Below are 90,984 nucleotides of genomic sequence, written 5' to 3'. Positions count from 1 at the left end.
CGCGGTGCCGGTGGTGGTCGGATCGCTGGGTCGGATCCCCGTCGGCGCGTTGACCGATCGATTCGGCGGGCGGGTGATGTTCCCGCTGGTGTCGGCGTGCACGATCATGCCGGTATTGTTCGTGGGGCTGGTCGGCCATCAGTCCTTGTTCGCGCTGTTGGTGGGCGGTTTCTTCCTCGGTATCGGCGGCACCGCCTTCGCGGTCGGCGTGCCCTTCGTCAACTCCTGGTTTCCGCCCCGGCGGCGCGGGCTCGCGATCGGACTGTTCGGTGCGGGCATGGGCGGCACCGCGATCAGCGCGTTGACCACCGTTCCGCTGGTCGACGCGGGTTCGGTGTCGACACCGTTCCTGGTCACCGCGGCCGCACTGCTGATCTACGCGATCGTGGCGGCGCTGATCCTGCGTGATGCCCCCGCCCGGGTCGTTCCGACCGAGCCGCTGGCCCGTCGACTGAGCTCGACCGCGCGAATGACGGTGACCAGGCAGGCATCCGTGCTGTACGCGGTGGCGTTCGGCGGCTACGTCGCCTTCTCGGTGTACTTGCCGGCGTACCTGAAGACCGCCTATGGGCTGGAACAGGCGGACGCGGCCGCTCGGATGGCCGGTTTCGTCCTGCTGGCGGTGGCCATGCGTCCGGTCGGCGGCTGGCTGGCCGACCATCTCGGGCCGATTCGGGTGTTGGTCACCGCCATGGCCGTGGTGAGCGTGGCGGCCGCGGTGCAGGCGTTCACGCCGGCACTGATGCCGGTAGCAACCGTGGCGTTCCTGTCGATGGCCGCCGCGCTCGGCGCTGCCAGCGGGGCGGTGTTCGCGCTGGTGGCCCTGCTCGCCCCGGGCGAGCGGGTCGGATCGGTCACCGGAATGGTCGGCGCCGCAGGCGGTCTGGGCGGATTCGTGCCACCTCTGGTGATGGGCGCCGTCTACGGGGCGCTGGGCTCCTACGGGGTCGGCTTGGCCGCGCTGGCGGTGGTCGCGGCTGCCACCGGCGTGTTCACCCTCACCGCCGTCCGCAAACAGATCCCCGTGCCCGCGTGACCTCGCTCCGGTAGCGAACTCGTCCTGGCCCCTCGTAGAAGAGAGCACCCGATGACCGCTGGAACAGAACCCACACCCTCTTCCCCTGGACTGGACGGCCCACTATCCGAGGCCCTGGTCCGAACACGTCGATATTTCACCCGGGCGGAGGTATCCGCCGATGCCCGCACGATCCACCTGGCCGGCGGCCGGGACGCCGACGAGTTCTATCGGGACCGATGGGCGCACGACACAGTGGTGCGTTCCACGCACGGCGTGAACTGCACCGGTTCCTGCTCATGGAAGGTGTACGTCAAGGACGGCATCATCACCTGGGAGACCCAGCAGACCGATTATCCGTCGGCCGGTGCGGACCGACCCGAGTACGAGCCGCGCGGCTGCCCGCGCGGGGCGGCATTCTCCTGGTACACCTATTCGCCCACGCGAGTGCGCTACCCCTATGTCCGCGGCGTGCTGCTGGACATGTACCGACAGGCGAAGGCGCGCACCGGGGATCCGGTGGCCGCGTGGGGGTCGATCGTCACCGACACCGAATCCGCGTGCCGCTACAAAGCGGCGCGAGGCCGGGGTGGCCTGGTACGCGCATCATGGGACGAGGCAGCCGAGCTGGTCGCCGCGGCGCACGTGTACACCATCAAAACCTATGGGCCGGACAGGATCGCGGGATTCTCCCCGATTCCGGCGATGTCGATGGTTTCGCATGCTTCCGGAGCCCGGTTCGTCTCCTTGCTCGGCGGTGCGATGCTGTCGTTCTACGACTGGTACGCCGATCTGCCGGTGGCCTCGCCACAGGTCTTCGGCGACCAGACCGACGTGCCGGAGTCCGGGGACTGGTGGGACGCGGGCTATCTCATCATGTGGGGTTCGAACCTGCCGGTCACCCGCACGCCCGACGCGCACTGGATGGCGGAGGCCCGCTACCGGGGTCAGAAGGTGATCGCGGTGGCTCCGGACTACGCCGACAATGTGAAATTCGCCGATGAATGGATTCCGATGCGGCCGGGTATGGACGGTGCGCTCGCCCTGGCGATGGGTCATGTGATCCTGCGGGAGTTCTTCGTGCAGCGGACCACGCCGTACTTCACCGAGTACGTCAAGCGGTACACCGATCTACCGTTCCTGGTACGACTGACCCCCGATGGAGACGCCTTCCGTCCCGGGAAAGCGTTGACGGCCGCGGATCTCTCGGAATTCGCCGACCAGGAGAACGCCGCCTTCAAGACCGTCCTGCTGGATTCGGAGGGACACGCGGTGGTGCCCAACGGCTCACTGGGCTTCCGCTACGGCGCTGACGGCGCGGGAAAGTGGAACCTCGACCTCGACGGAGTGGACCCGCTGCTCACGGTCGCCGGTGGCGAGTCGGTGGAGGTGCTCCTGCCCCGTTTCGACACTCCCGACGCGGCACTGCGGCGCGGAGTGCCGGTTCGCCGTCTCGGTGGTCACCTGGTCACCACTGTATTCGACCTGCTGCTCGCCCAGTACGGCGTGCAACGCGCCGGCCTGCCCGGCCGGTGGCCGACCGGGTACGACGACACGGACGACCCGTGCACGCCTGCCTGGCAGGAACCCCTCACCGGAGTTCCCGCCGTCGCGGCGGCGCGGATCGCCCGCGAGTTCGCCACCAATGCCGAGGAATCGCGCGGCCGGTCGATGATCATCATGGGCGCAGGGACCAATCACTGGTTCCACTCCGACACCATCTACCGAGCCTTCCTGGCGCTGACCACACTCACCGGATGCCAAGGCGTCAACGGTGGTGGCTGGGCGCACTATGTCGGCCAGGAGAAGTGCCGCCCGGTCACCGGATGGTCGCAGTTGGCTTTCGGCCTGGACTGGTCGCGGCCGCCGCGGCAGATGATCCAGACCGCCTACTGGTACCTGCACACCGACCAGTTCCGCTACGACCCGTTCGGGGCGGAGACCCTCGCCGCCAGCGGCAGGGGCGGCAAGCTGGCCGGGATGACCACGGCGGACGTCATCGCCCAGTCCGCGCGGCTGGGCTGGATGCCGTCATACCCGACCTTCGACCGCAACCCCCTCACCCTGGCCGACGATGCCGAGGCGGCTGGTATACCGCTCGGCGACTATGTCGCATCGAGACTGAAGTCGGGGCAGTTGCGGTTCGCATGCGAAGACCCCGATGCCCCGGCAAACTTTCCGCGGGTACTGAGTGTCTGGCGGGCCAACCTGCTCGGTTCCTCGGCCAAAGGCAACGAGTACTTCCTGAAGCATCTGCTCGGCGCCGATTCATCGCTGCGTGCCGACGAGGCGGACCCACGCGCCCGGCCCCGCGACGTCGTCTGGCGCGACCGGGCGCCGACCGGGAAGCTGGATCTACTGATGAGCGTCGATTTCCGGATGACCAGCACCACGCTGTTTTCCGACGTGGTGTTGCCGGCGGCGACCTGGTACGAGAAGCACGATCTCAACACCACGGATATGCATCCGTTCATCCATTCGTTCAATCCGGCCATCGCCCCGCCGTGGCAGACCCGCACCGACTGGACCACATTTCAGACCATTGCCGACGCCTTCAGCGAGTTGGCGCGTACGCACCTGGGCGTGCGCCGGGATGTGGTCGCCACCCCGCTGCTGCACGACACCCCGGACGAGCTGGCCACCCCGCACGGGGTGGTGCGTGATTGGAAAGCCGGTGACTGCGAACCGATTCCGGGTGTGACGATGCCGCGGCTGACAGTGGTGGAACGCGATTACGCCGCAGTTGCCGCGAAAATGCGCGCGCTGGGTCCGCTCCTGGACAGTCTGGGAGCCACCACCAAGGGCATCACCTACAGCGTGAACGGCGAAATCGATTACCTGGCCCACAAGAACGGTACGGTGCGCGGCGGGGCAGCCGACGGCCGTCCGTCGCTACGCCGAGATGTCGACGCATGTGAGGCGATCCTGGCGCTTTCGGGGACCACCAACGGGCACCTGGCAACCCAGGGATTCCACACACTCGAACAACGCACGGGCACCGCGCTGGCGGATCTGGCCGCCGAACACGAGGGCAAGCGGATCACCTTCGCCGATACCCAGGCCGCGCCGGTACCGGTGATCACCTCGCCGGAATGGTCCGGTTCCGAGACCGGCGGCCGCCGCTACTCGCCGTTCACCATCAATGTCGAGCGACTCAAACCATGGCACACCCTCACCGGGCGGCAGCACTTCTACCTCGACCATGATTGGATGATCGAGCTCGGCGAACAGCTGCCGGTCTTCCGGCCGCCGCTGAACATGACGGCTCTGTTCGCCGAACCACAGCTCGGCGAGCACGGTGAGAACGAGATCACGTTGCGGTATCTCACACCGCACTCGAAATGGTCGATCCACTCCGAGTACCAGGACAATCTGTTCATGCTGAGCCTGTCTCGCGGTGGGCCCAACATCTGGATGTCAGACCGAGATGCCGCGAAAATCGGTGTTCAGGACAATGATTGGATCGAGGCGGTCAATCGCAACGGGGTCGTGGTGGCGCGTGCGATCGTCTCCCATCGGATGCCCGAGGGCACGGTATATATGCACCATGCCCAGGACCGTCTGATCGACGTACCGCTGGCCGAAGCCTCGGGTAGACGTGGTGGCATCCACAATTCGCTGACCCGCCTGCTGATAAAACCCAGCCACCTCATCGGCGGCTATGCCCAATTGTCTTTCGCATTCAACTATCTCGGCCCGACCGGCAATCAACGCGACGAGGTCACCGTGATCCGCCGCCGGAGCCAGGAGGTACGGTACTGATGCGCGTCATGGCTCAGATGGCGATGGTGATGAATCTCGACAAATGCATCGGCTGCCATACCTGCTCGGTCACCTGCAAACAGACCTGGACCAATCGTGCGGGGGTCGAATACGTCTGGTTCAACAATGTGGAAACTCGCCCCGGGCAAGGATATCCACGGGGCTACGAGGATCAGGACCGCTGGCGCGGTGGCTGGACGCTGAGCCGCCGCGGCCGATTACGACTACGCGGCGGCGGCCGATGGCGGCGGCTGGCAAGCATCTTCTCCAACCCCAAACTTCCCGCACTGCAAGACTATTACGAGCCCTGGACCTACGATTACGCCGACCTCACCACCGCGCCGCTGCAAACCCATACTCCGGTAGCGCGGCCCCGCTCACTGATCAGCGGCAAACCGACCGCCATCACCTGGTCGGCCAACTGGGACGACAACCTCGCGGGCGCACCCGCGCACGGACAGCACGATCCGATCCGCAAACGCATCGAGGACAAGGTGCGTTTCGAGTTCGAGCAGACGTTCATGTTCTATCTGCCGCGCATCTGCGAACACTGTCTCAACCCCTCCTGCGCGGCTTCGTGCCCATCGGGCGCGATCTACAAGCGCAGCGAGGACGGCATCGTCCTCGTCGACTCCGACCGCTGCCGCGGCTGGCGCATGTGCGTGTCCGGATGCCCTTACAAGAAGGTCTATTTCAACCACCGCACCGGCAAGGCTGAAAAGTGCACCTTCTGCTTCCCCCGTGTGGAGGTCGGGCTGCCGACGGTGTGCGCGGAGACCTGCGTGGGCCGCCTGCGGTATATCGGACTGGTCCTGTACGACGCCGACCGAGTACTCGACGCCGCCTCGACGCCCTCGGACACCGACCTCTACGAGGCACAGCGCGAGCTTCTGCTCGACCCGCACGATCCGGCCGTCGTGGCCGCGGCCGAAACCGCCGGCATACCGGGCGATTGGATCGCCGCAGCACAGCGGTCACCCATATACGCGCTCATCAATACCTATCGGGTGGCGCTGCCGCTGCATCCGGAGTACCGCACCATGCCCATGGTCTGGTACATCCCACCCCTGTCACCGGTGGTCGATATCGTTCGAGACACCGGTCACGACGCCGAGGACCACGGCAATCTCTTCGCCGCCATCGACGCGCTCCGAATTCCCGTCGATTATCTGGCCCACCTCTTCACCGCTGGAGACCCGAAACCCGTTGTCGCGGTATTGCAGAAGCTGGCCGCCATGCGGTCCTACATGCGTGATATCAACCTCGGCCGCGAACCTCAGGAGCGCATCGCGGCTCGCGTGGGCCTGAGCGGGGAGCAGATCTACGACCTGTACCGGCTGCTGGCGTTGGCCAAATACGACGAGCGCTATGTCATCCCCCAGGCACACGCCGAACAGGCGCACGGACTCGAAGAACTCGCGACCGAATGCAGTCTCGACTACGACGGTGGCCCCGGCATGGGTGGATCCGGACCCTTCGGCGAAAGCTCCGGCGGGGCATCGCCCATCGCGGTGGAGAACTTCCACATGCTGGCCGACCGCCAGTGCAGTGACAGCGTCGCCGCGCCCGCAGACGGGGAGGTACGGGTCAATTTGCTCAATTGGGACGGCAAAGGCCACCCCCGCGGTCTACTGCCGCCACGCGATCGCTCCCGCACAGACACCCCGGAGAAGCCGAAATGAACTACGCTGCAAGCGATTCAGCGATGGCATGGCAGGCTCAATCGCTGCTGATCGGCTACCCAGACACCGACCTGCGCCAACGGCTGCCGCTGCTGCGTGCTGTCGCGGCCACCGTGCCCCGCCCGGTCGGACGCCCGCTGTCGGCTTTCATCGACCACGCGGATTCGACCGCCGACACCGCCTTGGCGGCCGACTACGTTGCCACCTTCGACCACCACAAGCGGTTTTCGCTGTATCTGACCTACTTCACGCATGGTGACACCCGCACCCGAGGTATGGCTCTGCTCCGACTCAAACGCACCTACCGTGGCACCGGCCTCGACCTGGGCGAACATGAACTGCCGGACCACCTGTCGGTGCTGCTCGAGTTCGCGGCGACCCAGCCCGAACCAGGGCGAAGCCTGCTTCTCCGGCACCGCGCCGGACTGGAGTTGCTCCGCCTCGGCCTGACCGAGACAGCCTCGCCCTGGGCAGCGATCGTGGACTCGATCTCGGCCACCCTGCCCACACTGAGCCGCCACGAGAGCGATCGGGTACTGCGGCTGGCCGCCCAAGGCCCACCAGAGGAGGCCGTCGGCCTCACTCCCTACGCACCACCGAACCACCCGCCGCACGGAGGCCACCGATGACCAGCCGGCTCACTGCCGCCCCACCACCCGCCGACCTGGGTGCGCTCGACATCCTGCTGTGGGTAGCGGTCCCCTACGCCGCGATCGCCGCCTTCGTGGTCGGCCATATCTGGCGCTACCGCTACGACAAGTTCGGCTGGACCACGCGCTCCTCACAGTTGTACGAGAACCGGCTGCTACGCCTGGGCAGCCCCCTGTTCCACTACGGCATCCTGCTGGTGATCGTCGGCCACGTCGGCGGGCTGTTGATTCCCAAGTCGTGGACCGAAGCCATCGGTCTCAGCGAGAACACCTACCATCTACTCGCCGTCGGCCTCGGCGCCGTCGCGGGTGCGGCGACGCTCACCGGTGCGGCCATCCTCGTCTACCGGCGTCGCACCGTGGGGCCGGTGTTCTCGGCCACCACGCGCAACGACAAGATCATGTACTTCCTGCTGGTGGGCACCTTACTCCTCGGCTTGGGCACGACAGTGCTCGGCAACCTGACCGAACACCCGCACGACTACCGCGAGACCGTCTCCCCCTGGTTCCGTTCCATTTTCGTCCTGCAACCCGACCCGGCTCTGATGGCCGTCGCTCCGCTGGGCTTCCGGCTGCACGCACTGTCGGCATGGGCGCTGGTCGCGTTCTGGCCCTTCAGCAGGCTTGTGCACGTCTTCTCGCTCCCCCTGGGGTACCTCACCCGCCCGTACATCGTCTATCGCAGCCGCGGCACTCGCACACCTAGGCGCGGATGGGAGCAGATTCGATGACGACGCCCACGATCACCTCGGCCCGACGGTGGGTGACGGCCGGGGCGGTGCTCGTCGCCGCAGCAGCCGCACTGACGGGACTGATTCTTCCCGACGCGTACCCGGACGCGGGTGGTGTCGCCGCGATGCTGCGGGCCTACGATTGGGTGACGCTGACGATCGCCGTACCCGTCGCCGTCGGCTGCCTGTGGGTGGGTCGAACGGGATCCCATCGTGCGCGGGTGCTACTCGCCGCCATGTTCGCCTATTTCGCGTACACCTTTGCCTATCACGTGTTCGGCACGGAATTCGCCGACGCCTTCCTGATCGACATCGTCGCGTTCTCCGTTGCGTCGGCCGGACTTCTCCTATCGGCCGTCACACTCGACGCCGCCGGTATCGCTGCCGACTTCCCTTGGCGAACAGCGCGAGTACCGAGCCTGGCACTCGGCCTGCTCGCCTTCGCGCTCGGTGTCATGTGGAGTTACTTCACGGTGCGGTTCGCACTCACCGACGACGTGCCAGCGGGCAGTGCTCTGGTGGAAACCGAGCAGCTCGTCCATCTGGGAATCGCACTCGACCTGGGCATCCTGGTCCCGGCGTACGCAATAGCCGCTGCCTTGCTGTGGCGACGCCACCAGTGGGGTCCGGTGTGGGCCGCGATCCTGCTGACTTCCGGTGCCCTGCACCAGGTTTCCTACCTTGCGGCCCTGCTGGGCCAATGGGCGGCGGAGGTGCCGGGTGCGGTCGCCTTCGACCCGGCCGAACCGGTAATCCTGCTCGTCTATGCCGTCGCGGCCATCCTGGTGTTGCGCGGCATATCCGGCCCGGATCGAACAGCGCCCGCACCGCGGCACTGATCCGCACCTCTCGCCGGTAGTCGAGACGTGCGGGCTGCGATCAGCTACCGAAGCCGACCAGTGCGTCGGACAGGTTCTGCACCTCGAGCACCTCGAGTGCCTGCTGGCGGATGTCCGGGCAGGTGTTGGTGGTGGCCTCGTCGACGATGGTGGTATCGCCGATCACCTCGTCGTTGAGCCCCTCATTGCGGACTGCCCAGTTCTGCACGGTGCCGTTGAAGGAGACCTTGGCCAGTGTCGCGCCCTGGTCGCGCCAGTTGTCGAGTTCGGGCTCGATCATGTCGCAGAGCTGCTGGGCGGCGGCGGGCGTCACCACATCCTCGTCCCCGCCGGGAGTGGTCGTGGCCGTCGCCGTGGTCGTGGTGAGATCCGGTGTGGTCATGGTGGTGGTGTCCTGGACACCGGGCTCTTCGTCGTCGCCGCAGGCCGCCAGCATCGCCCCGGCCGCGATGAACCCGGCGGCCACGGTGGTACGAACGATCTTGTTGTAGGACATCGGCATAGCCGCCTCCTCGTCAGAGTTGGGAACCTCTACGGCGGCGTTACCCAGCCCCGGCCGATTGATGCGGGCGTTGCGTCAATCGACCACGCGATACAACGACTGCATTCCGGCCGCGATGTGGTCGCCCACATGGCAGTGGAACAACCAGGTCCCGGTGGCGTCCGGGCGCATGTCGGCGGTGGCCATGGTCGCGGGCAGCAGGCTCACCACATCGGTGCGCATGCCGTTCACCACGGCGGTATTGCCGTGCCAGTGCGGGGTGTGCAGGTCCACCTCGGTGCCCATGCCCATGAGGTACCAGCGCACGCGCTCGTTCTTGCGCATCGCCACCACCGGGCCGTTGCCGTAGACGAAGCCGTTGATGGCGTGCATGAGATTCGACTCGACGAACTCCTCGTCCTCGGGATCCGCGGGAGCCGCCGCCAGCCCCGCGAGATTGTCCGCGAGCAGCGGGCTCTGGTTCTCGTCGACGACCTCGTACAGCGAGAACACCTCGCGATCGACGTCGGCGGGGCTGCCGTCCGGATCGGCCTCGCCCTTCGCGGTGACGATGAGAAAACCGCTCAGCCCGGCGTACACGTCGCCGATCTCATCGGAGTGCGAGTGGTACATCCACATGGCGGTACTGCCCTCCATGGGGCCCGGACCGGCCCGCTCGGGCACCTCCCAGTGGTAGGTGTGGCCGCCGCCGGGCGGCACCTCGTCATCGTGTTTGTCGGCGGCCCCGGTGCCGTCGGCATAGGGCGCGCCCTCGCTGTCCTTGTCGTAGAACACGCCGTGCGGGTGCACCGAGGCCGGGAACGAGCAGTTGTTGCGGAATTCCACCCTGATGGTGTCACCGACCTCGGCGCGGATGACCGGGCCGAGGAAACCCAGGTAGGCATCGTCGGCGTCGCGTTCGATCCGGGTGCTGAAGGTGTCGTCGGTGTAACCCCGGTACAGGCATTTCGCGTAGGTCGAGCCGATCCGGTCCGGGGCGCTGCCGACGAATACCCGTTCGTCGTCGTCGAACGGCTCGCCGTGGATGTGGTTCTCGCCGTCGGGTGCGTAGTCCCAGCGCACCGGATCGGCGGCGATGTAATACACGCGCTCGGTGCCGCTCGATCGGCCGCCGGAAGTCCGATCCGGCGCGGTGGCACAGCCTGCCACCAAGGCGGTGACCGCGATCAACGCGGTTCCGACCGCGGTGCTTACGGTACGGAATCCTCGCACACTCGACTCCTGCGCAACTCGATCCGGCAGGGAACGGACAACCCGGCACCCCGCAAGAGTTAGATTAGGCAAATCTTACTTCACCCCGGGTTGATCGCAGCGCCGCCCAGCCATCCGCGTGTGGGCACCGCGAGGTCGGGTATGCCGCGACCGTAGAGGCGTCGTCGTGGTGAGGAGTCGGGATGCGAGTCGTAGTACTGGGCGGTACCGGAAATGTCGGAACCGCGGTGGTGGCCGCGCTGGCCGCCGATCCGGCGGTGACCTCCATTCTCGGAGTGGCCCGCCGCATCCCCGAGCGACGGGTCGAGAAGACGGAGTGGGTCGGCGCCGATATCCGGACCGACGAGTTGGAGCCGCTGCTGCGCGGAGCGGACGCGGTGGTGCATCTGGCGTGGGCCATCCAGCCGATGCGACGGCCACTCGATACCTGGCGCACCAATGTGCACGGCACCGAACGGGTCTTGCGGGCCGTCGCGGCCGCGTCGGTTCCGGCGCTGATCTACGCCTCGTCGGTGGGCGCGTATTCACCGCGCCGCGATGTGCGACCGGTCACCGAGAGCTGGCCCACCGACGGCTGGCCGGAGGCGGGGTACACGCGGGAGAAGGCGTACGTGGAGCGGCTGCTCGACGGGTTCGCCTTCGCCTATCCACACTGCCGAGTCGTGCGGCTGCGGCCCGCGTTCATCTTCCAGCGCGGCGCGGCCAGTGAACAGCGCCGGTTGTTCGCCGGGCCGCTGCTGCCGAACCCGTTGGTGCGCCCGGAACTGCTCCCCGTGCTCCCGACGCCCCGGGACCTGGCATTCCAGGCGGTGCACAGTGCGGATGTGGCGCAGGCGTACCGGCTGGCCGTCACCCGGGAGGTGGTGGGACCGTTCAATATCGCGGCGGAGCCGGTACTCGACCCGCGCTCGCTCGGTGAACTGCTCGGAGCCCGACCCGTACCGATTCCGGTGCGGCCGTTGCGTGCCGCCGTCGCCGCCGCCTGGCGGCTGCGCCTGCTACCGGTCGATCCGCGACTGCTGGACGCCTTCCTGCGCCTGCCGGTCATGGACACCACCCGGGCGCGCGACGAACTGGGCTGGACGCCCCGCCACAGCGCCGCCGACGCACTGCTCGAACTGCTGGACGGCCTGCGCGACGGCGCCGACCTGGATACGCCTCCGCTCGCCGCCGACGCGGGCGGTCCGTTGCGAATTCACGAATTCACCTCGGGTGTAGGTGGTTTCGACCCGGTTGACCACGACCCGCAGCTGCTGAGCGGGCGCGGCTGATCCGGTCACGCGGCCGGGTCGAGCACGATCTTCACCGCCCCCTCGGACTTCTCCTGGAACATTCGATAGGCGTGCGGCGCCTCGCCTAGCGGAAGTCGATGCGTGGCAAAGGTTTCCACGCCGAGCGGGTCGCCGTCCACGAGCAGCGGCAGCAGGTCGTGCACCCAGGGCTTGACGTTGGCCTGCCCCATGCGCAACTGAATCTGCTTGTCGAACAGGATGCGCATCGGGATGGGGTCCACCATGCCGCCGTACACGCCGATCAGCGAGATGGTGCCGCCACGCCGGACGATATCGATCGCGCTGTACAGGGCCGCCATCCGGTCGATGCCCACGGTGTCCATCATCTTGCGCGCCACCATATCCGGCAGCAGCGTAGCCGAACGCTGGGCCAGGGCGGTCACGGGCGAACCGTGCGCCTCCATGCCGACCGCGTCGATCACCGCATCGGTTCCCCGCCCGGCGGTGCGCTCCCGGATGATGTCGCCGATGGGCTGGTCGGCGGCGGCGAGATCGACGCATTCGATACCGCGTCCGGCCACCCGGCCGAGCCGTTCGGGCAGCAGGTCGACCCCGATCACCCGGTAGCCGCGGTGCGCGGCGATCCGGCAGGCCATATCGCCGATCGGGCCGAGCCCGAGCACGGTCACCGAGCCGCCCTCGGGCACGGCGGCGTACTCGACCGCCTGCCAGGCGGTGGGCAACACATCCGACAGATACAGGAAGCGGGTGTCGTCGGGACCGTGCGGCACCTTGATGTGGGTGAAATCGGCGTGCGGTACGCGCAGATATTCGGCCTGTCCGCCCGGAACCTGGCCGTACAGCTTGGAATAGCCGAACAGCGCCGCGCCGCACCCGTATTCGCGCACCTGCGTGGTCTCGCACTGCGTCGGAAGACCGGTGGAGCACATGAAGCAGGTGCCGCAGCTGATCTGGAACGGCACCACGATTCGATCCCCGACCGCCAATTCCGTCACCGCCGAACCGATCTCCTCCACAACGCCCATCGGCTCGTGCCCGAGCACGTCACCCTCGCTCATGTACGCGCCGAGCACCTCGTACAGGTGCAGATCGGATCCGCAGATCGCCGACGAGGTCACCTTGATGACCGCGTCCCGGGTGCTTCGATACGTGGGTCCGGCACGGTATCCACCGCCACCTTGCGCCGTCCCTGCCAAGTCACCGCTTTCATGTTTCCTCCTCTTGTTCGGTCTCTTCCTCGTGTTCGGCGAGCCGGTAGGCGCGATTGCGGATGCGGAGGATGACGGCGGCCACGACGGCGGCGGTCAGGGAGCCGCACAGCACGCCGACCTTGGCGTGTTCGGCGTGCGGGCTGCCGGGGCCGAAGGCGAGTTCGGAGATGAGCAGGGAGACGGTGAAGCCGATGCCCGCGAGCAGGGCCGCGCCGTAGACGTCGATCCAGCGCAGCCCGGGGTCCAGCCGTGCGCGGGTCCAGCGGGCCACGGCGAAGGTCGTCCCGAAGATGCCGAAGGACTTTCCGAGCACCAGACCGGCGACAATGCCGATCGCCACCGGGTCGGTGAGCGCCTCGGTGAGACCGCGCAACCCGCTGACCGACACCCCGGCCGCGAACAGGGCGAAGACCGGCACCGCCAGTCCGGCCGCGACCGGTCGCCAGCGGTCCTCGAGCCGTTGCGCGGGATAGGGGTCGCGATCGCCGCCGCGCACCGGGACCACCGCGCCCAGCAGCAGTCCCGCGACGGTGGCGTGCACCCCGGCACCGTGCACCATCGCCCAGGTCACGACCGCCAGCGGTAGCAGCAGCCACCACCTTCGCGGCCAGCGCCGCACCACGAATGCGAAGGCGAGCAGGGCGAGCAGCGCACCGCCGAAGTACGCGGGGGTCAACGTCCCCGAGTAGAACACGGCGATGATAGTGATGGCGATGAGGTCGTCCACGACCGCGAGCGTGAGCAGGAAGGTGCGCAGCGAGGGCGGCAGATGGGTGCTGATCAGGCCGAGAACGGCGACCGCGAAGGCGATATCGGTCGCGGACGGAATGGCCCACCCGCGCAGCGCGTCCACCCCCGTGCTCGCGATGATCGCCACGTACACCAGCGCGGGCACGATCATGCCGCCCAGCGCGGCCGCCACGGGCAGAATCGCCTTGCGGAACCGGCTCAGCTCACCGGTCACGAACTCCTGTTTGAGTTCGAGCCCGGCGACGAAGAAGAAGATCGCCAGCAAACCCCCGGCCGCCCACTCCCCCACCGACAGGTGCAGATGGGCGACGTGCGGCCCGAAGGTGAAATCACGGACCGTGGCGTAGGCGTCCTGCCAGGGCGAGTTCGCCCAGGCCAGGGCGAGCACCGTCGCCGCGAGAACCAGTACGCCGCCGACGGTTTCGCGGCGCAGCAGGGCGGCGACCCGGGTGTCCTCGGGCGGCGGCGGGATCGGGAACAGCAGATTGGTCGACGGCTGGCTCGCGGCCACCGACGAGCCGGTCGCGGCCTCCCGGGGCGACCCGTCCCGACCCCCGTTCACCGCCATCCGCATCCCTCCGTCGCAGTGTCGAATCGTCTGGTCTCGATATGCCGCGACTACCCGGTGCACCCGGCTTCAACCGAATGATCGCGCCGACCCGGGCATCAGCGCCGTCACAGTGGTTACCCGCTCGACATAGACCCGAACGACACCGCAGCACCCGACGAACAGGAGTGAGCCCATGCCACGCGACTCGATTCGGCGATCTCTACGATCCCGCCTCGCCGCCGTGGCGGCGCTGGCCACCGCGACCGGTCTCACCGCCGCATGTATGGCCGACCAGAACCCGAGCGACACCACCGGCACGATGCCGTCGGTGTGGACCGGGAGCACGGTGCCGTCGACGATCGGGGACGCGCCCGGGGAGCCGGGCCACTCCCCCGGCGGCAACACCGTCTCCGCCGGTTTCGTCGACGCCGAGGGCCGTCCCGCCGGTACCGTGACCTTCATCGAACGCGCCGGCTTCGTCGAGGTTCGCGCCGAGGTGCACGGCATGGACCCCGGCTTCCACGGTTTCCACATCCACGAGCGCGGCGTCTGCGAACCGGATTCCGCTCCGCCGGAGGGCGGCGATCCCGGTGCGTTCCGCTCGGCGGGTGGCCATATGCAGGTGGACGGGCACACCGGACAGCCCGCCAGCGGCGATCTGACCTCCGTGCACGTCCGCCCCGACGGCCGCGGTCTGCTGGTGACGACCACCTCCGCCTTCACGCTGGAGGATCTGCGCAACGGCGGCGTCGGTCGCGCCGCCATCATCCACGCGGGCGCAGACAACTTCGGCAATATCCCGCCCCGCTACACCGTTCCGGGCGGTGAGGTGCCCGATGCCGAAACCCGCTCCACCGGCGATGCCGGACCGCGATCCGTCTGCGCGGCGGTGATGTGAGCGACCCGGCCGAAGTTTGGGTCGTATGTCATCGGGCATCTCGCCGATGACATCGATCAACCCTCGGCCGCAGTGAGGAATTCGGCATGCCGAGACTTTTTCCGGGGCTGTCACCAGCCGCGTGCGCCGCGCTCATCCTGGTGGCGGGACTGCTCACCGGGTGCGGCGCGGGCCAGCTCTCGCAGACCAGCATGGACAAGAACCCGGTCAACGGCAGCAATGCCGAGGCCGGTGATATCGCGTTGCGCAATGTGTATCTCGCGGCGGAGTCCGTGGGTGAGCGGATCGGCGACTACGGTTCGGTCAGCCTGTCGTTCACCGCGATTCACACCGGCATCGGCGCTCCGGACCGGTTGCTGGCGATAGCGTCGGCGGCCGTCGAGGAGGTGCGGATCGAGGCCGAACCCGACGAGTTGGTCATCGACGCCGGTACCGCGATCGCCGCGGGGCAGCCGATCGAGTCGCTGGATCCGGCGACAGCACCCGATGAGCCGTTCACCGTCGCGGTGCGCCCGGTCGCGGGCGCCCTGCGGCCCGGGGTGGCGTTGCCGTTCACCTTCGTCTTCGAACGCGGCGGCGCGGTGACCTTCGGTGTGCCGTTCGACGTGTGGAGCAAGGGTGAACCCCCGTCACCGACCCGGCCGCAGCGCTGACCGGCGGCCGCGCAGCGGACCCCCCGCCCGGGCACGAGAGTCGGAGGGACGGATCCGGAGCAGGAGAGGCAATGATGTGCGACAAGGCGTTCGGAGCGCCGATCGACACCGCGACAGTCGCCCGGCGGGTGCGCCGGTGAACGGCTCCGCGCAGCGCTCCGACGCCATCCCACCGCGCTGGACGTGGAACCCCTCCTCCTGGTCGCAGCGACTGCCGATCGTGGGCATCGCGCTGGTGGGCTGCGCCATCGCCACCTATCTCGCGCTCTACCAGTACGACGTGGTGCCGACCGTGTGGGAGCCGTTCTTCGGTGACGGCAGTCGCGTCATTCTGGACTCGAAGTTGTCCTACGTGCTGCCCGTCTCGGATGCGACGCTGGGTGCGCTCGCCTATCTTGCCGACGCCGTCTCCGGCGCGTACGGGGGTGTGCGCCGCTGGCGGACGATGCCGTGGATCGTGGTCGTGTTCGGCATCGCGGTCGGCCCACTCGGCACCATCAGCATTCTGCTGGTGATCGCGCAGCCGGTGCTCTACGGCGCGTTCTGCACATTGTGTCTGGCCTCGGCCGTCATCTCCATGGTGATGATCCCGCCCGCCATGGACGAGGTGCTGGCGAGCCTGCAATATCTGCGGCGGGTACACGATCGAGGCGAGTCGGTGTGGCGGGCGTTCTGGGGGCTGACGCAGCGAGAGCAGGAGGCGGCGTCATGATTCCCCAGTTCGTCATCGCGGCCCTCGGGATCTGGCTGATGGGTTCGCCCGCCGTCCTCGACTACGGCGCACCGGCGGCGACCAGCGATCGCATCGCGGGCCCGGTCCTGGCGGCGATCGGCTATCTGGCCGCGTACGACATCCTGCGCGGCATGCGCTGGCTCAACGTGGCCACCGGCGGCTGGCTGCTCCTGGCCCCGTGGGTGCTCGACTTCCCTTCCGCCGCAACGGTGAACAGCCTCGTCGTCGGCATGCTCACGCTCGTGCTGGTGCCGTTGACACGCGGCCCGCGCCAGCGGTTCGGCGGCGGCTGGGCCAGCCTGCTGCGACGCGACCCGGACGCCGCCGATACCGGCTGAACCGAGTCGCGGCGCCGACCGCACGGCCGCGAGTTCATTCCATCGCTACCTGACGGCTACCCGACTCCGCCACGATCACCGGGTTCCCCGCCTGCGGGGAGAAGATCGTTGCGAGGAGTACGGTGTGGCCGGGATGAGACAGTGGCGACTGGGTGCGGCGGTTGCCGCGGTGGCGGTGCTCGCCACCGCGTGCGGATCCGACGACCGGCAGACGGGTCCGGCGGCCGCGCCGGGCTGGGAGCGCGACGCCGCGAACAGCTATCACCGGCTGGCCACCTATCCGATCGTCGAGAACCGCCCGGACGGGGTGGCGGCCGACGCGGAGACCTCCGCGGAGATCTCGGCGGTCACCGCCGACGGAAAGACCCTGATCTACACGGACGCGGCCGGGAAGCGCATCGGTTTCCTGGATCTCAGCGATCCGGCCGCCCCGAAGGGCACCGGCTCGGTCTCGCTGGAGCAGTTGGGCCACGCCGACGACCAGCCCACCTCGGTGGCGGTCGCCGGTGACTACGTGCTGGTCGTGGTGGACAGCAGCGGTGGCGACTTCACCGCGCCGTCCGGGCGCGTGGACGTGGTGCGCATCAGCGATCGCGCCAAGGTGCACAGCATCGACCTGGGCGGGCAGCCGGATTCGATCGCGGTCAGCGCGGACGGCACCCGTGCCGCCATCGCCATGGAGAACCAGCGCGACGAGGAATTCACGCCGCCGGGCGGTGAGAAGGGCGATCTGCCGCAGCCGCCGACCGGCTTCGTGCAGCTGCTGAACCTGACCGGCGCGCCGCAGCAGTGGGCGGCCACCCCGGTGCGCATCGACGAATCCGCCGCCCGCGCGGCGGGTTTGGCCGCGCCCGAGGATCTCGAGCCGGAGTACGTGAGCTTCAACGCACGCGGCGAGGTGGCCGTCACCCTCCAGGAGAACAACGGCATCGCGATCATCGACGCCGCCGCCGGAACCGTGCGGAAAGTGTTCTCCGCCGGGCAGGTGTCGGCCGATGGCATCGACACCGAGAAGGACGGCCGGATCGACCCGAGCGGATCGCTGAAAGATGTGCCGCGCGAACCGGATTCGATCGCCTGGATCGGCGACGACCACGTGGTGACCGCCAACGAGGGCGACTGGAAGGGCGGCTCGCGCGGCTGGACCGTCTTCGACGCCGCCTCCGGCGCGGTGGTCTGGGACGCCGGTAACTCGTTCGAGCAGTTGGCGGTGCGCGTCGGCCTCCACAACGACGATCGCGCCGGAAAGAAGGGCACCGAACCCGAGGGCATCGCGGTCACCGAACTGGACGGCGTCCCGGTGGCGCTGATCGGTTCGGAGCGTAGCAATTTCGTCGCGGTGTACGACGTCTCGAATCCGGCCGAGCCGGTGTTCCGGCAGGTGTTGGCGACCGGTGTCGGTCCCGAGGGCATCGTCCCGATTCCGAACCGCAACCTGCTGGCGGTCTCCTCCGAGGTGGACGACGCGGAGGCCGGGGTGCGCGGCACCGTCAGCGTGTTCGGCTACGGCTCCGACTACGCCGACGGCGGCACGCCCGAGTTCCCGTCGGTCGTTTCGGCCGATGCCGACGGCACGCCGATCGGCTGGGGTGCGCTGGGCGCGCTGAGCCCCGACCCGGCCGCCGCCGACCGGCTGTTCACCGCCACCGACAACGCCTACGGCCCGGCCCGCATCCTCGGCCTGGACATCTCGGTCGCCCCGGCCGTGATCGACACCGAAATCGCCGTCACCGACAACGGCACACCCGCGGAACTGGATATCGAGGGTCTCGCGGCCCGCGCCGACGGCGGTTTCTACCTGGCCGTCGAGGGCAAGGACGGCCCCGGCAACCAGGTGCTGCGGGTGGCGGCCGACGGTGCGATCGAGCAGCGGATCCAGCTACCCGCCGAGATCGCGGCCGGACTCGGCAAGCAGGGCCTGGAGGGCATCGCGGTGCAGGGCTCCGGCGCGGACGAGACGGTATGGATGGTGCTGCAGCGCGAGCTGAAGTCCGATCCGAAGGGCGTCGCCCGCATCGGCAAGTACCTGCCGAAGTCCGGCGAATGGCAGTGGTACGGCTACCGCTTGGACGGCACCGACACCGAGGGCGACTGGATCGGCCTGTCCGAGATCGCGGTCGACGGCGATACCCTGCTGCTGCTGGAGCGCGACAAGCTCAGTGGCCCGAACGCGGTACTCAAGGTGGTCACCCGGGTCGCCATCCCGGCCGAGGCAGGCGTGACCGGCACCGCCCAGCCGACCGTGCTGGACAAGACCACCGCCCACGACCTGCTCCCCGACCTGCGCGCCACCAACGGCTGGGTGCAGGAGAAGGTCGAGGGGATGGCCGTCGCGGGCAACGGCGAACTCTACGTCGTCACCGACAACGACGGCCTGGACGACGCCACCGGCGAAACCGTGCTGCTGCGCCTGGGCACGCCGAGCTGATCTTGGAACCGAAGGGACGGCGGCGGACCAGGTGGTCCGCCGCCGTCCCTTCGCCGTTCCCCAACGATAGAATTTGCAGTTTCTGAATTTTTGCAGTTTCTGCTAAATTTCCGAGTATGGCGGAAGCGAGGCGCGAGGAGCCCGAACTCGGACTGCGTGAGCGCAAGAAGCGACAGACCCGACTCGATCTGTGCATGGCGGCACGACGGCTGGCCGCCGAACACGGTTTGGACGCGACGACGACCGACGAGATCGCCAAGGCGGTGGGCGTCTCACCGCGCACCTTCTTCAACTACTACGAGACCAAGCTGGACGCCGTGGTCGGACCGGTCGGCGAGATTGGAACACCCGAGGCGCGATTGGAATTCGCGGCCGGGGGGCCGACCGGCGTGCTGATCGACGATGTGATCCGGCTCTACGTCTCCGGCTACGAACCGGAAGACGAAGTGCGTGAGAGCATCGCACTGGTCGCATCGATCATCGAGACCGAGCCTCGGGTGCTGGCCGGATTCATCGCTGCCGGAGCCCAACACGAGGACGCCCTGCGGGAACTACTGTCCGCCCGCCTCGGTGACACCGTCTCAGCCGAATTCGCCGGTCTCACAGCCGGACTCATGTCCACACTGGCCACCCGGGCCGCGACGTCCCTGCGCGAGAACCCATCCCGGTCACTGGCCGACGCGGTGCGAGCGCAATGCGCCATGGCGATCGAACTCTTCAGCGGATCTCAGAGCGTCCGCAAGCCCGACAACAGATGAAGGAGACGCGCCGATGACCACGGCTGCCGCATCACCACCCACCCCGATCGTCCTGACCCAGAAGCGGATTTGGCTCATCTTCTCCGCACTCATCGCGGGCATGTTCCTGGCCAGCCTCGATCAGACCATCGTGGGCACCGCCATGCCGACCATTGTCGGCGAACTCGGTGGCGTCTCCGAAATGGCCTGGACCGCAACCTCGTATCTGCTGGCCACCACCATCGTCATGCCGATCTACGGTAAGTTCGGCGACCTGTTCGGCAGGCGGTGGCTGTTCCTGTTCGCCATCGGCGTCTTCACCGCCGCCTCGATCGGCGCGGCGCTGGCGACCGGCTTCTGGGAGTTCATCGCCTTCCGCGGACTCCAGGGCGTCGGCGGCGGCGGTCTGATGATCCTGGCGCAGGCCATCATCGCCGACGTGGTGCCCGCCAAGGATCGTGGTAAGTACATGGCCCCGATGGGCGCGGTCTTCGGCATCACCTCGGTGGCCGGACCGCTGCTAGGCGGCTTCTTCGCCGACCACATCGGCTGGCGCTGGTGCTTCTGGATCAATGTGCCCGTCGGTCTGGCGGCCATGGCCATCGCGTTCAAATACCTGAGCATTCCCAGCCATCGGCCCAAGTCCAAGCCGGACTATCTCGGCGTCGTGCTCATGTCCGCGGCCACCACGCTGATCATTCTGGCCACCGACTGGGGCGGTAAGCGCTACGCGTGGGATTCTTCGGTCATCCTGTCGATGATCGTCGCGCTGGTGCTGGTGATCGCCGCGTTCGTGGTGGTGGAAGCGCGGGCCGAGGAACCGATGTTGCCGCTGTGGCTGTTCCGAAACCGCACCTTCGTTCTCACCTCGACCATCGGTCTGGTGGTCGGTCTGGTGATGTTCGCGGCGCTCGCCTTCATTCCGACCTACCTCCAAATGGCCACGGGCGCTTCCGCTTCGGTCTCGGGGCTGCTGCTGATCCCGATGATGGTCGGCTTGCTGGCCACGCTGATCTCGTCCATGGCGGCCATCACCAAGACCGGTCGCTACCGGGTGTATCCGCCGCTGGGCGCGCTGATCATCGGCATCGGCATGGTGTGGCTGACCCAGCTGCGCGCGGACACCTCCATGTGGGTGGTGTCGGGCATGCTGTTCGTCATGGGCGCGGGCCTCGGCCTGATCATGCAGATCATCGTGCTGGTGGTGCAGAACGCGGTGTCGCCGGACCAGATCGGCACGGCCACCAGCGCCAACAACTACTTCCGGGAAATGGGCGGCGCGATCGGTGTCGCCGTCTTCGGCTCGATCTTCACCAGCCGCCTCACCGAAGGTTTGTCCGGCGCCTTCCAGGAGCACGGCCAGCAGGCCGCCGGTCTGGACCCCGGCGGCCTGGTGCCGACCGTGGTCAAGCACCTACCACAGCAGTTGCACGATGCCATCGTCAGCGCCTACGTCGACGCCCTGGTCCCCGGCTTCTGGTACCTGCTCCCAGGCGTGGCCGTAGCCTTCCTGCTCGCACTGTTCATCCCGCACCTGAAGCTCTCCGACGAGGCGGGCATGGTCGCGCGCGGCGAGGCGGTCCTCGCGGAGGACACGCCGGAGCCGGAATCCCTTCCGGCTGCTCAGGATCCGGTCCAGCGGTAGCGGCGCTCCGGGCGTCCGGTGCCGCCGTAGCGGAGTCGGACCTCCGCGCGGCCGGTATCCACGAAGTACTCCAGGTAGCGTCGGGCGCTGACGCGTGAGAGCGTGGCGGCGTCGGCGCATTCCTGGGCGGAGAGGTCGGTGTCGGCGGCGCGCAGGACGCGGGCGACCAGGTCGGCGGTATGCGCGGTCAGGCCCTTGGGCAGGGCGATGGTGCCGCTCGGGCGGGCGCCGAAGACCTGGTCGATATCGGCCTGGGCGGCGCGGTCGAGGCCGCTGAGTTTGGTGTGCAGGGCGGCGAAGTGGCGGAGCTGATCGTGCAGCGCGCCGTAGGTGAACGGCTTGATCAGATAGTGCAGGACGCCGCCGCGCACCGCCGCGCGAATGGTGTCCACGTGGTCGGCGGCGCTGACCACGATGACATCCGCCTCGGCGGTCTCCCGGATTCCGCGCAACACCGACAGGCCGTCGATATCGGGCAGATAGATGTCGAGCAGCACCAGATCGGGACGCAGCTCACCGACCATGCGCAGCGCCTCACCGCCGGTGTGCGCCACCCCGGCGACCTCGAAACCCGCTGTGCGGGAGACGTATCCGCTGTGCACCCGGGCGACCATGAAGTCGTCGTCGACGACCAGCACCCGAATCATTTCGACACCACCGGGGTGAGCGGGAGGGTGGCGGTGAAGACCGCGCCCTCGGCATTGTGGACCGATACCGAGCCACCGCGCCGCACGCAGGTCTGCCGGGTGATGGCCAGTCCGAGCCCCCGGGCGCCGCCGCGCTCGGCCGCCTTGGTGGTGAAACCATGCCGGAAGACCTCCTCGGCGATCTCGGGTGCGACACCGGGACCGGAGTCGCGCACCACCACCCGCACCGCCCCGGCCACCCGGCGCAGATCGACCTCGATCCAGCCCGGACCGCGCAGCGCGTCCAGCGCGTTGTCCACCAGATTGCCCAGCACGGTCACCAGATCGGCGGAGAGCGCGTCATCCACCTCGGGCAGCGCGGTGCTGGGCGACAACCGCAGTCCCACACCGTGTTCGGCGGCGGGACTGGCTTTGGCGATGAGCAGCGCCGCCACTGCCACGTCGCCGATCCGCTCGGTCACCTCGGCCTGCCACTGATCGCGTCCCGCGCTCACCACCTCGACATAGCGGCGCACTTCGTCGTATTCGCCGAGTTCGATGAGTCCGGCGATGGTGTGCAGGCGATTGCTGAACTCGTGTGCCTGGGCGCGCAGCATATCGGTGGTATTGCGGTTCTCGGTCAGTTCGTCGCGCAGCCGCATCAGTTCGGTGCGGTCGCGCAGGGTGATCACCGCGCCAAGGGTGCGCTGATCCCAGCGGATCGGGGTGCGGTTCATGATCAGCACCTTGCCGCGGCGCAGTCCGACCAGGTCGGTGCCCGCCGCCCGGCCGGTGAAGACGTCCAGAATCCGGTCGTTGAGCCCCAAGGCGTGCACGCTCGCCCCCACCACGTCGCCGAGCGACAGCAGCGCCTTGGCCTGGTCGTTCACCAGGGTGATGCGCTGCTGCTGATCCAGGCCGACCACGCCCTCGTGGATGCCGTGCAGCATGGCCTCGCGATGCTCGACGAGTCCGGTGATCTCGGCGGGCTCCAGGCCGAGCGTCTGCCGCTTGACCCACCACGTCACCGACAGCGAGCCCGCGATCCCGAGCACGCAGGCCAGCCCCAGCAGTCCGAGCAGGCGCGGGAACGATTCGGTGAGGATGGTCAGGAAGCCCGGAAGTTGCTTGCGCGCGGCGACATAGCCGACGAGTTCGTGACTGCTCTGCCCGATCACCGGCACATGCGCCACCACCGCGCCGTCGACATCTCCGACCCAGGCCCGCCCCTCGGTCACCGTCGAATCGGCCAGGGCCAGCGGCTCACCGATCTCCGCCGGGTCCTGCGAGGTCAGCACCGTGCCGTCGGTTCTGGCGATGACGACCACATCCGCACCGGAGGCCACCTGCGCCACGGTGGCGAAGGGCGCCAGCCGCAGATGCTGTTTCGGGTCGGCGAGCAGCACGCGCAGGCTGGGATTGGCGGCGACATCCTCGGCGATGCCGAGCATGCGCCGCGACTCGGTGGCCCGGAAGGTCTCCCCGACCTGCGCGACCACCACCGCCGCGACCGCGGCGAGCAGGACCACCACGATCGTCAGTTGCAGGGCCAGCAGCCGTCGTGCCAGCGAGCCCTTCTTGCCCACGTGTTCTCGTACCTCCCGGCCTCATCGCCCGTCGCCAGTCTCACCGCCCGACGGTGCCGACCGGACCGTTTTCGCCGCGAACACTATGAACAAAACGAACATTTCTGACGCAAGGCAGACAGCGTGCAGTGGCCCCGCTCACAATTCGACCCTGTTCGATGGTGAGAGATGAGGGATCGACAGTGCGAAAGTCCACAATGCTGGCCGGACTGGCGGCCGCTGCCGTCGCGGCCCTGACCCTGACCGCGTGCGGCAGCACCGCGGCCGGAGGCGAGAAGTTGAGCGGCGTCCGGATCATGGTGCCCAACTCCCCCGGCGGCGGCTACGACATCACCGCGCGCACCTCCGCGAAGGCCATGGAGGACGCGGGGATCGCGCGCTCGGTGGAGGTGTTCAACCTGCCCGGCGCGGGCGGCACCGTCGGTCTGGGCCGCCTGGTCGGCGAGGACGGCAACGGCAAACTGGTCATGCAGATGGGCCTGGGCGTGGTCGGCAGCGTCTACACCAACAATTCGCCCTCCACGCTCACCGACACCACGCCGATCGCGAAGCTGATCGAGGAACCCGACATCCTGGTGGTGTCGAAGAACTCCAAGTACACCAGCATCGACCAGCTCGTCGCGGACTGGAAGGCGAATCCGGGCGCGGTGCCGGTGGGCGGCGGCTCCTCCCCCGGCGGTCCGGACCACCTCGCACCCATGCTGGTGGCGAAAGCCGTTGGCATCGAACCGAAGTCGGTCAACTACATCCCGTTCGACGGTGGCGGTGAACTGCTGGCCTCGGTCCTGGGCGACAAGATCGCTTTCGGCGTCTCCGGGGTGGGCGAGTACCTCGACCAGATCCAGGCCGGTGAGTTGCGGGTGCTCGCCGTGACCGGACCCGAGCGCATCGCCGACGTGGACGCGCCCACCCTGAAGGAGGCTGGCATCGACGTCGAGTTCACCAACTGGCGCGGGGTGGTCGCACCGCCGGGCATCAGTGACGCCGACCGCACCGCACTCATCGACGCCTACACCCGCATGCACGATTCGCCGCAGTGGCGCGACGCGCTAGCCGCCAACGGCTGGGACGACGCCTTCGTCACCGGTACCGAGTTCGGCACGTTCATCCAGCGGCAGACCGACCAGGTCGGCTCGGTGCTGAAGGATCTGGGACTGGCATGACCGAGCGACCCGGGCGCACCTCGACGCTGGCCTGGTGGCGTGAGCGGTCCGAACTCGGGGTGTCCGCCCTGCTGGCCGGGGCGGGTGCGCTGGTGATCGTGGACGCGCTGACCATGTCGGCCGACTTCACCCAGCGCGGCCCGGTCGGGCCGCGCGCGGTGCCGGTGGTCGTCGGCCTGCTGCTGATCGTGGTCGCGGTGGTGCTCGCCGTGGATGTGCTGCGCGGCGGACGCGGCCCGGCCGAGGCCGGTGAGGACATCGATCTGTCCACACCCGTGGAGTGGCGGACGGTACTGCTGCTCATCGGGGTGTTCGTCGCCAACATCATGCTCATCGACGTGGTCGGTTTCCCGATTTCGGGCGGGCTGCTGTTCTGGGGTGCGGCCTACGCGCTCGGCAGCCGGCACTACGTGCGCGATCCCGTGATCGCGATAGCGCTGTCGCTGCTCACCTATATCGCATTCGTCCGGCTGCTCGGGGTCATGTTGCCGGGCGGCCCACTGGAGGGGCTGATCTGACGTGGATGTACTCGGGGATCTACTCGCGGGGTTCGGCACGGCGCTGACCCCCACCCATCTACTGCTCGCGGCCGTCGGAGTGCTGCTGGGCACGGCCATCGGCGTGCTGCCCGGCATCGGGCCCGCCATGGCGGTGGCGCTGCTGCTGCCGATCACCTACAGCATCGAGCCGACCGGCGCGTTCATCATGTTCGCCGGTATCTATTACGGCGGCATGTTCGGTGGGTCGACCACCTCCATCCTGCTGAACACGCCCGGCGAGACCGCCTCGGTGGTCACCGCCATCGAGGGGCATCCGATGGCGCGCAGCGGGCGCGGCGCACAGGCGTTGGCGACGGCGGCGATCGGCAATTTCGTCGGCGCGCTGTGCGGCACGCTGTTGCTGGTGCTGCTGGCTCCGGCGGTGGCGAAGGTGGCGGTGAATATCGGTGCGCCCGACTACTTCGCGGTCATGCTGCTGGCGTTCATCGCCGTCACCTCGGTGCTCGGCAGTTCGCGGGTACGCGGATTCGCTTCGCTGGGAATCGGTTTGGTGATCGGGCTGATCGGGCTGGACCCGATGACGGGTCAGCAGCGGCTCACCTTCGGCTCCCTGCACCTGGCCGACGGCATCGACGTGATCGTGGTGGCGGTCGGGCTCTTCGCGGTCGGCGAGGCGCTCTGGGTGGCCGCTCATCTGCGCCGACAACCGGCCACGGCCGTACCCGTCGGTCGAGTGCTGTTGAGCAAGAGCGACTTCCAGCGATCCTGGAAGCCGTGGCTGCGCGGGCCGCTCATCGGCTATCCGTTCGGCGCGGTACCGGCGGGCGGCGCGGAGATCCCGACCTTCCTGTCCTATGCGACCGAGCGAAAGCTGTCCAAGCATCCGGAGGAGTTCGGCAAGGGCGCGATCGAGGGTGTCGCCGGACCGGAGTCCACCGCCAGCGCCTCGGCGGCGGGCACGCTGACCACCATGCTGACCCTCGGCCTGCCGACCACGGCGACGGCGGCGGTCATGCTGGCGGCCTTCCAGCAGTACGGGATTCAGCCGGGGCCGCTGCTGTTCCAGCGGGAGTCGGAGTTGGTGTGGACGCTCATCGCCAGCCTGTTCATCGGCACCGTGCTGCTGCTGGCGCTGAACCTGCCGCTGGCACCGCTGTGGGCGAAACTGCTGCTCATCCCGCGCCCGTACCTGTACGCGGGCATCCTGTTCTTCGCCAGCGTCGGCGCGTACGCGGTGAGCGGAGACACCACCGACCTGATCCTGCTGCTGCTGATCGGCATGCTCGGATTCCTGATGCGGCGCTACGGAATTCCGTTGCTGCCCGCCATTATCGGAGCCATTCTGGGGCCGAACGCCGAACAGCAGATGCGCCGTGCGCTGCAGATCAGCGACGGTGCGCTGAGCGGCCTGGTCAACACCTGGTTCTCGGTCACCGTCTACGCCGTGATCGCCGCCATCCTGGCCTGGCCGCTGGTCGCCCGACTGCTGCGGGCGCGCCGCGACACCTCGGTTGGCGTATCGTAGAGACACCATTCGATCCCACGACGGCCCCCGATGCGCCGCGAGCATCGTTGCCATGAATTACGTTCTGCCCCCGGGAAAGGCTCTTCCCGCCATCCGATGACGGCCGCCCGGCTGCGCACCCGCCGCGAACTGCGCACCCAACGCCGCCCCCGCGCACACGGCTGCTGGAACCACCTCATCGCCGCCCCGCTGTGGCCGAAACACGGCGTGAACCTCGGCACCCTGCTGCGCACCTGCGACGCCACCGGCGCCTGCCTCGCCGTCCCCCGCCTCCCCTGGGTCCCCGAGGCCCTGGAACGCGGCAACACCCTGCGCCACCGCCAGTGCGTGCACTGGGTATCCGGCCGCGCCGACCGCTGGCTCGACCGCCAACGCACCGGCGGCGCAACCATTCTCGGCGTGGAACTCACCGACGAGTCCATCCGCCTCGCCGACCTCCCCGCCGCCCGGCGGCGCACCGTCGTGGTCCTCGGCAACGAGGGCTACGGCATCCCACCGGAAGGTCTCGACCACCTGGACACAGCGGTCGAGATCCCGATGGTCGGCACGGGGGCGAGTCTCAATGTGGCGGTGGCAGGTTCGCTGGTGCTCTACAAACTCGCGGGGCTGTGCTGAGCCCGCACCGAGCCTGGTCGCCTGCGCCCTCAAGCGGGCCAGCGGCGGGCGGCCGAACTTCGGGTCGTAGACGATCATGTCCGCGAAGTCGTAGCCGAGTCGTGTCGCGAGCCTGCGGATCTCATGCTGATCGGCAAGGGCGGGTCGGAGGTCACCGGGTGCCCGTCCCTCTACCTCACCGACCATGGCTACCTCGCGCAGGGATGGAAAACCAGCTGTCCGGAGACCGTCGAGATACCGCATCTCCTGCTGGGTTTCCTGAAACCCGACACCTATATCGACGCGACCCTCACCGACACGGGGCGCGGCACGTTCACCTTGACAGGTCGGCCGGTAGTCGACGGTTCCACAGCTTCCTCGAGGGCGAACCCGCGATCGTCGACGACTACAAGACTTCCTGGGTTGGTCTCGTCGAGGACATGACAGCACGAGGAGTCCGAACCAATCGTGTCCGTGTCGTCACGGTCCCACATTCCGATTACCAGCGATGGCTCTTGACCGTCACATCGGGGAATGTCGAGGCGGGCGAGGACATTCGGTACCTGCCACGACACCTCGTTACGGATGTGCCCTCGGACGACTGGTGGCTGCTCGACAACGAACGAGTGGTGTTCAATCTGGTGGACGAGCACGGTGTGCAGGCGGACGGCATAGCGATCACCACGGACCCCCGAATCGTCGAATACTGTTGTGGCGCTAAACAGCGGCTGTGGGATATGGCTACCCCGTACGCCGACTACATCGACAGTGCCTACGCCCGGCAGTGACAGGCGTAGATGAAGCGCGGGAGGCTCTCGGTGCCAGGCTCCGGGAGCTTCGCCGCAGATCCGGACTCACCGGAAGGCGGCTCGCCGAGCTCTCGGGCTGGCACCCCTCGAAGGTATCGAAGATCGAGTACGGGCGTATCAGCCCGTCCGATGCGGACATACGCGCCTATTGTGCGCACACGGACGCTGCCGACCAGCTGGCGGACCTGCTGGCGACTCTGCACAACATCGACACCGCCTATCTCGAGTGGCGGCGCATCCTCGCCACCGGCGTGCAGCGCCGACAGCAGAAATCCGTGAAACTGGAAGCGGCGGCACGGATCCTCCGCGTCTACACCACCCAGGTGGTCCCCGGTCTCCTCCAGACCGCCGAATATGCGGAGGCGATACTCCGGCGCCATATCGAGTTCTACCGAGTGCCCGATGATGTGGACGAAGGCGTCGCCAAGAGAATGGAGCGCCAACGGGTCCTCTACCAGCGCGACCATCGCTTCCACTTTCTCGTCAGCGAGCAGTCGCTGTACACGACGGTGGGCAGCGATGAGATCATGAGAGGCCAACTCCGAAAGGCCCTCGGTATTCGGTCTCGCGCCGACAACCACCCCGACAACTGAACTCGGACTATGAACTGTGGACCGTCCGCAGCTCGGCGTTCGCCTCGTCGAGTACCCGTTTGAACACGTAGGTGAGGATCGGGCGGGCGATCAGTCTGGTCAGAAACGCGCCGAGTAACGGGAAGCGGAGTTCGACCTGCGTCGACCAGACCACGCGGGTGCCGCCCGGCACCGCGGTGAAGGTGACGCTGCCGCCCTCGTGACGGGCGGGCGGAATCGCGCGGTAGACATGGAATTCGAACGAGTGCGGCGGGTCATAGGCGGTGATGCGCTCCCAGAACCAGCCGGCCGCCCAGCCCAGCACTCGCACCGCGCCGACCCCGTACGGTGCGTCCGCGCCGGGCCGGGCGAGATGCTCGTGCAGCACGAAGCCGACGCGAGTGTAGTTGTGCGCATTGCTCATCCAGTCGAAGACCGCGTGTGGCGGTGCTGCGACGATGCGTTCAACCGTGATCGTTTCCATGGGTTTCCCTCCCGAGAGTGAGTGGTTGCAAGGTCCTGGCCGCGCGCAGTTTCTCCGGATTGCGGACCGCGTAGAGCCTGGTGACGCGGCCGTCGGCGATCTCGAACAGGAGGATCGAATCGAGGGCGCCCTCCGCGTGGAACAGCACGGCGGGCAGCGCGTTGTAGGTGCCGAATTCGGCTGTCATAGCGGCCATCTGCCTGCGGGCCAGGCCGGAGCAGAAGGCAGCGACACGCTCCGCGCCCGCGATCGGACGCGACGCGACGCGCACACGGCCGCCGCCGTCGGAGATCTGGACGACATCCGGTGCCATGAGGTCCAGCAGCGCCGCGATATCGCCGGTCTTGGCGGCACGCAGAAACTGCCCGACCACCTTCGGGGCGGTGTCGTCGAGTTGGAAGCGCTGGCGGCGGGCCTGCACGTGCCGCCGGGCCCGATGGAGGATCTGGCGGACCGTGACATCGGATTTTCCGACCATATCGGCGATTTCGACCTGGCTGTACCCGAAGACCTCGGCGAGCACGAAGACGGCGCGTTCGGTCGGGCCGAGCGTCTCCAGGATCAGCAGCATGGCCATCGACACCGATTCCGCGAGCACGGTATCGGCGCTGGCATCCGGGCCGGTGCGGATGGGCTCGGGTAGCCAGCTGCCGATGTAGTCCTCCCGTCGCCGCCGCACCGTACGCAGATGATTGAGCGACTGCCGGGTCACCGTCTGCACCAGGTACCGGCGCGGATGCGCCACCGTGGCCGCGTTGACATCCCGCCAGCGCAGATAGCTGTCCTGCACTATGTCCTCGGCGTCGGCGGCGCTGCCGAGTATCTCGTAGGCGATGGTGAACAGCAGTGGCCGCAGTTCGGCGAATTCCTCGTCCCCGGTCGTCACGATCGCACCCTCCCTTCGTTCCCCAGTCGAACACAGGGACACCGCTCGGCACGGCAGCGTGACGTACCGGTGCTGTGCCCTCGGTCACAAGGAGGGGATGGGAGGGGAGCCGAGATCAGGAGCGGGCTGCGGCGACGAACTCGCGCATGCGGCCGTGGTCCTTCACGCCTCGGCTGGACTCCACGCCGCTGGACACGTCCACTCCCCACGGGCGGGCGACGGCGGCGGCCTCGGCCACATTGTCGGGGGACAGGCCGCCCGCGAGCAGCCACTGGCCGGTCGGCCGGTCGGCGGTCAGGGCGGTGAGGTCCCAGCGTTCGCCGGAACCGGCGACGGGGGAATCGAGCAGCAGCCATTCCTCGCCGTACGCGCCGGTGCGCACGTCGGTGTCGGCGGTGAGCGAGGTGGCGCGCAGCAGGCGCAGGTCGGACAGTTCGTCGAAGGCCGCGCGTGGGTACCCGCCGTGCAGTTGCAGCGCGTCCACCCCGGCCGCCCGCGCCAGCGCACCCGCCTCCGCCGCGGGGATGCCGTGGACGACGCCGACCGACAGCACCGTCGGCGGCACCTCGCGCAGCAGTCGCCGGACCACCTCGACCGAGACCTGCCGGGGGCTGGCGGTGAAGACGAACCCCACGGCGTCGGCACCGGCGGCGACGGCGGTCGTCACATCGGCCTCGGTACGCAGGCCGCACAGCTTCACGAACATGGGAAAACCCTAGGCGACGCGATGCGGCCGCCGACGCGGCCCGTCCTCCGTAGAGTGTCGACTGTGGACCTGCTGGCGGCGCGGTCGGAGTTCTCGGCCTACGGACTGTCGCACTGGATCGTGCTGGCCGTCTTCGCGGTCGGTGCGGTCGCGGTCGTGCGGATCGGGCGCGCGCACCGAAACGACCGTGCGGCAAAGCTTTTCACCCGGACATTCGGCGCGGCCACGCTGCTGTCGTACGGGGTGATCTATGTCGTCGCCCTGATCCCGTTCACCGTCGACCGCTCGATACCGCTGCGGCTGACCGACCTCGCCACCCTCGTTGCCGGGTACGCCCTGTGGTCGCACGCCCGGTGGGCCTACGCGCTGACCTACTACTGGTGTCTCACGCTGAGCACCCAGGCGCTCATCTCCCCGGCGCTGGAGAGCCGCGACTTCCCGTCCGCCGAATTCATCGCCTTCTGGGTCATCCACCTGGCCGTGGTCTGGGCGGCGATCTACCTGACCTGGGGAATCGGCATGCGCCCTGACTGGGGCAGCTACCGTTTCGCGTTGGCCGCCACCCTGATCTGGGTCGCGGTCACCTACGTCGTCAATACACTCACCGACGCCAATTACGGCTTCGTCAACGCCAAACCCAGCACCCCGTCACTGCTCGACGTGCTCGGCCCGTGGCCCTGGTACCTGGCCACCGTCGCCGCCATCCTGCTCACGGTGTGGGCCCTGATGACCTGGCCCTGGACGGTGCGGCGGCCGGAGCGGAGCGAGGTCAGCCACCCAGGTCGGTGAGGATGGCCCCGGTGAAATCGTCCAGGTCGCCGGGGTTGCGGGAGGTGATCAGGGTCCAGCCGTTCGCGGAGCGGACCATCGGCTCATCGGTCCACTCGCCGCCCGCATTGCGGATATCGGTGCGCAGGGACGGGTACGAGGTCACCGACCGCCCGCGAAGCAGATCCGCCTCCACCAGCAGCCACGGCCCGTGGCAGATGGCGGCGATCGTCTTGCCCGCCGCGGCGAACGACCGCACCACCTCGACCGCGGGCTCGGTGAGCCGCAGCTTGTCGGCGTTCACGGTACCGCCCGGAATGACCAGGGCCGCATAATCTTCCACCGCGACCGAATCCAGGCTCGCATCCGGATCGACGGCGATCGCCTGTTCGGTGTCGTGCAGGACGGTCCGCACCGCCTCCTTCTCCGGGGCCGCGTGCACCACCTGCGCACCGCTGTCGCGCAGCCTGCGCACGGGGACGAGCAGTTCGTCGCGTTCGACACCGGTATTGGAGGTGATGACCAACACCTTCGCGTTCACGCTCATGACACTCCTTTCCGACGGGCGGGACTCGCTCACCGAATGCCCGGGGGCGGGCATGGCAAACCGCCACACCGCAGGTCGCTCGGTCATTGCCGAACCGGCTGGATTGGGTCATTGTTGTGGGTGTGCGGCGCCTGCGCGCGGGACTCGAAGCCGGAACGGTGTGCCTGACGGCCGCCCTCGCCGGGCTTACCGTCATGGTGCCGATCGACCCCCTCGAAGATGCGACTCCGCAGTCGGTGGCCTCGATCGACCTGGCCGTGTTCCAGGTGCCGCGGGCCACCATGGCGGCGGCCTTCGTGACCATTCTCGCGGCGGTGTTCGCCTTGATGATGCGCAGTGCCGTCGCGTGGGCCACCATCACACTGACCGGTATCGCCCTGCTGATCGATCAATTGCTATGGAGTAGCTCGATCGCGGCGGAGGCAACGCTCACCTATATCGACTCGGCTCTGGCCGGGGTACTGATGGGCGTAGTCGGCACGCTGGCCTGGCCCCGGAGAGCGACCGCGAGCGGATTTCTGTTCGGCGCCATGGCGGGCATTCTGCTGGGCGATTTCACGCCCGCGCCCGCCCCCGGCGAATCGCCCTCGCCGGTGGACCGGCTGCTGCTGGACGCGCCCTCGGTGGGGCTGTCGACGGTGCTGGTCGTGGCGGCCGGGGTCTGCGCCTTCGAGCACCGGCGGCAACCGATGACGGTGCGTCGACTGGTCGATGTGGTGCCGCTGCGGTCGATTCTGGCGGCGGGCATCATCTTTCCCACCATCCTGCTGACCTCGGAGTGGTTCGCGCGCGACGGCCGAGACCTGTCCGTGCTGACCGTCGGCGTGCTGGTCATCGTGGTGGCGGCCACCGTCGCCGCGCTGTTCCTGCCCGGCCGCGATGGTCTGCTGTTGCTGCTCATGGTCGCGTTCGCCGCGGCCGGGAGCACGCCGGTCACCGTGCCGCGTCCCGACTGGGTGGTTCCGCTGTTCGTCGCCGCCATCGGACTGGGTCTGTACGTCGGATACCGCCGCGGGCTGCCGCTGGTGGCGGCGGCGCTGACGGCGGTGCTGGCCGTGGCCTCGGTGCTGGCGGTCGCCGCCGGGGTGCACGGCGAGGTGCCGGCCGTCGTGGGCGGCCTCGCGGTGGCGTTCGTGGGCGGCTACTGCCTCGGCGCGGCGACGCCGCTGTTTCCCACGGTGCCGCCGCTGTGCATCGCCGTGCTGTTCGTGCCGTCGGCGGCGGTGGCGTTGTGGGGCAGGGATTTCGAACGAGTCGCCTACTCGCCGGGCTGGTATCGGCCGACCGAGCCGGTGCGCGCGCTCGCACCCGGACTGGTGGCGCTGGCGATCACCGCGGGCTGCACGGTCGGCATGCTGCTGGTGTATCGCCTGCGGCCGAACACCAAGGAGGCGATCCGTCGCCGCTGGGCCCGGATCCGGGAGACAGCCGTCACGACCTCCGCCCTGCCCGGTGCGGTGGTGGTTCGGCCGAGCCACCCGGAGCCGCCACCAGCATGACCTACCGGTCGTTACTGTTTCTTGGGAACTCTGGACTTGAAATTTAGGTAAGCCGAACTTTACGATTCGACAGGTGAAGGTTTGGCTCCACCCGCTGCATCGTTCGCTTTTCCGCGCGTTCGCCCTGACGCTGCTCGCCGCCGCGATGGTGGCCGTGAGCGCCTGCGGCAGCCCCGCCGACCGGGACGGGAAGCCGGTGGTGCTGACCACGTTCACCGTGCTCGCCGATATCGCCCGGAATGTGGCCGGAGAGCATCTCACCGTCGAGTCGATCACCAAGGTGGGCGCGGAGATTCACGGCTACGAGCCGACTCCGGGCGATATCCGCACCGCGTCGACCGCCGACCTCATCCTCGACAACGGATTGAATCTGGAGGCGTGGTTCGCCCAGTTCGTCGCGGATCTCGATGTCGAACACGTGGTGGTCACCGAGGGAGTCACGCCCATTCCGATCGGTGAGGACGCTTACGCGGGCAAGCCGAACCCGCACGCGTGGATGTCACCGCTGAACGTGAAGATCTACGTGGACAACATGATTCGCGCGTTCTCCGAACTCGATCCGGAGCACGCGGCCGACTTCCGGGCCAATGGCGCGGCCTATCAGACGCAATTGCAGCAGGTGCACGACGAACTGACCGGCACCCTCGCGGCGCTGCCCACCAACGAGCGCGCCCTGGTGACCTGTGAAGGCGCGTTCTCCTACCTGGCCCGCGACGCCGGACTCACCGAGAAGTACATCTGGCCGGTCAACGCCGAACAGCAGGCGACGCCGCAGCAGATCACCTCGGCCATCGAATTCGTGCGCGCCAACCGGGTTCCGGCGGTGTTCTGCGAGTCGACCGTCTCCGATGCGCCCATGCAGCGCGTCGTCGAGGCCAGCGGTGCGCGTTTCGGCGGCACGCTGTACGTGGATTCGCTGTCCGAGGCCGACGGCCCGGTCCCGACCTACCTGGACCTCATCCGGCACGACGTCCGGACGATCACCACCGCGCTGAGGGGAGCCGAATCATGACTCGCGCGATCGAGACACCGGCCATCGAAATATCCGATGTCGCAGTTCATTACGGTGAAGTGCTGGCGTTGGACGGGGTCGATCTCACCCTGCGTCCCGGCCGGGTGTGCGGGCTGATCGGGATGAACGGCTCCGGCAAGTCGACACTGTTCAAGGCCATCATGGGCCTGGTACAGCCGGACCGGGGCACGGTGCGCGTGAACGGCGGCGCACCCGTGAGCGCGCGCCGCTCCGGCACCCTCGGCTATGTGCCGCAGAGCGAGGACGTGGACTGGAACTTTCCGCTCTCGGTGCGTGATGTGGTGATGACCGGGCGATACGGCCGGATGGGGTTCACCCGTCGGCCGCGCCGCGCCGACCGCGAGGCGGTCGCGCACGCGCTGGAGCGGGTGGAACTCACCGAGTTGGCCGACCGGCAGATCGGTCAACTCTCCGGCGGACAGCGCAAGCGCGCCTTCGTGGCGCGCGGAATCGCCCAGGGCGCGACGATTCTGCTGCTGGACGAACCGTTCGCGGGCGTCGACAAGCGGTCCGAGGCCACCATTTCGGCGCTGCTGCGCGAACTGGCCGACGAGGGCGCGACCGTGCTGGTGTCCACCCATGACCTGCACGCGCTGCCCGCGCTGGCGGACGAAGCGGTGCTGCTCATGCGCCGGGTGCTCGCACACGGCGATCCGAGCGAGGTGCTGCGGCCCGAAAAGCTGGCGCTGGCATTCGGTGTGGATGCCACCGACAGCGGTGCACTGGCGCAGGCGAGTTGACCATGACACTCACCGAACTGTTCGCCGATCCGCTGCGCTACGAATTCATGGTGCGCGCCTTGGCCACCACGGTGATCACCGCCGTGGTGTGCGCGACGCTGTCCTGCTGGCTGGTGCTGATCGGCTGGTCGCTCATGGGCGACGCAGTCTCGCACGCGGTGCTGCCCGGCGTGGTGCTGGCCTATATCGTCGGCGCGCCGTTCGCGGTGGGCGCGGTGATCTTCGGATTCCTCGCGGTCGCCCTGATCGGCGTGGTTCGCGATACCAGCCGGGTGAAGGAGGACGCCGCCATCGGCATCGTCTTCACCACACTGTTCGCCCTCGGCCTGGTGCTGGTGTCGGTGACCCCCAGCAATACCGACCTCAACCACATCATCTTCGGCAACCTGCTCGGTGTCGGCCGCTCGGAACTGATCCAGATCGCCATCCTCGCCGCCATCGTCATGGCCGCCCTGGTCCTCAAACGCCGCGACTTCACCCTCTACGCCTTCGACCCCACCCACGCCCACGCCCTCGGCCTGCGCCCCCGCCTGCTCGGCGCCGCCCTGTTGGGACTGCTCGCCCTGACGGCGGTTCTCGCCCTGCAAGCGGTCGGCGTCATCCTCGTGGTGGCCATGCTCATCATCCCGGGTGCGACCGCGCATCTGCTCACCGACCGTTTCGGCCACATGCTCCTCATCGCCCCGGCCGTCTCGGTGGTGTGCTCGGTCGCCGGTCTCTACATCAGCTACCACGCCGACACCGCCCCCGGCGGCATGGTCGTCGTGGTCCAGGGCATCGCCTTCACCCTGGCCTACCTCTTCGCGCCCACCCGCGGCGTGATCACCCGGACCGTCACGGCCCGCCGCCGCGGCCGAGCCCGGGAGGCCGCCGAGGTGCCGGTGTGACACCGTGCTCCGAAGCGGTGACCGCCGGTCGCTAGCATCACCGCGATGCGCGAATCCCTGGAACCCCTGCGAGCCCTGCGAGCCGTCCGGCACTACCGGCCCGACCCCGTTCCCCGGGAGTCGGTCGAGCGGATCGTCGAGGCGGCGCGGTGGACGGGGTCGGCGCGGAATCGGCAGCCGTGGCGGTTCGTCGCGGTGACGGATGCGGCGCTGCGGGGGGAGTTGAGTCGGTGTGGGGCCTATGCCGTGCATCTGGCGGCGGCTCCGGTGGTGTTGGTGCTGGCGTCGGTGGCGAACGAGTTCTCGGACACGCTGTTCGACATGGGGCGGGTGACGCAGTCGGTCTGTCTGGCCGCGCGGGAGCTGGGGTTGGGGTCGTGTCCGACGACTTTCCATCCGGCGGAGAATGTTTCGCGGGTGGCGGCGCTGCTGGGGCTGCCCGCGGGGTGGCTGCCCCGGCATGCGGTGGCCATGGGGTATCCGGCGGCGGCGCCGTCACCGTCGGCCGTTCCGACCGGTCGCCTGCGCACGGCCGAACTGCTGCGCTGGATGTGAACGCGCGCTACACCTTCGCGCGCTTGGCCGCGCGGTCGCGGATCCGGTTGAGGGTGAGCCGCCACATGGCCGTGGCGACGTCGAGCGGGACGCGCGGGGTGACAACTCGGGTGGACATCTCGAGGCGGGTCCGGCGGAGCAGGGCCGCGGGTGCCTTGTCGGGGTGGCCGGTGTCGAAGGGCGGCTGCGGGTCGTATTCGATGACCAGCTGCGCCATTTCGGCGCGTTCGGTCCCGGCGATCTCACCCACCAGCCAGAGGCCGAGGTCGATTCCGGCCGAGACCCCGGCGGCGGTGACGATCTTGCCGCTGCGCACCATGCGGTCGTGCGGCCGGGATTCGGCTCCGAAGGCGGCCAGCGCCGGCTGCGCCGACCAGTGCGTGGTGGCGGGATGCCCGCGCAGGATGTCGGCCGCCGCCAGCACCAGCGCACCGCTGCACACCGAGGTGGTCCACTGCGTATTCGGGTGCACCGCGCGCAGCCATGCGATGAGCTCACCATTGGCCATGGCTTCGGTGGTCGCGGCCTCCGATCCCGGGACCAGCACCAGATCGGGTGCGGGTGTCTCGGCGAAGGTGTGGGTGGCTCCCAGGACGAGCACGCCGCTGTCGGAGACGATGGGGCCGACTTCATTGGAGACGAAACGCAATTCGCTGTCGGGCAGGAGGCGCAGGACCTCGTAGGGGCCGATGGCGTCCAGCACGGTCATGCCCGGATACAGCACGATGGCGGTCTGAAATGTCATGGGGGGCGTTCTCTTTCAGTTGTGGGTGAAGCGGGCGCGGTATTCGCCGGGCGGTATGCCCAAATGGCGGTGGAAGATCCGGTAGAGGGTTTCGGGGCTGCCCAGGCCGACGGCGGCGGCGACCCGGGACAGCGGTTGGTCGGTGGTCTCCAGCAGTCGCCGGGCCGCGCCGATGCGGACCCGCTCGACGTAGCGGGCGGGGGTGGTGCCGATCTCGTCGGCGAAGACGCGGGAGAAGTGGCGGGTGCTCATGCCCGCCCGCTGTGCCAAAGTGGCGAGGGACAGATCGGCGGTGAGGTTCTCCTCCACCCAGACCTGTAGCTCGCGCAGCGACCTGCGCTTGCAGGGTCCGGCGGCGATCGGCGCGCTGAACTGGCTCTGCCCGCCGGGGCGGTGCAGATAGACCACCAGCCAGCGGGCCACCTCGCGGGAGAGTTCGGGACCGTGGTCCGCGCCGACGATGGCCAGGGCCAGATCGATGCCCGCGGTGACGCCCGCCGACGTCCACACCGGCCCGTCCCGGACGTAGATGCGGTCGGGTTCGGTGCACACGGCCGGGAACTCGCGGGCCAGCATCTCCCCGCCCGCCCAGTGCGTGGTGGCCTTGCGGCCGTCGAGCAGGCCGCTGCGAGCCAGTAGGAACGCGCCGGAACACACCGAGCCGACGCGCTCGGCGGAGTTCGCGACGCGTCGAATGCCCGCGATCAGTTCGGCGTCACGGCTGGCGTTCCAGGCGCTGAGTCCGCCGACCACGAGCACCGTGTCCACCGGTTCGGACCAGGTGTCGAGCGCATGTGCGGCCGTGACCTCGACACCGCTGGCCGAACGCACCGGCCCGGACCGCACCGCGGCGATCTCGACCCGGTACCCCGGGCGCGCGCCCATGAGCGCCGCCGAGGAGAACACGTCGGCGGGTCCGGCGAGGTCCAGAAGCTGGAATCCGTCGAAGACGACGAACAGCACCACCCGCATATGCCCAGCCTCGCGGGCGGCGGCCATGGCGTCAACGACACGACTATGGCAGATCCGGCCAGGCGCGGCGGTGAGGGCTACGCGTGGCCCATCGTCGCGGGTGGATCGAGGAGAACGCCGGGGTTGAGAATGCCCGCCGGATCGAGTGCCGCCTTCGTCGCCCGCAGGGCGAGTGCGAACGGTTCGGGTCGCTGCCGGTCGTACCAGGGGCGGTGATCGCGACCGACGGCGTGATGGTGGGTGATGGTCGCGCCCGCACCGGCGAGTGCCTCCGAGACCGCCGCCTTGATGTCGTCCCACTGCGCCACGGTGCTGCCCCACCGGCCCGCAGCGTAGACGCCGAAGTAGGGCGCGGGGCCGTCGGGGTAGACGTGGGTGAAGCGGCAGCTGACCAGGCCGGTGGTGCCGGTCGCCGCGAAGGCGGCGGTGGCGGCGGCCAGCACGGCGGCGCGCAGTTCCTCGAAACGATCCCAGGTGCAGGCGGTTTCGAAGGTCTCCACGATCATGGACTGCGCGGCCAGGGCATCGCGCTGATAGGGCATGCGCAGGAAGGACGAGCGCCATACGTCCGAGGCACCGGAACTCACCTTCGCCTCGGCGGTGTCGGAGACGCGCACCCCGTCCGGCACCCGTCCGCCGTGCTCGGCGCAGATCTCGACGGCCCGCGCCATCGGCACGTCGACCGGATGGTCGGCGGATTCGAAGCCGAGCACGAGCACCCCGCCCACGGTGCCGGTTCCGGCATTGAGGAACGCTTCCACCGGGTCGAGCAGGCGGCAGTTGGCCGGGAACAGGCCCGCCTGCGCGATGACCCGGGTGGCGGTCACGGCGCGCGCGTAGTCGTCGAAGTGCACCGAGGCTCCGGCCCGCCAGCGTGGCCGGTCCTGCAGCCGCATCCACGCCTCGGTGATGACGCCGAGGGTGCCCTCCGAGCCGAGGAACATCCGGTCGGGTGACGGTCCGGCGCCGGAACGGGGCAGGCGCCGCGATTCGCTGATCCCGGCCGGTGTGACGACGCGCAGCGATTCCACCATGTCGTCGATGTGGGTGTACACGGTCGAGTAGTGCCCGCCCGCGCGCGTGGCGAGCCAGCCACCCAGGGTGGAGAATTCGAAGGACTGCGGGAAGTGGCGCAGGGTCAGCCGGTGGTCGCGCAGACCGGCTTCCAGTGCGGGACCCAGGATTCCGGCCTGGATGCGGGCGGCCCGGCTGGTGCGGTCGATCTCGACGATCCGGTCCAGACGGCCGAGGTCCAGTGCGACGACGCCGGAATAGTCGGCGGCACAGCGAGGTTCGACGCCGCCGACCACGGAGGTGCCGCCGCCGTACGGGATCACCGCGATATCCGCGCCGCCGCACCAGTCGAGAACGGCGGCGACGTCGGATTCGCCGCGCGGTCGCAGCACCAGGTCGGGCACATGGTCGATGCGGCCCAGCAGGTTTCGCACCACGTCGCGGAACGCCTGACCGTGCCCGTGTGCCACTCGATCCTCGCGATCATCGGAGGCCAAGGGCGCCAGGGATTCCGGGGCGTGTATCCGAGGGTCGGGGATATCGAGCTCGGCGAGGTCGGGCGGTTCGTGCACGCTGAGGTCGGCCCCGGGCAGCAGCGCCGCCACCCGCGTGGTCAGCGCCTCGCGTTCCGCGCCGGTCACCGCGTCGGCGCGGGTGCCCCAGCCCCACCAGGATCGATCCGCCATGTCCTACCTCTCGATCGACAGCGAATTGACCTAATAGTAAATTACCCGTCGGTCAATTAATAGGTGGGTTCAGGACGACGCGGACGCGCGCGCCCACTCCAGGACGCGCAGCGTCGCCACGGCATCGCGCGGGTCGACGGGAACCGGAGCTTCGTCGATGAGCGCGGCCGCCATCCCGCGATAGAAGGCGGGATAGTCGCCCGGCTCGCTGGCGATCCGGCGCGTATCCCCATCGGTGCCGAACCAGCCCCCGTGCTCGACATCGACCGTCCCCCAGGGTTTTCCGTCATCGGGTCGACGCCCGTCGCGCAGCGCCTGCTCCTGCGGGTCGAGACCGTAACTGACATAGGCGTTCTCGGAGCCGAGCACCCGGAAGCGCGGACCGAGCTGGGCTGCCACGGCGCTCATCCACAGGTGCGAGCGGACGCCGGAGGCGTGGGTGAGCGCCACGAAGGCATCGTCGTCGGCCTGGACGCCGGGCCGGCGGCTGTCCAGTTCGCAGTACACGTCGGTGACCGGTCCGAACAGGGTGAGCGCCTGGTCGACCAGATGACTGCCCAGGTCGTAGAGAATTCCCGCGCCTTCCTCGGCGCTGCCCAGCTCGCGCCAGCCGCCCTTGGTCACCGGCCGCCACCGCTCGAATCGGGATTCGAAACGCCGCACCTCCCCCAGCCGACCATCGCCGATCAGCGCCGCGATGGTGCGGAAGTCGCTGTCCCACCGCCGATTCTGAAATACCGACAGCGCCAGCCCGGTCCGCTCGGCGACCGCCACCACCTGCTCACCCTCCGCCGCCGTGAGGGCGAACGGCTTGTCGACCACCACCGGCAGCCCCGCCTCCAGCGCCCACACGGCCAGCGGGGCGTGGGTGCGGTTGGGCGTCGCGATGACCACGAGATCGATGCCCGCGGGATCGGCGAACAATTCCTCGACCGCCGCCAGCACCCGCACCCCCGGATGCTCCCGCCGCGCCTGCTCGGCCCGCTCGGCCGAGGAGGTGACCACCACCGCCACCCGCAAGCGCGGATCGGCGGCGATGAGCGGAGCGTGGAACACCGCCCCGGCCAGCCCGTAGCCGATCACCGCCACACCGAGTTCGCGCATCTCGTGCCCCTTCCGCCGACAACCTCACATCCCCGCCACCGTAACCGGCCCGCCACACCTCGATGGGCCGTACGCCACCGTGCGGGCGCGGCCGTTGCGCTAGTCCTTCGGTTGCTTTGTCGCACCGCGCTTTTCGGCGGCCGCCTCCAGGTAGGCGCTGAGTTCGCTCTGCAATACCCGGTCCAGTGCCTGGGCCAGGGTGTTCTGCACCGCCGTCACACCCAGCTCCCGCAGGTGATTGAGCATCTTGGTGGTGGCGGCGACCTCGGCATCGCTGTCGGGCAGCCAGCCCGCGCCGTGTTCGGCGACGATGTGGTCCTTGGCCGCGGTGACCATGAGCCGGGCGATGTCGTCCACGCGACGACCGACGGCGGCATAGACGTCGATCAGGGCCTCGAGCCCGAATCCGTAGCCGTGCAGCGCCCCGAAGGTCTCCAGCAGTTCCGGCTGAGTGAATTCGACCGTCTCGGCGTGCAGCCGGATCAGCCCCAGCTCGGCGAGCCGTTCCAGCTCGTCGCCGGTCACCGGGGCTCCGTCGACGCCTCCCAGGAAGGTGTCCACGAGCTCACGCGGCACCTCCAGTGGTGCGGCGCTGCTGCCCCAGGTGGCGGTGACGGCCTGTTGCAGTCCGAGCACCTCGGTGAGGTCCTTGCCGGTCTCCCAGCTGGTGATGAAGTCGGCGATATGCGCGGTGGTGAACCCGCGCTGCAGCAGGGCGTCGATGATGCGCAGCCGGGCGAGGTGCGAATCGTCGTAGATGAGTGCGCGGCCGCTGCGCCGGGTCGGTGTGGCGAGCAGGCCGCGCTCCTGATAGGCGCGCACATTGCGGGCGGTGGTTCCGGCGGCCCGCGCGAGATCGTCGATGCGGTATTCCGCCATCCTCGTCTCGCCCTCCCTGTGTCGCGGTTCGCCCGGACGCGTCGCCCGTGCGCCGGTCGGCGGCACGGGCGTCACGCTCGGAGACGACATTAGCCGAGGGAGACGGCGATTCCACGGTCGGCACTCGCGGGTGCCGCATCGCGCGGGGTGAGTACGTAGTCGTCGAGTTCCACCCGGGCCAGCTGGCGTACGAACTGGGTGCCGAAGCCCGGGTACATGGTGGCGTTGAAGCCGTCTTCGGTGAGATACCAGCTGCGGCAGCCGGAGTTCCAGGTGGTGGCCGACAGCCTGCGCTGGATGCGCGCGTTGTAGCGGTCCTGCCGATCGCGGCGCACCTCGAGCATGCGCAGATCGCGATCCAGCAGAATGCCGATGGCGTCGGTGAGGTATTCGATCTGCGCCTCCATGTACACCAGCGCCGAGTTGTGGCCGGGGCCGGAGTTCGGGCCGAAGGTGAGGAACAGGTTCGGATAACCCGACACCGCGACGCTCTTGAACGCGTATGCGCCCCTGCTCCATTCGTCACCAAGCACCCGTCCGTCGCGTCCGGTGACCGGGATGGGAGCCCCGGCCTTGGACACGTCGAAGCCGGTGGCGAACACGATGCAGTCGAACCGGTGCTCGATGCCCTCGGCGGTGCGGATGCCGTGCTCGCTGAGCCGCGCGATCGGCCAGGTGATGAGCTTGCAGTTCTCCCGTTGCAGCGCCGGGTAGTAGTCGTTGCTGATCAGCAGCCGCTTGCAGCCCGCCCGGAAGTCCGGGGTGAGCTGGCGGCGCAGCCACGGGTCGCGTACCTGACCGCGCAGGTGCAGCCGCGCGACCGATTCCACCACCCGGGTCAGCGGCGAATTCCACACCACCCCCAGCGCCACCGACTCGTGGCCCCAGAACCAGGCGTCGCGCGCGAGCTTCTGGGTGATGGGGGCCTGCCGGTACAGCCGTCGGGTGGCACCGCTGGTGCGCCGGTTGGCGCGAGGCAGCACCCAGCCCGGCGTGCGCTGGAAGACCTTGACCGCCGCCGCCCGGTCCACGAGTTCGGGAATGATCTGCACGGCGCTGGCACCGGTGCCGACCACGGCGACCTTCTTGCCGGTGAAGTCGTAGTCGTGATCCCAGCGGGCACTGTGGATCTTGTGGCCCGTGTAGTCCTCGATGCCGGGGATGTTCGGGAAGCTGGCATTGGACAGCGGTCCGGAGGCGACGACCACGCTGCGCGCCTTCACCTGTCGGCGGCCGCCCGCGAAGGCGATGTCCCACAGCCCGCTCACCTCGTCGAACTCCAGCCCGGTCACGGTGTGGTCGAAGCGGATATGGGGGCGGATTCCGAATTCGTCCACCATGGACTCGATGTAGGCGAGTATCTCCGCACTGCCGGAGTAGGTGTGCGACCAGTCCGGATTGGGGGCGAAGGCGTACGAGTACAGGCGCGACGGGATGTCGCAGGCCGCGCCGGGATAGGTGTTGTCCCGCCAGGTGCCGCCCACCCGGGTGTCCCGCTCGAACAGTTCGAAGTCGGTGACCCCCTTCTGCCGCAGGCGGATCGCGGCACCGATGCCCGCGAAGCCCGCGCCGATGATCGCCACGTCCAGTGGCTGGCCCGTGCTCATGCGACCGGCTCGTAGGTGAGCTCTTCGGACCAGGTCGGCTGCGGTCCGAGGAAGCGGTCCGGGATGCGCGCGGTCAGCTTGACCATGGCGTCGGCGAACAGGTGATACGGGTGCTCGCGGTTGATCACCCAGCCGCTGTGCATCTTGACGATGCGGTACATGGGCACGCGGTTGGCGATCGGGGTGCGCTCGCCGACGGCCTTGAACCGCCGCATGGCCGCGTACAGCTTCTCCTCGTCCACCCCCATGGCGACGATATTGTCGCGCATCTTGTTCAGCAGCGGCACATAGCTGAGCACGCCGACGAGGAACGAGGGTTTGGCCCAGCCGCCGACCAGATCGATGGCGAGTTTGCGGGCGGTGGCGTGGCCGAGCAGCTCCATCACCGCGTAATCGGTGGCCAGATGCCGTGATTCGTCGGCGTTGATCTTCTTGAAGACCTCCTGCGCGACCGGGTCGGTGATCTCGTCGGTGATGAACTTGATCAGCGCGCCGTCCAGCGCCACCTCGAGCATGGGGATGACGGTGCCCAGGAACGACAGCGACATATCGTCGGCGTGCGAGTCCAGGAACTCGATCACCAGTTTGACATTGATGTTCGGCTCGGGGATCTCGTCGCCGTCGAGCATGCCCCAGCGGCGCATGAGCGCGAGTTCGGCATTGGCGTGCCGCTGCTCCTCGGCATGGAAGTACTGGTAGATCTGCTTCAGCGTATCGGTCGGGGCCTTCTTGGCCATGGCCGCGAAACCGCGCGCGCCGACGTTCTCGATCCACATGAGATCGGCCATGAAGGGCTTCAGTTTGGCATGCAGTTCGGGCTCGATGAGCTCGGCTCCCGGTGCGCCCCAGTCGATGTCGGCGAGCGCCCACTGCCGGGACTTGATCTTGGCCAACATGGCCTCGAAGTCGAAGGACATATCAGACTCCTGTCTGTTCCAGCGGTGCGGCCTGGGTCGAATCGTCCTGCGGGAGAATTCGATTCAGCACACCGAGGGCATGGGTGTAGAGGGCGGGGAAGGACCGCTTGAGCAGCCAGACGGCGTGGGCGTCCAGCTGCGGCAGCACATAGAGGCGACCGCGGTCGTTGGCGTCGAGGGCGGTGCGGGCGACCCGCTCCGGAGCGAAGCCGGTGCGGCGCATGAGTTCGTCGGCCAGCCGGGCCGAGGGTGCGCCGATGCGGCCGTCGCGCACCACATTCGTCTTGACGAAGGTGGGGCACAGCACCGTCACCGCCACACCGGTACCGGACAGTTCCGCGGCGAGCGTCTCCGACAGCGACATCACCCCGGCCTTGGAGACGTTGTAGGCGGCCATCCCCGGGGCCGCCGCGAATCCGGCGGCGGAGGCGACATTGACGATGCCGCCGCGACCGGCCGCACGCAGCCGCGGCGCGAAGATCTCACAGCCGTGCACGACACCCCACAGATTGATGCCGAGCGCCCATTCCCAGTCGGCGAAACCGATATCGCCCACCGGTTTTCCGCCGATGCCGACCCCGGCGTTGTTGATCACCAGGGTCGGTGCGCCGCCGAAGATGAGCTCGCTGTGCAGTGCCAGGCTCTCCACGTCCTCGCGGCGGGAGACGTCGCAGAAGATGGCGTGGGCGGGTCGGCCGTGCGTGCGCTCGATCAACCTCACCGTGTCGTCGGCGCGATCTTTGTCGATGTCCGCGCACACCACGTCGCCGCCGCGCGCGGCGATCTCGAGGGCGAAGGCCCGGCCGATACCGCTGCCCGCGCCGGTGACCACGGCACGCGCACCGTGCGATCGTCGGCTGCCGAGCACCGGCAGCACCGCGTCGAGAATCGACATGTCAGCCCACTTTCGTCCGGTCGGCGACCGCCTCGGCGAATGCGCCCGCGACGAAGCCCCGCGTGCGCCGAAGCGCCTGTGCCGCTTCGGGAACCAGCAGCGGCAGGGCCTGGAATACATGGATGCGGCCGGGCCAGAGTTCCAGATCGCAGCGCGCCCCGGCGGCGACGGCCATATCGCGCAGGTGCCGGGCGTCGTCGGCGAGCATCTCCCCCGCACTGGCCTGCACCAACAGCGGCGGAAGCGCCGCGCCGCGCGGCACGGTGAGGCGCAGCCGTGGCGAATCCGGATGCTGCCCTTCGGTGTAGAGCTCGATGAGCCGTCGGCCGGTGCGCGCCGGGGCCATCGGGTCGGGAAGTTCGCGGTCGCGCCGCTCGGCCATGGTCAGGGTGAGGTCCATGAGCGGCGAGTACATGAACGCGCCCGCCGGTTGCGGCCGATCCCCCGCCGCGTTCTGTAGCAGCAGGTCCAGGGCCAGATGTCCGCCCGCGGAATCGCCGCCGATCACCAGGTCCTCGGGACGGTGCCCCTGGTCGAGCAGCCAGCGGTATCCGGCCGCCACATCGTCGGCCGCCGCCGGGAAGCGGTGTTCGGGGGCGAGTCGGTAGTCGATCAGGAAGACCGGCAGTCCGGTGAGTTTCGACAGCCGCGACGCCAGTCCGCGATGGGTGCGCGCCGAACACACCACGTAGCCGCTGCCGTGGATGTAGTAGATCGCCCGCGGCCCGTGCGCGACTCCGGCCGCCCGCACCCACTCGCCGCGCATCGCGCCGGAGCGGACCGGGGTGACCCGCGTCCCCGGCAGGGTCGGCCCGAAGGCGGCCATCACGCCGGCGATCAGCCCGCGGCCCAGCTCGATGCCCACGCGATTGCGCGGCAGCAGTCCATTGACCCGGCGTAACCCGACCACCGACGCCGTCGCCGCGAGCCGCGCTTGTCGCGAGGCCGAGACGGGTATCGCCGCCGATGCGCAGGTCGCCGTTGACCTTGCTCTCGTCATAGCAAGAGAATCATCCCTGAATGTGCCATTTGTCAATGGCACATTTTGTACTGAGGACAGAAAAGGGTCTCCGACCGGTGCGGCCGCGTAACGATCCGAGGAACAAATGGGTACGGCGGACTGATCGGATACGGAACGGGGAATCAAGAGACCCACAGGATTTCCGCGAACGGCCCGAGGAGGACGACATGGGCGAGCCGGTATGCGTCGATTGCTGGCGCCGGGACAACCTGACCTTCGCGCAGCGGCTGGACCCGGCCTTCGTCACCCCCGGCCCGGCGCACCGCTGCGCCACGCACCGGGCATTCCTCGAGGATCTGCGCAAGGCCCCCGAGCACACCCCGCGCGCCGCGTAGCCTGGAGATATCTCCAGGTCGGCCGCACAGGGGAATGATTATGGCCAGAATGACCATCGACGAACTGCTCGATGTTTTCAAAGGTATGACGCTGCTGGAGCTTTCGGCCTTCCTCAAGGCGTTCGAGGACGAATTCGGGGTGTCCGCCGCCGTGCCCACGGCCGCCGCCGTCACCGCCGAAGCGACCCCGACCACCGAGGCGGCCGAGGAGCGCACCGAATTCGATCTGGTCCTGGAGTCCTTCGGCGACAAGAAGATTCAGGTCATCAAGGCGATGCGGGAGGTTATTCCGGGCCTCGGTCTCAAGGAGGCCAAGGATCTGGTCGAGTCCGCTCCGGCCAGAATCCTGGAACAGGTGGACCAAACCGCCGCCGAGACCGCCAAACTCAAGCTCGAGGCCGCCGGAGCCCGTGTCGCCCTGCGGTGATTCGACACACCCGGAGGCTCGGCTGCGGCCGGGAACGCCGCACATGTGTCAAAGTCGGAGCCGTACTCCTCCGGGCCGGACGACCACAGTGGAGCAACGGCATGAGCGGGAGTGCTGACGCGTCGGCGCAAGTGGGGCTGATTCGTCGAGTTGTACCGATTAGAGCTCGGCGGCAAGGACATCGAGGGCGGCCACGGCCGCTCGCGTGCTCTCCTCGGCGGCGGGTAGCAAGGGAAGCCGGACCGAGGCCGTGGGGATGCGGCCTCGGTCGGCCAATACCGCCTTGACGACGGTGGGGTTGGGTTCGGCGAACAGGGCCGCGGACAGGCCGGACAGGGCGTCGCTCAGGCGGCGGGCCTTGTCGAGCGGGCCGTGTCGCCAGGTGGCGACCAGCGCGGCGAAGGCATCGGTGGCCACGGTGGCCGAGGCCAGAATCGCACCCGACGCGCCCAGGGCGAGCAGGGGCGCGGCGAAGAGGTCGTCCCCGGCGAGCACCGCGAAATCGGCTGGGCGGGTGCGCATCAGATCGACGGTGGTCTCGTCGACCGCTCCGACGGCGTGTTTGATGCCGACGATATTCGGGATGGCCGCGAGGGCCCGCAGCGTCTCCGGGCCGAGGGTGCGGCCGGTGCGGTACGGAATGTTGTAGACCACCAGCGGTACCGGACTGGTTTCGGCGAGCCGCCGGAAATGCGCGAGGACGCCCGCCTCGGTGGGACGGGTGTAGTAGGGCACGACCGTCAGCGCGGCGGTGACGCCGGAGCCGAGACGCTCCAGGGCGGCGAGCGAGGCGGCGGTGGAGTTGGTGCCCGCGCCCACGATCAGCGGGGCATCGTGTTCCCGGCACACCCGGGTGCAGATATCGACGACGAGTTCGCGTTCGGCCTCCGTGAGGGTGGCCGTCTCCGCCGTGGTGCCGAGTGCGACGAGACCCGTCGCGCCCTGTTCGAGCGCGGCATGTGCCAGCCCGGCCAAGGCGTCGGCGGCGATGGTGTCGTCGGCGGCGAACGGCGTGACCAGGGGCACGAAGAGTCCGGAGAGCGTCATGGCACGAGCCTCCCCCGCCACACCCATCAGGTCCAGTTCACATTTCTTCATCTGAGCGTAAGCTGAACTGATGCTGGATGTGCGTAAGCTGCGCCTGCTGCGCGAACTCGCGCACCGGGAGACCATCGCGGCGGTCGCGGAGGCATTGAACTTCACCCCCTCGGCTGTCTCCCAGCAGCTGACCGCGCTGGAACGCGAAGCCGGGGTCCCGCTCCTGGAGCGCACCGGCCGCCGAGTCACCCTCACCGCCGCCGCACATGGCCTGGTTCAGCACACCGAGACGATTCTGGCCGTGCTGGAACAGGCCACCGCCGAATTGGCCGCGGGCCGTGCGACATTGACCGGCCGACTGCGCATCGGCGTGTTCCCTACCGCGATTCGCACCATCCTCGCCCCCGCCCTGGTCACCCTCAGCACCGCGCACCCCGAACTGGAGCTCCTGGTCACCGAACTGGACCCGGCGCTGGCCCCCGGCGCCCTGCGCACCGATGCCCTCGACATCGCCCTGGTCCAGGAATACGACTACGTCCCCGTCGCCCCCGATCCGGCCCTCGACACCGAGCCGCTGCTCGAGGAGACCGTCTACCTCGCCGCCCTCTCCCCCGCCCCGCTGTCCACCCACCGCGACACCCCCTGGATCGCGGGCACCCCCGGCACTCTCTGCCACACCATGACCATCCGCACCTGCCAGGCCGCCGGATTCACCCCCCACATCCGCCACCACGCCGACGATTTCGACGCCGTCCTCGCCCTGGTGGCGGCGGGCCAGGGCGTGGCGCTCATCCCCCAACTCGCCATCCATACCCCACCCGACGCCATCCACCTCACACCCCTCGCCACTCGACGCCGCACCCACATCGCCTACCGTCGCGGGACCGCTCACCACCCCACCATCCACGCGGCCCGCACCGCCCTGATACCGGGGCGCGGCGAACGCTGACCACGCCGCCTGACCAGCCGGTGGGCCGGTCCGGGTTATCGTTGATTCGTCACGTGGCGACGGCGTGCGGGCTTGGCTCCGGTATGCGGTGGTCGGAGCAGGAAAACGGGCGCGGTGGTCCCGAGGGAGGATACGAACGTGAGTGACGCGATCAGGAAGAAGATCAGGGGTCGATTCGGGTTGTCGGCGGTCGGGGCGCGCGCGAGCGCCATCGCGTCTGTCGGCGGCTAGTTCGATGTCGGATCGGGAAGTGCCGGGGCGGGGCCGCCCGTCGGAGCCCGGGGAGCCGGGGTTCGACGCGGTGGAGCATTTGCGCCGGAAATTGGAGGGGATGAAGGCCGCCGACGCGGGGGCGTCCGAGGCGGGGAAACCGATCCGGCTGCCGCGGCGACCGCGGCGCATGTCCGAGGAACCCGGCGAGCGCCCACGCAAGACGTGGCGTTCCGAAGGTAGCGGATCGGTCTACGATCCCGCGCCCACCCGGCCCGTGCTGCGGTCGGAATTGCAGCGCGAGACGGGCTGGTGGCAGGCGGGGCCGAATTCGGCCTGGCTGCCCACCGTGCAACCGGATCCGGCGGGGGCCGAGCAGGACGGGAGCGTGATCGACTTCGGCGCGGCGCGGCGGAAGCGAGCCGGTGCGGACGGCCCGGCCCGCGGCGGTCGACGCATGGCCAAACCGCGCAGAATCGGCCCGGACGCGGGGTCCGGCTCCGACGGTGACCAGGGCGACGGCCGCCCCGACGACACCGATTCCCCGGAGCCGAACGGCCCCGGCCCGAGGCGCTGACGCGCCGGTAACCGGGTAATCGAGTACCGCACCCGCCGAGCGGGTAACGTCGGCGGCAGTCGAACCCGATCGTCGGCCGTCACGCGGCGGATCGTGATCGCGTATCGGCCCTCGATCGCAGGCACAAGGTTTTCGGTCGGGGCTACCCGCAAGGAGCCTTCATGACCACGGCCCGCAGCAATTCCTACCCGGATCCGGTGATCGGTTTCGCCGACGCCCGCGCCGCCGAGAAGGCGGCCCTGCTCGAGCGCAACGCCCTGGCCGCGAAAACGGTCGCCGTCCACGCGCGCAGCGCCGCCGAGTGCACGGAACTGCTGGCCATGCTCGGCCTCGATCTGGCCGATCTGAAATAACCGCGCGCAGCCGCTACTTCCCCGCCAGATCGCGGGCGATGACCAGGCGCTGGATCTGGTTGGTGCCCTCGAAGATCTGCGTGATCTTGGCTTCGCGCATATAGCGCTCCACCGGGAAGTCCTGGGTGTAGCCGTAGCCGCCGAAGACCTGGACGGCGTCGGTGGTCACCTTCATGGCGGCGTCGGTGGCCACCAGTTTGGCGACGCTGGCCTGACGCGAGTAGGACAGTCCGGCGTCGCGGCGGCGGGCGGCGTCGAGGTAGGTGGCGCGGGCGGAGTCCACGGCGGCGGCCATATCGGCGAGCAGGAAGCCGAGCCCCTGGTGGTCGATGATGCGGCGGCCGAAGGCTTCGCGGTCCCGAGCGTAGGCGACAGCGTCGTCCAGGGCGCGCTGCGCGATGCCGGTGGCCACGGCCGCGATGCCGAGGCGGCCGGAATCCAGGGCGCTGAAGGCGATGGACAGGCCCTGACCGGGGTCTCCGATGCGGCGCTCGGCGGGCAGGAAGGCGTCGTCGTAGGCGGCGGAGGTGGTGGGAACCGCGCGCAGGCCCATCTTCTCCTCGGGCTTGCCGAAGGTCAGGCCCGCGGTGTCGGCGGGCACCAGGAAACAGGACACGCCGCGGGACCCCTCGCCCGTGCGGGCGAACAGCGTGTAGTAGTCGGCTCGGCCGCCATTGGTGATCCACGCCTTGGTGCCGGTGATCCGGTAGCCGCCGTCGACCTCCACCGCCCGGCAGCGCAGCGCCGCCGCATCGGATCCGGCATGCGCCTCGGACAGGCTGTACGCGCCGATCAGGTTGCCGGACAACATCTCCGGCAGCCATCGCTGCTGCTGTTCGGCGGTGCCGTAGGCGAACAGCGGATGGCAGGACAGGCTGTGCACGCTCACCGCGACCGCCACCGCCGCCCAGCGCGCGGCCAACTCCTCGAGCACCTGGAGGTACACCTCGTACGGCTGCGCGCCGCCGCCGAACTCCTCGGGGTACGGCAGGCTGAGCAACCCGGCCGCGCCGAGCGCGCGGAACGCCTCCTCGGGGTAGCGCTGTTCCCGCTCGAACTCGACGACGTGCGGTTCGAGCACCTTGTCGGCGATATCGCGGGTCAACTCGAGCAGATCCCGGGCCTCCGGGGTGGGCAGCATACGGTCCACGGCCATGTCGATACATTACGTCCGACACCTGATTGCGTGCAAGACAGCACGTAATTTATGCGGCTAGACTGGGCGAATGGTTTCGTCGCTGCCGCCGAACAAGCATCAGGAGAAGAGTCTGCGCACCCGCGCGCTGCTGTTGGACGCCGCGATCGACAGCCTGGCCGAGGTGGGCTACGGCAGCGCCTCCATCGCCGATATCACCGCTCGCGCCGGGGTGACCCGCGGTGCGCAGCTGCACCACTTCCACACCCGCCAAGAACTGTTCGCACAGGCCATCGGCCACCTCACCCAGCGACAGCGCGAGGCCATGCGGCGCCGCCTGCGGTCGCTGTCGGCCACCGGCGCCGGTGCGGTGCTGGTGGAGCTGGTGACCGCCACCTTCGCGGGCAAACTGGGCCGCGCGGCGGTGGAGCTGTACGTCGGCATCGCCAACGACCGCGAGCTGCGTCGCGAAATGCTGCGGGTGCAGCACGAGCTCACCACCGAACTGCTGGACGCCTGCGCCGCCCGCATCGATTCCGATATCACCACCGATCGCCTGGAGTCGGCCTTCTGGCTCACCATCAACCTGGTACGCGGCACCACCCTCGACGAGATGGTCGGCCGGGATCGGGCCCGGCGCAAGCAGGTGCTCGCCGACTGGACCGAACTCGCCGACACCGTATTGTGCAGGTGATCGAGAAGTAGATGTGATCGAGAACCCTTGGGCCACAGCCGTTCCCGGGTGACGAGCGAAAGCCGACCGGGTCGGGCGAGTGCCTCGACCCGGCCCGGTCGGCCGCCTCCGCCGCGACTGGAGAGCTCCCCGTGCCGGATGGGATGCTCGGCCCCATGGGCTCCCGGCACGAGGGTGGCGGCGGATAGGTGCGCCGGGCCCGGCGGCGGGGGTTTCGCAGGGTTACACCGCGGGGCGGGCGCACGATCCGGTGTCGCGCTCACGCTATTCCGAAGACGAAGGGCCGCACAGTGATCCGGCTCGACTCTGGCACAGTTCACGATCGCCGCCGACCGGGACAGTGAATCCTCCAGAATCGGCACCGGGCCGATGGGGTGTGCGGCGTCGGCCGCGCTTCCCGACGCCGCACCCGGCGAACGGTAGAGGATGTTCGCGCCGGAGCGCCCCGACGACGGTCATGATCGGGAGAAGTCACGACCGGCCAGTAGAGTGGTTGTCGAATTCTCCATCCGACGTGGTCCGAAACGAACGTGAGGAGAGTCGGCGCATGGCTCAGCAGGCCCAGGCCGAGGGCGCTACCGGCGACACCGCGGCCGACAATGTGGACAGCAGCGGCGGGCGCACCGTCGCACCGCGACCGTATCGGCTCGGCGAGGCGTCCGGCCCGCTGTCCCGCGCGGAACTCACCGCCATCGACGCGTGGTGGCGGGCGGCGAACTACCTGTCCGTCGGCCAGATCTATCTGATGGACAATCCGCTGCTGCGCGAACCGCTGCGCCCCGAGCACATCAAACCGCGCCTGCTCGGCCACTTCGGCACCGTGCCCGGACTGAATCTCGTATGGGTGCATGCCAATCGGGCCATTCGCCAGCGCGATCTCGACGCGGTCTTCGTGGCCGGACCGGGCCACGGCGGGCCGGGGCCGAATGCGTGCGGCTGGCTGGAGGGCACGTATTCCGAGCTCTACAGCGATATTCCGCGCGATGCCGAGGGCATGCGCGCCCTGTTCGCCCAGTTCTCCTTCCCAGGCGGAGTGCCGAGCCACTGCGCACCCGAGACGCCGGGCTCCTTCCACGAGGGCGGCGAGCTCGGCTATTCCCTGCTGCACGCTTACGGTGCGGCACTGGACAATCCGAGGCTCACGGTGTTCTGCGTCATCGGCGACGGCGAGGCGGAGACCGGGCCGTTGGCGGGCAGCTGGCACGCCAACAAATTCCTCAATCCGGCCCGGGACGGGGCCGTGATCCCGATTCTGGCGCTCAATGAGTACAAGATCGCCAACCCCACCATTCTCGCCCGGATTCCGGAATCGGAACTGCTGTCGCTGCTGCGGGGATACGGGTACGACCCGGTCGTGGTGGCGGGCAGCGATCCGGCGGCCGTGCACCAGGCCATGGCGGCGGCCACCGACTCCTGCCTGGATCGCATCGAGCGGATACAGCGCGCCGCCCGGGGCGGTTCCGACGGCGCCCGGCCGAGCTGGCCCATGATCGTGCTGCGCACCCCGAAGGGCTGGACCTGCCCGCCGATCGTGGACGGCGATCCGGTGGAGGGCACCTTCCGGGCGCATCAGGTGCCGCTGGCGGCGGCCCGCGACAATGACGCCCACCGCGCGGTCCTCGACGAGTGGCTGAAGTCCTACCGGCCCGAGGAACTGTTCGGCGCCAACGGCGGCCCGGTGCCCGAGCTGATCGAGCAGTCCCCCGTCGGCGACCGCCGCATGAGCGCCAATCCGATCGCCAACGGCGGCCTGCTGATCCGCGATCTGGCGCTGCCGGACTGGCGCGACTTCGGGCTCGAGGTGGCCCGGCCCGGCGCGGTCAAGCACGAGGCGACGCGCGTGCTGGGCGGCTGGCTACGGGAGGTCACCCGGCGAAATCCGGACAACTTCCTCACCTTCGCGCCCGATGAGCTGGCCAGCAATCGGCTGCAGGACATTCTGGAGGTGACCGGGCGCGACTGGCAGGCCGAGATCGGCGAATTCGACGTCAAGCTGGACCGCACCGGCCGGGTGATCGAGGTGCTGTCCGAGCACATGTGCCAGGGCCTGTTGGAGGGCTACCTGCTCACCGGCAGGCACGGGGTGTTCACTTGCTACGAGGCGTTCATCCACATTGTCGACGCCATGTTCAACCAGCACGCCAAATGGTTGGACGCCAGTGCGCAGGTGCCGTGGCGGCGGCCTATTCCGAGCCTGAACTACCTGCTGTCGTCCCATGTCTGGCGGCAGGACCACAATGGCTTCACCCATCAGGATCCCGGGTTCCTGGACGTGGTGCTGAACAAGAGCCCCGAGATCGTCCGGGTGTATCTGCCGCCGGACGCCAATACGCTGCTGTCCACCTACGACCACTGCCTGCGCTCGCGGCACTACGTGAATGTCGTCGTGGCGGGCAAGCAGCCGCAGGAGTCGTGGCTGTCGGTGCCCGAGGCGGCGCGGCACTGCGCGCGCGGGGTCGGCATCTGGGAGTGGGCGGGCCACAACGACACTGTGGGCGGCACCCCGGACGTGGTGCTGGCCTGCGCCGGCGACGTGCCCACGCTGGAGACCCTAGCCGCCGCCGCCATTCTGCGAGATCGCCTGCCGGAGCTGCGGGTTCGCGTGGTGAACGTGGTGGACCTGATGCGGCTGCTCCCCGAGAACGAGCATCCGCACGGACTGCCCGACAGCGAATTCGACACGCTGTTCACCCGGGACCGCCCGGTCATCTTCGCCTTCCACGGCTACCCCTGGCTGATCCACCGGCTCACCTACCGCCGCACCAACCACGATGAGCTGCATGTGCGCGGCTACAAGGAGAAGGGCACCACCACAACGCCTTTCGACATGGTGATGCTCAACGACCTGGATCGCTACCACCTGGTCACCGATGTCATCGACCGGGTGCCGTCGCTGCGCGAGACGGCCGCGGGGCTACGCCAGGAGATGGTGGATGCCCGCTGGAACGCGCGCCAGTGGACGCGCGAACACGGTGCGGACATCCCGGTGGTCGCCGAGTGGACCTGGCCGGACCCCAGCCGCTGAGAGCCGGGATCAGGCCAGAGCGAAGTGCAGCAGCGCCTGCATATCGCCCTGCTTGATCTTGCCCTTGCGGTCCAGCACCTCCAGCTGCCAGGCCGGGCCGTTGCGGAAGGCGCGGGCGATGGCGTTGGCATTGTCGCTGCCCAGCAGGGACGGCCAGATATCGGCTACCTGCTGGGAGCTGCCGCCGGTGGCGTCGTAGATCTTGAACGAGATGTTGTTCGCCTTCTCGAAGGATGAGCCCTTCTTGAACGCCGCGGCCACGAACACGATGGAGTCGATGGCGGTCGGCACATTGGCGAAGGTGACGTGCACGGTCTCGTCGTCGCCGGAGGCGGCGCCGGTCTGCTCGTCACCGGTGTGCACCACCGAGCCGTTGCCGAGCGGGTCCAGGGAGTCCAGTCCGGCGAAACGCACCGGATCGCCGCCCTGCATGAGAATGGCGACCAGGTCCAGGTCCACGCCCTTCTTACGGCGCGCCATACCCAGCAGACCCCCGCTGGCACCGGCGGACGGATCCCAGCTCACTCCGACACTCATCTTGGTGATGCCCGCGAGATCCGCGGCCCCGTCTTCTTTCCTGAGCGTAATCACAGCTCACAGCCTACCGACGATTCGTAACCCGGTGCAGTGCAGCTTTTTCCGGGCAGCCGACGGCGAAACAGTCGATGTACTAGGCGAAAACAGCAGGTGAGCGCGCGGTGAGGCCGACGGCGGCGGCCAGGCGGCGATGTGATTCCAGCCGAGCCGTACGATCGTAAGTGCTGGTGTGGACCAGGATTTCGTCGGCCCCCGTGCGCGCTACCAGCGCCTCCAGCTCGGCCACGACCGTCTCCTCGGTGCCGTGGATGTGGCCGCGCAGCGAGTCGGTGAAGATGCCGCGCTGCTTGTCGGTCATGGCGATGCGGTCGATCTCCTCGGGCGAGATCAGGGGCGGAAACTCGCCGCGGGTGCGCGACCAGGCGGCCGACCACGCCTCGGGCAGCAGCAGGCGATGGGCCTGCTCCGTGGAATCGGCGACGACAGCGGAGGTGGACACCACGACGTAGGGCGTGGCGTCGTATCCGGGCCGGAAGTCGTCGCGGTAGCGCTCGATGGACCGCACCATGGCGGATGTTCCGGCGGCGGGAGCGATCACCAGCGGCAGCCCGAATCGGGCCGCCCGCTCCGCGCCCGAACCGACGGCCAGCAGGAAGGCCGGTATGCGCAGGCCCTCGGTGGGCCAGGCGTGCACGCCCGCGCGACCGGTGGCCAGATAGTCCAGCAGTTCGGTCAGCTGGGCGTCGAAATCATCGGCATCGCCCCTGCCGTGGCCGAGGGCGCGCCGCACGCCCCCGGTGAAGCCCACCGAGCGACCCAGACCCATATCGATGCGGCCCGGGTACAGCGACTCCAGCACGCCGAACTGTTCGGCCACCACCAGCGGCTGGTGATTGGGCAGCATGACCCCGCCGGTGCCCACCCGGATGTGCGCGGTGGCGGCGGCGACCCCGGCGGCGAGTACGGTCGGCGCGGATCCGGCCACCCCGGGCACGCTGTGATGCTCCGAGACCCAGAAGCGGTGATAGCCCCACCGCTCGGCGAGTCGGGCGAATTCCACGGTCTCCCGCAGCGCCTCCGGATGACTCTGCCCCTGGCGCACCCGCGAGCGGTCCAGGATGGAGAAGCGGACGGCGGCCAGCGGAGTACTCATATCCCATGCCAACGCCTGGCGATCCCGGTGATTCCGACGCGCTCGAGCGGGCGCGCCCGGACGCCTCCCAGCAGGCGGTTCGTGATCACGCCTAGGCTGCATCCATGGTCGACAGCGATGTGACGCCCAGGGCGCTGGGCGCGGCCCCGTTCGGGTCGCGCCTCCTGGGGCCCGCCGATCAGGGAGCGACGTCGCGGCGGGTGCGCGTGCAGCTGCTGCTGACCGTGCCGGTGCTGTTCGCGAACCTCACCGGTGTGGTGGTGGCGGCGCTGCTCATCGGCTTGGTGCTGCCGGGTCCGTCGGTGTTCACGCAGGACCTGGTGCTACTGAACTTCGTGGCCGTCCCGGTGTACGTGACCTTCGCCCTGGCGGTGGGTTTCGTGTGGGGCACGCTGTCTGGACTGCGGACGCTGCGCTGGGCCACCGATCCGGAGCGGATTCCGAACGAGGCGGAGCGCATCGCGTCGTCGAAGGTACCGCGACGGCTGGTGCATCAGCAGGCGCTGCTGTGGTTCGGCGGGATGGCGGTGCTGACGCCGCTGTACGGCCTGGTCGATCCGGCCTTCGTGCCCAAGATCATTCTGGGGGTCGGGTTCAGCGCCGTCGTGGTCTGCGCCAACAGCTACCTGATCACCGAATTCGCCCTGCGGCTGGTGACCGCGCGGGTGCTCGAGGCCGAACCGCGCCGACGGCAGCGCGGCCTCGGCGTCTTCGGCCGATCGCTGCTGGTGTGGGTGCTGGGTTCGGGCACGCCGGTGGCGCTGCTCATGATCGTGGCGGTGCTGGCGCTGTCCGGAGTGAACGTCAGCACCGAGCGGCTGGCGGTCTGCGTGCTCTCGCTCGGCGGGGCGACGCTGGTCTTCGGCCTGCTGCTCATGACGCAGACGCTCGCCGCCACGGTCGCGCCCATCCGCAATGTGCGCACCGCGATGCGCCGGGTGGAGGACGGTGATCTGCAGGTGGCGGTCACCGTCTACGACGGCACCGAACTCGGTGAGTTGCAGAGCGGTTTCAACCACATGGTGGCGGGACTGCGCGAGCGCGAACAGATCCGGGATCTGTTCGGCCGCCACGTCGGCCGCGATGTGGCGGCGGCGGCGCTGGCCGGGCAGCCGGAGCTGGGCGGGGAGGAATGCGAGGCGGCCGCGCTGTTCATCGACGTCATCGGCTCCACCGCCATGACCGCGACCCGGCCCCCGCACGAGATCGTCACCATTCTCAACGAGTTCTTCGGCATCGTGGTGGACGAGGTGGAGCGGCACGGCGGCCTGGTCAACAAGTTCGAGGGCGATGCCGCACTGGCCATTTTCGGCACCCCCGCGCCGCTGACCGACGCCGCCGGGGCCGCGCTCGCGAGCGCCCGCGCCATCCGGCGGCGATTGTCCGGCGCCGCCATCGAATTCGACGCCGCCATCGGTGTCGCGGCCGGACGGGTGGTGGCGGGCAATGTCGGCGCGCATCGCCGCTACGAGTTCACCGTCATCGGAGATCCGGTGAACGAGGCGGCCCGCCTGTGCGAACTGGCCAAACAGGATGACGGCCGCGTCCTGGCCTCCGCCACCGCCGTGAGCAGCGCCGAACCCTCCGAGCGCAAGCATTGGGACCCGGGCGAATCGGTGACGCTGCGCGGTCGCGTCCACGAAACCCGCCTGGCCCGACCACGCACCTGACGGCCGGAAAACCGGTGGCGGCCGGAGCGCGGCCGCTGCTACGGTTGCCGCCGCGCTGTTCGCGCACACCGAACTCACCCGCCGGAGGGGATGATTTATGAGCCAGCCCGCGCCGAGAGCGCCTCATGGTGTGGCCTCGGCCCGAGATATGGCCGCCCACAACCGGACACGTCCGTAACGACCTGCGTCACCGAGGCGCACTCGGCCTACTCCTGCTGTCTGCACATCAGCTCTCGGCTAAGGAGTGATCCGGGTTGTCCGACACTTTCTCCACCCAGCACGATCCCGGTCCGACCCTGCGGACCGGAACCTTCTCCTGCCTGCGCTGCGGTCTGACCGTGGCCGTCCTCGCGCCCGACGGCAGTCGGCGCAATCACTGTCCCAGCTGCCTACACTCCCGGCACACCGTCGACCACGTCGACGGCGGTGTCTCGGACTGCCGGGCGCGCATGGCTCCACTGTCGATCGCGGTGTCGCGCACCGGTGAGTGGGGCATCGTGCACCGCTGCACGCGGTGCCACGAGTTGGCGCTGCATTCGGTGTGCGGCGACGACAATCAGTTGATCCTCATGCGATTGGCCGTGCGTCCGCTCGCCGAACCGCCGTTCCCGCTCGAAGTGTTCGGCGATCTGTGATGCCGCGCCGAAACAAGGCGACACCGCGAGGCGAACAGCGCGGGAAAACCGTCCTGCACGGCCGCGCGGGCACATCCGGCGATACCTTCCGGTGTGTGGGCTGCCGGCTCGACGTGCCGGTCGCCGCGCCGGGCACGGCGCATCGCAACCACTGTCCGCACTGTCTGGCCAGTCGCCATGTGGATCGAGTTCCGGGCGACCGGTCCGCGACCTGCCGTGGGCGGATGCGGGCGGTGAGCATGTCGGTGCGCGACGACGGCGAATGGTCGCTGGTACACCAGTGTCTGGCCTGCGGAGTGCTGAAGGTGAACCGGGTGGCCGGGGACGACAATGCCCTCGCGCTCATGCGGATCGCCCTGCGCCCGCTGGCCGATCCGCTCATCGCGCGGCGCGTCCTGCGGGTGCTGTAACGGGGCCTCCGTTCGGCCGCGGCGCAGCCGTCGCGGCCGAACGGTGACGCGGCGATGCGGGTTCGCAGATCGGGACGGCGCGGATCGGCCGGTCCCGGTTCAGTAGCCCGTGCCGCCCGCGCAGAAGGGCTGGCAGGCTTCGGGGTGCGGGGGCAGGGTCGGTGGCCCCGCACCGAATTCCGCATTGCTCACCAGCACCATCAGCAGCACCGCGAGGGCTATCACGGCGGCGCAGGCGACAGCGATGATCGCCCAGTCGAGCTGCTGGTAGGTGACGATGGTGGCGGGCGAATCCTCGGGATTCTGGTATTGCGTTACCTCTGGTGGGCTGGACAGCTGGTCGATGACGCCGCTTCCCCAGCCGTATGCCGATGTGGGTGGCACGGAGCTTGTCCCCATTTCCGAACGAGCATTGTCGTGTTCAGGGCCGGGATCAGGCTACACGTTCATAGCTGCTATGCATAACAGTTCGAAGAATGAGAAGTATGTCCGGAATTCAACCGTCTGAGTCAATTGCGAAGTCCCGCATGGACATTGTCGGAGCGGGCCACCTTAGAACATGTTCCTCCGCGATGCAATCCGGCGGTGAATTGTTCTATGCCACAACGGTTACCGGTGGCGAGATCAGTGAACGCGTGTAACCTACTGGCAAGTAGCATCATCGGCTACCGTCCAGTAGGGCAGGCAGGGACAGTTCGGCATCGGGGGTCGGACTATGGGCACGAAAATGTAAGGGACAGACTTGAATCAGTCGGCCACTCCGACTATTCGCCGGGCCACCGAGGCTGACATCGACGAAATCGTTCGCGTTGTCGCGGCGGCCTTCGCCACCGACGATCCGATCGAGGAGTACGTCTTCCCGGATGCGGCGATCCGCGAACGTCGCACGCCGGGCATGCTGCGGACGATGATCCGGCACCGCTTCCTACCCGGCGACGGCGCGATCGTCGCCACGCTCGACGACCGGGTGGTCGGCGCGATGCTGTGGTACCCCGCCGGATACCGCAAATCACTGTGGCGCGAGATGGTTTCGGGGCCACAGCTGCTGTGGGCCATGGGGCCGGCCACCGTGCGGGGCATCCACGTCGACGAGGCCATCGCCAGGGTCGCACCCGCCGAACCGCACCACCTGCTGGTCTATCTCGGCATCGATCCGGACATTCAGCGCAGTGGGGTGGGTCGCGCGCTGGTCGACTGGGTCGACGCGCAAGCCGACCGGGAATCCGCGCCGGTGTGCGGGATAACCAAGGACGACAACGTCGCCTACTATCGCCGCTTCGGCTTCGAGTTCGTCACCAAGGCTCGGATCGGAAAGACCGGTCCGGAGCTGAATTTCGTCCTGCGCCCACCGGTTCCGGTCCGCGCGGATTGACGAACAGCGGGGGGATATCAGCAGGTCCATTCTCCAGTTTCGCCGAGGAGCTCGTCGTGTCGGACATCGCCATTGTCGGAATCGGCTGCCGTTATGCCGGTGGCATCGATTCACCGGAATCGTTCTGGGACTTCCTGGTCCGCAAGGGCGACGGGGTGGTCGACATCCCGGAATCGCGCTGGGACTATCGCCGCTACTACGATCCGGACAAACGCACCCCGGGCCGGATGTACACCCGGCGCGCCGCGTTCATGACCGGTGACCCCTGGGAATTCGATCCCGACTTCTTCGGCATCTCGCCGCGCGAGGCCGCGGCCATGGATCCACAGCAGCGCCTCGTACTCGAGGTGGCCTGGGAGGCGCTCGACGACGCCGGAATGGCGGGCCGCATCACCGGCGCGCCCGTCGGCGTGTACCTCGGCGCGTTCACCCTGGACCAACTCGCGGTGTCCACCACCAACGCCGCGCTGCCGTACGTGGACATGCATACCGCGGTGGGCGCGTCCTACACCATGCTGTCGAACCGCATCGCCTACGCGCTCGACCTGGTCGGCCCGGCGCTGACCGTCGACACCGCCTGCTCGTCCTCCCTGGTCGCGCTGCACCTGGCCTGCCAGGCCCTGGACAGCGGCGACTGCACGGTGGCGCTGGCCGGTGGCGTCACCATGCTGCTCGGCCCGGAACCCTTCGTCTCCATGTGCAAGGGCGGGTTCCTCGCCGCCGACGGGCGCAGCAAGCCCTTCGACGCCGCCGCCGACGGGTACGGCCGCGGTGAGGGCTCGGGCATGGTGGTGCTCAAGAAACTCGCCGACGCCGAGCGCGACGGCGACCGGGTGTACGCCGTCATCAAGGCGACCGGCTCCAATCAGGACGGCCGCACCACCGCCATCACGGTGCCCAATGCCGATCTCCAGGAGGAACTGGCCAAGACGGTGACCCGGCGGGCCGGTATCGAGCCGCACCAGGTCACCTATGTGGAGGCGCACGGCACCGGCACTCCGGTGGGTGACCCGCTGGAACTGCGGGCCATCGGCAATGCCTACGGCCGGGTGCCGGGCCGCACCGCACCCCTGGGCGTGGGTTCGGTGAAGGCGCAGCTCGGGCACACCGAGGCGGCGTCCGGCATCGCCAGCATCATCAAGTCCGCGCTGGCCGTCGCCAACCGCACCATCGCCCCGCAGGGCTGGCTGAACGAGCCGAATCCGGATATCCCGTTCGACGAACTGGGAATCCGGCTCCAGCTGGAAGCCGAGCCGGTCGGTCCGGAGGTCGAGCGGATGACCGTGGCCGTCAACGGTTTCGGCTACGGCGGCACCAACGCACACGCCATCCTGCAGGAGTACGTGCCGACCGCGAACACCGCGCGGGCTCCGAAACACTATGGGGTACTGCCGATCTCATCGCGCAGCGAGCAGGCCGCCCGCGAACTGGCCGAGGGCTTCGCCCAGCTCATCGCCGAGGGCGCGGACCCGGCCCGGCTGGCCGAGGCGGCCTGGACCCGGCGGCGGCATCACCCCTACCGCACCGCCCTGACCTTCGGCGACGACACCGAACTGGTGCGCGCCCTGGTCGATTTCGCGCACGGCTCCGGCCGCGGCGCGACCAAGACGGTGGCCCGCAAGCATCCGGAACCGGTCTTCGTCTTCACCGGCATGGGGCCGCAGTGGTGGGGCATGGGCCGTGAACTGCTCGAGACCGACGGCGTCTTCGCCGCCGAGGCGAAGCGCATCGACGCGGTGTTCACCGAGATCGCCGGATGGTCGATCATCGAGGAGCTGCTGCGCCCGGAGGAGGAATCCAAGGTCACCACGACCGCGGTCGCGCAGCCCGCCAACTTCCTGGTGCAGGTGTCGCTGTTCGCCATGCTGGCGGAGCTGGGCGTGCGTCCGGCCGCGGTGGTCGGGCACAGCGTCGGTGAGGTGTCGGCCGCCTACGTCACCGGCATGCTGTCACTGCGCGACGCCCTCCTGGTCAGCTACCACCGGGCCCGCTTGCAGGCCACCACCGCGGGATCGGGCGGCATGCTGGCCGTCGGGCTCCCGCTCGCCGCCGCCCGGGAACTCATCGACGGTGACGAGCTGGTGGATGTGGCCGCCGTCAACAGTCCGAGCGCGGTGACGCTGGCCGGGGCCGAGGCGCGCCTCGACGAGATCGCCGAAACCCTCACCGAGCAGGGCACTTTCGCCAAGCGGCTGCATGTCGAGGTGCCGTATCACAGCTACCTCATGGAGCCGATCCTCGACGAACTGCGCACGGCCCTGGCCGATCTCACCCTCGCCGAGCCGCGCATTCCGCTCTGGTCGACGGTCACCGGGGAACGGGTCACCGCGGGCGACTGGGATGCCGAGTACTGGTGTGCCAATGTCCGGCAGCCGGTGCGCTTCGCCGATGCCGTCACCGCACTGGTCGGGGCGGGCAGCCGGGTGTTCCTGGAGGTCGGACCGCATCCGGTGCTGGGCGCGAATATCCGCGAAATCCTCATCGGCGCGGGCGAATCCGGCACCACGGTGCCCACGCTCCATCGCAAGCAGTCCGATGCCGAGAGCATCCGGCAGACCATCGCCGGGCTGTACACGGCCGGGGCCCTCGATATCGACGCGCTCTTCACCGAGACTGTGACCCCGCACGTGGACCTGCCGCGCTACCCGTGGCAGCGGACCCGGCTGCAGAACCTCAATCCCGTCTTCCAGCAGCGCCGCCACGGCACCCCCGACGGCTACCCGATGCTGGGCGATCCGGACCTGGACAACTCCACCACCTCGTGGCGTCTCCAGCTCAGTGTGGGCGCGATGCCGTGGCTGGCCGACCATGTCGTCGGCGAGGCGCGCATCCTGCCCGGCGCGGCCTACCTGGACGCCGCGCTGAGCGCGGTCGCGCTGCGCACCGAATCCACCCGGGTGGCGGTGGAGGAGGTGCGCTTCATCGCACCGCTGGTCATCGACGAGGGCGCGGCCCCGGTCGTGGAACTGCGGGTGGAGGAGTCCACCGGCCGGTTCACCATTCGCTCCCGGGATATGGCCGGGTCCCTCTGGACCACCCATGCCACCGGGCGGCTGATCCAGGGCGGCGTCTTCGAGTCCACCAAGATGGAGCTGCCCGACGTCGACGATATGTACGCCCTGGACCCGACGGCGTTCTACGACGGGCTGGCGGCGCGCGGACTCCGGTACGGTCCGACCTTCCGCCGCGCCACCGCCCTCCGCGTCTCCGGTTCGACCGTGGTCGCCACCCTGGACGGTTCGGTGGCCCACGACTGCGGCCACCTCGCCCACCCGTGCGTGGTGGACGCCGCGCTGCAGAGCGTGGCGGCGCTGCTGGCGGGCACCGGCGGCGCGGACGACGGCGCCATGGTGCCGGTGGCCGTGGACGGGGTGCGAGCCTTCGAGACCATTCCGGACGAGGTGACGGTGGTGGCCCGGCTCGACACCACCGGCGCGCCCGTCGCCGATATCGATCTGCTGGACGCGGAACAGAATGTGATCCTGCAGATCGTCGGCATGCGCTTCGGTTCCATCGCCCCGGGACGCGGTGCGCTGCAACGGATGACCGACATCTTCTTCGAGGACCGCTGGGAGCTGCGGGATCCGGTGGACCGCGCTGCGCTGCCGTCGCCGGAGGGCGCTTTCACCCTCGTCGTCGAGCTCGGCCCCGAGGTGAGCGATCGCGCCACCGCCGTGGCCGCGACCGCGCCGCGCTCCGAACTGTTCGCGACCGGCGATCCGAACCGCGTCGACCTGGAAGACGCTGTACTGGAACGGCTTCGGACCGCGATCGCCGCCGAGGGTGTGGAACGCCTGCACGTGGCCGTGGTGGCGGGCAGCGCGTACGCGGATCTCGACGCCCTGTGGACGCTGCGCCGCCTGGCGGTCACCATCGAGGGCTTCCTCGAGGTGTGGCTGGAACAGCGCGGCGACGAGATGCCCATGACCGGTGACGGTTCCATCCACGTCAGCCTGATCACCGAACGCGCCTACGCCCATCCGGACGAGGACGCCGCGCCGAACCCGTCTCATGCCGCGCTCGCCGGTGCCCGCCGCGTCCTGCTCAACGAGCAGCCACGACTGCGCTGGCGGCTGGTGGACGTCGAACCCGAGGTCTCCACCGCCGATCTGGCGGCGGAACTGGCGGTTCCCGGTGCGTTCGGCTACGACAACGCCGACGAGGTGATGCTGCGCAACGGCCTGCGCTGGGTGACGGTCGTGGCCGCTACGCTGCCGGAACGGCTCGACAAGCTGGACGAGGCGGTGCCGCTCACCGATCCGGAGGCGAATTTCACGCTGGAACTGCCCAAGTCGCGGGTGCTCTCGCGGCTCGGCTGGCGGCGCTGCGGGCGGCGGGAACCCGGCCCGGGCGAGGTGGAGGTGCGGATCAGCGCCATCGGCCTCAACTACAAGGATCCGCTCAAGGTGATCGGCGTGCTCACCGAACAGGATATGGCGGAGACCTTCTTCGGCACCCTGCCCGGCATGGAGGGCGACGGTGTGGTGGTACGGGTCGGACCCGAGGTGGACGATCTGGCCGTCGGCGACGCCGTGACGCTGACCTCCAAGGGCATGATCAGCCGCTACCACACCGCACCCCGCGATCTGATCATCAAGTACGACACCGACGCGGAACCCGGATCGTGCACCAGCGGAACGGCTTTCGCCACCGCCGACTACGCGCTACTGGAACTGGCGCGGGTGCGCGCGGGCGATGTGGTGCTGGTGCACGGCGCGGCGGGCGGCGTCGGCTCGGCGGCCGTGCAGATCGCGAAAATGCACGGCGCGACCGTGATCGGCACCGCGAGCACCGACGAGCGGCGCGCCTACGTACTCGACCAGGGTGCGGATCATGTGCTGAACTCCCGCTCGCTGAACTTCGCCGACGACGTGCTCGGACTCACCGACGGTCGCGGCGCCGACGTGGTGATCAGCACCGCCCCCGGGGAGATCCTGCGCCGGAACTTCAAGGCGGTGGCCGAATTCGGCCGCATCGTGGAGATCGGCAAGGCCGATATCTACGGCGGCGGCGTGCTCGATATGCGACTGTTCGACAAGAACGTCTCCTATCACTCCTTCGATCTGGACCGCATGCTGGCCAAGCGTCGTGCCGAGACCATGCGCGTGATCGGCCGGGTCAACGAACATCTCGCTGCCCAGCGCTACCGACGGCTGCCGTTCGAGCTGTACGGCACCAATGACGTGACCAAGGCGTTCGAGGATGTGGCCCGCTCCACCCGGCTGGGTCGGATCGCGCTCAGCCTCGACGATCCGGCCCCGCTGGTGCGCCCCGACACCCGCCCGGTGACCGTCGATTCGACGGCTCGCTACCTCATCACCGGCGGTTTCGGCGCGTTCGGCCTGGCGGTCGGGCGCTGGCTGGTCGGTCGCGGCGCACGCCACCTCACTCTGCTCGGGCGCGGTGGTGCGCGCACCGACGCCAGCCGCGCCCAGCTCGCCGCCTGGCGGGAGCAGGGCGTGGAGATCGTCACCGAGCAGGTGGATGTCACCGACGCCGCAGCGATGGCGGCGGTCCTCGCCCGGGCGCACGACGCCGACCATCCGCTGCGCGGTGTCTTCCACACCGCGGGCGTGGTGGACGACAAGCGCGTCTCGGTCATGGACCGCGACAGCCTGGCCGCGGTGTACCGGCCGAAGATCGAGGGCGTGCACGCGCTGCGCCACGGCATCGCCGCCGTCGGGGCGGAACTGGATATGTTCGTGCTGTTCTCCTCGGGCAGCGCCATATTCGCGGGCACCGGGCAGTACTCCTACACGGCCGCGAATATCGCCCTGCAATCGGTCGCGGACGTGGTGGCGCGCGGGGGCGGCGAGGTGCTGGCGGTCGGCTGGGGCCACATGTCCGGCGGCGGCATGGCCGAGGCGGACGAGAACGTGGCACGCTACCTGCGCACCACCGGGTTCGACGCCATCGATATGGATGAGGGCACCGAATTCCTGGAGAAGGCATTGGAACTCGACATCCACCACCAGGTGGCCATCATTCCGGTGGACTGGCGCACGGTCGGCAGCACCGCGCCGATCTTCGGCATGACCGGCCGGGTGGCGGCGCTCATCGCCGCGGCGGCCGAGGACGATTCCGCCGCCTCGCATCTGGTCGCGACACTGCGCGAACTCGACGAGGCACAGCGCGGGGATGTGGTCGCCCACATGTTGGCCGAGCAGTTGGCCGCGGTCATGGGAGTGGACGCCGACTCGATCGACATCCACATCCCGGTGCCGGAACTCGGCCTCGATTCGCTCATGGCGGTCGAATTCGGCGCACTGGTCGGCAAATCCGTGGGCGTGGATCTCATGTCGCTGAAGGTGGGCCGGTCTTTCACGCTGGCACAGGCCGGAGCGCGGGCCGCGGAAGTACTGGTCGGCGGCGAGCAGGCCGGAAAGGAAGCAGCATGAGCGAATCGGCACGTGAGTTGGCGCGGAAACTACTCGCCGACAAGCGCGTCCACAGCGCACCCGCCGCCCGGACCGTGACCGCGCGACCGGCGGCCGCCGCACCGGCACGCGCCCCGCGCGGGCCGGGCCGACAGTTCGCCGATCACCCGGAGGTGGCGGCGACCGTTCAGAAGCAGGCGGCGATCAAGGCCATCAGTGCGCAGTCGGGCCTGACCAACCCGCTGTTCCTGCCGCGCGAGAGCCCGAACGACACGGTGATCCGGGCGGCGGATCGGGAGCTGGTGAACTTCAGCGCCTACAACTATCTGGGCCTGTCCAGCCATCCGCGGGTGGTGGCGGCGGCCAAGGACGCACTGGATCGATATGGCGCGTCGGCCTCGGCCAGCCGTATCGTCTCCGGTGAGATCCCGCTCTACGGCGACCTGGAGCGACGCCTCGCCGACCTGTACGACCAGGGCGATGCCATGGTCACCACCAGCGGTTACCTCACCAACGCCGGTGTGATCGGCTTCCTGCTGCGGGAGGGCGATGTGGCGGTCTGCGACTCGCTCATCCACGGCAGCGTGGTCTCGGGAACGCAGTGGGCCGGATGTCGGCGGATCAACTTCCGGCACAACGACCCGGATTCGCTGCGGTCGGTGCTCAAGATGTCGCGCGGCGGCTTCGACCGGGCCCTGGTGGTGCTGGAAGGCCACTACAGCATGGACGGCACCATCGGCCGGGTCGCCGAACTGGCGGCCGTCGCGCGGGAATTCGACTGCGCGGTCATGGTGGACGAGGCCCATTCGCTCGGTGTGCTCGGTCCGCGCGGGCTCGGCATTCGCGAGCACTACGCCATGGCCGGGACTGACGTCGACATCTGGATGGGCACCCTGTCCAAGGCTCTGGGCAGCTGCGGCGGGTTCGTGGCCGCCGACGCCGATCTGATCGGGGCCATGAAGGCGAGCGCGCCGGGCGTGGCCATGCTCACCGGCGGTCCCGCGCCGTCCACCATCGCCGCCGCGGCGGCGGGCCTGGACCTGCTCGAGGCGGAACCGGAGCGGGTGCGGCGACTGTGGAGCAATACCCGGACCTTCAACGACGCGCTCCGCGCGCACGGCCTGAATCTCGGTGATTCCCAAGGAACTCCGATCGTGCCCGTCATCGTGCCCGGTGAGCTCCGGGCCGGATTCGTCTCCGCCACCCTGCTGGAACGGGGCGTGTACGCCGGAGCCATCTCGGCTCCGGCGGTACCGGCGGGCAAGGAGCGGCTGCGGTTCTTCATCACCTCCGAGCACACCGGCGAACAGCTGCGCTCAACGGCCGACCTGCTCGCCGAGGTGGTGGAGCTGGCGGATCGGATTCCGGAGCTGTCGGCGGTCTGACGGCGGTCAGTACGGATTGGCCCGGTCCGCCCAGCGGGCGGCCAGGTCACCGGACAGCTGACGCGGGAAGGAGATCCGCGCCGGATCGCCGTCGGAGGTGTAGCGCTGCTCGGCCAGCCGGTCCAGCCAGTAGGCGGAATCGAACGGCACCGTGTCGCGGCCCGACCGGATGCGCGGCACGCCGGCCGGATCGACCGGGCCGTACGGCGACGGCGCGGGGTTGGAGCCCACCAGCATGACGGCCTCGAACGCGTAGGAGGTACCGTCCCAGCCGCCGGTCGCGGCCAGGGTCCGATCACCGGGAAAGATGCCCAGCGGCAGGGCCATGGCACGCACCGGCTGGTCCGGCACCGCCGCGGTGATGGCGCGAACGTTCTCCACCAGCTCCCGCTGCACGCCCGCCGCGTCGAGACTCGCGAGGTTGGCGTGCGAGGCGGTGTGCGCGCCGATCTCGTAGCCGTGCGCGGCCAGCCAGGGCAGCGCCCGCTCCTCCCCGGCGAAGGGGTCGTTGTTCACGAAGAAGGTGGCGGTGGGGGCGAAATCGGGGTAGCGGGACCGGAATTCCTCCAGGATCCCCACGGCGCTGTCGGGTGTGGGGGCGCCGTCGGCGGTGAAGGCGAGCTGGCTGGTGGTGGAATCGTCGAAGGTCAGCACCACCGGATGGGTGCCCGCGGGGATGTCGATCGTCCCGGAGATGTAGTCGGACACCGTGATCGGGCGGTAGTCCTCCCGGTACAGCCGCTCCAGCTCGGCGCGGAACTCCTCCGGCGTCTGGTCGTATTCGCCCGCGGGTGTGGGCGACAGCTGGTGATACATGAGCACCGGGACGAGTCCGAGCTCGTTCGCGCCGACCGCCGCCGGATCGGGGGCGACCGTGGTGGTCGGGGCCGCCGTCTCGGCCCGGGGTGTGGGCTCACTGTCCTCCGGCGCCGCGCAGGCGGCGAGGGCGAGGCCCACCGCGGCCAGGCGCGCCAACATCAGCGTCTTTCCGCGCATCTCACCAACTCTAGTGTCAGGCAATCGATTTGGTACCAGAGTTGTGAAGATGGCATGACGGACGGCCTCCCCGGTAGAGACTGGGGAGGCAGTCGAACGAGAGTGGGTGTACGGGTTGTTGAGGCGGATTCCGCGTGCTGGACGGATGCGGGCGGCGGTGGTGGTCGCGATCGCGGTGGTGATGATCGTGGTCATCGCGCTGACGGCGGGGGCGCTGCGCGGTGACCCGGAGGGGATGGCGCTCAACGGACTTCCCGACGGGGTCGTGAACGCCGCCGCGCTGCGGGAGCTGGCGCTGGTGGTGGACGCCAGCGGTCACGACGCCGAGGCGGTGCGGCTCGAACTCGACGGGAAGACGGTCACCGGCGAGGTGTCCGGTGACACCGTGGTGTTCCGGCCCGGTGAGCTCGCCGACGGCCCGCACACCCTCACCGCGGAGATTCCGCCGGGCGGACCGTTCGGCGCGCTGCGCACCGGCCCGGGCACGACCGGCACCTTCACCGTCGATGCGCGACCGCCGTCGCTCGAGGTCAGCCAGCCGGAGACGGTCGGGTCCTACCGCGAACCGGTGACCCTGAGCGGCACGGTCTCCGGCGCGGACAGCCTCACCCTGGACGGGCGGCCGGTCGAGGTGGCCGACGACGGCACCTTCGAACTCACGCTGCCCAACGCCCCGGTCGGCGCGGCACTGGTGGCCGCGGACGCGGCGGGCAACGAGACCAGGCAGCCCATCACCACCCGGGTGGAGGTGCCGCGGATTCGCGCGGTGCACGTGACCGCGCACGCCTGGTCGCACGACGGTTTGCGGGAGGCGGTGCTGGATCTGGCGCGCGAGGGCCGGATCGACACCGTGCAGCTCGACATCAAGGACGAGGACGGGGTCGTCGGCTACGACTCCCAGGTGCCGCTGGCCCGCGAGTCGGGTGCGGCCACCACCATCTACGACGCTCCGACCGCGCTGCGGACGCTGCACGACATGGGGTTGCGGGTGGTCGGCCGGATCGTGGCCTTCCGCGACCCGACCATGGCGGAGTGGGCGTGGCACAACGGCCGCCGCGACTGGGTGATCCAGAACAGCGGCGGCGCACCGTATTCCAGCCACTACGGGGCCATCGCGTTCACGAACTTCGCCCACCCTGAGATCCGCAGGTACAACATCGATCTGGCGGTGGAGGCCGCGCGGCTCGGCTTCGACGAGGTGATGTACGACTACGTCCGTCGCCCCGACGGGTCGCTGTCCAGCATGGCCTTCCCGGGCCTGACGGAGAACGCCAGCGTCTCCATCGCCGAATTCCTGCGCGAGAGCCGCACTCCGGTGCGCGACGCGGGCGCGTACCAGAGTGCCGCGGTCTTCGGCATCGCCTCCACCCGCCCCGACCAGATCGCCCAGGACATCCGGCTCATGGCGCCGCACGTGGACTACGTCGCGCCCATGCTCTATCCCTCGCACTGGAATCCGGGCGAGTACGGCGTGGCCAATCCCAACGCCCAGCCCTACGACATCATCTTCCGCTCCCTGGAGGACTTCCACCGCCAAGTGGAGGGCACCAATGCCAAGGTGATCCCGTGGCTGCAGGACTTCAGCCTCGGCGTCACCTACGGCGATGCCGAGGTCCGCGCCCAGATCGAGGCCACCGCGGCCCGCGGCATCGACAGCTTCTTCCTGTGGAACGCCGCCTCCCGCTATCACGGCGGCGCGATGGACCCGAGCTGATCGGGTCCGGGCCGAGCGGGCGTCAGTACTTGTAGAAGCCCTCGCCGGTGGCGATGCCGAGCTTGCCCTTGTCGATGTAGTTGTCCTTCAGCCACTTCGCCAGCTGCCGACCGTTCTCGTCGCCATTGGCGAGGATGTTGTAGGGGGTGGTGAGGCCGATGACGTCGAGGATCTGGAAGGGGCCCATGGGGGCGCCGGTGGCGATGCGCCAGGTCTTGTCCACGGCCTCGGGTTCGGCGTATCCGCCCGCGGCGAGGGAGATTCCGGAGTTGAGGAAGGGCACCAGCAGGGAGTTGAGGACGTAACCGGCCTTCTCCTTGTGCAATTCGATCGGGACCATGCCGATGGCCGCGGCGAAGTCGACGACCGCCTGGAAGACCGCCGGATCGGTGTCGGTGGTGCCCATGACCTCGCCGGTGTTGAACTTCCACACCTGGTTGGCGAAGTGCAGGGCGAGGAACTTGTCCGGCCGCCCGGTGAAGTCCTTCATGGCGCTGGGCAGCAGGGTGGAGGAGTTGGTGGCGAAGATGGTGCGTTCCGGCGCGAGCTTGCCCAGTTTCTCGTAGGTCTCCTGTTTGATGGCCAGCACCTCCGGCACCGCCTCGATCACCAGGTCGGTGTCGCGCACCGCATCGCCCAGATCCGAGGTGAGCGTAATGGATTCGGCGGTCTGCTCCGCCTTGCCGTCACCGCCGCCCTGCACATCGGAGCGGTAGATGCCCGCCAGTTTGGCGAACCGTTCGCGCGCCGCGTCCAGCGCCTCACCGTCGATGTCGTAGGCGGTGACGTCGAATCCGCTGAATGCCGTCTGGAAGGCGATCTGCGAACCCAGCACTCCGGTCCCCAGCACGGTGACCTTGCGAATCTCGATGCTCATTGTTCTCCTTTCCGCGCCAGGAATCCGGCGACGATCTGTGCGATCTGCCCCCGCAGGTCCGCGGCGGCGTCATGGCCCGCATGGGCGCCCGTCGAGGGCTGGGCGAGCGCGAGATGCAGGACGGCGAACACACTGCGTCCGGCCAGCTCGGCCCGCTCGTGCATGTCCGGCGGCTCGACCCCGCGCGATCGGGCCGATGCCGCGAGTATGTCCGCGATGGTGGATTCGAGCCGCTGCACGAGGGCGAGCCCCTCGGCGCGGTACTGCTCGGTGGGCGGCCCGAACAGCAGTTCCCGCTGATAGGCGATGGTGTTCTCGACCCGGCGGGCGGCGAGGTCGAGCACCGGGCGGACCAGCGCGGTAATCGCCGCCCCGGGATCGGTCCGCTCGCGCGCCACCCGCTCCCCGGCGTCCAGTGCCGCCCGGAACTCCTCGTTGTAGACCATGAGCAGCAGCTCACCCTTGGATGCCGCATACCGGAACAGCGTCCCGGCGGCAATATCCGCACGATCGGAGATCTGCTGCGTGGTCACCCGCTCGAATCCGTTTTCGGCGAAGAGATGCGCGGCCGCCTCGAAGATGCGGCCCTGCTTGTCCAGCATCTTCCGAGCCCGCCGCCCGCCCCGCACGTCCCGAGGCGAATGAACCATGTGCACCTCCCGGTCCATCAGTGAGCACACTCATTAATGAGCGTACTCGTAGCAACCGATTGCGCAACCCCTCCCAGCTTGCACCCGCGAATGGGCCTCGTCGAGATCCGATCCCCCGCGCCATGGACAACTAGCCAAATTTGGCTAGAATGGCACTAGCCAAATTTGGCTAATAAGGAGGTAGTGATGTCCGCCGTAACCCCCTACGTCATGGTCGACGACGCCCAGATCTTCCGCGAGTTCCTGGAACGCGCATTCCACGCCGAGATCGCTCAACTCATCCCCCTGGAAACGGATCCACGGCGAGTGATCCACGCGGAGGCGCGAATCGGCGACGCAGTGGTGTACTTCGCCGACTCGGGACCGGACGGAGGCCGCTGTCTGCGATCGCCCGCCGATCCCGTGCACGTACAGCTCTGGGCGACCGTCCCGGATGCCGATGAGACCTTCGAGCGGGCGGTTTCCGTCGGCGCACGAGCCGCACGGGAGGTCGAGGTGGCAGCGGATGGCAGCCGCTCGGGCGGATTCGTCGACCCGTTCGGCACACTGTGGTGGGTAACCTCACCCGCCTGACCGAGAAGGAGACGTGTGTCCGCGGTTCGGTTGCTCGTGCTGGGCGCGGTGCGCCGCCGCGGGCGCACGCACGGATATCAGGTCCGCGCCGATCTGGAGTCCTGGGGGGCGCACGAATGGGCCCGCGCCACTTCGGGTTCGGTGTACCACGCGCTGAAAGCGCTGACCAGGAACGGGCTACTGGTCGTCCACGACAGCACGCCCAGCGCCGCCGGCGGGCCACCCCGCGTGGAGTACGAGATCACCGAGGCGGGCGACGCGGAATACCTGGCGTCCCTGCGCACGGCGTTGGCACACCGCGACCCGCGTCTCGATGTGCTGGCCGCCGCCGTGGGCCTGATCGAGGACCTGCCGCGCGCGGAGGCGATCGGGTTGCTCCGGGACCGCGCGACGGAATTGGCGCGGTGGCGCGCCAGCATCACCGCCGAGCTGCCGTCGGGTACCGATCTGGACACGTGGGGCCCGGTGGGTGCGGTGGTCGGGCTCTGGCTCGATACCGCCGACAGCCGGACGGCCTGGACCAACGGTCTCATCGAACGCCTCGAGAGCGGCGCCTTCCGTATGGCGGACGAGTCGGTCTGATTCAGGCGTCGTCGTCGGCTCCGGCCGCGGCCCAGGCGAATTCGAATTCGTCGCGGCTGATGGTGTGCCGCGCCAGCTCCGGGTCGTAGAGGTCGACGGGCGGATGCGCGGGCCATTCGTCGGCGCCGGTGCGCAGTACGGTGCCGTCACCGGCGATGGCCACCTCGCGTAGTCGGTGGCCGTCGGGGCCCAGCTCCATCAGGGCGACGAACGCGCCCTCGCTCTGGCGCAGGTGCACGATGCCCCGGCCGACCAGTGCGCCGAAGCCGGGCCGCGAGCGCTGCGCCCGGCGTTGATCCCGCAGGTCCCGCAGGCCCGGCGGCAAGTCGTCGGCGTCCACCGCGGTCTCGTCCAGACGCAGATGCCGCGCCTGCTCCAGCAACTCGTCGTCCTCGATCACCTCGACCTCGGCGAAGGTCTCGAGGATTTCCCGGGGCGAACGCGCCCGCACCCACCACCAGGCCCGGCTGATTCCGTAGTCGTGCAGCACCAGAAACCGATCCATGCTCCCATCCTGGCGAACGAGTCGGCCGCGGGGCTACATTCCGCCCGAAAGGCGGGCTGGCGTATCGGAGTCAGCCGGGCAACGCGCTACTTGCCGTGGGCGCGCAGCTGGTACAGGCCCTCGGTCTCGGCGACCAGCACACCGTCGGCGTCGGTGACGACCGCACGCAGCGTGAAGTCGGATTTGCCGTTGGCGGCGGCCTCGGCGGTGATGCGGGCGATCTCCTCCTCGCCGAGGGTGGCCTCGGCGCGCACATCGGTGCGGGCGGGCTTACGGAAGGCGATCCGCAGATCCTTGACCAGGGGGTAGTACTCGGCGCTGTCGAAGCTGGCGATGGCGATCGCGCCGCCCAGGATCTCGGCGACGGTGAACAGCACCCCGGCGTAGATCGCGCCGAAATGGTTGGCGTTGCCCTCGGCGGGCACGGTGGTGGCCGCGAAGCCGGGCCGTACTTCGAGGGCGCGCACTCCCATGCGGTGGGCGGCCGGAATGGTGAATTCCAGCGCGCCGTTGATCACGTCTGCCAGCGGTGGGGTGGCGGTCCCGACTTCGTTGTCACTCATACCCGCAAGTATGAACTGATGGCAGGTGATGTCAATCAGAGGGGCAGAACTCCGGCAGCACGCACGGCCTCCACCACCCGGTCGGCCACGCCGCGCATGCCCTGCACCGTCGGGTGGTACGGCACCAGGGTCTCGGTGGCCAGCAGCGGATCGAACCAGCGCACCCCCGCGGGCGCGCAGGCGTCGCGGCCCGCCGAGGCGGCGACGGTGTCCACATAGAGCGCGCCGACGGCCGCGGCCTCGCGGGCCACCACCGCATTGAGGCGTTCGAACTTGGATTGGATGTAGGCGGCGTCGGCCGGGGCCAGGCCGAGCGTCTCGGGGCAGCCGCCGTCGCGCAGATAGCGCGGCCAGCCGTCGACCACCAGCGCGGCATGCGGCGCGCGGCGGGTGATCTCACGCAGGGCGGCGGCATAGGGCGCGGCGATGGCGTCGATATCGGCATCCCAGCCGTCGGCGGTTCCGGCGCAGCCGCCGCGCGCCGCGGCCAGGTAGCAGTCCAGCAGATGGGCGGTGAACCGGGCGTCGTTCGCGCCGATGTGCAGGGTCACCAGGCGGGTGTTCGGACCGAGCGCGTCCAATTGCGGTGGCACACCGGCCGCTTGGGACTGCGTGAGATGCGGGATTCGGGCCGAGCTACAGGTCCGGTCATCCAGGCGCAGGCCGAGCCGCGCGGCCACCAGATGCGGGTAGTTGGTGGTGGAGCGTGCGCAGCTCAGGGGTGCTGAGGTGTCGAAATTGACGATGCCGGTGGTGGCCGCGCCCGAATCGCCGAGGGCGACGTACTCCGCGCCGCCGTCGGCCGGGGCGGCCGTCGCGGTCGCCAGGGACAACACCGTCGCGGCGACACCCGCCAGTGCCGCGGTGATGGTTCTCGAACTCATCGAATCTCCTCCTCGGTCCGGCTCACATTCTGCGACCGGGTGACGCGCGTCCCAATGGGCGGGGCCACACCGGAGGCGGGCGCGGACTGTGTGGCCGAACAATGCGGGCGGCCCGGGGGCGCGGGAGGGTGGACGCACGCCGAGACGAGGAGGGGCCTCGATGGGGAGGACCGTGACGAGCCGAAATCTGGCCACAGTGGGGCTGCGCGTGGTCGCGGTAGCGATCGTGGTGGCCATGCTGGGGTTCCCCGGGACCGCGACGGCGCGGGAACCGACGCACCCGCCCGCGCCGACCGTCCAGAGCCTGTTCAACACCGCAGGCCCGCATCCGGTGGCCACCACCGTGCACATCGATCCGTGCCGGGAATCGGTGTGGGGCATGGTGCAGCAGCTCGCGGTCCAGGCGCTGGGCAATCGCGAGGATCTCACCTGCACCCGGGCGTTTCCGAACGGGCTCGACTCACCCGTCGGCGTGAACGTCTACCACCCGGCCGATATCGCCGCATTACCGCCCGCGCCCCTGATCGTCCTGACGCCCGGCTATCACGCCAATCCGGGCATGTACGACGCCATGGCGCGGCAGTGGGTGAGTCACGGCTTCGTGGTCGTGATCCCCTACGAGTTCTTCAACTCCCTGATCCATGTCCCCGCACTGGGTGTGGCGGCGGCGGTGGCCGCGCACCGGGATCCGAATTCCCCGCTGCATCACCGTATCGACCTCGGCCGCACGGTTTTCGCCGGACATTCGGGCGGTGGACAGGCGGCATTGCAGGCGGGTGCGCTGTTTCCCGGCGTCGCCGGGCTCGTCGATCCGGGACTGCGGGTCGCCGGGGTGCTGGCCGTCCAACCCGGTCCGCTCGCCATCGGGGCGTCGATCGGGGTGCCGACGCTGTTCCTCACCGGCTCCGACGATTTCGTGGTTCCCGATGGCGCGTGGGTGCGCTGGTGGCAGTACGACCTGACCGTGCACGCCCCGGCCTGGATCGCGAATGCTCGTGGGGTCAGCCATTTCTCGCCGGTGGACGGGCTCGCGCACTATCGTTCCGCCGGAGTGGCGGTGGCCTGGCTGCGCTATCTCGCGCTCGGGGACGAGACGGCGAAACGGTATTTCGTCGGACCCGAGTGGCTGCTGCCCGCCGATGACACGTTCGTCAGCGTGGAGCGCAACGCCCTGGCGAGCGCACTGCGCTGATTCGGGACCGTGACCGCCGAGTTAGATACATGAGATACACGCCGTATCATTTTCTCGGTGAGTACTCGGCAGCAGCCCGCCCGCTCCCCCGGGCGTCCGGCCTCGGCCACCAAGGCGGAGGTCGTCGAACTCGCCCGGCGGGCCTTCCTGGCGGGCGAGCGGGTCGACGTCCAAGCCGTCGCCGCCGAACTGGGCCTGAGCCGGGCCTCGATCTACCGGTGGTTCGGCTCCCGGGACGGGCTCATGGGCGCGGTCCTGGCCGATGAGTTCGAGAGCCTGCTGCGGCTCGCCGACAGTCGCCGGAAAACCACAGGCGCACACCGCATCCTGGAGGCCCTGGACCGCACCAACCACTGGCTGGCCGCGAGCGCGCCGCTGCAACGGTACCTGGACAACGAACGCCTGGTGGGCTTGAAGGTGCTGACCGCCAGCGACGGACCGGTACAGCCCAAGGCCGTCGCCGCCGTGGAGGACCTCATCACCCGCACCGAGGACGAGGACGGCTACCACGCCATCCTGGACCGGCAGCTGCTCGCCTACACTCTCATCCGGCTGTTGGAAGCTTTCCTCTACAACGACACGGCGGCCGGTATCCGCGGCGACGTGGACCGGCTGCGGCAGGTGCAGGCCGCGCTGCTGGGCATCCCGGAGTAAGGCCCCCGGCGCGATCGCACCGATCACCCGCTAGCAGGGCTGGTGCGAGGGGGATACATGCGGAAGACCATGGTGATCGCCACGGCGACACTGTTCGCCGGACTCCTGTCCGGCTGCCCGAAAGACAGCCCACCGGAGCCTGATTCGTCCCCTTCCGCGGGCGCATTCCTCGGCGAGTGCGGCGGCGCGCGCGACGACGACATCCGCACCATCACCGGCCTGCCCACCCTGGTGGCCGTCGCCCGCAACGGCCTCAAATGCGTCTGGGAATCATCCGGCCGCGACCGGCGGGTCATGTTCACCTGGTTCCGCGACAGCCCCATCGAACGCGAACGCACCATCGCCACCGTCAGCGGAAAGGCCGTGGCGGACTTCTCCATCGACGGCTTCCACGGCTTCACCGCCAACGCGACGAGCCTGTGCCAGGTCGCGGTCCAGGACGGCGCGGACTTCTTCCACTGGCTCATCCTCGCCCCCGGCATCGACTGCACGGTCCTGCGGCCGCTGGCCCGGCTGACCGTGGACCGGGCACACGCCTGGGCGCCAGCCCCCACGCAACCACCCGGACGCCTCGACGAACTACTCCACGAATGCACGGCGGTCCCGCCGGACGACATCATGTCGACCGTCGGCGAATCCGGCCGGTCGGAAATGTACTTCCATGGGGCCGTGTGCATGTGGCGTATCGGCGGCCACGTGGACCTGACCTTCGGCTGGCTGGAGAACGGTTCGGTGGAACGGGAGGAGGGGATAGCGCGACAACTCGGCTACCAGATCACCGCCATCACTTCCGCTGGCTGGCAGGGCTTTTCCCAACGGCGGCCGGGTCAACCCGCTACCTGCGGGGTCACCACCAGCGATTCGGGCGCGGTCACCTGGTGGGTACAGTCGGCCACCGGTGATCCGTGCGAGACGGCGGAGCGCTTGATGGCGCTCACGGTGCGGCGCAGGGTATGACGGATCGATCAAAGCCGTTTCCGAACGTCTCCGCCGTGGACGGATTACTGCGAGGCTGAACGCGAGTGACGGACAGGATTCGACAGGTTCGTGGGCGCTGTTGTGCCTCTAGTAGCTCGGTGGCTGAACAAACACGACCTGTTGGTCTTGCTCGGGTGCGCCGGTCGACGAGGAACCGGCAGTGTCGACCCGGACCGAGGAGATGGTGTCGTTGAACGCGTCGCCGACGTAGGCGGTGTCGGTGGTGAATGTCGTACTCGCGCCCTGACAGTCGGCGAGGGCGTAGACGGTGACCGCGTATCCGGGCGCGACCTGCAGTGATGAGAGGGAGTCGTCGCCGACCTCGGATCCGGCCATGTTGTAGGTGCCGGTCTCGAGAGTCGCGCTCGCGCCGCCGTAGTCGCGGTCGGTGAACAGCTGAGCCTTGCCGGAAGTCGGGGGCATGCGGATCACCTCGGTCACGTGAGGGTCGGACAACTGCCTATTATCCTCGACACCGATCGAATACGCAGTGGAATCGCCCTCACCCGGACCGAGAGGTCGCGGCGCGGTACGCCGGGGCCCCGGCCACGACCGAAATCGTTGTCGCGGTGCGGCTCTCGCAGGCTCCCCGCACCGCAAATCTGAACCTGACCCGTCCAGATTACGGATGCGAGGTACCGGCGCGTGACAGCGTGCCACACTGCCGTCCACGGGGCCCAGCTGGTTTCGTGGACCGTATCGGGCGTCGCGTTCTACTGGGCGCGAGGATGCAGTCGACGGCGGTATACAGGGTCTCGGTTTCGGTTTTCAGGATGGACTCGCCGCTGGGAAGGGCGCGCTCGATGGAGAGTCCGTTGACGTTCCCGAGTCAGTACTGCTGCCGATGGTTTGACGTCGGCCTCCTCCCGCCTGCCTGTGTGATCTGTTGCCGTCCGTTTGACAGCGGCCCACTCGAGGTTCCCAATTGGGCGTATGTCCAGATAACCCATGCTCCTGCCCCGGAGCAGCGTGTTTCCGCACAGGAGTGGTGATGAACCTTCGTCGTCTCGTACTCACTGCCATGTTCGCCGCCGCCTGCGCCGCGGCGACCGTCGCGACACCCGTCGCGCACGCCGAACCCGACCGGGTACCGGAGACCGTCGACATCGCCTGTGGAGATGCTGTCCGGCATCTGAACGCCGACTGGTACCTGCCAGACGGGCCCGCCGGTGGCCTGGTCTGGCTGCAACACGGTTTCGCGCGGAGCAATGCGAATGTGGCCAGCCTCGCCGAGCATTTCGCCGCTGCCGGATACGTCGTCTTCGCACCCTCGCTGCCGTTCATGGATCCGGCTGGTTGCACCCTGCAGAACCTCGGCGACAACACCGGATTCCTCGGGAACCTCGCCGACCTGTTCGCCACCGATGCCGAACCAACCAACTCGCTGGCGCGCAGCTTCGCCGCGGCTACCGCGACGGCGCACCGCCCGGATCTGCGACTGCCGCGGCAGACGGTCTTCGTCGGGCACTCGGCCGGCGGCGAGGCCGTCGAATACGTCGCGCGCCGACTGCACACCGACCACCCCGCCGCCTTCGCCGACCTGCGCGGACTCGTCCTGCTCGACCCGGTGAAGTCCTTCCTCGGTGACAACACCGACCAAGCCCTCACCGATCTCGACCACACCGACCTACCGATTCTCGATATTGCCGCGAAACCCTCACCGTGCAATCTTTTCGGCGTCGGCACCGACACCCTCCAGCGACTGCTGCACCGCCGCTACCTCGGCATCCGCATCGGTACCGGAGTACACACCGACGCCGAAGGCCCCAGCGGAGACACCCTGGGCGACCTGGTGTGCGGCGACCCGACATCGGTGAACATCTCAACCCTGCAGACGCTCGCGGTCGGCTGGGCCACCGACTACTTCACCGGCACCAGAACCGCCGCCTACTACCCCGCCCACGCGCCCGCCGCCGATGCCGCCGCCGCGCACTCGGCCGTGACAGACGTGGTTTCGGCCGCACCCGAGGCGGAGATCCTGGTCGGGGTCTAGCGGAGGCTGCTCGGAGCACCGACTATGCCCGGTATGAGATTCGCTCCGCCCCTGGTTGAACAGCCGGGTCATCCGATCACTCGACAACGGAGGGTGCGATGTCCAAAGAGGTCTACCTGATTGCTCTCGACGATCAGGGGCTACCCGGAGTTCTGGACCCGGCGGTAGTCGAGGAGATATTCGGACGGCACGGCGTGGACGTCGTCGGCACCGATGCATTCGTCAGCGATCCTGACATCGAACACGCCTGGACCGAGGTCACCGGGCTGGGGAGCGGGGTACTGACCTTCTGGCGGCCTGCTGGCAGGCTGATCTGGCGCATACTCTTCGATCTACTGACCGAGTGTCACGGTTTTGCCTACGACACCGGTGGTTCACTGACAGTCGGCAATGGCGAGTCCCTCCGCCGCCTGCGCGCGTCGGGCAATTGGGACGCCGACGATGCCAGGACTGTCACCTCATCGGACGAACTGGGCTGATTCTGAACCAATATGTGGAGGCATCGCCATTCAGCCGATTCGATCGCGTTGTCGTCACCACCGACGACTTCGAACATCCCGGTGTACCAAGGATCATCACGCCGAGCATTCGATCAGCCTTGTGCCGTATCGAAAGGTTGAATTTCTTCGGCATGTCGGTCTAGCTGGGGTTTCGTGTCGCGATCGCGGGCAGTAGATTCGAACACATGAGCGAAACCGTCGCGGGCGAGGCCACCAGCTACGAGCTGGTCGCGCGACTGCGGGAGGTACACGCGCAGATCGCCGCCGCCCAAGCCGAGGAGGTCGAGTTGATGACACGGCTGTATCGGCTGCGGCGCGCCCAGCAGCTCGAGGCCGGGGTCGCGGCGCGGTATGCCGGGGAGTCGGCGGCCACGGAAATCGGTGTGGCGGTGCGGGTCTCGCAGCGCAGCGCGGACGGGCTGATCGCGCTCGGGATGGGATTGGGGCGGTTGCCCGCGACCCGGCGGGCGTTCGCGCAGGGGTGGATCGATTTGGCGCGGGTACGCGCGATCCACGACACGCTGGTCAATGCACCCGACGACACGGTCGCGGAGTTGGAAGAAGACGTGGTCGGCCGTGCCGAGCGCAGTGATCCCGCGCGGTTGCGGCGCACCATCCGTAAGAAGCTGCTCGAGCTCGACCCCGCCGGGCAGGCGCGGCGGCGTCGTGAGGCCGAACGCGAACGGTACGTGGCCGTGCGTGCGGCCGACGACGGGACCGCGCTGGTCGATGCGGTGTTGCCCGCGGCTGGGGGTTGGACGTTGTTCGAACGGTTGCGGGAGATGGCTGTCAGTCAGTGTTGTGCCGCCGATCCGCGCTCGATGAATCAGCGGCGCGCTGATGCCCTGGTGGCGTTGGCCGACGGGAGCGGGCGACTGACCTGCGGCTGCACGCTGCCCGAGTGTGCTCGCCGGGACCCGACCACGCCGGTGTCGGCCGCGCGGCGGGCGTTGGTGCAGGTCGGTGTCAGCGCGGCGACCCTGGCGGGGGTGCAGGACAATCCGGGGTTGTTGGCGGGGTTCGGTGCGATCGACGCCGATCTGGCGCGGCAGATCGCCCGCCACGCCCGCTCCCATGTCATCACCGAAACCAGCGACGAAATCGGCAGCGACACCACCACACCCCACACCGCAGGATCGCCGACCATCGAATCCGCCGACGACATCCATGCACCGGCAGCGGTCGAGCTCGCCGACGGCAGTCCTGTCATCGGCGAACCCGCCGACCCCGACCGTGTACCCGCAGCTCCGGACGTCGCTGAGAACGGCCTTGCCACGATCGACGACACCGCTGCCATACCCCCACGCAACATGAATCCCCCACCAACGGCGATGGACTCACCAGAATGGCGATACCGCCCCAGCGCCACGGTCGCCGCCCGCGTACGAGCACTCGATGGAACCTGCCGCGCTCCCGGCTGCCCGGTCCCGGCCGCGGCCACCGACCTCGACCACCAACAGCCCTTCGACCACCACGCCCCCACCACCGGCGGACCCACCACCGTACACAACCTCGGCTGCCGCTGCCGCCGCCACCACCGCCTGAAAACCCTCGCCGACCACGGCATGAACGGCTGGACGGTCACCCACCATCCGCATCGGCGCATCGAATGGCGCACCCCCTCCGGCGATACGATCACCACCAGCCCCGAAGGCGCGAAATTCCTGTTCCCGCACGCGCCGGTGGCCGCCACCCTAGTGGAACCCGTTGATCCACAACCCGATCCACCGCTACTCGACCCAGGACCGACGGTCAACGCACTCACCGAACTACTCCACGTCTACATCCCGCCAGGGCGACGACACCTGCGCACACACCGCGACGTCCACCACACCGTCACTGTCGGAGGCACCTTGTGCAGTGTCGTCGGCTCTGATGGGGGTGCGGAGAGCCCACCCTTTTGAGTAGAACCGGGGACATACCGGTCGATTTTCGCTGGGCGGGAAATAATGGAAACGATGAAAGTCGTTCTCGAACATGCCGAAGCACCCGCGAATGCCGCTGAAGTCGACCGGCTGCTGGGGCGACCTCCACGTCATGTCACCTCATCCGGCATCGAATTCGCCGGTCTGCACACCCGTTACGAACGCGTCCCACGCGCTGGGCATGAATACCAGCGCAGAACCCGTAGCGTTCTTCGAATCCCTGACTCCCACTGCTCCGCCCGCAAGGAGCGCCACTTCCACACACTCACCTTGCGCACTGCTGTGACTGCTCTTGAACCACTCGGCCTCGGATAGGTCGACGTTCACGCGCGGTACTCCTTTGCCGTCGCCGACACGATGTGCCTGGTCGTGTCGGGATCCAACGCTACACGGCTGATCTCGGCCAGAGCTTCGCGATAGCGCGTCACTTCCGCTTCTCGTTCGAGGTACAGGTCTCCGGCCCATTCCTCGACATAGATCACAGGTGGTTCGGCCATTCCGGTGGCGGGCAACTTGGGAAACTCCAGCAGGACGAATGAACCTACGCGGGAGCCCAGGTGCCCTGCCGCGTCGAACGAAACCATCCGAACAGTGACGTTCGGCAGTTCACTCACTTCGAGGAGCCGGTCGAGTTGTTCGGCCATGACGCCTCGGCCACCGATCTGGTCACGAATCACGGCCTCCCACAGGATCACATCCACGGCGAAGTCGGTATCGCGCAGGCGCAACTGTCGCTTCTCCGCGACCTCGATCAGTTTCTCGACCTGTCCGGTCGGCATGTCGGGCGTCTCCAGCCAGGCCATCGCACGGCGGTACGCGGGAGTTTGGAGCAGACCGGGCACAATGGCGGTCTTCCATGCGGTGACTTTGCGGGCAGCGGCCTCCAAGCCCATGTAGTGATCGAATCCCGGGCGCATCTCATCGGCATAGGCTCGCCACCAGTTCTTCTGCACCGAGTTGAGTTCCTGGGCCAGCCCGAGCATCACTCTGCGGTCCTCGTCGCCCACACCGTATGCATCAGAGAACGCATTGATCCACAGTTGGGGGACTTTGGTTTTCAGACCGTCTTCCAGCCGCCCGATAGTTTGCTGTGAGGTCTCCACGATCTGCGCTGCCGCATACCTGGTAAGCCCAGCTCGGGTGCGATGCTGAGCAAGCAGTCGTCCGAGCGCTCTACTCGCAAGGGTCGATCCAGCCATGGCCATTAGCCTCGCTATTGAAGGGGGCGAGATTTGGAAGTATCCGAGCTGGGTGTAGCCGTTCTGAAAGTTTGGCATCCCCGCCATGTTTCACACAAGGTGGAAGTTCCATCTCTTAGCCGTCGGGTGTCTACTGAGTTCACCCCGGATGGCCGGGAACAGCCGAAACCCCCGAGCCACACCACAACTCGGATCGCTGAGTGTGCCCACGCAGTTCGACGGTTCAGGGAACACGCGAAGTACCGGCCATCAGGGGCTCCATCACCCACACCACTCAGAGGTCGATGATGTTGGTAGCCACAGACAACCCGACGGCGTTCGACGACTGCACGGCACCCGGCACGGATCGCTGGACCGAACAGGACGCGGTGCTGGTCTGGGATCTACACCGGGAGCATCCGGTCACCGTGTGCGCCGCCAAGGCCGCGGCGCGGGCCATCCTCATCCGTTGCGGACGGCTGCATCGCAATCGGGTGCTGGTGCCCGTGGAGCGAGGCAGGCACCGCCGGGCCGGGAAGCATCGCAGGTGACGGGGTATGGGGATGACGTACGAAGCTCCGCGCATTGTCGAATTGGCGGACTGCGACCTGGACCCGGCCACGATCCGGACGTTCGAGGAGTCGACAGTGCTCGCGCTGCACCGGGATTGTGATCCGGAGCGGTGTCGGCTCGCCGAGCGGTGGTCGGCGAGCGCCAGCGCCTCAGCCGATCCAGGCTCCCGCCGCCAAGAACACGCAGATGAGCACGAGCAGGATGCCCATGAGTGGGCCCACGAACCGGACGTAGCGGTCGTAGCGGACCTTGGCCAGGGCGATGCCGCCGGTGACCACCGCCGTGGTGGGGGTGACCAGGTTGGCCCAGCCCGAGGCGGATTGCCAGGCGGTGACGACCAGGGAGCGGGGGACGTTCGCGAAGTCGGCGAGGGGAGCCATGATGGGCATGGCGAGGGTGGCGTGTCCCGAGGTGGAGGGGATCAGGAAGGCGAGGGGGACGTTCACCAGGAAGACGCCTACCGCGAAGAAGGCGGAGGAGGTGCCGGTGACGACGCCCTCGAGGGCGTGTAGGACGGTGCTGGTGATCTGGGTGTTGTTCATGATCACGGTGACGCCGCGGGCGAGGACGATGACTATGCCCGCGCCGACGAAATCGCCGAAGCCCTTGCCGATCTCCTCCGTCATGCGGGTTTCGCCGAGGCCGCCGACCAGGCCGATCACCACCGCGCCCACCAGGAACAGGGCGGTGAGTTCCGGGAAGTACCAACCCAGTTCCCACGGGAAGGGAGCGGCGTCCGGGCCGTCGATCACCTCGGCCCACGGGATGATGGAGAAGATCATGAAGGCGAAGGTCAGCGTCACCAGCCACAGCACGGCCTGCTGGCGGCGGGTCATCGGGTTCGGTTCGTGGTCTTCGGCTTTCACCTCCCGGTCCCCGGGTTGCCAACCGGACCACGACTTTTCGGGGTCGCGCTGGACGCGGCGTGCGTACCAGAGCACGTAGCCGACGGTGACCGCGGTCAGCACCACCAGCATGACCAGGCGCAGCACGATGCCGTCACCGATGGGGATGCCCGCCGCCGAGGACGCGGTGCCGGTGGCGAACGGGTTCACCGTCGAGCACAGCACGCCGACGCCCGCACCGCAGATGATCGCGCCGACCGCGGTCATGCGGTCGTAGCCCAGGGCCAGCATGAGCGGCACCAGCAGGGCGTAGAAGCCGAGGGTCTCCTCCGCGAATCCCTCCACCGTGCCCGCCAGCGCGAAGACCACCATGATGCCGACGATCAGCAGGAAGGAACGCCGCCGCAGGGCGTAGGCCAGACGGCCGATGCCGGCGTCGAGCGCGCCGGTGCCGAACGCGACGGTGATGAAGGCCCCGACCGCCAGCACGAACAGGAATACCGCCGCCGCGCCGTACAGCGCACCCGACATATCGGGGCCGACCTGGCCGGTCGCGTCGTCCTGCACGCCGTAGAGGCCGTTGATGGGAGCCAGGAACAGATCCCGCAGCCGGTCGCCGACACTCTGCGACTCGTCGAGGCGGTGATAGGTCCCGGCGACGGGGCGGCCGGTGTCGTCGTGGTCGTAGGTCCCCGGCGGAATCACGAAGGCCGCCAACCACACCAGGACCGTGACGCCCGCGAGGATCGTGTAGGTGGACGGGAACGTCCAGCTGCGTTCGTGTTCCGGAGATGCGGGATCGGCGGTGGCGGTATCGCTCATCGGACCGCCCGTTCGGCGAAGGTGCGGGCGAACAGCTGGAAGAACTCCGCCTCCGCCACCGCCACATTGCGCAGCTCGCTGAGCAGCACCCGCTCGTTGTAGCCGTGCATATTGCACTTGGCGTCCTCGACACCCAGCATGAGCACCTCGGCGTGCGGCGCGGCCGCGGCCATGGAGTTGGTGAGCGGAATCGAACCGCCCATGGCGGAATCCACCGCGTCGGTCCCCCACGCCTTCGCCATGGCCGCGCGCATGGCGGTGTAGGCGGGGCCGTCGGTGCCGGCGGCGAAACCGGTGCCCACATCGCCGCCGCTGACCGTCAGCGGGATGCCGAAGGGCCGGGCCCGGCGCAGATGCTCGATCACCGCGCGCTGTCCCTCGGCCGGGTTCTGCTCCGGATGCACGCGAACGTTCAGGTAGGCGCGGGCGTAGGGCACCACCGCCGAGGCGGCGGTCTCCACGGCCGGGGCGTCGAGTCCGATCACGGTGATCGCCGGGCCGTACCAGATGCGCTCCCCGATGGGTCCGGTACCGAGCAGCGGCATATCCGGCGTCATCCCGGTGATCTCCGCGAACTCGGTCTCGGTGTAGTCGGCTCCGGTCCAGGTGTCGCGGCGCAGTCCGGGCACCGCCACATTGCCGTCGGCGTCGTGCAGGGTAGCCAGTCCGGCCATGAGCGCCAGCAGGGCATCCGGTGCGGCCCCGCCGAATTGGCCCGAGTGCACGGGCGCGGCCAGCGTCCGCACCTCTACGAAGACATCGGCCACCCCGCGCAGCGCGGTCACCAGGGTCGGCGTGCCCGCCCGCAGATTGCCCGCATCGCAGATGAGCATGGCGTCGGCCCGGAACAGCTCGGGATGCGCGGCCGGATAGTCGTCGAAGTCGGAGCCGTACTCCTCCTGACCCTCGATCACCACGATCACGCCCACCGGCGGGGTGCCGCCGTAGGCGCGCAGCGCGGCGATATGGGCGATCACATTGGCCTTGCAGTCGGCCGCGCCGCGTCCGTAGATCGCGCCGTCCCGCTCGATCGGCCGGAACGGCGGGGTGTGCCACAGTTCCGCGTCACCCGGCGGCTGGACGTCGTAGTGCGCGTACAGCAGCACGGTCGGCGCGCCCTCGGGGGCGGGGATGCGGCCGTACACAACCGGGGCGGTGCGCGGCAGCTCGAGGACCCTGATGTCGTCGATTCCAGCGGATCGCAATTCTTCGGCAACGAAGTCGTGCGCCCGCTGCACATTCTCCCGGGGGTAGTCGGGGAAGGCGATGGAGGGAATCGATACGAGCCGCTCAAGCTTGGCTTTCAGCTCGGGCATGAGGGCGTCGACGGTGGCGGCGAGATCGGTGCGAGGCTCCACGATTTCCCATCGAACCACTCCGCAGACAAATATCAGCAAACCTGTGGCGAGTTTTATGCAACGGAGATCGGAGCTCCGGCCTTGTAGCGTCGGAACGGCAGACTGGAACGACAGCGGATCACACACGAAGGAGATATCCGTGCGCTTCGGCATCTTCGTCCCGCAGGGCTGGCGGCTCGACCTGGTCGGCATCGACCCGGCCGAACAGTGGTCGGTCATGCGCGATCTCGCGCGACGCGCGGACGCCAACCCGGATTGGGAGTCGATCTGGGTCTACGACCACTTCCACACCGTGCCGGTGCCCACCGAGGAGGCCACCCACGAGGCGTGGACGCTCATGTCGGCCTTCGCCGCGAGCACCGAGCGGGTGCGCCTGGGCCAGATGTGCACCGCCATGGCCTACCGCAATCCGGCCTACCTGGCCAAGGTCGCCGCCACCGTCGACCATGTGTCGGCGGGCCGGGTGGAGATGGGCATCGGCGCGGGCTGGTACGAACACGAGTGGCGCGCCTACGGGTACGGCTTCCCACCCGCCGGTGAGCGCCTGGGCCGCCTGCGCGAGGGCGTGGAGATCTTCCGGCAGGCGTGGAGCACCGGCGCGGCCACCCTGGACGGCAAGTACTACCAGGTGAACGGCGCGATCGTGCGGCCGCTGCCGATCCAGGAGGGCGGTATTCCGCTGTGGATCGCGGGCGGCGGGGAAAAGGTGACGCTGCGCATCGCCGCCCAGTACGCGCAATACACCAATTTCGCGGGCGAGCCGGAGCAATTCGCCCACAAGTCCGAACTGCTGCGCGGCCACTGCGCCGAGGTGGGCACCGATTTCGACGCCATCACCCGCTCCTCGAATTTCAATGTGGCCATCGGCGCGACCGAGGCGGAAGTGGAGGACCGGCTGGCGGCGCTCGCCGCGCGCCTGACCCCATTTGTGGGGGCAGACAATGCGCAGCAGCAGGTCAACGATATGTTGCGGGGCACCGCCGCCGTCGGTACCCCGGAACAGGTCGTCGAAAATCTGTCCCGCGTACGCGGACTCGGCCTCGGATATGCCATTCTCAATTTCCCGGAGGCGGCCTACGACACCTCCGGAATGGAGTTGTTCGAGCGCGAGGTGATCCCAGCGCTGCGCTGAGATCGGGAGAAGGTATGCGGAAACTCGCGGACACGGTGCGGATCTCGGGTTCGGCGGTCCTCGCCGTGATCGCGATGCTGCTGCTGCCGGCCCTGCCGCCGACGGTCGCGGTGGCGTCGGCACAGACCGGGGAGGTCGATCCGGCCGAGATCGACCGGTTCCTGACGGACTATCTGGCGCGCACCGGACTACCGGGCGCGGCGGTCGCCCTCACCCACGGCGACCGGGTGGTGCACGTGGCGGGCTACGGCCGCGACTCCACCGGCGCGGCCATCACCGCCGACACCCCGATGCCGGTGGCCTCGCTGAGCAAATCCTTTGCGGCACTGGCCGTCATGCAGCTCGTCGAGGCGGGCCGGGTCGATCTGGACGCACCCGTGCGGCGGTATCTGCCCGAGTTCGGCATGGCCGATCCGCGCGCCGAGGCGATCACGGTGCGGCAGCTGCTGAACCAGACCTCGGGCATGTCCGACCGCGCCTTCCCGGATCTCAAACGGCCCCAGGCGCATTCCCTCGCCGAGGCGGTCGATCGGCTGCACGGCGCGGCGCTGGCCGACGAACCCGGCACCGACTACCACTATCACAATCCGAACTACCAGGTCGCGGCGCGCCTGGTGGAGATGGTGAGCGGCCGACCGTACGCGGAATACCTGCGCGAGCGGGTCTTCGGGCCGCTGGGCATGGACGCGAGCACCACCGTGGACCGACCGCGGGACGCCGACCTGCCGCGCGGCCACATCCGCCTGTACGGGAAGGCGATCGCGGTCCCCGAGATCGACTGGTTCGTGGGCGGCAGCCACGGCATCGTCACCACCGCGGCGGATCTGGCGCAGTGGCTCATCATGCAGAACAACGGCGGCCGCGGGGCCGGTGGACAGCAACTGGTCTCCCCCGCCGCCGTCGACCTCATGCACACCCCGCCGCGCGGCTCCCGCTACGCCATGGGCTGGCAGGTCGACGACACCGAACCCGGACGGCTGTACCACACCGGGTCCTGGTTCACCTACACCGCCGAGCAGGTGCTGCTGCCCAAGACCGGGTACGGCATCGTGGTGCTGACCGATATGGGGATGGCGCTGGAGTCGGACCCGTCGATCATCGCCGACGGACTGGTCGACATCGCCCGGGGCGACCAACCGACGGTGCGGCGACCGGCCGGAATCTACGCGGACTGGGGACTCGCGGCGGCCACCCTCGCCGTGGCGGTGCTGGCGGGTATCGCGGTCGCGCGCTCGCGCCGCTGGGCGCACCGGCAGCGCGAGATGTCCCTGCCCGGTTGGCTCATCGTGCTGCGGCAGC

Annotated in this window: 85 protein-coding genes and 1 pseudogene; 51 read left to right on the top strand and 35 right to left on the bottom strand. The window is 68.7% G+C overall.

The genetic code is table 11. From position 1 onward, the window contains the following. From ON31_RS32250 to ON31_RS32225, 6 genes are all read left to right on the top strand, one after another. Nucleotides 1-1,036: MFS transporter (locus tag ON31_RS32250; RefSeq protein ID WP_039818998.1), on the top strand; the 1,036-nt coding region annotated here is incomplete at its 5' end. A gap of 51 nt (nt 1,037-1,087) precedes the next feature. Then, nucleotides 1,088-4,777: a nitrate reductase subunit alpha gene (locus ON31_RS32245; protein WP_039818973.1), complete on the top strand. Its 3,690-nt coding sequence runs from the start codon at nt 1,088-1,090 to the stop codon at nt 4,775-4,777. After that, nucleotides 4,777-6,459, top strand: a complete 1,683-nt coding sequence (narH, locus tag ON31_RS32240) for a nitrate reductase subunit beta (RefSeq protein ID WP_039818971.1) — start codon at nt 4,777-4,779, stop codon at nt 6,457-6,459. The genes ON31_RS32245 and narH overlap by 1 nt, the downstream gene beginning before the upstream one ends. A 23-nt stretch (nt 6,460-6,482) precedes the next feature. Next, entirely contained in the window at nt 6,483-7,088 is a 606-nt protein-coding gene (narJ, locus tag ON31_RS32235; RefSeq protein ID WP_218007420.1) for a nitrate reductase molybdenum cofactor assembly chaperone, read from the top strand. Beyond that, nucleotides 7,085-7,840, top strand: a complete 756-nt coding sequence (gene narI / locus ON31_RS32230) for a respiratory nitrate reductase subunit gamma (protein WP_051038170.1) — start codon at nt 7,085-7,087, stop codon at nt 7,838-7,840. Before narJ ends, narI begins: the two co-directional genes overlap by 4 nt. Further along, on the top strand, nt 7,837-8,679 hold the full coding sequence (locus ON31_RS32225) for a hypothetical protein (RefSeq protein ID WP_039818969.1): 843 nt from the start codon (nt 7,837-7,839) through the stop codon (nt 8,677-8,679). The genes narI and ON31_RS32225 overlap by 4 nt, the downstream gene beginning before the upstream one ends. Nucleotides 8,680-8,719: 40 nt before the next feature. Here the strand turns inward: ON31_RS32225 and ON31_RS32220 are convergent, their stop codons facing one another. Both ON31_RS32220 and ON31_RS32215 read right to left on the bottom strand, forming a co-directional pair. After that, entirely contained in the window at nt 8,720-9,181 is a 462-nt protein-coding gene (locus ON31_RS32220; RefSeq protein WP_085996525.1) for a hypothetical protein, read from the bottom strand. 75 nt (nt 9,182-9,256) lie between these two features. Next, nucleotides 9,257-10,393 carry a multicopper oxidase domain-containing protein gene (locus ON31_RS32215; RefSeq protein ID WP_051038168.1) on the bottom strand — a complete coding sequence of 379 codons (1,137 nt, stop codon included), beginning with the start codon at nt 10,391-10,393 and terminating at the stop codon, nt 9,257-9,259. Between the two features lie 182 nt (nt 10,394-10,575). Here ON31_RS32215 and ON31_RS32210 point away from each other — a divergent pair, with 182 nt between their 5' ends. Beyond that, nucleotides 10,576-11,664 carry an NAD-dependent epimerase/dehydratase family protein gene (locus tag ON31_RS32210; RefSeq protein ID WP_039818967.1) on the top strand — a complete coding sequence of 363 codons (1,089 nt, stop codon included), beginning with the start codon at nt 10,576-10,578 and terminating at the stop codon, nt 11,662-11,664. A 5-nt stretch (nt 11,665-11,669) separates the two neighbouring features. On the opposite strand, the pseudogene ON31_RS32205 reads toward ON31_RS32210, so the two are convergent. Both ON31_RS32205 and nhaA read right to left on the bottom strand, forming a co-directional pair. Next, nucleotides 11,670-12,856: pseudogene (locus tag ON31_RS32205) on the bottom strand (alcohol dehydrogenase catalytic domain-containing protein). Beyond that, on the bottom strand, nt 12,853-14,175 hold the full coding sequence (gene nhaA / locus ON31_RS32200) for a Na+/H+ antiporter NhaA (RefSeq protein ID WP_081592907.1): 1,323 nt from the start codon (nt 14,173-14,175) through the stop codon (nt 12,853-12,855). The pseudogene ON31_RS32205 and the gene nhaA overlap by 4 nt, the downstream one beginning before the upstream one ends. Nucleotides 14,176-14,350: 175 nt before the next feature. On the opposite strand from nhaA, the gene sodC reads away from it, so the two are divergent. From sodC to ON31_RS32165, 7 genes are all read left to right on the top strand, one after another. Continuing rightward, nucleotides 14,351-15,055, top strand: coding sequence for a superoxide dismutase[Cu-Zn] (sodC, locus tag ON31_RS32195; protein WP_039818965.1), 705 nt, complete (start codon nt 14,351-14,353; stop codon nt 15,053-15,055). Between the two features lie 86 nt (nt 15,056-15,141). After that, nucleotides 15,142-15,708, top strand: coding sequence for a copper chaperone PCu(A)C domain-containing protein (locus ON31_RS32190; protein WP_039818964.1), 567 nt, complete (start codon nt 15,142-15,144; stop codon nt 15,706-15,708). A gap of 136 nt (nt 15,709-15,844) precedes the next feature. Beyond that, nucleotides 15,845-16,420: a vitamin K epoxide reductase family protein gene (locus ON31_RS32185; RefSeq protein WP_039818963.1), complete on the top strand. Its 576-nt coding sequence runs from the start codon at nt 15,845-15,847 to the stop codon at nt 16,418-16,420. Then, on the top strand, nt 16,417-16,779 hold the full coding sequence (locus ON31_RS32180) for an SPW repeat domain-containing protein (RefSeq protein ID WP_051038166.1): 363 nt from the start codon (nt 16,417-16,419) through the stop codon (nt 16,777-16,779). Before ON31_RS32185 ends, ON31_RS32180 begins: the two co-directional genes overlap by 4 nt. Nucleotides 16,780-16,912: 133 nt before the next feature. Next, nucleotides 16,913-19,207 carry an esterase-like activity of phytase family protein gene (locus ON31_RS32175; protein WP_051038165.1) on the top strand — a complete coding sequence of 765 codons (2,295 nt, stop codon included), beginning with the start codon at nt 16,913-16,915 and terminating at the stop codon, nt 19,205-19,207. Between the two features lie 116 nt (nt 19,208-19,323). Beyond that, on the top strand, nt 19,324-19,965 hold the full coding sequence (locus ON31_RS32170; protein ID WP_051038163.1) for a TetR/AcrR family transcriptional regulator: 642 nt from the start codon (nt 19,324-19,326) through the stop codon (nt 19,963-19,965). 13 nt (nt 19,966-19,978) lie between these two features. After that, a complete protein-coding gene (locus ON31_RS32165) occupies nt 19,979-21,589 on the top strand; it encodes an MDR family MFS transporter (protein WP_039818962.1) in 1,611 nt (536 codons plus the stop codon). Here the strand turns inward: ON31_RS32165 and ON31_RS32160 are convergent. Both ON31_RS32160 and ON31_RS32155 read right to left on the bottom strand, forming a co-directional pair. Next, nucleotides 21,568-22,236, bottom strand: a complete 669-nt coding sequence (locus ON31_RS32160; protein ID WP_039818961.1) for a response regulator — start codon at nt 22,234-22,236, stop codon at nt 21,568-21,570. The genes ON31_RS32165 and ON31_RS32160 overlap by 22 nt on opposite strands. Beyond that, a complete protein-coding gene (locus ON31_RS32155; RefSeq protein ID WP_039818960.1) occupies nt 22,233-23,801 on the bottom strand; it encodes a sensor histidine kinase in 1,569 nt (522 codons plus the stop codon). Before ON31_RS32155 ends, ON31_RS32160 begins: the two co-directional genes overlap by 4 nt. A 158-nt stretch (nt 23,802-23,959) precedes the next feature. Between ON31_RS32155 and ON31_RS32150 the strand changes: the two genes are divergently transcribed. The 6 genes from ON31_RS32150 (at nt 23,960) to ON31_RS32125 (ending at nt 28,985) form a co-directional block, all read left to right on the top strand. Beyond that, nucleotides 23,960-24,964: a Bug family tripartite tricarboxylate transporter substrate binding protein gene (locus ON31_RS32150; protein WP_218007419.1), complete on the top strand. Its 1,005-nt coding sequence runs from the start codon at nt 23,960-23,962 to the stop codon at nt 24,962-24,964. Beyond that, complete coding sequence (locus ON31_RS32145; protein ID WP_029926703.1) at nt 24,961-25,482, top strand: tripartite tricarboxylate transporter TctB family protein; 522 nt, start codon at nt 24,961-24,963, stop codon at nt 25,480-25,482. Before ON31_RS32150 ends, ON31_RS32145 begins: the two co-directional genes overlap by 4 nt. Before the next feature lies 1 nt (nt 25,483). Further along, nucleotides 25,484-26,989, top strand: a complete 1,506-nt coding sequence (locus ON31_RS32140) for a tripartite tricarboxylate transporter permease (protein ID WP_039818957.1) — start codon at nt 25,484-25,486, stop codon at nt 26,987-26,989. A 96-nt stretch (nt 26,990-27,085) separates the two neighbouring features. Then, nucleotides 27,086-27,604, top strand: coding sequence for a TrmH family RNA methyltransferase (locus ON31_RS32135; protein ID WP_039818956.1), 519 nt, complete (start codon nt 27,086-27,088; stop codon nt 27,602-27,604). 203 nt (nt 27,605-27,807) lie between these two features. Next, the gene (locus ON31_RS38665) at nt 27,808-28,371 is read left to right on the top strand and encodes a DUF6879 family protein (protein ID WP_051038161.1); all 564 of its coding nucleotides are present in this window, start codon (nt 27,808-27,810) and stop codon (nt 28,369-28,371) included. Continuing rightward, nucleotides 28,368-28,985, top strand: coding sequence for a Scr1 family TA system antitoxin-like transcriptional regulator (locus ON31_RS32125; RefSeq protein ID WP_051038159.1), 618 nt, complete (start codon nt 28,368-28,370; stop codon nt 28,983-28,985). The genes ON31_RS38665 and ON31_RS32125 overlap by 4 nt, the downstream gene beginning before the upstream one ends. Nucleotides 28,986-28,992: 7 nt before the next feature. On the opposite strand, the gene ON31_RS32120 is transcribed toward ON31_RS32125, so the two are convergent. The 3 genes from ON31_RS32120 to ON31_RS32110 all read right to left on the bottom strand — a co-directional run bounded on the left by ON31_RS32120 (nt 28,993) and on the right by ON31_RS32110 (nt 31,040). Further along, nucleotides 28,993-29,448: an SRPBCC family protein gene (locus ON31_RS32120; RefSeq protein ID WP_039818955.1), complete on the bottom strand. Its 456-nt coding sequence runs from the start codon at nt 29,446-29,448 to the stop codon at nt 28,993-28,995. Beyond that, nucleotides 29,429-30,334 carry an RNA polymerase sigma-70 factor gene (locus tag ON31_RS32115; protein WP_039818954.1) on the bottom strand — a complete coding sequence of 302 codons (906 nt, stop codon included), beginning with the start codon at nt 30,332-30,334 and terminating at the stop codon, nt 29,429-29,431. The genes ON31_RS32120 and ON31_RS32115 overlap by 20 nt, the downstream gene beginning before the upstream one ends. Before the next feature lie 115 nt (nt 30,335-30,449). Then, nucleotides 30,450-31,040, bottom strand: coding sequence for a phosphoribosylanthranilate isomerase (locus tag ON31_RS32110; protein WP_039818953.1), 591 nt, complete (start codon nt 31,038-31,040; stop codon nt 30,450-30,452). 69 nt (nt 31,041-31,109) lie between these two features. Between ON31_RS32110 and ON31_RS32105 the strand changes: the two genes are divergently transcribed. Then, the gene (locus tag ON31_RS32105) at nt 31,110-31,829 is read left to right on the top strand and encodes a YwaF family protein (protein WP_039818988.1); all 720 of its coding nucleotides are present in this window, start codon (nt 31,110-31,112) and stop codon (nt 31,827-31,829) included. Here the strand turns inward: ON31_RS32105 and ON31_RS32100 are convergent. Beyond that, nucleotides 31,810-32,355: a type 1 glutamine amidotransferase domain-containing protein gene (locus tag ON31_RS32100; RefSeq protein ID WP_039818951.1), complete on the bottom strand. Its 546-nt coding sequence runs from the start codon at nt 32,353-32,355 to the stop codon at nt 31,810-31,812. The two genes, ON31_RS32105 and ON31_RS32100, sit on opposite strands and share 20 nt — an antisense overlap. 116 nt (nt 32,356-32,471) lie before the next feature. On the opposite strand from ON31_RS32100, the gene ON31_RS32095 reads away from it, so the two are divergent. The 5 genes from ON31_RS32095 to ON31_RS32075 all read left to right on the top strand — a co-directional run bounded on the left by ON31_RS32095 (nt 32,472) and on the right by ON31_RS32075 (nt 37,069). Beyond that, nucleotides 32,472-33,854 carry a hypothetical protein gene (locus ON31_RS32095; RefSeq protein ID WP_039818950.1) on the top strand — a complete coding sequence of 461 codons (1,383 nt, stop codon included), beginning with the start codon at nt 32,472-32,474 and terminating at the stop codon, nt 33,852-33,854. A gap of 145 nt (nt 33,855-33,999) precedes the next feature. Then, nucleotides 34,000-34,866 carry a metal ABC transporter substrate-binding protein gene (locus tag ON31_RS32090; protein ID WP_081592905.1) on the top strand — a complete coding sequence of 289 codons (867 nt, stop codon included), beginning with the start codon at nt 34,000-34,002 and terminating at the stop codon, nt 34,864-34,866. Next, nucleotides 34,863-35,627 carry a metal ABC transporter ATP-binding protein gene (locus ON31_RS32085; RefSeq protein WP_051038157.1) on the top strand — a complete coding sequence of 255 codons (765 nt, stop codon included), beginning with the start codon at nt 34,863-34,865 and terminating at the stop codon, nt 35,625-35,627. The genes ON31_RS32090 and ON31_RS32085 overlap by 4 nt, the downstream gene beginning before the upstream one ends. Before the next feature lie 2 nt (nt 35,628-35,629). Continuing rightward, on the top strand, nt 35,630-36,514 hold the full coding sequence (locus tag ON31_RS32080) for a metal ABC transporter permease (RefSeq protein WP_039818949.1): 885 nt from the start codon (nt 35,630-35,632) through the stop codon (nt 36,512-36,514). A gap of 45 nt (nt 36,515-36,559) precedes the next feature. Further along, nucleotides 36,560-37,069, top strand: a complete 510-nt coding sequence (locus ON31_RS32075) for a nitroreductase family protein (RefSeq protein WP_039818948.1) — start codon at nt 36,560-36,562, stop codon at nt 37,067-37,069. Nucleotides 37,070-37,076: 7 nt separating this feature from the next. Here ON31_RS32075 and ON31_RS32070 read toward each other — a convergent pair whose 3' ends face one another. The 9 genes from ON31_RS32070 to ON31_RS32030 all read right to left on the bottom strand — a co-directional run bounded on the left by ON31_RS32070 (nt 37,077) and on the right by ON31_RS32030 (nt 46,888). After that, complete coding sequence (locus ON31_RS32070; RefSeq protein WP_039818947.1) at nt 37,077-37,814, bottom strand: DJ-1/PfpI family protein; 738 nt, start codon at nt 37,812-37,814, stop codon at nt 37,077-37,079. A gap of 15 nt (nt 37,815-37,829) precedes the next feature. Then, on the bottom strand, nt 37,830-38,813 hold the full coding sequence (locus ON31_RS32065) for a GlxA family transcriptional regulator (protein ID WP_255222350.1): 984 nt from the start codon (nt 38,811-38,813) through the stop codon (nt 37,830-37,832). A 50-nt stretch (nt 38,814-38,863) separates the two neighbouring features. Further along, a complete protein-coding gene (locus tag ON31_RS32060; RefSeq protein WP_039818945.1) occupies nt 38,864-40,486 on the bottom strand; it encodes an FAD-binding oxidoreductase in 1,623 nt (540 codons plus the stop codon). Between the two features lie 69 nt (nt 40,487-40,555). Further along, a complete protein-coding gene (locus tag ON31_RS32055; RefSeq protein WP_039818944.1) occupies nt 40,556-41,590 on the bottom strand; it encodes a Gfo/Idh/MocA family protein in 1,035 nt (344 codons plus the stop codon). 99 nt (nt 41,591-41,689) lie between these two features. Next, the gene (locus tag ON31_RS32050) at nt 41,690-42,469 is read right to left on the bottom strand and encodes a MerR family transcriptional regulator (RefSeq protein ID WP_029926667.1); all 780 of its coding nucleotides are present in this window, start codon (nt 42,467-42,469) and stop codon (nt 41,690-41,692) included. Between the two features lie 89 nt (nt 42,470-42,558). Continuing rightward, nucleotides 42,559-44,076, bottom strand: a complete 1,518-nt coding sequence (locus ON31_RS32045; RefSeq protein ID WP_039818943.1) for a flavin-containing monooxygenase — start codon at nt 44,074-44,076, stop codon at nt 42,559-42,561. Beyond that, nucleotides 44,073-44,993: a ferritin family protein gene (locus ON31_RS32040; protein WP_039818942.1), complete on the bottom strand. Its 921-nt coding sequence runs from the start codon at nt 44,991-44,993 to the stop codon at nt 44,073-44,075. Before ON31_RS32040 ends, ON31_RS32045 begins: the two co-directional genes overlap by 4 nt. Before the next feature lies 1 nt (nt 44,994). Further along, nucleotides 44,995-45,888, bottom strand: a complete 894-nt coding sequence (locus ON31_RS32035; protein WP_039818941.1) for an SDR family NAD(P)-dependent oxidoreductase — start codon at nt 45,886-45,888, stop codon at nt 44,995-44,997. Nucleotide 45,889: 1 nt separating this feature from the next. Further along, nucleotides 45,890-46,888, bottom strand: coding sequence for an alpha/beta hydrolase (locus tag ON31_RS32030; RefSeq protein ID WP_051038155.1), 999 nt, complete (start codon nt 46,886-46,888; stop codon nt 45,890-45,892). Nucleotides 46,889-47,076: 188 nt separating this feature from the next. Here ON31_RS32030 and ON31_RS37135 point away from each other — a divergent pair, with 188 nt between their 5' ends. Further along, nucleotides 47,077-47,244, top strand: a complete 168-nt coding sequence (locus tag ON31_RS37135; protein WP_157533829.1) for a hypothetical protein — start codon at nt 47,077-47,079, stop codon at nt 47,242-47,244. Nucleotides 47,245-47,284: 40 nt separating this feature from the next. Further along, nucleotides 47,285-47,671, top strand: a complete 387-nt coding sequence (gene rplL / locus ON31_RS32025; RefSeq protein WP_039818940.1) for a 50S ribosomal protein L7/L12 — start codon at nt 47,285-47,287, stop codon at nt 47,669-47,671. Between the two features lie 159 nt (nt 47,672-47,830). On the opposite strand, the gene dapA is transcribed toward rplL, so the two are convergent. Beyond that, nucleotides 47,831-48,769, bottom strand: coding sequence for a 4-hydroxy-tetrahydrodipicolinate synthase (dapA, locus tag ON31_RS32020; protein WP_255222348.1), 939 nt, complete (start codon nt 48,767-48,769; stop codon nt 47,831-47,833). 19 nt (nt 48,770-48,788) lie between these two features. Between dapA and ON31_RS32015 the strand changes: the two genes are divergently transcribed. The 3 genes from ON31_RS32015 (at nt 48,789) to ON31_RS32005 (ending at nt 50,798) form a co-directional block, all read left to right on the top strand. After that, nucleotides 48,789-49,658, top strand: a complete 870-nt coding sequence (locus tag ON31_RS32015; RefSeq protein ID WP_039818939.1) for a LysR family transcriptional regulator — start codon at nt 48,789-48,791, stop codon at nt 49,656-49,658. A 235-nt stretch (nt 49,659-49,893) separates the two neighbouring features. Next, nucleotides 49,894-50,445 carry a hypothetical protein gene (locus ON31_RS32010; RefSeq protein ID WP_147287065.1) on the top strand — a complete coding sequence of 184 codons (552 nt, stop codon included), beginning with the start codon at nt 49,894-49,896 and terminating at the stop codon, nt 50,443-50,445. Between the two features lie 161 nt (nt 50,446-50,606). After that, nucleotides 50,607-50,798, top strand: a complete 192-nt coding sequence (locus tag ON31_RS32005) for a hypothetical protein (protein ID WP_029926649.1) — start codon at nt 50,607-50,609, stop codon at nt 50,796-50,798. A 13-nt stretch (nt 50,799-50,811) separates the two neighbouring features. Here ON31_RS32005 and ON31_RS32000 read toward each other — a convergent pair whose 3' ends face one another. Further along, nucleotides 50,812-51,954: an acyl-CoA dehydrogenase family protein gene (locus ON31_RS32000; protein ID WP_039818937.1), complete on the bottom strand. Its 1,143-nt coding sequence runs from the start codon at nt 51,952-51,954 to the stop codon at nt 50,812-50,814. Nucleotides 51,955-52,024: 70 nt separating this feature from the next. On the opposite strand from ON31_RS32000, the gene ON31_RS31995 reads away from it, so the two are divergent. Together ON31_RS31995 and ON31_RS31990 are read left to right on the top strand one after the other, a co-directional pair. After that, nucleotides 52,025-52,627, top strand: a complete 603-nt coding sequence (locus ON31_RS31995; RefSeq protein WP_039818936.1) for a TetR family transcriptional regulator — start codon at nt 52,025-52,027, stop codon at nt 52,625-52,627. Between the two features lie 547 nt (nt 52,628-53,174). Further along, nucleotides 53,175-55,652: a phosphoketolase family protein gene (locus ON31_RS31990; protein ID WP_039818935.1), complete on the top strand. Its 2,478-nt coding sequence runs from the start codon at nt 53,175-53,177 to the stop codon at nt 55,650-55,652. A 9-nt stretch (nt 55,653-55,661) separates the two neighbouring features. Here the strand turns inward: ON31_RS31990 and ON31_RS31985 are convergent, their stop codons facing one another. Further along, nucleotides 55,662-56,243 (bottom strand): TerD family protein, encoded by a 582-nt coding sequence (locus ON31_RS31985; RefSeq protein WP_029926645.1) that lies wholly within the window; start codon nt 56,241-56,243, stop codon nt 55,662-55,664. 79 nt (nt 56,244-56,322) lie between these two features. Further along, complete coding sequence (locus tag ON31_RS31980; protein WP_039818934.1) at nt 56,323-57,342, bottom strand: MsnO8 family LLM class oxidoreductase; 1,020 nt, start codon at nt 57,340-57,342, stop codon at nt 56,323-56,325. Between the two features lie 104 nt (nt 57,343-57,446). Between ON31_RS31980 and ON31_RS31975 the strand changes: the two genes are divergently transcribed. The 3 genes from ON31_RS31975 to ON31_RS31965 all read left to right on the top strand — a co-directional run bounded on the left by ON31_RS31975 (nt 57,447) and on the right by ON31_RS31965 (nt 60,057). Next, entirely contained in the window at nt 57,447-59,012 is a 1,566-nt protein-coding gene (locus tag ON31_RS31975; protein ID WP_051038154.1) for an adenylate/guanylate cyclase domain-containing protein, read from the top strand. Nucleotides 59,013-59,266: 254 nt separating this feature from the next. Then, entirely contained in the window at nt 59,267-59,647 is a 381-nt protein-coding gene (locus ON31_RS31970; protein ID WP_039818933.1) for an RNHCP domain-containing protein, read from the top strand. Continuing rightward, nucleotides 59,647-60,057, top strand: coding sequence for an RNHCP domain-containing protein (locus tag ON31_RS31965; RefSeq protein WP_039818932.1), 411 nt, complete (start codon nt 59,647-59,649; stop codon nt 60,055-60,057). Before ON31_RS31970 ends, ON31_RS31965 begins: the two co-directional genes overlap by 1 nt. Nucleotides 60,058-60,156: 99 nt before the next feature. On the opposite strand, the gene ON31_RS31960 is transcribed toward ON31_RS31965, so the two are convergent. Further along, nucleotides 60,157-60,441 (bottom strand): hypothetical protein, encoded by a 285-nt coding sequence (locus tag ON31_RS31960; RefSeq protein ID WP_039818931.1) that lies wholly within the window; start codon nt 60,439-60,441, stop codon nt 60,157-60,159. Between the two features lie 358 nt (nt 60,442-60,799). On the opposite strand from ON31_RS31960, the gene ON31_RS31955 reads away from it, so the two are divergent. The 3 genes from ON31_RS31955 to ON31_RS31945 are packed head-to-tail and all read left to right on the top strand — an operon-like array spanning nt 60,800 to nt 69,191. Next, nucleotides 60,800-61,429: a GNAT family N-acetyltransferase gene (locus ON31_RS31955; protein WP_051038152.1), complete on the top strand. Its 630-nt coding sequence runs from the start codon at nt 60,800-60,802 to the stop codon at nt 61,427-61,429. A 56-nt stretch (nt 61,430-61,485) separates the two neighbouring features. Then, complete coding sequence (locus ON31_RS31950; RefSeq protein ID WP_039818929.1) at nt 61,486-67,827, top strand: type I polyketide synthase; 6,342 nt, start codon at nt 61,486-61,488, stop codon at nt 67,825-67,827. Beyond that, the gene (locus ON31_RS31945) at nt 67,824-69,191 is read left to right on the top strand and encodes an aminotransferase class I/II-fold pyridoxal phosphate-dependent enzyme (RefSeq protein ID WP_039818928.1); all 1,368 of its coding nucleotides are present in this window, start codon (nt 67,824-67,826) and stop codon (nt 69,189-69,191) included. Before ON31_RS31950 ends, ON31_RS31945 begins: the two co-directional genes overlap by 4 nt. 6 nt (nt 69,192-69,197) lie before the next feature. Here ON31_RS31945 and ON31_RS31940 read toward each other — a convergent pair whose 3' ends face one another. Beyond that, nucleotides 69,198-70,187, bottom strand: a complete 990-nt coding sequence (locus ON31_RS31940) for a polysaccharide deacetylase family protein (protein ID WP_039818927.1) — start codon at nt 70,185-70,187, stop codon at nt 69,198-69,200. 157 nt (nt 70,188-70,344) lie between these two features. Here ON31_RS31940 and ON31_RS31935 point away from each other — a divergent pair, with 157 nt between their 5' ends. Continuing rightward, nucleotides 70,345-71,901, top strand: coding sequence for a putative glycoside hydrolase (locus ON31_RS31935; RefSeq protein ID WP_255222347.1), 1,557 nt, complete (start codon nt 70,345-70,347; stop codon nt 71,899-71,901). Nucleotides 71,902-71,923: 22 nt separating this feature from the next. Here ON31_RS31935 and ON31_RS31930 read toward each other — a convergent pair whose 3' ends face one another. Then, nucleotides 71,924-72,778, bottom strand: a complete 855-nt coding sequence (locus ON31_RS31930; RefSeq protein ID WP_039818925.1) for a 3-hydroxyacyl-CoA dehydrogenase — start codon at nt 72,776-72,778, stop codon at nt 71,924-71,926. Next, the gene (locus tag ON31_RS31925) at nt 72,775-73,428 is read right to left on the bottom strand and encodes a TetR/AcrR family transcriptional regulator (protein ID WP_039818980.1); all 654 of its coding nucleotides are present in this window, start codon (nt 73,426-73,428) and stop codon (nt 72,775-72,777) included. The genes ON31_RS31930 and ON31_RS31925 overlap by 4 nt, the downstream gene beginning before the upstream one ends. A gap of 186 nt (nt 73,429-73,614) precedes the next feature. Here ON31_RS31925 and ON31_RS31920 point away from each other — a divergent pair, with 186 nt between their 5' ends. Next, a complete protein-coding gene (locus tag ON31_RS31920) occupies nt 73,615-74,001 on the top strand; it encodes a VOC family protein (protein WP_039818924.1) in 387 nt (128 codons plus the stop codon). A 15-nt stretch (nt 74,002-74,016) separates the two neighbouring features. Further along, nucleotides 74,017-74,583, top strand: a complete 567-nt coding sequence (locus ON31_RS31915; protein ID WP_039818923.1) for a PadR family transcriptional regulator — start codon at nt 74,017-74,019, stop codon at nt 74,581-74,583. Between the two features lies 1 nt (nt 74,584). Here the strand turns inward: ON31_RS31915 and ON31_RS31910 are convergent, their stop codons facing one another. The 3 genes from ON31_RS31910 to ON31_RS31900 all read right to left on the bottom strand — a co-directional run bounded on the left by ON31_RS31910 (nt 74,585) and on the right by ON31_RS31900 (nt 76,535). Then, complete coding sequence (locus ON31_RS31910; RefSeq protein WP_039818922.1) at nt 74,585-75,088, bottom strand: hypothetical protein; 504 nt, start codon at nt 75,086-75,088, stop codon at nt 74,585-74,587. 86 nt (nt 75,089-75,174) lie between these two features. Then, on the bottom strand, nt 75,175-75,651 hold the full coding sequence (locus tag ON31_RS31905; RefSeq protein WP_029926631.1) for a YiiD C-terminal domain-containing protein: 477 nt from the start codon (nt 75,649-75,651) through the stop codon (nt 75,175-75,177). Nucleotides 75,652-75,686: 35 nt separating this feature from the next. Further along, entirely contained in the window at nt 75,687-76,535 is an 849-nt protein-coding gene (locus tag ON31_RS31900; protein WP_039818921.1) for an SGNH/GDSL hydrolase family protein, read from the bottom strand. 160 nt (nt 76,536-76,695) lie between these two features. On the opposite strand from ON31_RS31900, the gene ON31_RS31895 reads away from it, so the two are divergent. Genes ON31_RS31895 through ON31_RS35075 form a run of 3 tightly spaced genes read left to right on the top strand, consistent with a single transcriptional unit; the run spans nt 76,696 to nt 79,338 of the window. After that, on the top strand, nt 76,696-77,727 hold the full coding sequence (locus ON31_RS31895) for a poly(ethylene terephthalate) hydrolase family protein (RefSeq protein ID WP_147287063.1): 1,032 nt from the start codon (nt 76,696-76,698) through the stop codon (nt 77,725-77,727). Between the two features lie 57 nt (nt 77,728-77,784). Beyond that, nucleotides 77,785-78,381, top strand: a complete 597-nt coding sequence (locus ON31_RS31890) for a TetR/AcrR family transcriptional regulator (protein WP_039818920.1) — start codon at nt 77,785-77,787, stop codon at nt 78,379-78,381. Between the two features lie 57 nt (nt 78,382-78,438). Next, entirely contained in the window at nt 78,439-79,338 is a 900-nt protein-coding gene (locus tag ON31_RS35075; protein WP_051038148.1) for a DUF3558 family protein, read from the top strand. A gap of 108 nt (nt 79,339-79,446) precedes the next feature. On the opposite strand, the gene ON31_RS31875 is transcribed toward ON31_RS35075, so the two are convergent. Beyond that, nucleotides 79,447-79,782, bottom strand: coding sequence for a beta/gamma crystallin family protein (locus ON31_RS31875; RefSeq protein WP_147287061.1), 336 nt, complete (start codon nt 79,780-79,782; stop codon nt 79,447-79,449). 568 nt (nt 79,783-80,350) lie between these two features. Between ON31_RS31875 and ON31_RS31870 the strand changes: the two genes are divergently transcribed. The 3 genes from ON31_RS31870 (at nt 80,351) to ON31_RS31860 (ending at nt 83,756) form a co-directional block, all read left to right on the top strand. Continuing rightward, nucleotides 80,351-81,352 (top strand): alpha/beta hydrolase, encoded by a 1,002-nt coding sequence (locus ON31_RS31870; protein WP_147287060.1) that lies wholly within the window; start codon nt 80,351-80,353, stop codon nt 81,350-81,352. A 98-nt stretch (nt 81,353-81,450) separates the two neighbouring features. Continuing rightward, nucleotides 81,451-81,831 (top strand): hypothetical protein, encoded by a 381-nt coding sequence (locus ON31_RS31865; RefSeq protein WP_039818918.1) that lies wholly within the window; start codon nt 81,451-81,453, stop codon nt 81,829-81,831. Between the two features lie 206 nt (nt 81,832-82,037). Beyond that, complete coding sequence (locus tag ON31_RS31860) at nt 82,038-83,756, top strand: HNH endonuclease signature motif containing protein (protein WP_039818917.1); 1,719 nt, start codon at nt 82,038-82,040, stop codon at nt 83,754-83,756. Between the two features lie 141 nt (nt 83,757-83,897). Here ON31_RS31860 and ON31_RS36085 read toward each other — a convergent pair whose 3' ends face one another. Together ON31_RS36085 and ON31_RS31855 are read right to left on the bottom strand one after the other, a co-directional pair. Further along, complete coding sequence (locus ON31_RS36085; RefSeq protein ID WP_081592899.1) at nt 83,898-84,104, bottom strand: DUF397 domain-containing protein; 207 nt, start codon at nt 84,102-84,104, stop codon at nt 83,898-83,900. Continuing rightward, nucleotides 84,101-84,976 carry a helix-turn-helix domain-containing protein gene (locus tag ON31_RS31855; RefSeq protein ID WP_081592902.1) on the bottom strand — a complete coding sequence of 292 codons (876 nt, stop codon included), beginning with the start codon at nt 84,974-84,976 and terminating at the stop codon, nt 84,101-84,103. Before ON31_RS31855 ends, ON31_RS36085 begins: the two co-directional genes overlap by 4 nt. 284 nt (nt 84,977-85,260) lie before the next feature. On the opposite strand from ON31_RS31855, the gene ON31_RS31850 reads away from it, so the two are divergent. Beyond that, complete coding sequence (locus tag ON31_RS31850; RefSeq protein WP_147287057.1) at nt 85,261-85,506, top strand: hypothetical protein; 246 nt, start codon at nt 85,261-85,263, stop codon at nt 85,504-85,506. 171 nt (nt 85,507-85,677) lie between these two features. Here ON31_RS31850 and ON31_RS31845 read toward each other — a convergent pair whose 3' ends face one another. Beyond that, nucleotides 85,678-87,195 (bottom strand): YfcC family protein, encoded by a 1,518-nt coding sequence (locus ON31_RS31845; RefSeq protein WP_039818913.1) that lies wholly within the window; start codon nt 87,193-87,195, stop codon nt 85,678-85,680. Then, nucleotides 87,192-88,553, bottom strand: a complete 1,362-nt coding sequence (locus tag ON31_RS31840; protein WP_255222345.1) for a M20/M25/M40 family metallo-hydrolase — start codon at nt 88,551-88,553, stop codon at nt 87,192-87,194. The genes ON31_RS31845 and ON31_RS31840 overlap by 4 nt, the downstream gene beginning before the upstream one ends. 139 nt (nt 88,554-88,692) lie before the next feature. Between ON31_RS31840 and ON31_RS31835 the strand changes: the two genes are divergently transcribed. Continuing rightward, nucleotides 88,693-89,685 carry an LLM class F420-dependent oxidoreductase gene (locus ON31_RS31835; protein ID WP_039818912.1) on the top strand — a complete coding sequence of 331 codons (993 nt, stop codon included), beginning with the start codon at nt 88,693-88,695 and terminating at the stop codon, nt 89,683-89,685. Between the two features lie 14 nt (nt 89,686-89,699). Next, nucleotides 89,700-90,984: serine hydrolase domain-containing protein (locus ON31_RS31830; RefSeq protein WP_051038142.1), on the top strand; the 1,285-nt coding region annotated here is incomplete at its 3' end.

The organism is Nocardia otitidiscaviarum NBRC 14405, assembly GCF_000308635.1.
GTDB classification, from domain to species: domain Bacteria; phylum Actinomycetota; class Actinomycetes; order Mycobacteriales; family Mycobacteriaceae; genus Nocardia; species Nocardia otitidiscaviarum.
The sequence above is the reverse complement of the archived record's forward strand: the minus strand, read 5'-3'. Positions and strand labels throughout refer to the sequence as shown.

Coding starts and splice junctions, on each gene's coding strand:
- ON31_RS32245 (WP_039818973.1), top strand. CDS start 1,088: ATGACCGCTGGAACAGAACCCACACCCTCTTCCCCTGGACTGGACGGC.
- narH (WP_039818971.1), top strand. CDS start 4,777: ATGCGCGTCATGGCTCAGATGGCGATGGTGATGAATCTCGACAAATGC.
- narJ (WP_218007420.1), top strand. CDS start 6,483: ATGGCATGGCAGGCTCAATCGCTGCTGATCGGCTACCCAGACACCGAC.
- narI (WP_051038170.1), top strand. CDS start 7,085: ATGACCAGCCGGCTCACTGCCGCCCCACCACCCGCCGACCTGGGTGCG.
- ON31_RS32225 (WP_039818969.1), top strand. CDS start 7,837: ATGACGACGCCCACGATCACCTCGGCCCGACGGTGGGTGACGGCCGGG.
- ON31_RS32220 (WP_085996525.1), bottom strand. CDS start 9,181: ATGCCGATGTCCTACAACAAGATCGTTCGTACCACCGTGGCCGCCGGG.
- ON31_RS32210 (WP_039818967.1), top strand. CDS start 10,576: ATGCGAGTCGTAGTACTGGGCGGTACCGGAAATGTCGGAACCGCGGTG.
- nhaA (WP_081592907.1), bottom strand. CDS start 14,175: ATGGCGGTGAACGGGGGTCGGGACGGGTCGCCCCGGGAGGCCGCGACC.
- sodC (WP_039818965.1), top strand. CDS start 14,351: ATGCCACGCGACTCGATTCGGCGATCTCTACGATCCCGCCTCGCCGCC.
- ON31_RS32190 (WP_039818964.1), top strand. CDS start 15,142: ATGCCGAGACTTTTTCCGGGGCTGTCACCAGCCGCGTGCGCCGCGCTC.
- ON31_RS32180 (WP_051038166.1), top strand. CDS start 16,417: ATGATTCCCCAGTTCGTCATCGCGGCCCTCGGGATCTGGCTGATGGGT.
- ON31_RS32175 (WP_051038165.1), top strand. CDS start 16,913: ATGAGACAGTGGCGACTGGGTGCGGCGGTTGCCGCGGTGGCGGTGCTC.
- ON31_RS32170 (WP_051038163.1), top strand. CDS start 19,324: ATGGCGGAAGCGAGGCGCGAGGAGCCCGAACTCGGACTGCGTGAGCGC.
- ON31_RS32165 (WP_039818962.1), top strand. CDS start 19,979: ATGACCACGGCTGCCGCATCACCACCCACCCCGATCGTCCTGACCCAG.
- ON31_RS32160 (WP_039818961.1), bottom strand. CDS start 22,236: ATGATTCGGGTGCTGGTCGTCGACGACGACTTCATGGTCGCCCGGGTG.
- ON31_RS32150 (WP_218007419.1), top strand. CDS start 23,960: ATGGTGAGAGATGAGGGATCGACAGTGCGAAAGTCCACAATGCTGGCC.
- ON31_RS32145 (WP_029926703.1), top strand. CDS start 24,961: ATGACCGAGCGACCCGGGCGCACCTCGACGCTGGCCTGGTGGCGTGAG.
- ON31_RS32135 (WP_039818956.1), top strand. CDS start 27,086: ATGACGGCCGCCCGGCTGCGCACCCGCCGCGAACTGCGCACCCAACGC.
- ON31_RS38665 (WP_051038161.1), top strand. CDS start 27,808: ATGGAAAACCAGCTGTCCGGAGACCGTCGAGATACCGCATCTCCTGCT.
- ON31_RS32120 (WP_039818955.1), bottom strand. CDS start 29,448: ATGGAAACGATCACGGTTGAACGCATCGTCGCAGCACCGCCACACGCG.
- ON31_RS32110 (WP_039818953.1), bottom strand. CDS start 31,040: ATGTTCGTGAAGCTGTGCGGCCTGCGTACCGAGGCCGATGTGACGACC.
- ON31_RS32100 (WP_039818951.1), bottom strand. CDS start 32,355: ATGAGCGTGAACGCGAAGGTGTTGGTCATCACCTCCAATACCGGTGTC.
- ON31_RS32090 (WP_081592905.1), top strand. CDS start 34,000: ATGGTGGCCGTGAGCGCCTGCGGCAGCCCCGCCGACCGGGACGGGAAG.
- ON31_RS32085 (WP_051038157.1), top strand. CDS start 34,863: ATGACTCGCGCGATCGAGACACCGGCCATCGAAATATCCGATGTCGCA.
- ON31_RS32080 (WP_039818949.1), top strand. CDS start 35,630: ATGACACTCACCGAACTGTTCGCCGATCCGCTGCGCTACGAATTCATG.
- ON31_RS32075 (WP_039818948.1), top strand. CDS start 36,560: ATGCGCGAATCCCTGGAACCCCTGCGAGCCCTGCGAGCCGTCCGGCAC.
- ON31_RS32070 (WP_039818947.1), bottom strand. CDS start 37,814: ATGACATTTCAGACCGCCATCGTGCTGTATCCGGGCATGACCGTGCTG.
- ON31_RS32065 (WP_255222350.1), bottom strand. CDS start 38,813: ATGGCCGCCGCCCGCGAGGCTGGGCATATGCGGGTGGTGCTGTTCGTC.
- ON31_RS32060 (WP_039818945.1), bottom strand. CDS start 40,486: ATGGCGGATCGATCCTGGTGGGGCTGGGGCACCCGCGCCGACGCGGTG.
- ON31_RS32055 (WP_039818944.1), bottom strand. CDS start 41,590: ATGCGCGAACTCGGTGTGGCGGTGATCGGCTACGGGCTGGCCGGGGCG.
- ON31_RS32050 (WP_029926667.1), bottom strand. CDS start 42,469: ATGGCGGAATACCGCATCGACGATCTCGCGCGGGCCGCCGGAACCACC.
- ON31_RS32045 (WP_039818943.1), bottom strand. CDS start 44,076: ATGAGCACGGGCCAGCCACTGGACGTGGCGATCATCGGCGCGGGCTTC.
- ON31_RS32040 (WP_039818942.1), bottom strand. CDS start 44,993: ATGTCCTTCGACTTCGAGGCCATGTTGGCCAAGATCAAGTCCCGGCAG.
- ON31_RS32035 (WP_039818941.1), bottom strand. CDS start 45,888: ATGTCGATTCTCGACGCGGTGCTGCCGGTGCTCGGCAGCCGACGATCG.
- ON31_RS32030 (WP_051038155.1), bottom strand. CDS start 46,888: ATGACGAGAGCAAGGTCAACGGCGACCTGCGCATCGGCGGCGATACCC.
- ON31_RS37135 (WP_157533829.1), top strand. CDS start 47,077: ATGGGCGAGCCGGTATGCGTCGATTGCTGGCGCCGGGACAACCTGACC.
- rplL (WP_039818940.1), top strand. CDS start 47,285: ATGGCCAGAATGACCATCGACGAACTGCTCGATGTTTTCAAAGGTATG.
- dapA (WP_255222348.1), bottom strand. CDS start 48,769: ATGAAGAAATGTGAACTGGACCTGATGGGTGTGGCGGGGGAGGCTCGT.
- ON31_RS32015 (WP_039818939.1), top strand. CDS start 48,789: ATGCTGGATGTGCGTAAGCTGCGCCTGCTGCGCGAACTCGCGCACCGG.
- ON31_RS32010 (WP_147287065.1), top strand. CDS start 49,894: ATGTCGGATCGGGAAGTGCCGGGGCGGGGCCGCCCGTCGGAGCCCGGG.
- ON31_RS32005 (WP_029926649.1), top strand. CDS start 50,607: ATGACCACGGCCCGCAGCAATTCCTACCCGGATCCGGTGATCGGTTTC.
- ON31_RS32000 (WP_039818937.1), bottom strand. CDS start 51,954: ATGGCCGTGGACCGTATGCTGCCCACCCCGGAGGCCCGGGATCTGCTC.
- ON31_RS31995 (WP_039818936.1), top strand. CDS start 52,025: ATGGTTTCGTCGCTGCCGCCGAACAAGCATCAGGAGAAGAGTCTGCGC.
- ON31_RS31990 (WP_039818935.1), top strand. CDS start 53,175: ATGGCTCAGCAGGCCCAGGCCGAGGGCGCTACCGGCGACACCGCGGCC.
- ON31_RS31980 (WP_039818934.1), bottom strand. CDS start 57,342: ATGAGTACTCCGCTGGCCGCCGTCCGCTTCTCCATCCTGGACCGCTCG.
- ON31_RS31975 (WP_051038154.1), top strand. CDS start 57,447: ATGGTCGACAGCGATGTGACGCCCAGGGCGCTGGGCGCGGCCCCGTTC.
- ON31_RS31965 (WP_039818932.1), top strand. CDS start 59,647: ATGCCGCGCCGAAACAAGGCGACACCGCGAGGCGAACAGCGCGGGAAA.
- ON31_RS31945 (WP_039818928.1), top strand. CDS start 67,824: ATGAGCGAATCGGCACGTGAGTTGGCGCGGAAACTACTCGCCGACAAG.
- ON31_RS31940 (WP_039818927.1), bottom strand. CDS start 70,187: ATGCGCGGAAAGACGCTGATGTTGGCGCGCCTGGCCGCGGTGGGCCTC.
- ON31_RS31930 (WP_039818925.1), bottom strand. CDS start 72,778: ATGAGCATCGAGATTCGCAAGGTCACCGTGCTGGGGACCGGAGTGCTG.
- ON31_RS31925 (WP_039818980.1), bottom strand. CDS start 73,428: ATGGTTCATTCGCCTCGGGACGTGCGGGGCGGGCGGCGGGCTCGGAAG.
- ON31_RS31920 (WP_039818924.1), top strand. CDS start 73,615: ATGTCCGCCGTAACCCCCTACGTCATGGTCGACGACGCCCAGATCTTC.
- ON31_RS31910 (WP_039818922.1), bottom strand. CDS start 75,088: ATGGATCGGTTTCTGGTGCTGCACGACTACGGAATCAGCCGGGCCTGG.
- ON31_RS31905 (WP_029926631.1), bottom strand. CDS start 75,651: ATGAGTGACAACGAAGTCGGGACCGCCACCCCACCGCTGGCAGACGTG.
- ON31_RS31900 (WP_039818921.1), bottom strand. CDS start 76,535: ATGAGTTCGAGAACCATCACCGCGGCACTGGCGGGTGTCGCCGCGACG.
- ON31_RS31895 (WP_147287063.1), top strand. CDS start 76,696: ATGGGGAGGACCGTGACGAGCCGAAATCTGGCCACAGTGGGGCTGCGC.
- ON31_RS35075 (WP_051038148.1), top strand. CDS start 78,439: ATGCGGAAGACCATGGTGATCGCCACGGCGACACTGTTCGCCGGACTC.
- ON31_RS31875 (WP_147287061.1), bottom strand. CDS start 79,782: ATGCCCCCGACTTCCGGCAAGGCTCAGCTGTTCACCGACCGCGACTAC.
- ON31_RS31870 (WP_147287060.1), top strand. CDS start 80,351: ATGAACCTTCGTCGTCTCGTACTCACTGCCATGTTCGCCGCCGCCTGC.
- ON31_RS31865 (WP_039818918.1), top strand. CDS start 81,451: ATGTCCAAAGAGGTCTACCTGATTGCTCTCGACGATCAGGGGCTACCC.
- ON31_RS31860 (WP_039818917.1), top strand. CDS start 82,038: ATGAGCGAAACCGTCGCGGGCGAGGCCACCAGCTACGAGCTGGTCGCG.
- ON31_RS31855 (WP_081592902.1), bottom strand. CDS start 84,976: ATGGCTGGATCGACCCTTGCGAGTAGAGCGCTCGGACGACTGCTTGCT.
- ON31_RS31850 (WP_147287057.1), top strand. CDS start 85,261: ATGATGTTGGTAGCCACAGACAACCCGACGGCGTTCGACGACTGCACG.
- ON31_RS31845 (WP_039818913.1), bottom strand. CDS start 87,195: ATGAGCGATACCGCCACCGCCGATCCCGCATCTCCGGAACACGAACGC.